General features: G+C 67.4%; 95 protein-coding genes and 1 riboswitch (2 of these 96 running past the window's edge). Of the genes, 50 read left to right on the top strand and 45 right to left on the bottom strand.

Annotated elements, in window-relative coordinates; genetic code table 11:
* A protein-coding gene (locus tag RH91_RS01050) for an MFS transporter (RefSeq protein ID WP_010160617.1) crosses the window boundary here: on the top strand, positions 1-578 show its end. It extends 685 nt beyond the left edge of the window; the window shows 578 of its 1,263 coding nt (coding positions 686-1,263); its start codon lies beyond the left edge, outside the window; the stop codon is at positions 576-578.
* A gap of 24 nt (positions 579-602) precedes the next feature.
* On the opposite strand, the gene RH91_RS01055 is transcribed toward RH91_RS01050, so the two are convergent.
* Positions 603-1,511, bottom strand: a complete 909-nt coding sequence (locus RH91_RS01055; protein WP_010160618.1) for a LysR family transcriptional regulator — start codon at positions 1,509-1,511, stop codon at positions 603-605.
* Between the two features lie 106 nt (positions 1,512-1,617).
* On the opposite strand from RH91_RS01055, the gene RH91_RS01060 reads away from it, so the two are divergent.
* Together RH91_RS01060 and RH91_RS01065 are read left to right on the top strand one after the other, a co-directional pair.
* A complete protein-coding gene (locus RH91_RS01060) occupies positions 1,618-2,823 on the top strand; it encodes an MFS transporter (RefSeq protein WP_010160619.1) in 1,206 nt (401 codons plus the stop codon).
* An 81-nt stretch (positions 2,824-2,904) separates the two neighbouring features.
* On the top strand, positions 2,905-3,819 hold the full coding sequence (locus tag RH91_RS01065) for an EthD domain-containing protein (protein ID WP_010160620.1): 915 nt from the start codon (positions 2,905-2,907) through the stop codon (positions 3,817-3,819).
* 248 nt (positions 3,820-4,067) lie between these two features.
* On the opposite strand, the gene RH91_RS01070 is transcribed toward RH91_RS01065, so the two are convergent.
* On the bottom strand, positions 4,068-4,877 hold the full coding sequence (locus RH91_RS01070) for a response regulator (protein ID WP_232283363.1): 810 nt from the start codon (positions 4,875-4,877) through the stop codon (positions 4,068-4,070).
* 173 nt (positions 4,878-5,050) lie between these two features.
* Here RH91_RS01070 and RH91_RS01075 point away from each other — a divergent pair, with 173 nt between their 5' ends.
* Both RH91_RS01075 and RH91_RS01080 read left to right on the top strand, forming a co-directional pair.
* Entirely contained in the window at positions 5,051-5,764 is a 714-nt protein-coding gene (locus RH91_RS01075) for a response regulator (RefSeq protein WP_026046743.1), read from the top strand.
* A complete protein-coding gene (locus tag RH91_RS01080; RefSeq protein WP_010160624.1) occupies positions 5,761-7,122 on the top strand; it encodes a HAMP domain-containing sensor histidine kinase in 1,362 nt (453 codons plus the stop codon). The genes RH91_RS01075 and RH91_RS01080 overlap by 4 nt, the downstream gene beginning before the upstream one ends.
* Positions 7,123-7,305: 183 nt before the next feature.
* Here RH91_RS01080 and RH91_RS01085 read toward each other — a convergent pair whose 3' ends face one another.
* Positions 7,306-7,626, bottom strand: coding sequence for a hypothetical protein (locus RH91_RS01085; protein ID WP_010160625.1), 321 nt, complete (start codon positions 7,624-7,626; stop codon positions 7,306-7,308).
* Positions 7,627-7,873: 247 nt separating this feature from the next.
* Here RH91_RS01085 and bamA point away from each other — a divergent pair, with 247 nt between their 5' ends.
* From bamA to RH91_RS01105, 4 genes are all read left to right on the top strand, one after another.
* The gene (bamA, locus tag RH91_RS01090) at positions 7,874-10,465 is read left to right on the top strand and encodes an outer membrane protein assembly factor BamA (RefSeq protein WP_010160626.1); all 2,592 of its coding nucleotides are present in this window, start codon (positions 7,874-7,876) and stop codon (positions 10,463-10,465) included.
* Between the two features lie 172 nt (positions 10,466-10,637).
* Positions 10,638-11,144 carry a 2Fe-2S iron-sulfur cluster-binding protein gene (locus RH91_RS01095; RefSeq protein WP_010160627.1) on the top strand — a complete coding sequence of 169 codons (507 nt, stop codon included), beginning with the start codon at positions 10,638-10,640 and terminating at the stop codon, positions 11,142-11,144.
* A complete protein-coding gene (locus tag RH91_RS01100; protein ID WP_010160628.1) occupies positions 11,141-12,127 on the top strand; it encodes an FAD binding domain-containing protein in 987 nt (328 codons plus the stop codon). The genes RH91_RS01095 and RH91_RS01100 overlap by 4 nt, the downstream gene beginning before the upstream one ends.
* Complete coding sequence (locus tag RH91_RS01105; RefSeq protein ID WP_010160629.1) at positions 12,124-14,457, top strand: xanthine dehydrogenase family protein molybdopterin-binding subunit; 2,334 nt, start codon at positions 12,124-12,126, stop codon at positions 14,455-14,457. Before RH91_RS01100 ends, RH91_RS01105 begins: the two co-directional genes overlap by 4 nt.
* 142 nt (positions 14,458-14,599) lie before the next feature.
* Here the strand turns inward: RH91_RS01105 and RH91_RS01110 are convergent, their stop codons facing one another.
* The gene (locus RH91_RS01110) at positions 14,600-15,790 is read right to left on the bottom strand and encodes an alpha/beta hydrolase (protein ID WP_232283364.1); all 1,191 of its coding nucleotides are present in this window, start codon (positions 15,788-15,790) and stop codon (positions 14,600-14,602) included.
* 144 nt (positions 15,791-15,934) lie between these two features.
* Between RH91_RS01110 and RH91_RS01115 the strand changes: the two genes are divergently transcribed.
* The 7 genes from RH91_RS01115 (at position 15,935) to RH91_RS01145 (ending at position 26,143) form a co-directional block, all read left to right on the top strand.
* Positions 15,935-16,549 carry a TetR/AcrR family transcriptional regulator gene (locus RH91_RS01115; protein WP_010160632.1) on the top strand — a complete coding sequence of 205 codons (615 nt, stop codon included), beginning with the start codon at positions 15,935-15,937 and terminating at the stop codon, positions 16,547-16,549.
* Positions 16,550-16,882: 333 nt separating this feature from the next.
* Positions 16,883-17,290 carry a hypothetical protein gene (locus RH91_RS01120; RefSeq protein ID WP_010160633.1) on the top strand — a complete coding sequence of 136 codons (408 nt, stop codon included), beginning with the start codon at positions 16,883-16,885 and terminating at the stop codon, positions 17,288-17,290.
* Positions 17,287-18,546: an efflux RND transporter periplasmic adaptor subunit gene (locus RH91_RS01125; RefSeq protein ID WP_010160634.1), complete on the top strand. Its 1,260-nt coding sequence runs from the start codon at positions 17,287-17,289 to the stop codon at positions 18,544-18,546. The genes RH91_RS01120 and RH91_RS01125 overlap by 4 nt, the downstream gene beginning before the upstream one ends.
* A gap of 133 nt (positions 18,547-18,679) precedes the next feature.
* Positions 18,680-21,883 carry an efflux RND transporter permease subunit gene (locus RH91_RS01130; RefSeq protein ID WP_010160635.1) on the top strand — a complete coding sequence of 1,068 codons (3,204 nt, stop codon included), beginning with the start codon at positions 18,680-18,682 and terminating at the stop codon, positions 21,881-21,883.
* Between the two features lie 8 nt (positions 21,884-21,891).
* Positions 21,892-23,295, top strand: coding sequence for an efflux transporter outer membrane subunit (locus RH91_RS01135; protein WP_010160636.1), 1,404 nt, complete (start codon positions 21,892-21,894; stop codon positions 23,293-23,295).
* A gap of 133 nt (positions 23,296-23,428) precedes the next feature.
* Positions 23,429-24,628 (top strand): glycosyltransferase, encoded by a 1,200-nt coding sequence (locus RH91_RS01140; RefSeq protein WP_010160637.1) that lies wholly within the window; start codon positions 23,429-23,431, stop codon positions 24,626-24,628.
* Positions 24,629-25,051: 423 nt separating this feature from the next.
* The gene (locus RH91_RS01145; protein WP_232283559.1) at positions 25,052-26,143 is read left to right on the top strand and encodes a glycosyltransferase family 4 protein; all 1,092 of its coding nucleotides are present in this window, start codon (positions 25,052-25,054) and stop codon (positions 26,141-26,143) included.
* 3 nt (positions 26,144-26,146) lie between these two features.
* On the opposite strand, the gene RH91_RS01150 is transcribed toward RH91_RS01145, so the two are convergent.
* Positions 26,147-27,040 carry a glycosyltransferase family 2 protein gene (locus RH91_RS01150; RefSeq protein WP_010160639.1) on the bottom strand — a complete coding sequence of 298 codons (894 nt, stop codon included), beginning with the start codon at positions 27,038-27,040 and terminating at the stop codon, positions 26,147-26,149.
* 324 nt (positions 27,041-27,364) lie between these two features.
* Between RH91_RS01150 and RH91_RS01155 the strand changes: the two genes are divergently transcribed.
* Both RH91_RS01155 and RH91_RS01160 read left to right on the top strand, forming a co-directional pair.
* The gene (locus RH91_RS01155; protein WP_232283365.1) at positions 27,365-30,355 is read left to right on the top strand and encodes a TonB-dependent receptor; all 2,991 of its coding nucleotides are present in this window, start codon (positions 27,365-27,367) and stop codon (positions 30,353-30,355) included.
* A gap of 116 nt (positions 30,356-30,471) precedes the next feature.
* Entirely contained in the window at positions 30,472-31,227 is a 756-nt protein-coding gene (locus RH91_RS01160; protein WP_026046745.1) for a DeoR/GlpR family DNA-binding transcription regulator, read from the top strand.
* On the opposite strand, the gene RH91_RS01165 is transcribed toward RH91_RS01160, so the two are convergent.
* The 4 genes from RH91_RS01165 to RH91_RS01180 all read right to left on the bottom strand — a co-directional run bounded on the left by RH91_RS01165 (position 31,203) and on the right by RH91_RS01180 (position 35,953).
* On the bottom strand, positions 31,203-32,561 hold the full coding sequence (locus tag RH91_RS01165; protein WP_010160643.1) for a POT-type proton-dependent oligopeptide transporter: 1,359 nt from the start codon (positions 32,559-32,561) through the stop codon (positions 31,203-31,205). The genes RH91_RS01160 and RH91_RS01165 overlap by 25 nt on opposite strands.
* Positions 32,562-32,637: 76 nt before the next feature.
* Complete coding sequence (locus tag RH91_RS01170) at positions 32,638-34,710, bottom strand: phosphocholine-specific phospholipase C (protein WP_010160644.1); 2,073 nt, start codon at positions 34,708-34,710, stop codon at positions 32,638-32,640.
* Positions 34,711-34,934: 224 nt separating this feature from the next.
* A complete protein-coding gene (locus RH91_RS01175) occupies positions 34,935-35,432 on the bottom strand; it encodes a GAF domain-containing protein (RefSeq protein ID WP_010160645.1) in 498 nt (165 codons plus the stop codon).
* A 170-nt stretch (positions 35,433-35,602) separates the two neighbouring features.
* Positions 35,603-35,953: a response regulator gene (locus RH91_RS01180; protein WP_232283366.1), complete on the bottom strand. Its 351-nt coding sequence runs from the start codon at positions 35,951-35,953 to the stop codon at positions 35,603-35,605.
* Positions 35,954-36,250: 297 nt separating this feature from the next.
* Between RH91_RS01180 and RH91_RS01185 the strand changes: the two genes are divergently transcribed.
* On the top strand, positions 36,251-37,024 hold the full coding sequence (locus RH91_RS01185) for a FadR/GntR family transcriptional regulator (protein ID WP_029623503.1): 774 nt from the start codon (positions 36,251-36,253) through the stop codon (positions 37,022-37,024).
* A gap of 12 nt (positions 37,025-37,036) precedes the next feature.
* On the opposite strand, the gene RH91_RS01190 is transcribed toward RH91_RS01185, so the two are convergent.
* The gene (locus RH91_RS01190; RefSeq protein WP_010160648.1) at positions 37,037-38,101 is read right to left on the bottom strand and encodes a cupin-like domain-containing protein; all 1,065 of its coding nucleotides are present in this window, start codon (positions 38,099-38,101) and stop codon (positions 37,037-37,039) included.
* On the bottom strand, positions 38,058-38,735 hold the full coding sequence (locus RH91_RS01195; RefSeq protein ID WP_010160649.1) for a SapC family protein: 678 nt from the start codon (positions 38,733-38,735) through the stop codon (positions 38,058-38,060). The genes RH91_RS01190 and RH91_RS01195 overlap by 44 nt, the downstream gene beginning before the upstream one ends.
* Positions 38,736-38,957: 222 nt before the next feature.
* On the opposite strand from RH91_RS01195, the gene RH91_RS01200 reads away from it, so the two are divergent.
* The 3 genes from RH91_RS01200 to RH91_RS01210 are packed head-to-tail and all read left to right on the top strand — an operon-like array spanning position 38,958 to position 46,346.
* Positions 38,958-42,020, top strand: a complete 3,063-nt coding sequence (locus RH91_RS01200) for a TonB-dependent receptor (protein WP_051116659.1) — start codon at positions 38,958-38,960, stop codon at positions 42,018-42,020.
* A gap of 58 nt (positions 42,021-42,078) precedes the next feature.
* Positions 42,079-43,620 carry a tryptophan halogenase family protein gene (locus RH91_RS01205; protein WP_010160651.1) on the top strand — a complete coding sequence of 514 codons (1,542 nt, stop codon included), beginning with the start codon at positions 42,079-42,081 and terminating at the stop codon, positions 43,618-43,620.
* A gap of 29 nt (positions 43,621-43,649) precedes the next feature.
* Positions 43,650-46,346 (top strand): glycoside hydrolase family 3 C-terminal domain-containing protein, encoded by a 2,697-nt coding sequence (locus RH91_RS01210; RefSeq protein WP_010160652.1) that lies wholly within the window; start codon positions 43,650-43,652, stop codon positions 46,344-46,346.
* A 17-nt stretch (positions 46,347-46,363) separates the two neighbouring features.
* Here RH91_RS01210 and RH91_RS01215 read toward each other — a convergent pair whose 3' ends face one another.
* Positions 46,364-47,251 carry a diacylglycerol/lipid kinase family protein gene (locus tag RH91_RS01215; RefSeq protein ID WP_010160654.1) on the bottom strand — a complete coding sequence of 296 codons (888 nt, stop codon included), beginning with the start codon at positions 47,249-47,251 and terminating at the stop codon, positions 46,364-46,366.
* Between the two features lie 364 nt (positions 47,252-47,615).
* Between RH91_RS01215 and RH91_RS01220 the strand changes: the two genes are divergently transcribed.
* Together RH91_RS01220 and RH91_RS01225 are read left to right on the top strand one after the other, a co-directional pair.
* Complete coding sequence (locus RH91_RS01220; RefSeq protein WP_010160655.1) at positions 47,616-48,173, top strand: transcriptional regulator; 558 nt, start codon at positions 47,616-47,618, stop codon at positions 48,171-48,173.
* Positions 48,170-48,520 carry a hypothetical protein gene (locus tag RH91_RS01225; RefSeq protein WP_010160656.1) on the top strand — a complete coding sequence of 117 codons (351 nt, stop codon included), beginning with the start codon at positions 48,170-48,172 and terminating at the stop codon, positions 48,518-48,520. Before RH91_RS01220 ends, RH91_RS01225 begins: the two co-directional genes overlap by 4 nt.
* 6 nt (positions 48,521-48,526) lie before the next feature.
* Here the strand turns inward: RH91_RS01225 and RH91_RS01230 are convergent, their stop codons facing one another.
* From RH91_RS01230 to RH91_RS01240, 3 genes are all read right to left on the bottom strand, one after another.
* The gene (locus tag RH91_RS01230; protein ID WP_232283367.1) at positions 48,527-48,727 is read right to left on the bottom strand and encodes a hypothetical protein; all 201 of its coding nucleotides are present in this window, start codon (positions 48,725-48,727) and stop codon (positions 48,527-48,529) included.
* Positions 48,728-48,788: 61 nt separating this feature from the next.
* Positions 48,789-49,121: a hypothetical protein gene (locus RH91_RS01235; RefSeq protein WP_010160658.1), complete on the bottom strand. Its 333-nt coding sequence runs from the start codon at positions 49,119-49,121 to the stop codon at positions 48,789-48,791.
* A gap of 56 nt (positions 49,122-49,177) precedes the next feature.
* A complete protein-coding gene (locus RH91_RS01240) occupies positions 49,178-49,648 on the bottom strand; it encodes a DUF3617 domain-containing protein (protein WP_010160659.1) in 471 nt (156 codons plus the stop codon).
* Between the two features lie 210 nt (positions 49,649-49,858).
* On the opposite strand from RH91_RS01240, the gene RH91_RS01245 reads away from it, so the two are divergent.
* Together RH91_RS01245 and RH91_RS01250 are read left to right on the top strand one after the other, a co-directional pair.
* Positions 49,859-50,830, top strand: coding sequence for an alpha/beta hydrolase (locus tag RH91_RS01245; protein ID WP_010160660.1), 972 nt, complete (start codon positions 49,859-49,861; stop codon positions 50,828-50,830).
* Between the two features lie 205 nt (positions 50,831-51,035).
* The gene (locus RH91_RS01250; RefSeq protein WP_037478429.1) at positions 51,036-53,534 is read left to right on the top strand and encodes a glycoside hydrolase family 9 protein; all 2,499 of its coding nucleotides are present in this window, start codon (positions 51,036-51,038) and stop codon (positions 53,532-53,534) included.
* Positions 53,535-53,686: 152 nt separating this feature from the next.
* On the opposite strand, the gene RH91_RS01255 is transcribed toward RH91_RS01250, so the two are convergent.
* From RH91_RS01255 to RH91_RS01300, 10 genes are all read right to left on the bottom strand, one after another.
* Entirely contained in the window at positions 53,687-54,484 is a 798-nt protein-coding gene (locus RH91_RS01255) for a MetQ/NlpA family ABC transporter substrate-binding protein (protein ID WP_029623506.1), read from the bottom strand.
* 128 nt (positions 54,485-54,612) lie between these two features.
* Complete coding sequence (locus RH91_RS01260) at positions 54,613-55,278, bottom strand: methionine ABC transporter permease (RefSeq protein ID WP_010160663.1); 666 nt, start codon at positions 55,276-55,278, stop codon at positions 54,613-54,615.
* Positions 55,275-56,009 (bottom strand): methionine ABC transporter ATP-binding protein, encoded by a 735-nt coding sequence (locus tag RH91_RS01265; RefSeq protein WP_010160665.1) that lies wholly within the window; start codon positions 56,007-56,009, stop codon positions 55,275-55,277. The genes RH91_RS01260 and RH91_RS01265 overlap by 4 nt, the downstream gene beginning before the upstream one ends.
* A complete protein-coding gene (locus RH91_RS01270) occupies positions 56,006-57,022 on the bottom strand; it encodes an LLM class flavin-dependent oxidoreductase (RefSeq protein ID WP_010160666.1) in 1,017 nt (338 codons plus the stop codon). The genes RH91_RS01265 and RH91_RS01270 overlap by 4 nt, the downstream gene beginning before the upstream one ends.
* Positions 57,022-57,927, bottom strand: coding sequence for an ATP-grasp domain-containing protein (locus tag RH91_RS01275; RefSeq protein ID WP_010160667.1), 906 nt, complete (start codon positions 57,925-57,927; stop codon positions 57,022-57,024). Before RH91_RS01275 ends, RH91_RS01270 begins: the two co-directional genes overlap by 1 nt.
* Positions 57,928-58,037: 110 nt before the next feature.
* Positions 58,038-58,715, bottom strand: coding sequence for an EAL domain-containing protein (locus RH91_RS01280; RefSeq protein WP_010160668.1), 678 nt, complete (start codon positions 58,713-58,715; stop codon positions 58,038-58,040).
* 98 nt (positions 58,716-58,813) lie between these two features.
* A complete protein-coding gene (locus RH91_RS01285; protein WP_010160669.1) occupies positions 58,814-59,995 on the bottom strand; it encodes an AMP-binding protein in 1,182 nt (393 codons plus the stop codon).
* Complete coding sequence (locus RH91_RS01290) at positions 59,992-61,296, bottom strand: sensor domain-containing diguanylate cyclase (protein WP_010160670.1); 1,305 nt, start codon at positions 61,294-61,296, stop codon at positions 59,992-59,994. Before RH91_RS01290 ends, RH91_RS01285 begins: the two co-directional genes overlap by 4 nt.
* Positions 61,297-61,302: 6 nt before the next feature.
* Positions 61,303-61,668 carry a PAS domain-containing protein gene (locus tag RH91_RS01295; protein ID WP_010160671.1) on the bottom strand — a complete coding sequence of 122 codons (366 nt, stop codon included), beginning with the start codon at positions 61,666-61,668 and terminating at the stop codon, positions 61,303-61,305.
* Positions 61,669-61,773: 105 nt separating this feature from the next.
* On the bottom strand, positions 61,774-62,904 hold the full coding sequence (locus tag RH91_RS01300) for a Gfo/Idh/MocA family protein (protein ID WP_010160672.1): 1,131 nt from the start codon (positions 62,902-62,904) through the stop codon (positions 61,774-61,776).
* A 188-nt stretch (positions 62,905-63,092) separates the two neighbouring features.
* Here RH91_RS01300 and RH91_RS01305 point away from each other — a divergent pair, with 188 nt between their 5' ends.
* Positions 63,093-64,844 (top strand): glycoside hydrolase family 15 protein, encoded by a 1,752-nt coding sequence (locus RH91_RS01305; protein ID WP_010160673.1) that lies wholly within the window; start codon positions 63,093-63,095, stop codon positions 64,842-64,844.
* Between the two features lie 113 nt (positions 64,845-64,957).
* On the top strand, positions 64,958-66,460 hold the full coding sequence (locus RH91_RS01310) for an MFS transporter (protein ID WP_029623508.1): 1,503 nt from the start codon (positions 64,958-64,960) through the stop codon (positions 66,458-66,460).
* Positions 66,461-66,674: 214 nt separating this feature from the next.
* Here the strand turns inward: RH91_RS01310 and RH91_RS01315 are convergent, their stop codons facing one another.
* Positions 66,675-68,024, bottom strand: coding sequence for an FAD/NAD(P)-binding protein (locus tag RH91_RS01315; protein WP_010160675.1), 1,350 nt, complete (start codon positions 68,022-68,024; stop codon positions 66,675-66,677).
* Positions 68,025-68,176: 152 nt separating this feature from the next.
* Here RH91_RS01315 and RH91_RS01320 point away from each other — a divergent pair, with 152 nt between their 5' ends.
* The 3 genes from RH91_RS01320 (at position 68,177) to RH91_RS01330 (ending at position 70,724) form a co-directional block, all read left to right on the top strand.
* Positions 68,177-69,106 (top strand): fatty acid desaturase, encoded by a 930-nt coding sequence (locus RH91_RS01320; RefSeq protein ID WP_232283368.1) that lies wholly within the window; start codon positions 68,177-68,179, stop codon positions 69,104-69,106.
* Positions 69,103-69,912, top strand: a complete 810-nt coding sequence (locus tag RH91_RS01325; protein WP_010160677.1) for a phosphate/phosphite/phosphonate ABC transporter substrate-binding protein — start codon at positions 69,103-69,105, stop codon at positions 69,910-69,912. Before RH91_RS01320 ends, RH91_RS01325 begins: the two co-directional genes overlap by 4 nt.
* A 209-nt stretch (positions 69,913-70,121) precedes the next feature.
* Complete coding sequence (locus RH91_RS01330) at positions 70,122-70,724, top strand: alpha/beta hydrolase (RefSeq protein WP_010160678.1); 603 nt, start codon at positions 70,122-70,124, stop codon at positions 70,722-70,724.
* Positions 70,725-70,869: 145 nt separating this feature from the next.
* On the opposite strand, the gene RH91_RS01335 is transcribed toward RH91_RS01330, so the two are convergent.
* The 5 genes from RH91_RS01335 to RH91_RS01355 all read right to left on the bottom strand — a co-directional run bounded on the left by RH91_RS01335 (position 70,870) and on the right by RH91_RS01355 (position 77,934).
* A complete protein-coding gene (locus tag RH91_RS01335) occupies positions 70,870-73,260 on the bottom strand; it encodes a TonB-dependent receptor (protein ID WP_232283369.1) in 2,391 nt (796 codons plus the stop codon).
* Positions 73,261-73,379: 119 nt separating this feature from the next.
* Positions 73,380-73,946, bottom strand: coding sequence for a nicotinamide riboside transporter PnuC (gene pnuC, locus RH91_RS01340; RefSeq protein ID WP_010160680.1), 567 nt, complete (start codon positions 73,944-73,946; stop codon positions 73,380-73,382).
* The gene (locus RH91_RS01345) at positions 73,943-75,085 is read right to left on the bottom strand and encodes a phosphotransferase enzyme family protein (protein WP_010160681.1); all 1,143 of its coding nucleotides are present in this window, start codon (positions 75,083-75,085) and stop codon (positions 73,943-73,945) included. Before RH91_RS01345 ends, pnuC begins: the two co-directional genes overlap by 4 nt.
* A gap of 4 nt (positions 75,086-75,089) precedes the next feature.
* Entirely contained in the window at positions 75,090-77,384 is a 2,295-nt protein-coding gene (locus tag RH91_RS01350) for a TonB-dependent receptor (RefSeq protein WP_010160682.1), read from the bottom strand.
* Positions 77,385-77,416: 32 nt separating this feature from the next.
* A riboswitch (TPP riboswitch) is annotated at positions 77,417-77,526 on the bottom strand.
* Positions 77,527-77,574: 48 nt separating this feature from the next.
* Positions 77,575-77,934, bottom strand: coding sequence for a hypothetical protein (locus RH91_RS01355; RefSeq protein WP_010160684.1), 360 nt, complete (start codon positions 77,932-77,934; stop codon positions 77,575-77,577).
* Between the two features lie 94 nt (positions 77,935-78,028).
* Between RH91_RS01355 and RH91_RS01360 the strand changes: the two genes are divergently transcribed.
* Both RH91_RS01360 and RH91_RS23400 read left to right on the top strand, forming a co-directional pair.
* Positions 78,029-80,422, top strand: coding sequence for a DUF3772 domain-containing protein (locus tag RH91_RS01360; RefSeq protein ID WP_010160685.1), 2,394 nt, complete (start codon positions 78,029-78,031; stop codon positions 80,420-80,422).
* 156 nt (positions 80,423-80,578) lie between these two features.
* A complete protein-coding gene (locus tag RH91_RS23400) occupies positions 80,579-82,201 on the top strand; it encodes a GGDEF and EAL domain-containing protein (protein ID WP_010160686.1) in 1,623 nt (540 codons plus the stop codon).
* Between the two features lie 190 nt (positions 82,202-82,391).
* On the opposite strand, the gene RH91_RS01370 is transcribed toward RH91_RS23400, so the two are convergent.
* The gene (locus tag RH91_RS01370) at positions 82,392-83,963 is read right to left on the bottom strand and encodes a FecR family protein (RefSeq protein ID WP_010160687.1); all 1,572 of its coding nucleotides are present in this window, start codon (positions 83,961-83,963) and stop codon (positions 82,392-82,394) included.
* Positions 83,964-84,114: 151 nt separating this feature from the next.
* Between RH91_RS01370 and RH91_RS01375 the strand changes: the two genes are divergently transcribed.
* The 4 genes from RH91_RS01375 to RH91_RS01390 all read left to right on the top strand — a co-directional run bounded on the left by RH91_RS01375 (position 84,115) and on the right by RH91_RS01390 (position 90,330).
* A complete protein-coding gene (locus RH91_RS01375) occupies positions 84,115-85,770 on the top strand; it encodes a ShlB/FhaC/HecB family hemolysin secretion/activation protein (protein WP_232283370.1) in 1,656 nt (551 codons plus the stop codon).
* The gene (locus tag RH91_RS01380) at positions 85,770-88,085 is read left to right on the top strand and encodes a GGDEF domain-containing phosphodiesterase (protein ID WP_010160689.1); all 2,316 of its coding nucleotides are present in this window, start codon (positions 85,770-85,772) and stop codon (positions 88,083-88,085) included. Before RH91_RS01375 ends, RH91_RS01380 begins: the two co-directional genes overlap by 1 nt.
* 86 nt (positions 88,086-88,171) lie before the next feature.
* Positions 88,172-89,758: a sensor histidine kinase gene (locus tag RH91_RS01385; protein WP_010160690.1), complete on the top strand. Its 1,587-nt coding sequence runs from the start codon at positions 88,172-88,174 to the stop codon at positions 89,756-89,758.
* Positions 89,755-90,330, top strand: a complete 576-nt coding sequence (locus tag RH91_RS01390) for a response regulator transcription factor (protein WP_010160691.1) — start codon at positions 89,755-89,757, stop codon at positions 90,328-90,330. The genes RH91_RS01385 and RH91_RS01390 overlap by 4 nt, the downstream gene beginning before the upstream one ends.
* 26 nt (positions 90,331-90,356) lie before the next feature.
* On the opposite strand, the gene RH91_RS01395 is transcribed toward RH91_RS01390, so the two are convergent.
* Positions 90,357-91,094: an SDR family oxidoreductase gene (locus tag RH91_RS01395; RefSeq protein ID WP_010160692.1), complete on the bottom strand. Its 738-nt coding sequence runs from the start codon at positions 91,092-91,094 to the stop codon at positions 90,357-90,359.
* Positions 91,091-91,606 carry a MarR family winged helix-turn-helix transcriptional regulator gene (locus RH91_RS01400; protein WP_232283371.1) on the bottom strand — a complete coding sequence of 172 codons (516 nt, stop codon included), beginning with the start codon at positions 91,604-91,606 and terminating at the stop codon, positions 91,091-91,093. The genes RH91_RS01395 and RH91_RS01400 overlap by 4 nt, the downstream gene beginning before the upstream one ends.
* A 194-nt stretch (positions 91,607-91,800) precedes the next feature.
* On the opposite strand from RH91_RS01400, the gene RH91_RS01405 reads away from it, so the two are divergent.
* From RH91_RS01405 to RH91_RS01445, 9 genes are all read left to right on the top strand, one after another.
* Positions 91,801-92,946, top strand: coding sequence for an HlyD family secretion protein (locus RH91_RS01405; protein WP_010160695.1), 1,146 nt, complete (start codon positions 91,801-91,803; stop codon positions 92,944-92,946).
* Positions 92,943-94,460: a DHA2 family efflux MFS transporter permease subunit gene (locus tag RH91_RS01410; protein ID WP_010160696.1), complete on the top strand. Its 1,518-nt coding sequence runs from the start codon at positions 92,943-92,945 to the stop codon at positions 94,458-94,460. The genes RH91_RS01405 and RH91_RS01410 overlap by 4 nt, the downstream gene beginning before the upstream one ends.
* A gap of 5 nt (positions 94,461-94,465) precedes the next feature.
* Entirely contained in the window at positions 94,466-95,980 is a 1,515-nt protein-coding gene (locus RH91_RS01415) for an efflux transporter outer membrane subunit (protein WP_010160697.1), read from the top strand.
* 32 nt (positions 95,981-96,012) lie between these two features.
* Entirely contained in the window at positions 96,013-96,696 is a 684-nt protein-coding gene (locus RH91_RS01420) for an HAD-IA family hydrolase (protein ID WP_010160698.1), read from the top strand.
* A gap of 131 nt (positions 96,697-96,827) precedes the next feature.
* On the top strand, positions 96,828-97,595 hold the full coding sequence (locus RH91_RS01425) for an SDR family NAD(P)-dependent oxidoreductase (RefSeq protein ID WP_029623509.1): 768 nt from the start codon (positions 96,828-96,830) through the stop codon (positions 97,593-97,595).
* Positions 97,592-98,638 carry a glycosidase gene (locus RH91_RS01430; RefSeq protein ID WP_010160700.1) on the top strand — a complete coding sequence of 349 codons (1,047 nt, stop codon included), beginning with the start codon at positions 97,592-97,594 and terminating at the stop codon, positions 98,636-98,638. The genes RH91_RS01425 and RH91_RS01430 overlap by 4 nt, the downstream gene beginning before the upstream one ends.
* A gap of 215 nt (positions 98,639-98,853) precedes the next feature.
* Positions 98,854-100,080 (top strand): NAD(P)/FAD-dependent oxidoreductase, encoded by a 1,227-nt coding sequence (locus tag RH91_RS01435; protein WP_010160701.1) that lies wholly within the window; start codon positions 98,854-98,856, stop codon positions 100,078-100,080.
* Positions 100,081-100,198: 118 nt separating this feature from the next.
* Entirely contained in the window at positions 100,199-101,362 is a 1,164-nt protein-coding gene (locus RH91_RS01440) for an acyl-CoA dehydrogenase family protein (RefSeq protein ID WP_029623510.1), read from the top strand.
* The gene (locus RH91_RS01445; protein ID WP_010160704.1) at positions 101,359-102,012 is read left to right on the top strand and encodes a nicotinamidase; all 654 of its coding nucleotides are present in this window, start codon (positions 101,359-101,361) and stop codon (positions 102,010-102,012) included. The genes RH91_RS01440 and RH91_RS01445 overlap by 4 nt, the downstream gene beginning before the upstream one ends.
* A gap of 73 nt (positions 102,013-102,085) precedes the next feature.
* On the opposite strand, the gene RH91_RS01450 is transcribed toward RH91_RS01445, so the two are convergent.
* Positions 102,086-102,811 carry an SDR family oxidoreductase gene (locus tag RH91_RS01450; RefSeq protein ID WP_010160705.1) on the bottom strand — a complete coding sequence of 242 codons (726 nt, stop codon included), beginning with the start codon at positions 102,809-102,811 and terminating at the stop codon, positions 102,086-102,088.
* A gap of 150 nt (positions 102,812-102,961) precedes the next feature.
* Here RH91_RS01450 and RH91_RS01455 point away from each other — a divergent pair, with 150 nt between their 5' ends.
* The gene (locus RH91_RS01455) at positions 102,962-103,858 is read left to right on the top strand and encodes an AraC family transcriptional regulator (RefSeq protein ID WP_010160706.1); all 897 of its coding nucleotides are present in this window, start codon (positions 102,962-102,964) and stop codon (positions 103,856-103,858) included.
* 101 nt (positions 103,859-103,959) lie between these two features.
* Here the strand turns inward: RH91_RS01455 and rsgA are convergent, their stop codons facing one another.
* The 6 genes from rsgA to RH91_RS01480 all read right to left on the bottom strand — a co-directional run bounded on the left by rsgA (position 103,960) and on the right by RH91_RS01480 (position 108,222).
* Entirely contained in the window at positions 103,960-104,985 is a 1,026-nt protein-coding gene (rsgA, locus tag RH91_RS01460; RefSeq protein WP_442852537.1) for a ribosome small subunit-dependent GTPase A, read from the bottom strand.
* A 7-nt stretch (positions 104,986-104,992) separates the two neighbouring features.
* Positions 104,993-105,157 (bottom strand): hypothetical protein, encoded by a 165-nt coding sequence (locus RH91_RS22155; protein ID WP_157136818.1) that lies wholly within the window; start codon positions 105,155-105,157, stop codon positions 104,993-104,995.
* Positions 105,158-105,320: 163 nt separating this feature from the next.
* Positions 105,321-105,629 (bottom strand): hypothetical protein, encoded by a 309-nt coding sequence (locus RH91_RS01465; RefSeq protein ID WP_010160709.1) that lies wholly within the window; start codon positions 105,627-105,629, stop codon positions 105,321-105,323.
* A gap of 24 nt (positions 105,630-105,653) precedes the next feature.
* Positions 105,654-106,262 (bottom strand): general stress protein, encoded by a 609-nt coding sequence (locus RH91_RS01470; protein WP_010160710.1) that lies wholly within the window; start codon positions 106,260-106,262, stop codon positions 105,654-105,656.
* Positions 106,263-106,320: 58 nt separating this feature from the next.
* Positions 106,321-106,578: a GlsB/YeaQ/YmgE family stress response membrane protein gene (locus RH91_RS01475; RefSeq protein ID WP_010160711.1), complete on the bottom strand. Its 258-nt coding sequence runs from the start codon at positions 106,576-106,578 to the stop codon at positions 106,321-106,323.
* Between the two features lie 141 nt (positions 106,579-106,719).
* Positions 106,720-108,222 (bottom strand): helix-turn-helix transcriptional regulator, encoded by a 1,503-nt coding sequence (locus tag RH91_RS01480; RefSeq protein WP_010160712.1) that lies wholly within the window; start codon positions 108,220-108,222, stop codon positions 106,720-106,722.
* Positions 108,223-108,551: 329 nt separating this feature from the next.
* Between RH91_RS01480 and RH91_RS01485 the strand changes: the two genes are divergently transcribed.
* The gene (locus RH91_RS01485) at positions 108,552-109,649 is read left to right on the top strand and encodes an alpha/beta fold hydrolase (RefSeq protein WP_037479017.1); all 1,098 of its coding nucleotides are present in this window, start codon (positions 108,552-108,554) and stop codon (positions 109,647-109,649) included.
* Positions 109,650-109,681: 32 nt separating this feature from the next.
* Here the strand turns inward: RH91_RS01485 and RH91_RS01490 are convergent, their stop codons facing one another.
* Positions 109,682-110,584 (bottom strand): SDR family oxidoreductase, encoded by a 903-nt coding sequence (locus RH91_RS01490; RefSeq protein ID WP_010160714.1) that lies wholly within the window; start codon positions 110,582-110,584, stop codon positions 109,682-109,684.
* Between the two features lie 87 nt (positions 110,585-110,671).
* On the opposite strand from RH91_RS01490, the gene RH91_RS01495 reads away from it, so the two are divergent.
* Complete coding sequence (locus tag RH91_RS01495; protein ID WP_010160715.1) at positions 110,672-111,514, top strand: helix-turn-helix transcriptional regulator; 843 nt, start codon at positions 110,672-110,674, stop codon at positions 111,512-111,514.
* A 146-nt stretch (positions 111,515-111,660) separates the two neighbouring features.
* A complete protein-coding gene (locus RH91_RS01500) occupies positions 111,661-113,064 on the top strand; it encodes an APC family permease (RefSeq protein ID WP_010160716.1) in 1,404 nt (467 codons plus the stop codon).
* Between the two features lie 10 nt (positions 113,065-113,074).
* On the opposite strand, the gene RH91_RS01505 is transcribed toward RH91_RS01500, so the two are convergent.
* The 3 genes in view from RH91_RS01505 to RH91_RS01515 are tightly spaced (each overlapping or abutting the next) and all read right to left on the bottom strand, a layout consistent with a single transcriptional unit that may run on beyond the window.
* Positions 113,075-113,608, bottom strand: coding sequence for a GNAT family N-acetyltransferase (locus RH91_RS01505; protein ID WP_010160717.1), 534 nt, complete (start codon positions 113,606-113,608; stop codon positions 113,075-113,077).
* On the bottom strand, positions 113,605-114,177 hold the full coding sequence (locus RH91_RS01510; protein WP_010160718.1) for a 4'-phosphopantetheinyl transferase family protein: 573 nt from the start codon (positions 114,175-114,177) through the stop codon (positions 113,605-113,607). Before RH91_RS01510 ends, RH91_RS01505 begins: the two co-directional genes overlap by 4 nt.
* Positions 114,174-115,343 carry the 3' end of a Pls/PosA family non-ribosomal peptide synthetase gene (locus RH91_RS01515; protein ID WP_010160720.1) on the bottom strand. The gene runs 2,838 nt beyond the window's last position, so only the last 1,170 of its 4,008 coding nucleotides appear in the window; the start codon falls outside the window, past its right edge; the stop codon is at positions 114,174-114,176. Before RH91_RS01515 ends, RH91_RS01510 begins: the two co-directional genes overlap by 4 nt.

Genomic DNA, 115,343 nt, shown 5'->3' on the forward strand with positions numbered 1-115,343 from the left:
TGGTCGAGAACAAGCCGCTGATGATCTTCGCGGTGATCGCCTTCCTGTTCCACCTGTCGAACGCCGCGATGCTGACGTCGGTCAGCCAGTTGCTCGCCAAGACGGTCGGCAAGGATCAGGCGACCTCGCTCACCGCCGCGTGCATCGTCGCGGCGCAGCTTGTGATGGTGCCCGTCGCGATCGTCGTCGGGCGCAATACCGAACGCTGGGGGACCAAACCGATCTTCCTGCTCGCCTTCGTCTTCCTCGCGGCGCGCGGCGCGCTGTATACCGTCTCGAACGATCCCTACTGGCTGGTCGGCGTGCAGGCGCTCGACGGCGTCGGCGCGGGGATTTTCGGGGCGCTGTTCCCGGTGGTGATCTCGGACCTGACCGAGGGGACCGGGCGGTTCAACGTCAGCCAGGGTGCGGTCGCGACGACGCAGGGGCTGGGCGCGGCGCTGTCGGCGTCGCTGGCCGGGTCGATCATCGTCTGGGCCGGGTATAGCGTGAGCTTCCTCACGCTCTCGGTCGTCGCGGGCGCGGGGTTCGCGCTGTATCTGCTGGCGATGCCCGAGACGAAGAAGACGAAGGGCTGAGCGCCTTGCGGGTGGGACGGTCGCTCACTCCACCCGCAATCCCTCGGTCAGCACTTCGAGCAACGCATCGACCTTCGGGCTCAACTGCCGGCTGCGCGGCCAGACGAGGTGGAGCGGGAGGCCTTCGGTCGCCTGTCCGGGCAGGATCTCGACCAGCTCGCCGAGCGCCAGTTCCGCCGCGATCAGCCAGGTGGCGAGCTGCGCGATCCCGAACCCGGCCTTGACCGCCTCGACCTGCGCCTCGGCGCTGCCGAGCACGATCCGCCCGTCCATCGTGCGCTGCTCGACGACGCCCGCGGCATCGCAGAACCGCCACGCGATCGTGCTGCCATCCGCACGGCCGTACAGGATGCAGTCGCGCGTCGCGAGATCGTCCACCGTCGCGGGGACGCCGTGCCGGTCGAGATAGGCGGGGGCCGCACAGAAGATGACGCGTTCGGTGCCGAGATGACGATGCCCGAGCGCGTCCGGCCACAGCGTCGGCGTACCGATCCGCACCGCGACGTCGACGCCTTCCTCGATCACGTCGACCAGCCGGTCGGTGAAGGTGATGTTCGGCCGGACGTTCGGGTTCTGCTCCGCAAAGCCGAGCAACAGCGGCAGCACGCGCATCCGCCCGAACGCGACCGGCACATCGACCTTGATCCGCCCGACCACCTCCGACCGATGCGCCGCGAGCACCGCCTCGGCATCCGCGAGTTCGGCGAGCACGCGGACGCACGTCTCGTAGAACGCCGCGCCCGCCTCGGTCAGCGCGAGGCGACGCGTGGTACGGTCGAACAGACGGCTCCCGAGCCGCGCTTCGAGCCGCGCGATGCTCTTGCTAATCGCCGAGCTGGAGAGGTTGAGCCGCGCGCCGGCGGTCGTGAAGCTGCCCGCATCGGCGGAGCAGACAAAGGCCTCGATCCCCTTCAGGCGTTCGGATGGAATCATGGAGGTCTCGCGATTAGGGAATATTCGTCACAGGTACCGCGAATTCTTACCGCGTGAAGTGCCGAATTGTCATCCTACATCAGCACGGTCCGCTGGAGAATGATCGATGCCGCCTGCCACCCTATCCGCCACGTCCGCCGAGGGGCGCACGCAACCGCGCGGGAACAGCCTTGCCGTGCTGTTGCTGGCGATTTCGGCGTTCGTGATCGTCACGACCGAGTTCATCATCGTCGGGCTGCTGCCGAGCCTTTCGCGCGATCTCGGCATATCGATCGCCGCGGCGGGACAGCTCGTCACGCTGTTCGCGTTCACCGTGATGCTCGCAGGACCGTTCCTGACCGCGATGCTTTCGCATTTCGAACGCAAGCGGCTGTTCGTGGTGATCCTGCTGATCTTCGCGGGCGCCAACGCGCTTGCAGCGGCGGCTCCCAATATCTGGATCCTCGGCTTCGCCCGCTTCCTGCCCGCGCTGGCGCTCCCGGTCTTCTGGGGCACCGCGAGCGAGACCGCGGGCGCGCTCGCCGGGCCTGAAAAGTCGGGCAAGGCGGTCGCCAATGTCTACCTCGGGATTTCGGGCGCGATGGTGCTCGGCATTCCGCTCGGCACGCTCGCGTCGGATGCGTTCGGCTGGCGCGGGACGTTCTGGGGCCTGTCGGGGCTGTCGCTGTTGATGGGCGTCGCGCTGTTCCTCGTCATGCCGACGCTGGCGAAGCCGCCGCGCGTCAGGCTCGCGGAACAGGCGAAGATCCTGAAGGACCCGTATTTCCTCGGCAACGTCGTGCTGTCGGTGGTCGTCTTCACCGCGATGTTCACCGCCTACACCTATCTTGCCGACACGCTGCAGCAGATCGCGCATATTCCGGCGGCGCAGGTCGGCTGGTGGCTGATGGGGTTCGGGATCGTCGGGCTCGGCGGCAACTGGCTCGGCGGACAGTTCGTCAGCAAGGGGCCGTTGCTGGTGACTGCGATCGCGGCGCTGGTGCTCGCGATCGGAATGGCGGCGACGACGCTGCTGGCGGGATCGCCGGTGTGGCTCGGGGTCGCACTCGCGGTCTGGGGCGTCGCCAATACCGCGCTCTATCCGATCTGCCAGGTCCGCGTGATGCAGTCGGCGAGCCATGCGCAGGCGCTCGCGGGGACGCTCAACGTCTCGATGGCGAACGCCGGGATCGGGCTCGGCGCGATCATCGGGGGCGCGATCATCACGCACCTCGGGCTGGCGAGCGTCGGTTACGTCGCCGCTGGGATTGCCCTCGTGGCGGTCGTGCTGAGCGCGCTGGTGTTCCGCCTGAAGACGCGGGCGGCGGCCTGACCCCTTCGCCCGAAAAACCGGACGATTCTTGACCCCAGGATTCATTCGCGCGCGTTGACGCCGCGACACAGGAGACTTCCGATGCCGAAGATTTCGATCGATCAGGATTATGCCGCCCGCGATGCCAGCATCGCGATCAACAGCTACACCACCGTGCTGCGCCGCCCGCGCGTGCCGCACGAGCTGTTCGCGACCTATTGGCGTGACGTTCACGGCCCACTGTGCTCGCGGATCCCCGGGCTCGCCTGGTACGTCCAGAACCATTTTGACCGCGAGCAGGACGCGCATCTGTGGCCAAACGTCGAGGGGGTCACCCCCTTCCCCGACTATGAGCTCGATGGCGGGGTCGAGATCGGCTTCGACTCGGCCGAGGATCAGGCGGTCTTCAACGAGGCCAGCCATATCCTGTTCGCGGACGAGCAGAACATGTTCGAAGGCACCGTCGCCTACGCCCTGCCCGAGGGCTCGCGCACGCTGGTCGACCGGATCCCGGACGCGATCCCCAATGCGGATGACGGGTTCGACCGGATCCACGTCCATCTCGGCGCGGCGGGGGACGATATGGACGCGTTCGGCGCGTTCCTGACCGGGTTTGCGGAGACGCTGGCAGCAGAGCCCGCGGTGCTCAAGGTCCGGCTGCATCTGCCCGAACGCTACGACAATGCGGACCCCGCGCCGCCCGCCCCCAACGTCAACCATCTCGTGCCGCCGGAGCGGTCGGCGATCGGGATCCTCGAACTCGCGTTCGAGACCCCGCTGACGCGCCGGGCGTTCCTCGAGGGCGACGCGTTCGCGGCAGCCGCACAGGGGCTGCTACAGCACGTCCGCCACTCCACCGCCTTCGCGGTCAGCGGCGTCTACACCTATGTCCGCGACAAGACGCTGACGCTGGCGGGCCTGCGCGGGAGCCGTCCGGCGCAATTGATCGAACGGCTCGGCGCGAACAACCAGGCGGCGGACGACGTGCGCCAGTTGATCCACACGGGGAAGATGTAACCAGCGCGCAGGCCGCCCCTTGGCCGTCATTCCAGCGAAGGCGGGACCTCTGCGTAAAAGGCAGTCGGGGGTTTGATCGTCACCCCCGACCGCCAAAGCTTCCGTCATGCTGAACTTGTTTCAGCATCCATCGCGCGACAGGCATTGTCCGGACTCGCGGAGGGCTGGATCCTGAAACGAGTTCAGGATGACGGACGGTTTTGAAGGCCTCTCGCCTCCGCGGGGATGACGGCGGTGCGGGCCCGGCCTCAGGCGTCCCGCGCTTCGACGCGGGGAAGGAACAGATACCCGCGGTTGCGGACCGTGCGGATGATCTCGTCGCCGCCGTTGACCGCGAGCTTGCGGCGCAACCGGCTGACATGGACGTCGATCGTGCGGTCGTTGCAGCCCGGGCTGTCGCGCCCGGTCAGATCCGCGAGATTCTCGCGCGAATGGACGATCTGCGGGTCGCGCAGGAAGATCGCGAGCATGCGATATTCGGTCTCGGTCACGGCGACGATCGCGCCGTCCGGGGCGGTCAGCTTGCGGCGGCGCGCGTCGAACGTCCAGCCGGCGAAGCCGAAGCAGTCGGTCGGCGGCGTCGGCGCGTGCCCGATCCCGACCGCCCCGCCGCGCGCCGCGGTCGCCGCACGGCGGCGGAGCACCGAGCGGATCCGTGCCATGATCTCGCGCGGGCTGGAGGGTTTGAGGATATAGTCGTCCGCCCCCATCTCGAGCGCGACGACCCGGTCGATCTCCCCGGAAATGGCCGAGAACATGATGATGCCGGGGCCATCCTCGACGTGCATCAGCGAGCGCAGAATCGACAATCCGTCCTCGCCCGGCATCATGATGTCGAGCACGATCAGGTCGCAGTCGCGCCGCTCGAGCCGGTCGCGTAGCGCGGCGCCATTCGCCACGGCCTCGGCACCGAAGCCGTTCTCGACGAGGAATTCGGTCAGCAGCTCGCGCACGCCGGGGTCGTCGTCGACGATCACGATCCTTGCGCCGGTGGCGGTTGCGGTGGCAGCCTTGAAGCCGCCGGACGGCATCGTGTCGACGCTGGAATGGAATGTCATGATCATGCGACTCCTGAAGGGACATTGCTGCGGCGACGAACTGCCCCCTTCCCTTGGCGACCATTCTTTTCCGGCTTGTTTCCCGGAATGTCCGCGCGGTCACAAAGCGCCCGGGCGTTGATGGGCATGGACATATGCCGGACACATCGCCCCCGCATCGCAGCGCGATGACGATGGCCGCCCACCCAATTCGCGACACGCCGACCTTGCTGGTCGTGGATGACGATCACGCAATCCGCACGTTGCTGACCGAAAGTCTCAGCCGGCACGGCTACCGCGTCGAAACCGCTGCGAGTGCGCAGGAGATGGACGTCGCGCTCGCGCGACATCCGGTGTCGCTGGTGCTGCTCGACATCATGATGCCGGGCGAGGACGGGATTTCGGCGTGCCGACGGCTGGCGTCGCGGGGCGGCCCGCCGATCGTCTTCCTCAGCGCGCTGGGGGACGAACCCGACCGGATCCTCGGGCTCGAGATGGGCGCGAGCCATTATCTGACCAAGCCGTGCAGCGCGCGCGAGATCCTCGCCACCGTCCGCGCGGCGCTGCGCGCGCGGGACGAGATCGCCGCCGAGCCGCGCTATTATTGCTTCCTCGACTGGCGGGTCGATTTCGCCGCACGCGAATTGCTCGACGGCAGCGGAATGCTGGTCGACCTGACCGACGGCGAATTCTCGGTGCTGCGCGCCTTCGTGAAACGACCACGTCGCGTGCTGACGCGCGATGCGTTGCTAGAGGATGCGCGCGGCCCCGACAGCGACGCGTATGACCGTGCGATCGACGTCCAGGTCAGCCGCCTGCGCCGCAAGCTGCGCGCGCGCGACGACGAGATCATCCGCACGATCCGCAACGAAGGCTATTTCTTCGTGCCGTCGGTGACTCGCGCATGACCGCGATCGCCGAACCGGTCCCCGCGCCCGCTGCTGCGGGCCTGCCCAAATCCTGGCCGTTGTTCCTGCGTATCTTCACGACGATGCTGGTGACGGTCGTGCTGGTCCAGGTCCTCAATTTCGGCGCGTTCCTGCTGATGCCGCCGCCCGCGCCGGTGATCTTCACCACGGGTCGCATCGCCGCGCTGATGCGCGCGGGGCACGACCCGACGGGTTTGCTGACGATCACCACCACCAGGGCGCCCCACGCGGTCGACCCCAACCCGCGCGACCTCGCGCTTGCCCGGTCGATCGCGTTCGACCTGCAGATCCCGGCGAGCGCGGTGGTGGTGGTCTCGGGGCATCACCGCGGCCCGACGATCGTCAGTGCGTTCCGCCCGCCGCTGGCACCGGGCATGGGCCGTCCGCGCCGCGCGATGGACGATGCGCTGTTCGGCGATTTCACGGTGTCGATCCGGCATGCCGACGGCAGCTGGCGGATCGTCGAGCCGGTCGAGCGGTTGCTCAGCCCGTGGCGGATGCGGATCGTCCTGTGGTTCGTGCTCGCCGCGCTTGCGATCGCGCCGCTGGCGTGGCTGGTGTCGCGCCGGATCGCCAAGCCGATCGCGCTGTTCGCCGCCGCCGCCGACCGTCTTGGACGCGACCCGCGCGCCGAACCGATGGCGCTGTCGGGCCCGTCCGAGATCGCCGAGGCGGCAGCTGCGTTCAACGTGATGCAGGAGCGGCTCAACCGCTATGTCGAGGATCGCACGACGCTGATTGCGGCGGTCGCACATGATCTGCGCACGCCGCTGATGCGGCTGTCGCTGCGGCTGGAAAAGGCACCCGACCCGATCCGGCTCGCGGGCGAGGAAGACATTCGCGAGATGAGCGAGCGGATCGGCGCGGCGATGGCGTTCGTCCGCGAGATGACCCGGCATGTCCGGCGGCAGCGGCTCGACCTTCGCTCGCTCGCCGAAAGCGTCGCGAGCGATGCCGCCGACGCGGGGGGCGCGGTGACGCTCCACCCCGGCGCGGCGATCGGGATGGAGGGCGATGCGCCCTCGCTCAAGGCGCTGCTGACCAATCTGGTGAGCAACGCGGTCAATTATGCGGGGAGCGCCGAGATCACGCTGCGCGCGGCGCGCGGGGTCGCGATCATCGAGGTGGCGGACCGCGGCCCGGGGATGGTCCCCGCCGATCTCGCGCGCGCGTTCGAACCGTTCTTCCGCGCCGAACGTTCGCGCAATCGCGACACCGGCGGGACCGGGCTCGGCCTCGCCAGCGTCCGCGCGGTCGCACGCGCGCATGGCGGCGACGCGACGATCGAGAATCGCGACGGCGGCGGGTTGCTCGCGCGGGTGACGCTGCCGGTGTGACGGGTCTTGCCGCCGCCGTCACCCCGGGCTTGTCCCGTGCGGACGCAAACCACGGTGGGCCCCGGCACAGGGCCGGGGTGACGGCGGAAGTCGGCAGAGGGTCCGGCACCGGTTCAGGGTGCCCGCCACCTTACGGAACGAGCCGCCACCAGTTCTGCACCGCATAGAGCACGATCCGAACGATCACTGGAACGTCGCCCCGGCCGCCAGCATCTTGGAAGGGCTGATGCCCTGCTGTTCGAGAAACTGGTTGAGCCCGGTGACCAGCTCGAGCGCGGCCGTGGTGGTGAGCGCGACCCGCCCGACGACGACCCGCTCGAGCGCAGGCTGCGGCCGGCTATGGTCGCACCGCGCGCTCTCGAGCGTCATCACGATCACGCCATTCATGTTGGCGAGTCCCGAATAGCCGGTCGCGAAGATCTCGGGCGCGAACGGATTGTCGACATAGGGCGTTTCCGCGAGCTTCTGCTCGGGGACGATCGGGCTCTTGATGGCAACGTACATGACAGGCCTTTCAGACAAGCGCTCCGGCGGGGGGGACGGGAACGCACGGCTCTGGTGCGCTCGCCAAATGTCTGCCGCGTGTCCCGCGCTTGGCTGCGACGACACAGAAGCCGCGCGCACCGCGGCGCGCGTTGCGCAGCGTGACATCGCATAGCGCCCGCGACGCATCGCGTGGCGCGGGTGTCACACGCGAAAATCCGCCGGACACATCGCCTCCCTAGCCCGACGGCTGGTTGGAGATGCAGTGATGTTCCTGGTTCTGGGCGTTGGCCCGATCGTTTTCGCGTCCGCTGCCGTGTCCGGTACGGCGGTTCCCCCAAAGCCCCTTTCGCAGCAGCAGCCCGCAGCCCCGACACCGGCCGCGCCACGCCCGATCACGTCGATCCGCGTCGAGGGTGCGCAACGCGTCGAGCCCGAGACGGTGCTGTCCTATACCAGGCTGCGCACCGGCCAGCCCTTCACCGCCGAGACGCTCGATCAGGCGATCAAGGATCTCTACGCGAGCGACCTGTTCGCCGACGTGTCGATCGCGGGAGCCGAGACCGGCGCCATCGTGCTGCGCGTCCGCGAGAACCCGATCATCAACCGGATCCTGTTCGAGGGGAACAAGCGGCTGAAGGAGGACAAGATCAAGAAGGAGGTGAAGCTCGCGCCGCGCCAGATCTTCACGCGCACCGCGGTCCGCCAGGATGTCGCGCGGATCATCGAGCTGTATCGTCGCCAGGGGCGTTTTGCCGCGGTGGTCGAGCCGAAGATGGTCAACCTCGACCAGAACCGCGTCGACGTGATCTTCGAGGTGTCGGAAGGCCCGAAGTCCAAGGTCCGCCAGATCAACATCCTCGGCAACACGGTGTTTTCGGAAGGGAAACTGCGCGAGCAGATGGCCACCAAGGAAGCGCGGCTCAAGACGCTGCTGAGCTCGAACACCAGCTACGACCAGGATCGCCTTGCGTATGACCAGCAGAAGCTTCGGCAATTCTACCTGACCGAGGGCTATGCCGACTTCAAGGTCATCTCCGCGGTCGCCGAGCTGACGCCGGACAAGCGCGACTTCATCATCACCTATGTCGTCGAGGAGGGAAAACGCTACAAATTCGGCGACGTGACGGTCGACAGCGACATTCGTGACTTCGACAACAAGAAGCTCGCCGCCAGCCTCGGGATCATCAAGGGCAGCTGGTACAACGCCAAGCAGGTCGAGACCGCGGTGGACTCGCTCAGCCAGGCGGCGGGCGCGTTCGGCTACGCCTTCGTCGACGTCAGCCCCGATTTCCAGCGTGACAAGGACACGCTGACGATGGGGATCAACTTCCACGTCGCCGAGGCCAAGCGGACCTACATCGAGCGGATCGACGTCAACGGCAACACGCAGACGCAGGACAAGATCATCCGCCGCGAGATCCGGCTGGCGGAGGGGGACGCGTTCAGCAGCTTCCAGGTCAAGCGCTCGCAGGACCGGATCAACTCGTTGGGGTATTTCCAGGACAAGTTCGAGATCAAGCAGACGCAAGGGTCCGCCCCCGACCGCGTCGTGCTGACCGCCGACGTGCAGGAGAAATCGACCGGCGAGCTGTCGCTGTCGGCGGGCTATTCGAGCCTCGAGAAGTTCATCATCCAGGCGTCGATCAAGCAGCGCAATTTCCGCGGCAAGGGGCAGGAACTGCGCGCGAGCGTGAGCTATTCGACCTATTCCAAGTCGGTCGAGCTGGGGTTCACCGAGCCCTATCTGTTCGACACCAACATCGCGCTCGGCGGCGACATCTTCCGGCGCGACTATCGCTCGTACAATACCGTCGGCGACACCAACACGACGACCTATACGCAGCTTTCGACCGGTTTCCAGATCCGAGCGGCCTTGCCGCTGAGCGAATATTGGACCGCCTCGACGCGCTATGGCCTCAGCTACGATCAGGTCTCGCTCGATGCGGCGACCTATTACACCAACGGCGCCTGCGACACCGCGCTTGCGGGATCCTATCTGTGCGACGCGGTCGGCAACCGGTGGACCTCGTCGGTCGGCTATTCGATCATCTTCGATTCGCTCAACAGCCGGCTCAACCCGACCAAGGGGTCGCGCCTGTCGATCAGCCAGGATTTCGCGGGGCTCGGCGGCGATACGCATTATCTCCGCTCGACCGTCATCGCGTCCAAATATTGGGGGCTCGGTTCGGGCTTCGTGCTCAACGCGCAGGCCGAGGGCGGGCATATCCAGGGGATCGGGCAGGATGTCCGGCTGACCGACCGCTTCTTCCTCGGCGATCCGCAGATGCGCGGGTTCGACATTCGCGGCGTCGGGCCGCGCGTGACGCGGAGTTATTACGATGTCTCGACGATCCCCGCGACGCTGACCGCGGCGAGCAACAACACGTCCGAGGCGCTCGGCGGCGACACTTATTATCGCGGGCGGTTGGAGATGGAGCTGCCGCTCGGCGCGGGGATGCGCGAACTCGGGCTGCGGCCGTCGATCTATGCCGATATCGGCGCGGTGTTCGGCGGCAAGACCCCGACGCTCGCGGACAGTTGCGCCGCCGCGATCGTCGCGGCGGTCGCGTGCACCACGACGACGCGGCAATATACCAGCAGCAGCGGCGCGCCGTTGTATCTGGACTCCTCCGGCAACAGCACGACCACCAACACCGGGACGCCGTACACCTACGCGCTGAGCAACTACCGCGAGACCTATTCGGGCAACAGCCCGAAGCCGCGCGTCTCGATCGGGATCGGGGTCAACTGGAACTCGCCGTTCGGTCCGCTCCGGATCGATCTGGCGAAGGCGCTGCTCAAGCAGAAGGGCGACGATACCAAGCTGGTGACGTTCAACGTGGGCGGGCAGTTCTGAAGACCGGGCCGGGTCGCGAACCCGCTTGTGCGACGCGGATGACCGGCCGTCGTATCCGGGCGGCTTTTCGTCGCATTCGCCCCGCCGGGCATGGCAACCGCTCCCGGCAAGTCCTACTAAAGACCCCGTCAGCGCGGTCTAACCGCCAGCACGTCTGAGTGGGAGGGTCGCAATGTCGATAACCGTCAATGGCACCAGCGTCGCGATCCCGGATGATCCGCGCGTCTCGCTGCTCGATCTGCTGCGCGAAGGGCTTCAGTTGTCGGGCACCAAGAAGGGCTGCAACCAGGGCGCGTGCGGCGCGTGCACCGTGCTGGTCGATGGCGAGCGGATCCTGTCATGCCTCGCGCTCGCCGTGCAATATGACGGGCGCAGCGTCACCACGATCGAGGGGATCGGTGCGGATGGTGCGCTGCATCCGCTGCAACAGGCGTTCATCGTCCATGACGGGTTCCAGTGCGGCTATTGCACGCCCGGGCAGATCTGCTCGGCGATCGGCATGGCGGCGGAGGCAAAGCGCGGCGTGCCGAGCAACGTTTCGGCCGACCTCGACGGCGACGTGGTTCTGACCCGCGAGGAGTTGCAGGAGCGGATGAGCGGCAATCTGTGCCGCTGCGGCGCGCATAACGGGATCATCGACGCGATCCGCGAAACGATCGACGCGGAGATGGCGGCATGACCCCCTTCAGCTTCGCGCGCGCGACCGACGCTGCCGACGCGCTCCGGCTCGGCGCGGGGGATGCGACCGCCTATCTCGGCGGCGGCACCAACATCGTCGACCTGATGCGCGAGACGATCGCCAAACCGACGACGCTGGTCGATGTCACCGGGCTTCCGGCCGACATCGTCGAGACCGACGGCGGCGGGCTGATGATCGGTGCGGCGGTGCGCAACACCGCGCTTGCCGAGCATCGCGCGGTACGGTCACGCTACCCCATGCTCGCGCGCGCGATCCTCGCCGGGGCGTCGCCGCAGATCCGCAACATGGCGACGGTCGGCGGCAATGTGCTGCAACGGACGCGCTGCACCTATTTCTACGACACCGCCGGATCGCGCTGCAACAAGCGCGCACCGGGATCCGGGTGCGATGCGGCGGAGGGGTTCAACCGGATCCACGCGATCCTCGGCGCATCCGTCGCCTGCGTCGCGACGCATCCGTCGGACATGTGCGTCGCGCTCGCCGCGCTCGACGCGACCGTCCACATCGAAGGCGCGGGCGGTGCGCGGACGCTGCCGTTCACCGACCTCCACCGGCTGCCGGGCGACCATCCCGAATTCGACACGGTGCTCGAGGCGGGCGAACTGATCACCGCGATCGAACTTCCCGCGCTGCCGTTCGCCACGCGGTCGAGCTATCGCAAGGTGCGCGACCGTTCGAGCTATGCGTTCGCGCTCGTCTCGATCGCCGCTGCGCTCGACGTTGCGGACGGCGAGATCCGCGACGTGCGGATCGCGTTCGGCGGGGTCGCGCACAAACCGTGGCGCGCGCTCAAGGCGGAAGCCGCGCTGCGCGGCGGCCCCGCGACCGAAGCGACGTTCCGCGATGCCGCGCTCGCCGAACTGGCGGATGCGAAACCGCTGCGCGACAATGCGTTCAAGCCCGACCTCCTCACGCGGACCCTCATCGCCGTTCTCGGCGACCTAGCCGGAGCAGCAGCATGACCATCGTCGAGGATGCCAAGGTCGCGGTGCAGAGCGCGGTCCAGGGCGTGATGAGCAAGCTCGTCCCGCTCGCCCCCGACAGCTGGATTCCGGGAGGCGTCCCCGATCCGCTGATCCGGCAGCAGCACGGATTGATCGGCAGCGAGGTGTCGCGACTCGACGGCGCGTTCAAGGTGCAGGGCAGCGCCCGCTTCGCCGCCGAGGTCGCGCTCGACGACATAGTCTACGCTGCGCTCGTCTTCGCGACGATCCCGCGCGGGCGGATCGCGTCGATCACCACCGCTTCGGCCGAGGCGGCGACCGGGGTCGTGCTGGTGATGACGCATCTGAACGCGCCGCGGATGAACAAGCCCGCGGTGTTCGGCTCCTCCCCAACGGCGGCGGGGCCGAGCGACCTGCCGATCCTCCAGGACGACCGCATCCACTGGAACGGCCAGCCGATCGCGGTGGTCCTCGCCGAGACGCAGGAACAGGCGGACCACGCTGCTTCGCTGATCGAGACGCGCTACGCGCCCGAACCGTCGACCACCACGTTCGAGGGCGCCAAGGCGGGCGGCGCGCAGCCGGGCCTATTCATGGGCCAGCCGCTGTTGACCGAGATCGGCGACGCCGAGGCGACGCTCGCGGCGGCAACGCACCGGGTCGACCACGTCTACCGTACCCCGCGCCACAACCACAATGCGATCGAACCGCATGCGACCACGGTCGCCTGGGTCGACGGCACGCTCGTCATCCATGACGCGAGCCAGCTCGTCACCGCCGAGGCGGCGACGATCGCTGACGTGTTCGACCTCACGCCCGAGCAGGTCCGCGTCACCTCGCCCTATGTCGGTGGCGGGTTCGGCGGCAAATGCCTGTGGGATCACCAAATCATCGGCGCGGCCGCAGCCAAGCTCGCACAGCGCCCGGTGCGGATCGCGCTGTCGCGCGAGGGCGTCTACCGCATCGTCGGCGGGCGAACGCTGACCGAGCAACGCGTCGCGCTCGGCGCGAATGCCGACGGGCACCTGACCGCGCTGATCCACACCGGCACCGTCGCGATGACGCCGCACAACAACATGCCAGAGCCGTTCATCGCGGGAACCCGCGGCGCCTATGCGGCGGACAGCTTCAAGCTGTCGGTCGAGACGGTGACGATGAACATGCTCGCCAACACCTTCATGCGCGCGCCGGGCGAGGCGGTCGGCACGTTCGCGCTCGAATCGGCGATCGACGAGCTCGCAGTCGAGCTCGGGATCGATCCGATCGACCTGCGGCTCCGCAACGAGCCCGAGCAGGACCCGACCTCGGGCCTGCCCTTCTCCTCGCGCCACATCGTCGAGGCGTGGCACGCCGGCGCGGAACGGTTCGGCTGGGCCAAACGCAACCCGGTCCCCCGGTCGCACCGAGACGGCGAATGGCTCGTCGGCATGGGCTGCGCGACCGCGACCTATCCTTATTACCGGATGCCCGGTGGTGCCGCGCGGATCACGCTCAATCGCGACGGGACTGCCTTGGTCGAGGTCGCGGCGCACGAAATGGGGATGGGCACGTCGACCACCACCGCGATGGTCGCCGCCGAACGGCTCGGGCTGCCGATGGACAAGGTCGAGGTCCGCTACGGCGATTCGATCATCCCCGGCGCGATTCTGGCGGGCGGATCGCAGCAGACCGCCGCGATCGGTGCGGCGGTGATCGCCGCGCACAACGCGCTAGTCGCCGAGCTGCTCAAGCTCGCGGGGAACGACTCGCCGCTGGCCGGGCTTTCCGCCGACCAGATCGGGAGCGAGGACGGCGGCCTCGCGCGGCTCGACGATGCCACGAAACGCGAGAGCTACGTCTCGATCCTCGAACGCGCGCAGCGCACGTCGGTGACGGTCATGGAACAGGGGTCGCAGCCGCTCGAGCTGATGCACTGGTCGATGCATTCGCACGGCGCGATGTTCTGCGAAGTCCGCGTCAACGCGGTGACCGGCGAGACGCGGGTCAGCCGCTTCCTCGGCTCGTTCGACACCGGGCGGATCCTCAACCCCAAGACCGCGCGCAGCCAGTTCCGCGGCGGGATCATCATGGGGCTGGGCCTCGCGCTGATGGAGGAGACGCAGTTCGACGAACGCAACGGCCGGATCATGAACCCGAGCCTCGCCGAATATCACGTGCCGGTGCACCTCGACGTTCCCGAGATCGACGTGATCTGGACCGACATCGCCGACCCGCACACCCCGATGGGCGCGCACGGCATCGGCGAGATCGGGATCACCGGCGTCGGCGCGGCGGTCGCGAACGCGATCTTCAATGCGACCGGGCGGCGGGTGCGCGACTTGCCGATCACGCTCGACAAGCTGCTGTAGGGGGGGGGGGCGCGCGGTCCCCGGACCCACCGTTCGTTTCGAGCGAAGTCGAGAAACCTGCGCTGTGCCAGGTTTCTCGACTTCGCTCGAAACGAACGGTGGTAGGGTGTGACCTAGCCCGGCCTACCCGAACACCCCCACCTCACCGGAACAGTTTCGGCGCGAAATCCTCGAGATAGCGCCGCCAGTTGATCCACGTATGCCCACCGGTGCTCTCGTTATACGTCACCTTCACCTTATGCTTCGCGAGCAACGCGCGCGTCGGCGCGGACGTGCCGTAGAGAAAATCGTCCTTGCCGATCGCATAATAGACCAGCCGCATCTCGCGCGCGTCGCGGTCGAGCGCGGCGGCGTTGGCGGTCTCGTAATCCGTCACCTGTTGCAGGTCGCCATTGACCCCGAGTCCCATGCTGAAGATCCCGGTCCAGTGGAACAGCTCGGGGTGCGTCAGCCCGAAGCGGATCGTGTGCGCACCGCCCATCGACAGCCCCGCCATCGCGCGCGAGTCGGGTCTGGCGATCGTCCGGTAGGTCGAATCGACCAGCGGGATCAGGTCGCCAATCAGGTCGTTGCCGAAGTCGGTGTTGACGAGCAGGTTCGGCTGCGGGCGATCGGGCGTATGGCCGAACGGCATCACGACGATCATCGGCCTGGCGCGCCCGCTCGCGATGAGGTTGTCGAGGATGAAATTGGCATGGCCAACCGAGGTCCAGCTGTCGTCGCTGTCGCCCGCGCCGTGGATGAGGTACAGCACCGGATAGCTGCCACGCCCCTTTTCATACCCCGGCGGGGTGTAGACATGCGCGCGGCGCTCAGCGCCGATCGCCTTGGACCAGTAATGGATCGTCGCGACCGCGCCGTGCGGCACGTCGCGCCGGAACGTCTGGAACGCGCCGGCGGCGCCCGGCACCTCGAACACGCTGTTGGTCCCGGTGCGCTCCTCCGAAAAATGCGTCCCCCGCGGGTCGGGGACGCGCGCGCCATCGACGCGGAAGTTGAAGCGATAGGTGTCGGGCGCGACCACGCCGGCGGTGGTGACGCTCCACAGGCCGGAGGCGTCCTTCGCCATCGCGAGCCCGACCGGGCTGCCCGGCGGGTTGCCCGCCGGCACGATGCCGGGGAGATCGGAACTGGTCACGCGAACCTCGCGCGCTTCGGGCGCGCACAGGCGGAAGGTCACGCGGCCATCCGGCAGCACTTCGACCGACTGGTATTGGACCTGCGCGTAGAAGCTCTGCGGCAGGCAACTTGCTGCAACCTTGGCCGGGACGACCGCTGACGGCGGGGTTTGCGCGGCGAGCGGCGTACCACATGCCATCATGGCGGAGAGCATCACGCCCCCAAAAGCCCGGCTCCGTGTGATCCGCATGTGCCATCCCCCCTGTTTATGCCCGACTATGTGCGGTCCGTGCCCCGGCTGCAACCGTACCGCGGCTCGGCTGGACGTTTGGTCGGGAATGCCTATATACCGCTCGGTATGAATAGCGTGTGTTCCCTCCCCGCCCCGAAAGGCCGGCCCCGCGAGTTCGATGTCGACGAAGCGCTCGGCAAGGCCCTGCTGGTGTTCTGGCGCAATGGCTATGAGGCCGCGTCGATGGCCGAGCTGACCGGCGCGATGGGGATCACCAAGCCAAGCCTGTATGCCGCGTTCGGCAACAAGGAGGCGCTGTTTCACAAGGCGCTCGATCTCTACGAGCGCGAGAAGCTCGCGTACATGACCTCGGCGCTCGAGGCGCCGACCGCGCGGGGAGTCGCGGAACGGTTGCTGACGGGCGCGCTCCAGATGCAGATGAGCACCTGCGATCCCAAAGGCTGCCTCGGCGTCATCAGCGCGGCTACGTGCGGCGCGGAAGCCGAGCCGATCAAGGCCGAGGTCGTCAAGCGCCGCGCTTCGTCCGAAGCGGCGCTGATCCGCCGGTTCGAGCAGGCACAGGCTGCGGGCGAACTCCCCGAGGGGATGACCCCGGCGGCGCTGATGCGGTTCCTGTTCGCGATCCTGCAGGGGATCGCGCTGCAGGGCGGATCGGGCGCGACCTGCGCCGAGCTCAGCGAACTGGTCGCGACCAGCATGCTCGTCTGGCCAACCAAATAAAGTGTCGGACCACTGGCGATAAATATTCGATACGGTATAGAATGCAGTTGACGCGCTGGATGCCCGCTTTATATACCGACTGGTATTGAAGTTGGTTCCGATGCGGACCCGGCGTCGCACGAAGGGTTTCCGCCCATGATCCAGACAACCACCTGACCCACACGCGGCGAAATCCGCGTGCTCATCCTGATTTTCGATCCGCATGGCGGCACGCAGTGCGTGCCCGCCGGTGGGATCGCACGTCCATCAAAACGGCGCCCCGCTGACGATTGTTCGTCCGCGACAGCCTTCACTCGTCCGCTTCATCGGCAAAGACCCAAAGGGGGAATTTCCATGGCCTATTACGACATCAGCAATCCGTTCGCCGCACCCGTCTGCAGCCGTACCCAGTTCGCCAGCGCCCAGACGGCCAGCCCCTTACCCACCAGCTTCTCCGCACTCGAATGGAGCGTCATCGCCCTGTCCCAGCGCGATAGCCTGGGCAGCCTGCGGACGCCGGGCCGCATGTCCCGCGCGCTTGGTGGTCTGTTCGGGCGGGGCACCGCATCGCGGCTCGCGGACCCCAAGCTCGAGGCGCTGCGCCGCGCCGCGGTCTATGCGCGCCATCGCGGCTTCGCGCTGCCGGTGACCGAGATCAGCAACTTCCACGAAAACGGCTTCTCCGAAGCGCAGATGGAGACGCTCGTCACCAGCGTCACCGGGATGCGCGTCGGCCAGACCAGTCGGAGAGTCCCCGCATGAACATGCAAGCCCCGATCGACACCACGCAGCACGCCGCGCCACGCCCCCGCGCGGGCTGGACGCGCTGGCAGAAGCGCGGGCTCATCCTCGTGCCGATCGCGATCGCCGGGGTCGTCGGCGTCAAGCTGTTCGACCATTCCGACGCGGTCGCCGCCGCGCCGCCCCCCGCCGCGGTCACGGTCGCCGCACCGCTGGTCCGCCAGGTCAGCGAGTGGGACGATTATGTCGGTCGCTTCGCACCGAGCCGGTCGGTCGAGGTGCGCCCGCGTGTCGCGGGCGAAGTGACGGGCGTGCATTTCCACGACGGCGACGTGGTCCGCCCGGGGCAGTTGCTGTTCACGATCGACGCCCGCCCCTTCGCCGCCGCGCTCGCGGAAGCGCGCGCCAATGAAGCGAGCGCGCAAAGCGCACTGGTGCTCGCGCGCACCGATCTCGGTCGCGCGACTCGGCTGATCAAGGACGATGCGGTATCGGCAGGCGAAGTCGACGCGCTCCGCGGCAAGTTGCAAGCCGCGCAGGCCGGGCTCGCCGCCGCGCAGGCGCGCGTCCGGGCGCGCGCGCTCGACGTGTCGTTCACGCAAATCCGCGCGCCGATCGGCGGGCGCATCTCGGATCGCAAGGTCGATGCGGGCAATCAGGTCGCGGGCGGCGAAGGCACTGGCGGCACCGTGCTCACCACGATCAACGCGCTCGACCCGATCTACTTCACCTTCGACGGCTCCGAGGCGCTCTACCTCAAGACCCAGCGCGCGCGCCAGCCGGGGGCCGCCGCCCCCGCGGTCGAGATCCAGTTGCAGGACGAGACCGCGCATCGCTGGAAGGGCAAGCTCGACTTCACCGACAACGGCCTCGACACGCATTCGGGGACGATCCGCGGGCGGGCGGTGCTGCCCAATCCGGGGCTGTTCCTGACGCCGGGGATGTTCGGCAACATGCGGCTCGCGAGTGCCGGGACCAGGCCCGCGCTGCTCGTCCCCGACGATGCGGTGCAGACCGACCAGGCGCGCAAGGTGTTGCTGACGGTCGGGCGCGACAACGTCGTCACCGCCAAGCCGGTGGTGCTCGGCGCGGTGGTCGACGGAATGCGGGTGATCCGCTCGGGCGTTGGCCCGCAGGATCGGATCATCATCAAGGGCACGCAGATGGCGATGCCGGGGGCGAAGGTTACGCCGACGGTGGGCCGGATCGCGGTGTCGGCGGATGCATCCGCTCCGATGGCGCAGCCGATCGCAGGCGAAGCGACGCTGACCAAATAGCCGCCTTCTACCCCGGCGAAGGCCGGGGCCCAGTCGGGACGCACTCTCGGCTCCAATCACTGCCGTTCCACTCCTGGGCCCCGGCCTCCGCCGGGGAAGGGGGGAGTGTGCCCGCGGAATAGGAACTCGCATCATGCGCTTCTCGCGCTTCTTCATCACCCGGCCGATTTTCGCCGGGGTCATCGCGGTGGTCATCACCATCGTCGGGCTGATCGCCTATTTCAGCCTGCCGGTGTCGCAATATCCCGACATCGTGCCGCCGACCGTGACGGTCAGCGCGACGTATCCCGGTGCCTCGGCCGAGACGGTCGCGGAGACGGTCGCCGCGCCGATCGAGCAGGAAATCAACGGCGTCGACAACATGCTGTACCAGTCGTCGCAATCGACCGGCGATGGCAAAGTGACGATCACCGTCACCTTCAAGATCGGCACCAACCTCGATGCAGCCCAGGTGCTGGTGCAGAACCGCGTCGCAGTCGCGGTGCCGCGCCTGCCCGAGGACGTGCAGCGCCTCGGCGTGGTGACGCGCAAGACCAGCCCGGACTTCCTGATGGTCGTCAACCTCGTCTCGCCCGATGGCTCGCTCGATCGCGGCTACATCTCCAACTACGCGCTGACGCAGGTGCGCGACCGCCTCAGCCGCATCGATGGCGTCGGCGACGTGCAATTGTTCGGCGCACGCGACTATTCGATGCGCGTCTGGATCGACCCCGGTCGCGCCGCCGCGCTCGACCTGACCGCGGGCGAAATCGTCGCCGCGCTGCGCGCGCAGAACGTCCAGGTCGCAGCCGGCACGCTCGGCCAGCCGCCTTATGCCACCGGCAACGCGTTCCAGCTCAACGTCGAGACACAGGGCCGCCTGACCGACCCCAAGCAGTTCGCCGACGTCGTGATCCGCACCGACACGGACGGCCGCCAGGTCAAGGTCTCCGACGTCGCCCGCGTCGAGCTCGGCGCGCAGGATTATGGCGCGAACACCTATCTCAGCGGCAAGCCCACCGTCATCGCCGCGGTCTTCCAGCGCCCCGGCTCGAACGCGCTCGCCGCCGCGCAGGCGGTGTCGGCCGAGATGGAGACGATGTCGAAGAAGTTCCCCAAGGGGCTCGCCTACAAGGTCATCTACAACCCGATCGAGTTCATCGCCCAGTCGATCGACGCGGTGAAGCACACGCTGATCGAGGCGATGGTGCTGGTGGTGCTCGTCATCCTCGTCTTCCTGCAGAAATGGCGTGCGGCGATCATCCCGATCGTCGCGATCCCGGTCTCGCTGATCGGCACCTTCGCGGTGCTCGCGGCGGTGGGCTATTCGCTCAACAACCTTTCGCTGTTCGGGCTGGTGCTCGCGATCGGGATCGTCGTCGATGACGCGATCGTCGTGGTCGAGAATGTCGAGCGCAACCTGGAGCACGGCCTCTCCCCGCTCGATGCGGCGCGCAAGTCGATGGACGAAGTGTCGGGCGCGCTCGTCGCGATCGTGCTGGTGCTGTGCGCGGTGTTCATCCCGACCGTGTTCCTCACCGGGCTTTCGGGCGCGTTCTACCGCCAGTTCGCGGTAACGATCTCGACCGCGACGATCATCTCGCTGCTGCTCTCACTCACCTTGTCGCCAGCACTCGCGGCGATGCTGCTCAAGCCGCATACCGATGCGCATTCGGGCGGTCGCCTGACCCGGCTCGTCCGGCGTGTGGGCGATGGGTTCAACCGCGGGTTCGAGCGGATGAGCACGGCCTATGGTCGCCTCACCTTCCGGCTCGTCAGCGCACCGCGCCGGATGATGCTGGTCTATGGTGGCCTGATCGCGCTCACTGCCTTCGTCTTCACGGTGACGCCCGCGGGCTTCGTCCCCGCACAGGACCAGGGCTACTTCCTGACCGTGATCCAGCTCCCGCCCGGCTCCTCGGTCGAGCGCACCGATGCGGTGATGCAGAAGGTCGCCAAGCGCATCCTCCCGCTCGCAGGCGTCAAGGGCGCGGTGATGCTCGCGGGCTTCGACGGCCCGTCGCAGACGCTCGCCCCCAATAGCGCCGCCGCCTACATCCCGCTCAAGAGCTTCGAGGAGCGCCGCAAACTCGGCGTCACCTTCGCCGGGATCATGGCCGAGGCGCAAAAGGCGACCGCCGACATCAACGAGGCGCGCTTGCTGATCGTCCCGCCACCGCTGATCCAGGGGATCGGCTCCGCAGGTGGCTATCGGCTGATGGTGCAGGACCAGCAGGGGCATGGCTATCAGGAGATGGGCAAGACCGCCTATGACCTGATCGGCAAGGCGAACCAGACCAAGGGGCTGGCGCAGGTCTACACGTTCTTCGACACTGCCACCCCGCGCATCTTCGCGGATGTCGATCGCACCAAGGCGAACATGCTGGGCGTGCCGCCCGAGCGCGTGTTCGAGGCGTTGCAGGTCTATCTCGGCTCGGCGTTCGTCAACGACTTCAACCTGCTCGGGCGCACCTACCGAGTGACGGCGCAGGCCGATGCGCCGTTCCGCAATACGACGGCGGACATCGCCAACCTCAAGACGCGCTCGAACACCGGGCAGATGGTCCCGATCGGGTCGGTCTCGACCTTCCGCGACAAGACCGGGCCGTATCGCGTCGTGCGCTACAATCTGTTCCCCGCGGTCGAGGTGGATGGCGACACTGCCAAGGGCTCGTCCTCGGGCCAGTCGCTGGTCGCGATGGAGAAGCTCGCCGATACCGCCTTGCCCACGGGCTATGCGCACGAATGGACCGGAATCGCCTATCAGCAGAAGTCGGCGGGGAGCACGGCTGCGCTCGTTTTCGGCATGGCGGTGGTGTTCGTCTTCCTCGTGCTCGCCGCGCAATATGAGAGCCTGACGCTCCCGCTCGCGATCATCCTGATTGTGCCGATGTGTCTGCTGGCGGCGATGTCGGGCGTGAACCTGCGCGGCATGGACAATAACGTCCTCACGCAGATCGGGCTCGTGGTGCTGATCGCGCTCGCCGCCAAGAACGCGATCCTCGTGGTCGAGTTTGCCAAGCAAGCGGAGGACGTGGATGGACTCACGCCGATCGAGGCCGCGGTGCGCGCCGCGACCGACCGTCTGCGCCCGATCCTGATGACGAGCTTCGCCTTCATCCTCGGCGCGGTGCCGCTGGTGATCGCCGAGGGCGCAGGCGCGGAGTTGCGCCAGGCGCTCGGGACGGCGGTGTTCTTCGGAATGATCGGCGTCACCGGCTTCGGCTTGCTGTTCACCCCCACCTTCTACGTCGTCGCGCGCGCGCTGGCGCAGCGGTTCGAACGCCGCCGCCCTGCCCCAGCAGCCGTCACGCCATATGGCCCCGTCGCGCCGCACGCGCTGCAGCCAGCCGAATAGGACCGCTCATGAAAACCCTCCTGCTCACCGGCCTCTCCGCGCTCGCTCTGTCCGCCTGCGCCGCTGGCCCAAACTATGTCGCCCCCCCGGCCCCACCCAAGGCCGCCGCGCCGTTCGTCTCGACCAGCGCCGCGACGGTGACATCCCCCGCCGACCAGACCTGGTGGCGGCTGTACCGCGACCCGGTCCTCGACGGTCTCGTCGCGGATGCGCTCGCGGCGAACACGGACCTGCGCGTCGCGGTCGCCCGGCTCGACACCGCCCGCGCCTCGCTGCGCGGCGCCAAGACCGACCGCGAGCCGCAGATCAACGCGGGCGCGAGCGGCAATTACGCGCGCAGCTCGCAGTTGCAGAACCTCCCCGGCCTCGACCGCGAACGCGCCACCTATGACGTCGGCCTCAACGTCAGCTACGAAGTCGACCTGTCGGGACGCGTCCGCCGGGGCATAGAGGCCGCGCGCGGCGATGTCGGCGCGGCGCAGGCGGATGCGGATGCGGTGCGCGTCTCGATCGTCGCGGCGACGACGCGTGCCTATGTCGATGCCGCCTCCTCCGCCGAACGGCTCGGCGTTGCGCGCCGCATCGTCGACCTGCTCGACAAGTCCACCGCGCTCACCGGCAAACGAGTCGACGCAGGCCGCGCGACGAGGCTCGACCAGGTCCGCATCGCCGCGCTGCGCGACCAGCGCGCAGCACTCGTCCCGCAGATTATCTCCGAGCGGCAGGCCGCGCTGTTCCGCCTCGCCACGCTCACCGGCCGCACGCCGCAGGATCTTCCCGCCGCCGCTGGCGCACGCACCACCACCCCACGCCTCGACCAGCCGATCCCGGTCGGCGACGGTGCGGCGCTGCTCGCGCGCCGCCCCGATATCCGCGCCGCCGAACGTCGCCTCGCCGCCGCCACCGCGCGGATCGGCGTGCAGACCTCGCAGCTCTATCCGCAGATCTCGCTCGGTGGGTCGATCGGGTCGACCGCGCTGACCGTCGGCGACATCTTCACCGGCGGCCCGGTGCGCTGGCTGGTCGGCCCCCTGCTCAACTGGACGCTCAACCAGTCCGCCGCGCGCGCGCGGATCGCGGGCGCGCAGGCCGAGACGCGCGGCGCGCTCGCGACCTTCGACGGCAGCGTGCTGACCGCGCTCGAGGAAACCGAGACCGCGCTGTCGACCTACGCGCGCGAGCTCGACCGCCGCACGCAGCTCCAGTCCGCACGCGACAATGCCGCGACCGCCGCACGCATCACGCGCGCGCGCCAGCGCGAGGGGACGATCGACTTCCTCGAAGTGCTCGACGCCGAGCGCACCTTTGCGGACAGCGATGCCGAACTCGCGGCGGCGGATGCGCGGATCGCAGGGGCACAGGTCGACCTGTTCCGCGCGCTGGGGGGTGGCTGGCAAACGCAGCGCAGCTGATGCCGGATGGCGCGCGCAATCAATCCGCGTGATTCCAGCAAATCATGCTATAGACCCGGGCACTTATTCTTCCGTCCTCATGGGGGCGGCATGCACACGGGTCAGTTGCCGAATGCACTCTCCGCGTGCCTCCATGAAAGACCTACCGGGGGTTGACGTCCTGTTCGTCAATCATGCCGCCCAGATGGGGGGCGCGGAACTCTCGCTGCTTGATCATGCGCGCCAAATCGGGAACCGTTGTTCGGTTCTGCTCTTTACGGATGGTCCATTACTCAAGGCGTTGCGACAGTCTGGCGTAAACGTCTCGATCCTCGGCGGTGCCGCCCGGGTGGTGGCGCTGGCGCGGACGACCGGCATGCTGCGTGGCCTGCGCACGGCCGGGACGATCGCCACCACGGCATTCGCGATCGCGCGCCGGATGCGCACGGCGAAGATCACCTACGCCAATTCGCAAAAGGCCGCGGTGCTGACCGCGCTCGCCGCGCTGGTCGCGCGGCGACCGATGGTGTGGCACCTCCACGATATCATGACCGCGCCGGATTTCAGCGCCGCCAACCGCCGCGTCGTGATCGCCTTGACCAACCGCGCCGCGCAGCTTGTCATCGCCAATTCCGAAGCGACCGCCGCCGCCTATCGCGCGGTCGGCGGGCGTTGTCCCGTCACCGTCATCCCCAACGGCATCGATCCGGCACCGTTCGAGCACGTATCGCGGCCAGACGCCCGCGCCTCGGTCGCGGCGGAATTCGGGCTTGGTGCAGCGCCCGTTTACGGGGTGTTCGGCCGGATCTGCGGGTGGAAGGGACAGGCGGTCGCGATCACCGCGCTGGCGAAAAGCGCGGAGGCGCATCTGCTCGTCGTCGGCGGACCGTTGTTTGGGGAAGAAGCGCAGGACGCCACGCTGCGCGACCTCGCTGCCCGCCTCGGGATTGCGGACCGTGTCCATTTCTGTGGCTTCCGGCAGGATATCGCACGCCTGATGGCCGCGATGGACCTCGTCCTGCACTGTTCGACCGAACCCGAACCCTTTGGTCGTGTGATCGTCGAAGGGATGATGGCAGGCGTTCCCGTCATCGCGACGCACGGGGGTGGCGCGAGCGAGATCATCGCAGGCAGCGGCGCCGGACTGCTGATCGCGCCCGGCGACCCGCATGCGCTGGCCGATGCGATCGGATCCGTGATGCGCGACCCGGCGCTTCTGGCGGACATGGCCGCGCGCGGGCGGGCACATGCCAGGCGCGACTATGCGCTGGCCTCCGTCCAGCAGCGGGTGGATGTGGCACTGGCACCGTGGACCAGCGCGTACCCGATTATGGCGGGCCATGCTGCCGGGTGACCGCATCATCAAGGAAACGCACGGGAATGAGTCTACGCACCGGCACCGTCATCCGCAAGAAGCCGAAATGGGCACCCGTGCCGCGCATTGGATAAGACTGGCCTGATTTCAAAGTCAGTCAAAATGCATCTGATCTGGTATTGTCTCAAGATGCTTCTGGCCTCCGCTGTTTATCTTGTTTTACTTTCAAACAAGGAGCGGTGCAGGCAAATATATTGTAGAAACACCTCTACCATCGTTTAAGTTGTGTCTTGGGAGGCACCCGAGGTCCCAAGGCCTTTCATGCCAGATGTACACGTCTTGTGATTCACCCACCAACCCTGCGGCGAGCCCGATGGCACGCCGACCGTTTCGTACCGCGCCATCGCTTCCCCTTCTCCATCGTCGCCAGATTCGGTCGTTCCCGTGAAGATATTGTTCAACATGCCGAGCCAGAGCCCAGGCCAGCCGACCGGCGTCGGACGTTTCGGCCACGAGTTGCTGCGGCGTCTCGTCGCCAACGGACACGCGACCTATACGCTGCGATCGCGATTCGAACGGCATCACCTTCCCGCGTCGCTCGCCGAGAGCGGCCGACTGATTCGGATCGCCACGCCGTCGTCTCACGCGGCGGACATGGCGCTGAGTTCGCTGGCGGCGCCGGTCTTCTTCCCGCGCAGCAAATTCGACGTCGTCGTCAACGTCGATCCCCTCGGCCTCTTCATGGGTGGAGGTAGCCGGGTGACCATCGTTCACGACCTCTACTTCGCCGGGATTCCCGGCCTCTATTCCAGACCCGCCGCCGCAAAGGCGTGGGCGCTGCATCATCTCGTCCTTTCGCGTAGCAGGTTTATCATCGCGATATCGGAATCGACGGCCGACGATGTTCGACGCTTCTTTCCCGCCGTTGCATCCAGGGTGCGCGTCATCCTGTCGGATTCGACGATGGACGCGGAAGCGGATGAGCGCTGGCGCGCCACGCTGGAGGGCAAGCGCTTTGTCCTGACGGTGGCAAATGCCGCGCCCAACAAGAACCTTGGCAGCCTGGCCAGAGCGTTCTGCAGGATTGCCCAGACCGATCCCGACCTGATGCTGGTCCATGTCGGAAACGATCCCCAGGGGCTGCTGTCCGGTGCGATGGCCGAAGGGGGCATGTCCGCGCGGTTGATCCGGCACCGCGGGATCGGCGACCCGGCCCTCGCCGCCTTGTATCAGACGGCGCTTTGCCTCGTCGTCCCGTCCTTTTACGAAGGTTTTTGCCTGCCGCTGGTCGAGGAACAACGCTACGGCTGCCCCATCCTCTTCGCCGACAGCCCCGGCACCGCGGAAACCGGCGGGATCGGGGGATTGTCGTTCAAGCCGGACGACCTTGCCGGGCTGACCCGGTGCCTCGGTCGCGTGGTGTCCAGCGCCACCTTGCGCACCACATTGCGCAGCCGCGGCTATCGTAACGCGAAGCGCTTCTCCTGGGAACGCGCCGCGCGCCAGTATGAGGACGTGTTCGACGCCGCCGCCCGGTCGATTACCCCCGCCTGAAGATCATATGTCGAGGATCCTGCCGGGATCCAGCGTGCCGCGCATCAGATCCAGGAACGCCTTTGCGTTGCCGCGCAATCGCCCTGCACGATCGACCCACGGCTCGGGATACAAGGCGCGCAGGACGTTCATCCCGACATTGTTCGTCATGCGCCGTAACGCCGTGCGCAGCCGCAGCGTGCCCTTTCGGTAGAGGTAGATCGGATTGGCGATCTGCGAATAGCCCAGCCGCACCCCGCTCGTCCGCCCGCTCTTGACCCCCTGATGCACCCCCGCGAACGCGTTGGTGAAGGCGACCATTCCCCGGCCGAGCAACCGCGATCCGAAATCCACGTCCTCGAGCCATCCGTACAGCGGGAGCCGTTCGTCGAAGCGGAGATCCCCGATCGCGCTCGAGCGATACGCCATGTTACACCCATAGACGCCGGAATCGTGCGCCCGGATCCAGATCGGGGGCGGCGTTGCCGCATCATAGGCCGACACCGCTGCGAGGGCGGTCGCATAGTCATGCCCCCGGCCACCGATCCCGTCCAGAATCAGATGCCCGGAAGCCGCGATCAAATCGGCATTGTCCTGGAAGAGCGCCCGGATGTTCTCGATCGCCCGGCAAGACGCGATATAGTCGTCGTCGAAAAAGGCGATGATATCGAACTGGTCGATCGTCCGGTCGATCCCGTAATTGCGCTGGACGGTCAGACCCTTCGGACTAATGAGGACGCGCGCATCATCGGGAAGCGCGTCCGGCGCCGGAAGATCGTCCTGACTCGCAACGATCAGATAGACCGCATCCGGTTGGCATGTCTGGGCCAGAAGTTGCTGCTTCCACTGCGCAAGTTCACGGGGGCGTCCCGTACTGGCGATGATGACCGCAATCGATAGTGACGTAGAGAACGGCATGTATGGCTCAACCCCCCGGTTGCGACTTCATACGACCGGATGATAGGTCGCGCTAGCGCCGGGCGGAACGATGCCCCATGCAATCTGGCCTATTACTGTACGCTGTCGCGACCCGCTTTTCGTGGACTGATCGCGAGACGGCACGACACGATATCGGGAACTGCGACTTCGCAGCAGTGTGGTTTTATTTCCGCATAGTCACAAAAAATCCACAAGACCTGGGTAGAGGGACCGCGGGGAGCGGGGGCCAGTCGGCACCGACTCTATCGATCACAGGGGGATTCATCAGTGACTTGCTCAACGCGCTTTTCGCGTGCCGTCGTCGTGCGCGCGCTGCTCTTGCTCGGAACGTCGCTTCCGGTCGCCACCCTTTCGGCTGCGCCCGCGTCGGCGCAGGACTATACCAACATCGCCGCCTCGGGCCGCGTCACGTCGGACGCAGGCGCGCCGATCGCGAATGCCGAGGTCAGCATCACCGCGTCGGATCGCGGGATCAGCCGGTCCGCCACCACCAACGAGTCGGGCGCTTATACGATCGCGCAGCTCGCGCCGGGCAATTACGACTTCACCGTCACCGCGCCCGGCTTCGCGCCTTATACCGAGAAAGCGGTCGCGCTGACGCGCGGCACCGGCGGCGCGAACAGCTTCAAGCTCGCCCTCGCCACCACGGCAACCACTGACACCGCCACCGATATCGTCGTCACCGGCCGCCGTCAGCGCGTCGCCGATTTCCAGGACACGACGACCGGCGCGGTGATCGACATCGCTTCGCTCCAGAGCCGCGTCCCCGTCGGCCGCACGCTGCGCGACGTGATGCTGCTGACCCCGGGCACCGTCCAGGGCGCGTCCGGCGCGAACGGCGGCTTTGCCAACCAGGTGTCCGTCTCGGGCGCGTCCTTTACGGAGAACGCCTTCTACATCAACGGTCTCAACGTCACCGATTTCGTCTCCGGCCAGCAGCCGACCGAAGTCCCGTTCGATTTCTACCAGACCGTCGAGGTCAAGACCGGCGGTGCCCCCGCCGAATTCGGCCGCGCGACCGGCGGCTATGTCGTCGCCACCACCAAGTCGGGCTCGAACACCTATCACGCGAGCGTCACCGGCACATGGGAACCGGGCGACCTGCGCGGATCCTCGCCTGCCACCTACAACACCGACTATCGTCACGCGACCGCGAGCCGGCAGGAACTGGTGTTCCAGGCGAGCGGGCCGATCCTCAAGGATCACCTGTTCTTCTACGGTCTCTACAACCTCCGCGACATCCGCTCGAAGACGCCTGCGTCCAACCAGGACAATGCCACCGGGGTCACCAACACCAGCCCGTTCTGGGGCGGCAAGCTCGACGGCTACATCACCGGCGCGCATCATTTCGAATTCACCTATTTCGACACGACCAACGACACGCACACGCGCAGCTATGATTACAACCGCACCACCAACACTTATGGCGCGCAGACCGGCGGCACCGATGCGCGCGCGGGCGGGGTCAATTACGTCGGGCGCTATACCGGCACGCTGACCAAGTGGCTGACCGTATCGGGCGCGTACGGCGTCAACAAATTGCGCTCGGGCAACATCCCGCTCGACATCTCCAACCCGCGCGTGCTCGATTATCGCACCAACGACGCGGGGATCGATGTCGGGCTCAACAAGGTGACCGACGCGTACAGCCGCACCGACAACGAGCGCGAATTCTACCGCTTCGATGCGGACGTCCAGGTCCAGTTGCTCGGGTCGCATCATATCCGGGTCGGCTACGATCATGAGGACGACACCCAGACCCAGACCTATGAAACGATCGGCGGCGGCTTCTACAAGATTTTCCGCGCGAATGCGGCCTCGGCCGCGCGGTTGGGGATTCCGCTCGGGACCGATTATTACACGACCCGCGTCTATTCGCAGGACGGCGTGGGGACAGTCCGCAACCAGGCGCTGTACCTGCAGGACGAATGGTCGCTGCTGCGCGACCGGCTCAAGCTGCAGCTCGGCGTCCGCGACGACCGGTTCAGCAACCAGGGCGTCAACGGCGAGTCCTTCTACACGTCCGGCGACCAATGGGCACCGCGGCTGGGCGCATCCTATGACGTGTTCGGGGACAGCAAGACCAAGGTCTACGGCTATTTCGGCAAATATTACCTGCCGCTCGCAGGCGACATCAACCTCAACGTCGCGGGCCAGCTCGTCACCTACACGCGCTACAATCTGTTCAACGGCGCGAGCGGCCCGGGCAGCGTGCCGACCGCGGGCGCCGCGATCCTCGGCGGGACCAACTTCATGGCCTGCCCCGACACCAAGACCGTCAATTGCGAAGTTGCCGCCGATGGCACGCCGTCCAATCCGGCGGGTGCGATCGCGAACAATCTCTCGGCGCAGTCGGATCAGGAGTTCATCTTCGGGGGCAGCCAGCAGGTCAGCGACCATATCCGCGTCGGTGCCTATTTCACGCACCGCGAGCTGACCAACGTGATCGACGACGTCTCGGTCGACGCGGGCGAGCGCGTCTATTGCGCGGCCAAGGGCTTTACCGCGGCGGCGTGCCTCAAGGCGTATCCGGGCGGGCGGCATTTCGTCATCGCCAATCCGGGCAAGGACGTCACCGTGCAGATCAACGCGCTGCCCGATGGCACCACCCCGGTCGCGACGCTCAAGGCGGGCGACCTGCTCTACCCCGATCCCAGCCGCAACTATAACGCGGTGACGCTCACCTTCGACCGCAGCTTCGACAGCGTGTGGAGCCTGTCGGCCAATTACACCTGGGCGATGAACAAGGGGAATTACGAGGGCGGCGTCCGTTCGGAGAACGGTCAGCTTTCGCTCAACCGCACGTCGGACTTCGATTCTCCCGGCTTCGTCAACGGTGCCTATGGCGACCTGCCGAGCGACCGGCGGCATACCTTCAAGGCCTATGGCAGCTATCGTCCGTTCGATTTTCTCGATCTCGGGAGCAATCTGCTGGTCCAGTCGCCGCAGCATTTCAGCTGCATCGGGACGGTTCCTGCCAGTGTCGACGCCTATGCCAACAGCTATCACGGCTACAGCTATTACTGTAACAACACGCTGATCCCGCGCGGCACCGCGTTCACTGGCGACTGGCGTACGCAAGTCGACGTCAGTGCCGTCGTCCATCTGCCGTTGCCAAAGCAGTTCGACGCTTCGATCCGGCTCGACGTGTTCAACGTCCTGAACAGCAAAGCCGTCACTTCGTTCAACGAATCCGGACAGTTAAGCGACGATTCCCCCAACTCCAACTACCAGAAGCCGGTCGCCTATCAGTCGCCGCGCTACGTCCGGCTGCAGTTCCGCCTCGGGTTCTGACGTCGCGCGACGGGGGCGGCACGCGCCGCCCCCGTCCTGGGACGGGACAGCATTGTTGACAGGATGCTGCGCTGCACTGAAACACGTGAAACAGGGTTCACCAGGGGGAGGGCACCATCCAAAAGCGATCAGTACGCCAGCGCGAGATCGTGTCGCGGCTGCGCAGTGGCCGGACATTGTCGGTGCTTGGCCTCGCGGCCGAACTCGACGTCTCGGACGAGACGATCCGGCGCGAATTGCGCGCGCTCGAGGAGCAAGGCGTCGTCATTCGCGAACATGGCGGCGCGCGGCTTGCCGCGCTCGCGTTCGAGGGGCCGCTCAACCAGCGAATGGAGGAAAACGCGGATGCCAAACTGCGGATCGCGCGCGCGGCGGCGGACCGCATTTCCGATGGCGCGATCGTGTTCATCGACTCGGGCACGACCAGCTGCTTCATCGCGCGCCAACTCGTCGAACGGCGCGGGCTGACGGTCATCACCAATTCGCTCCAGGTCGCGGGCGATCTCGGCGCGATCAACGGCAACCGGCTGTTCCTCGCGGGCGGGCAGATGGATTATGACTATCGCGCCTTTTCGGATCATCAGGCGCAGGCGTTCGTGCGCGGCTTCACGCCGCATCTCGCGATCCTGTCGGTAGGCGGGATCAGCCTCGATCGTGGCTTGATGGATTTCCACCCCGGTGAAGCGGAAATGAGCCGGATCGCCTACGCCACCGCCAAGCAGGTGATGCTCGGGGTCGATTCCTCCAAATTCGGCCGCTACGCCTTGTTGCAGACCGCGCAATGCGCCGACGTCGACATCCTCGTCACCGACAAGCCGCTCGAGGAACCGTTCGCGCGCGCCTTCGCTCACGCCGAGGTGATGGTCGCCTGACGCGCCGCGCCGCGCTGGCGCAGCAGGATCGCGACCAGCGCCAGCGCGACGCTCATCCCCGCCATCCCGGCCTGCAGCAGCCAGAAACCGGAATCGCTGATCCTCCCGTAAGCGCTCCCGCTGATCCCGACCCACAGGCTCGCGAAAAAGCCGTGGAGATAGAAGACCCCCATCCAGAAGCCGACGAAACGCGGGGGTGCGTGCGCGGCGATCAGGCTGAGCCCGCTCGGCCACACCAGCACGACCGCCAGATCGACCAGCAGCAGATACAGCAGCGCCCAGCCGATCGACAGCAGCTCCGCCCCGGCATAGCGGCTCGCGAGCGCGAGCACGCCATAGCCTGCCGCGCAGGCGAGCCCTCCCGCCAGGATCATGTCCTGCGCCGCCGGCGTGCCCCCACGCCGCGCCGCCCGGCCCAGCGCCCCCTGCACCCCGACGATCAGCAGCAGCGTGAACACGCCGTCGAGCGACACAAACCAGGCGACCGGCATCGTCCAGCCGGCGACGTGCAGGTCGATCCGCGTACGCGCCCAGACCAGGAAGATGTCGCCGAGCTGTTCATACGCCGCCCAGCAGCAATAGACGCTGAGGATCGCCGCGACGAGGATCGCGATCCCGCGGAGCCCGGTACCTGCGCCGCGTCGCTCCGGTACTGACTGGTCCGGCGCGGCGACGTCCGCGGTCCGCCCCGCGGTGGCGGCATAGCCCAACGTCCCGATCGCAATCGCCGCCGCCGCCGCGCCGATCGCATAGGGCCAGCCAAGCCCCGTCGCGACCCCGCCGCACACCAGCGGCCCGCAGATGACGCCCGCATTGAGGAAGCCGAGATACACCGCATAGCCGCGTTGCCGCTCGGCTTCGTCGCGGAACAATCGCCCGACCTGTGCGGAGAGATTGCCCTTGAGCGTCCCCGTCGCGACCATGAACAACGCGAGCCCGGGCAGGAAGGTGGCGACCCCGATCATCAGCACCAGCCCCGCGAGCATCGTCGCGGCGGCGGCATAAATGACGAGCCGGCGGCTGGCGAACAGGTCGCCGATCAGGCCCCCGAGCGGGACAGCGAGATACAGCAAGGCGCCCGCATAGCCGTAGACCTGCGACGCCAGCCCGACGCTCGACAGCGGCCCGAACCAGCGTTCGAACATCCCGCGCAGGGTCGGTGCGCCGAGCGCGGGGGCCAGATCGTGCGCGAAGATCTGGTCCGCCAGGATGAGGACGAGCAGCGACTTGACCCCCGCCATCGCGAAGCGTTCCCAGAACTCCAGCATCGCCAGCGCCAGGAAGCGGCGGTCGCGGATCGGATGTCCCGTGTCGAACGAACCGCCCCGCGCCATGCTGCTCCTCCGGTCGCCGTAGCGGCGCGCTACGCACCCCAAGCACCAGGATTATGACAGTGGCGTGATCCGTCGGTCAGGCGACGTGCGGAAAGCGGGGCGCGGGTTCGCTGATGTCGGGCGCGCCGGTCTCGACATGACCCGCCAGCCGCTGCCGCGCGCCGTGGTCCGAGGTGACGAGCAGGTCGTACCAGTGATGCGGCCGTGCGACCGGGAACGGCAGCGCGCCCGTGCCGTTCGGGGCGATCGTCAGGTGCTGGACCGTGCCGGTATGCGCGCACCGGCAGGTAACGACCTGCGCGAGCGGCGAGCGGTTACGCACGGTCAGCCGCGCGGGAACGCCCTTTGCGGCCGGCGCGAGCGCCGTCTCGATCCGGCCGGCGCTGGATCCGCCGCGATATTCGCGGAAGAAGCCGTTGGCGCTGCGCACCACCAGCGCGAACCCGTCGTCGCGCGCGATCGGCCAGCTCTCCTCGAGCGTCGAATGTGCGGCAACGGTGAAATAGCGCCAGCCGGGAAAGCGGCGTTCGTCCTGCACGCCGAACACGACCCCGTCCGCGCCGCCATTGGCGAAACGCAGCGTCAGCCCGGTCTCGCTCCAGCGCGGTTCGATCGTGAAGCGATAGGGCAATGCGCGGGCCGGGCGCGTTCCCGGCTCCTGCGCAGGCACGCCGGTCGCCGTCGCGATCTTCGGCGGCGGCGCGGTGCGGCACAGTTGCTGCGTCTCGCGGACGTAATCGGCGACCGAGGGCAGGTCCGCCGCCCAGCTTACGTCCGTGCGCGCCGTGGGCGTCACGTCGAAGTCGAAGATCGAGGTCAGGTCGCCGCACACCGCCCGCCGCCACGGCGAGATATTCGTTTCCGCCACGCCGAACCGCTTCTCGAGGAAGCGGAGCACCGACGTATGGTCGAACAGTTGCGAATTGACCCAGCCGCCGCGCGTCCACGGCGAGATTACCGTCATCGGCACGCGCGGACCGAGCCCGACCGGTTCGCCCTGATAGGTCTCGCTGCGCACGTCGACGTTGCTCGCCCCATAGCGGCTGTCGATCGCGGGCATCGGCGCGGGGATGTGATCGAAGAAGCCGTCATTCTCGTCGTAATTCACGATCAGCACGGTCTTCGCCCACACCGCCGGGTTGGCGGCGAGCGCGGCGACGATGCTGCTGACGAGCACTTCGCCATACGGGACCGGCGCGTCGGGATGCTCGCTCATCTCCATCATCGGGACGATCCACGACACCGCCGGCAGGCGATCCGCCGCGACATCCGCGGTGAAGGCGGCAATCAGATGCTCCGCGCGGGTCTTCTCGGGGTCGGCGGGGGGCTTGCCGTCGATCCAGTCGACCATCGCGCGCCCGCGCCGATAGCGTGACGAGGTGCGGTCGAGATTGCGGAATTCCGTGAAATAGCCGAGCGGATTATCCGAATAATTGGCATATTCCTGATACACCCGCCACGACACCCCCGCCTCCTCCAGCCGCCCGGCATAGGTGCGCCACGGCAGCCCGGTGAACTTGGGATCGTCGCGCGCCATGTCCGCGCAGGGATTGTCGTCCGCGCCGCCGTTGGTGACGCAATAGACGCCCGCCTGCCCCACGCTCAGCCCGCTGGTGCCGGTAAAATGATACAGCCGGTTGGGCCCGGTCGGCCCCTGCAGCGAGCAATGATAGCCGTCGCAGATCGTAAAGGCGTCGGCGAGCGCGTGATAATATGGGATGTCCGCGCGCGTCAGATGCGCCATCGTCAGCGCGCCCTTCTGTTCCGCCCACACGTCCCAGTTGCGCCAGCGGTTCTGGCTGTCCTTCCAGCTATGATCGAGCCCGGTGAAGCAGCGCGCGTTGGTCGCGGTGTAATCGAGCCGGAACGGCCAGGCGGTCTGCCCGCCATCGCGGTCGGCGCGGCGCTGCGCCCATACCGGCTTGCCGCTCGGCAACGTCGCCGGGCGCGGATCGCCGAAGCCGCGCACCCCGCGAAGTGTGCCGAAGTAATGATCGAACGAGCGGTTCTCCTGCATCAGGATCACGACATGCTCGACGTCCGCGATCGAGCCTTGCGGCGCACGCAGGTCGCGCGCGGCGGCGGGAAGGCTTGCCACCCCCGCGAGACTGGACGCACCGTTGAGGAAGCTGCGCCGGTCGATCAACATTGCGGGACATACTCGACGAGGGAAAGGAGGGCTCACGCGCCTTTACTGGCCGACCCCGCTTAGCCGGGGTTTGTGGAGGTCTTGTGACAAATCCGGCATATTGAGGAAATTATGACGACATTGGTCGAAATGCCAACGGATCAGGGTCGACCTATCAGACATCTTACCGGGCTGGCGGCGACGGTCCGTGGGTATCGCCCCACGCCAGACCGCACCCGAAGCGGTCAATGTCCGGCGATGATCCGCTCCGCCTCGCGCGCGAGGCGTCCCAGCGCCATCAGATCGGGCGGCTCATCGCGTGGGACCGTATCGACCACGCACAACGCGCCAAGCGCATAACCCGCGCGATTGACCAGTGGAATCCCGGTATAGAAGCGGACGAAGGGATCCTCCGCGACCGAGGGAATATTGGCATAGCGTTCGTCGCGCGATGCATCGAGGATGACCAGTGGTTCGCCCGGTCGCAGGATCACCCGGCTGCAGATCGAGGCGGAGCGCGGGGTCTCCCTGGCGTCGATCCCGAGCCGCGCCGCCAGCCACTGCCGCTCGCGATCGATCAACGATACGCTGGCGATCGGGGTCGCGGCGATGGCCGCGGCACGTTCGACGATCCGTTGCAATTCGCCTTCGCGTTCGCTGGTGGTGTGCCGAATGCTGTCCACCGCAGCCTGGCGGTTCCGCTCGAGCGCCGGGGCCGGCCAGACGTCACCCTCGTTTACCACTCAACGCACTCCTTGCCTGACTGCCGCCCGAGACGCCTTGCTTGTCGTACAAGAAGACGGTCACCCGCCCTGTCGCTTCGCCCGTCCCGTCGTATTCCTGCCCTTACTCCCACCGGGCCGTCTTCCGGTCCGCAAGAAACGACGGCCGCCCGCGTCGCGCAACCGCCCCGTCAACATACGATCGAATCGACCTGCTGGATGAACGCCGCCATTCTTATCGTCTTGGTACAGAAGACATCCGCCCCGGCGGCGCGACACGATTGCTCGTCTTGCCGGCCACTCAGCACGGTCATCGCCAGAACGGGTATATGCTTCGTTAACGGACTGGCCTTCAACTGACGAATGATCTCGCGACCGTCGACATAGGGCAGACGGATGTCGGTGATGATCACGTCGGGCTGCTGCGCGACCGCCTCGACATAAGCGAAACGTTCGTCTGCGATGAGGACAGGACGATGCCCACCGGTTTCGAGCCACGCTGCGAACAGCTTGCGATGCAACATGTTGTCTTCGATCAGCATGACTGTCTTGGTCATCGTCGCCTTTCGGTCCGGCATGGTTAAGGCTGCGATAGGGACAGAATGACGACTTGTGCAAGCGTTTGCCGTTACGGCCTGATCTGGATCAGCCTGTCGCAACGTCGGTCGCGTCGGACCGTGACCGCCAACGCCGCCGCGTCGGGATATGGTCGTACCAGACCGTCCCCCTGCGGCTTCATGGCGGTTTGAACGGTGCGAGTTCCCGTTTCCGTTGCGCCTCGGGGCTGCTAGGGTTCACGCCTGTGAAGATGGACACGCCCCCCCGCCGCGGCCCCAGCCATGGCCCAAACCACGGCCCCAACCAGCGCCGTCGCTGATGCGCCCGCCGATCCCGTGGCACCGATCCGCGCGCCGCGGGGCAAGGGCCGGCGGTTGCGGGGCGCGATCGCGCACAAGCTTGGCGTGGCGATCCTGTCCGGCGAGTTCGCACCGGGCGAGACGCTGTCGAGCGAAGTCGTGTTCGCGGAATCGCTCGACGTCTCGCGCAGCGCCTATCGCGAGGGGATCCAGGTGCTGACCGCCAAGGGCCTGGTCGAAAGCCGCCCGAAGACCGGCACCCGCGTGCTCCCGCGCGACCGGTGGAACCTGCTCGATCCCGACGTTCTGGCCTGGGCCTTCGCGGGCGAACCCGATCCGCAACTCGTCCGCAGCCTGTTCGAATTGCGGCTGATCATCGAACCCGCCGCCGCCGGCATCGCTGCCACCTCGCGCGATCGCGCCGATCTCAAGCAGATGAAGGACGCGCTCGCCGCGATGCGCCGCCATTCGCTCGCGACCGAGCCAGGCCGCACCGCCGACCGCCAGTTCCACGATGCGATCCTCCGCGCGACGCGCAACGACGCGCTGGTCGTGCTGAGCGCGTCGATCGGCGCTGCGGTAAGCTGGACGACGCAGTTCAAGCAGCGGTCGCGCGCGCTGCCGCGCAACCCGATTCCCGATCATGTCCTGGTCTATGAGGCGATCGCCGCCGCCGATGCGACGGCGGCCAGCGCGGCGATGCGGCGGCTGGTCGAGCTCGCGCTCGAGGACACGCAGAGCGCGATGGCGGGCTAGCGTCCGCCGCCGTCAGCCGCCGCGTAGCAGCTTCATCACCGCGGCGCGGATCCGCCCGTAATTTCCGGCCCGCAGCGACCCGAGGATGCCGTGCTGCCCCTCGGGCAGATGCGCCAGCGGATGCCCGTCGGGGCGGAACACATAATGGTCGAAGAACGCCCGCCACGCCGCGCGTTCGGCGTCGGGGCGCTCGGCGATCGCGATCATCGCGAGCAGCATCGTCGTATAGGGCGCGTCCGGACCGCTCGCGAAAGCGTCCCACCAGTAATTGACCAGCAGGTTGAACGGCGCGGTCGCCTCGACCGAATGCCACCACAGCTTCGGCATATACAGCGCATCCCCCGCCGCCAGGTCGAACACCAGCGCGCGCGCGCGGGCGGCGGCGAAATCGGGGTAGCGGGGATCGTCCGGCGCGGCACCGGCGGCGAGGCTGACGGGCTGGCCCGCCATCGTGTGGTCGATCGGCCCGACATACAGGCTGGTGATCGCATCGGGCGGATACAGCGTGAAACGCCGCGTCCCCGCCACCACGCAGGCGAGGTTGTCGAACGTGTCATAATGGCAGGCAACCGAGGACGCGGTGCCGACCCAGATCCGCGGTCGCACCGTCGGCGGGAGGATCGGAAGACTGTTCTCGGCAGCGAAGCCGGGGAGATAGGCGTCGGTCGGCAACGAACCGAGATACATCGACGACGCGCCGGGCGTGGCAGCCGCGTCGGCAATCCGCGTCAGCGCCGCGCCGAACGGCATCGTCTCGCGGGTGAAATTGAACCCCGCCAGGTCCTTCCCATAATCATAGCGTCCGGCGATCGCGGGATCACCGATGAACGCTTCGGCGCTTCGCCCGGCATCGAAGCGCGCGAGATAGTCCAGCAAGGCAGCGCGCGATCCGTCGTGCGACCGGACAACCGGCCAGTCCGCGCACAGCCCGCGCAGCACGACCGGGCGGCCCGGCACCGCGACGTCACGAACGAAACGTTCGGGATCGGGCGACGCCGACTGTTCGACCCGGGCTTCGCCGTTCGCGGTCACCTCATGCGATCCGGTCGTTGCGCAGGCGCGCAAGCCGATGGACATGCTGGACCGAGAGGATCACCGCGTAGATCCGCGAGAGATCGCCGGTTCGGAACAGTTCGAGCACGGTCCGGTCGTCGAGGTCGGCGAGCGTATCCCGGCTGATCGTGTACAGACCCTCGACCGCAAGACGCTCGCCATCGTCGAAGTTGAACGAGAGGTCGATCGGCTCGACCAGCTTGAGCGCGAGCAGCCGCGCGAGGAACTGTTCGGTGTGCGGCACCCCCGCGTGAAGCTGCCCCAAGGCGCGCTGGATTCCGCGCAGGACCGGCGCGGGCGTGCCGTCGGCCTCGAACATCGGCTCGCCCATGCCGCTCGTGAAGCGCGGATGCGCGCGGTCGATCGCGATATTCTCATCCGAGACGTAAAAGCCTTCGCGCACGACGTCGAGCAACCGCCGCGCCTGATCGCGATCGGCCGAGTCAGCGACGAGGTTTTCGTCCGGTTTCAGTCCGAGCATTGCGCCGGCGTAAAACGCCCCGGTCTCCGCATTCTTGCAGAACAGGATCGGAAAATGCGCGGCGACCGAGTCGAATTCCCCAAGCACGATCTGGACGAAATGTCGGTCGCGCGACTCCGCGCGCGCCACCGACAAGGCATTGTGCGCATGGACATTCAGGATTTCCAACGCCGTCATCCGATCGCACTCCCCGCCGCTGCCCCGGATCACCGCCGGGTGCGCGCCGGGAATAGGCCTCCCGTGGCGGCTCCGCCAAGCCCAAGATTGCGATTTTCGTATTACACCGACAAATAGCTTGCATCACTTTTGTGGTAGCGATACCAAATAGGCCATCACGACGGTCACGCAAGGCCGCGTCGCAACGAGAACAAGAAACGTCCCGTCAAGGAGGGGATTACGATGCATTTGATCCAGCACACGGATTCCGCGCATGCGCTGCGCCAGCGCCGCAAGCGCCTGTTGATCGGCGCGACCAGCCTGGTTGCGCTATCGCTCGGCACCCCGGCATTTGCGCAAGTCAGCGCGCAGAACGCACAGACCGACCAGCCTGCCCCGGTCCAGCCCGCTGTCCCCGCCACGAGCCCGACGCTGTCCGCAAGCGAGGCAGGCACCCCGCAGGACGAGGCCACCGCGCCCGACGCCGCCAAGTCCAATACCGCCGCCACGCCCGGCGATACCGCCGGCGAGGACATCATCGTCACCGGCCTGCGCGGCTCGCTCCAGCGCAACCTCGACATCAAGCGCAACGCGACCGGCGTGGTCGACGCGATCTCCGCCGAAGACATCGGCAAGTTCCCGGATTCGAACGTCGCGGCGTCGCTCCAGCGCCTCCCCGGCGTGTCGATCCAGCGCGCGGGGACGCGCGGCGAAGCGACGGGGATCACCGTCCGCGGCTTCGGCGGCGATTTCAACACCACGCTGTACGACGGTCGGCGCATCTCGACCGGCACGGGTGGCCGCCAGATCGACTTCTCGACCGTCGGTTCCGATTTCATCGGCCAGTTGAGCGTGCTCAAGACCCCCGACGTGTCGCTGACCGCCAGCTCGATCGGCGCGACCGTCAACATCGAATTCCCCAAGCCGTTCGATCATCCCGGCTTCCGCCTCGCCGCAAGCGGCTCGGGCTCGATCCAGGATCGCTCGGGCAGTGTCGTCCCCACCGCCGGCCTGTTGTTGAGCGACACCTTCGCCAACGACACGTTGGGCGTGCTGGCCGACTTCATCTACACACGGCGCGATACCGATTCGAACCGCGTGTCGGTGCAGGGCTGGCCGGGCGGTTATTACGCTCCGTGCCAGTTGCAGGGTTCCACCAGCACCAACTGCGCGCCGACCAGCGACGCGACGAGCGCGGCCTATGCCGATCCGCGCAATCGGCAGAACGTCGCGGGCTTCTTCCCGCAGCAATATCTGATCAACAAGGAATCGACCAAGGACGAGCGGTATGACGGCCGCATCGCGCTGCAATGGCATCCCTCGGACGATCTGATGGTGACGATCGACGACAATTTCTCGCGCCAGACCGTTGTCACCGACGTCAACAACGTCGGCTTCTGGTTCAACCAGGGCGCGCTGCGCAACGTCGTGCTCGACCAGAACGGACAAGTCACCAATTTCACCCAGACCGGCACCCCGACCGACTTCGGCGCGCAGATCAACACCCAGGTGCTGCAGACCAACCAGATCGGCGGCAACGTCAAGTGGGACGTCGGCGAGCATTTCACGGTGGATGGCGATCTGTCCTATTCGAAGAGCTGGCTGAACCCCGAACGGGATACGATCGGCAGCCAGAGCGGCGACATCGGCTATGGCAACGCGCTTGGCGTCACCACCGGGCTGCAGATCCTCGGAAACAGCGACAAGGCGTTCCCCGTCCTGACGACGTACGGACCGAACGGCAGCGCGGCGAACTACGCCAACACCGGGCTGATCGGGTCGCATGTCGCGGTCAACCAGACGCAGAACAATACCGATGAGCTGAAGCAGGCCCGGCTGACCGCAACCTGGAAGCAGGACGACGTCACCCTGAAGGTCGGCGGGCAATATATCGAGGACCGGTTCAAGCTCTCCAACCAAAGCACGTTCACCAACAATTACTGGCAGGCGTATGCTGGCTACGGTGCGGCGTCAGGCAGCAAGACGGGCATCAACCCGCTGCCCGCCAGCCTGTACCAGGGCACGATCAGCCTCGCGAACTTCATCCCGGGGTATAAGGGCACGCTTCCGCCCTCGTTGCTGATGTACAGCCCGATCGCATTCCAGAACTTCCTGACGGGCCTCGGCAATCCGCAGACCCAGACGATCCCCGGCTTCAACGCTGGTGCCAATATTCCGTCGTTCACGGGCAATTTCGATCAGGCGGTCGATCCGGGCAGTGTGCAAGACGTCAAGGAAGCGACGTGGTCGCTCTACTTCAGCGCTGCGTTCAAGACCGAGATCGCCGGGATGCCGCTTAATTTCGCGGCGGGCGTGCGCAATGAGAACACGCATCTGACCTCGACCGGTCAGGGCCGTCTGCCGCTGGTCCTGACGACCAGCGCGGCCGACCCGACGCTGCTCTCGATCCCCAACTATTCCCCGCTTCAGGGGGTCACGACCAAGAGCAACTATTCGTATCTGCTGCCGTCGCTCGATGTTCGCCTGGGCGTCACCGACAAGCTGCAGGTCCGGTTCGACGCTTCGCGTACGCTGACCCGGCCGAGCCTCAACCTGCTGACGCCGGTGCTCAACGTCGGTAACGGTCAACGCGTCGGCGCGCTGACGGCGTCGGGGGGCAACCCCAACCTGAAGCCCTATCTCGCCGACAACTTCGACGTCGCGGCGGAATGGTACTACAAGCGCAACTCCTATCTGTCGGTCGACTTCTTCCTGAAGAACGTCAGCAACTTCATCGTCGGCGGCGTAACGCGGCAGCCGATCAACGGCGTGGTCGACCCGACCACCGGGCAGCTTGCCAGCTTTGCCGTCACGCAGCAGGTCAACGGGCCTGACGCGACGGTCCGCGGCGTTGAACTGGCGTGGCAGCAGGTCTTCGGCGACACCGGCTTCGGCTTCAATGCCAACGCCACCTTCGTCAACACCAACAAGCCGTACGATGCGACCAATCTCTCGCAGACCGGCTTCGCGGTGACGGGCCTGGCGAATTCGGCGAATTTCGTCGGCTTCTATGACAAGCACGGCTTCCAGTTCCGCGCCGCAGTCAACTGGCGCGACAAGTATCTGCTGCAGTTCGGGCAGGCGCAGAACACCGGCCAGTTCGGGTCCGAGCCGACCTTCGTCAATTCGAGCCTCCAGCTCGACCTGACGAGCAGCTACGACATCACCAAGCAGGTCAGCGTGTTCGGCGAAGTCCAGAACGTCAACAACAACCAGCAGAGCATGTCCGGTCGGTTCGCCAACCAATTGCTCGACGTCTATGATTATGGCCGCCGCTACGTGTTCGGCGTCCATTACCGCTTCTGATGTTCCTCCCCTGGGGGGTGCCGTATCGGCACCCCCCGTTTTTTGGTAATCGGGGTCCATGCAGACCGTCAGCAACATGGTTATCGTCGGCGGCGGAACAGCCGGCTGGCTGACCGCGGGGATCATCGCGGCGCGCCACCAGGGGCGGATGCCGGGTGGCTTCACGGTGACGCTCGTCGAATCCCCCAACACCCCGATCATCGGGGTCGGCGAAGGCACCTGGCCGACGCTGCGCTCGACGCTTTCGAAAATGGGCGTTTCGGAAAGCGACTTCTTTCGCGAATGCAACGCGTCGTTCAAGCAGGGTGCCCGCTTCGCCCGCTGGACGACCGGCGAGCCCGACGAGGGCTATTATCACCCGTTAATGCTGCCGCAGGGCTTTTCGCGGGTGAACCTGGCCGAGCACTGGATCGCGGACCCCAAGGGGCAGAGCTTTTGCGACATGGTGTCGCCGCAGGGCCAGCTATGCGACGATGGTCTTGCCCCCAAGACGATCGCGACACCCGAATATGAGGCGGTCGCGAATTACGCCTACCATCTCGACGCGGGCAAGTTCGCAGGCTTTCTCCAGCGGCATTGCTGCGAGAAGCTCGGCGTCCGCCACGTCCTCGCCGACGTCCGGCACGCGACCCAGGCCGAAAATGACGACATCCTGAGCGTTGTCACCGAGCAGGCGGGCGAAATTCCGGGCGACCTGTTCATCGACTGCACCGGTTTTGCCGCACTACTGATCGGCAAGACGCTCGGTGTCCCCTTCAAGAGCTGCGCCGACACCTTGTTTTGCGACACCGCGCTTGCGGTGCAATTGCCGCATGAGGACCCCGACGGACCGATCGCGTCGCACACGATCTCGACCGCGCAATCGTCGGGGTGGATCTGGGACATCGGCCTGCCGACGCGGCGCGGGGTCGGGCATGTCTTTTCGAGCAGCCATATCTCGGTCGACGCCGCCGAACAGGAACTGCGGGCCTATCTCGGCCCGGCGGGCAAGGATCTGCCGGTGCGCAAGCTCGCGATCCGCGCGGGGCACCGCGAGACCTTCTGGAAGAACAATTGCGTCGCGATCGGGCTGGCGGCGGGGTTCCTCGAACCGCTCGAGGCGTCTGCGATCGTGCTGATCGAACTCTCCGCCAAGCTGATCGCCGAGCAGATGCCGGTGTGCCGCGAAGTGATGGACATCCTCGCCGCGCGGTTCAATGCCACGACGCACTATCGCTGGGGACGGATCATCGATTTCCTCAAGCTGCATTATGTGCTGACCAAGCGCACCGACAGCGATTTCTGGCGCGACAACGTCCGACCCGAGACGATCCCCGACCGGTTGCAGGACCTGATGACGCTGTGGCGCTACCAGCCGCCGTGGTTCCTCGACGAATTCGACCGGATCGAGGAAGTCTTCCCCGCGGCGAGCTATCAATATGTCCTGTACGGCATGGGCTTCCATACGCAGGTCGCGCGCGATGCGATCGCCGGGGATACCCGGATCGCGGACCAGGCCCGGCGCGAGGCCGCCACCCAGACCGAGCGGATGCGCCACGGACTCCCGCGCCACCGCGATTTGATCCGCAAGATCGTCGAGCGCGGGCTGCCGACGATCTGACCCGTCCTTTGACCGACCAGAGGTACATCATGGCAACGACCGTCTCGCGCGCTGCGCGCACTTTTCTGCTGGTCGGGGCCGGCGTCGCCGCGATGGCTGCGCAAGCGCAGGACGCGCCCGCCGCGCCGCCCGCAGCGGTAACGCCGACGCGCGCGCAGGCGGATCGGATGGCGGCGGCGATCGTTGCGCGGATGACGACCGAGGAAAAACTGCCGCAATTGTTGAACGTCGCACCCGCAATCCCGCGGCTCAAGATCCCCGCCTATAACTGGTGGACCGAATCACTCCACGGCGCGCTGGGCGCGGTGCCGACGACCAACTTCCCCGAGCCGATCGGGCTTGCCGCGAGCTTCGACGCACCGCTCGTCCATGAGGTCGCGGGCGCGATCAGCACCGAGGTCCGCGCGCTGCACACGATGGGGCGCCAGACCGGCAAGCTCGGCCGGATCGGCACGGGGCTCGACACCTGGTCGCCCAACATCAACATCTTCCGCGATCCGCGCTGGGGCCGTGGGCAGGAAACCTATGGCGAGGATCCGTATCTCTCGGCGCACATGGGCGTGGCGTTCGTCACCGGCATGCAGGGCCCCAACCCCGATCTGCCCGACGTCATCGCCACGCCCAAGCATTTCGCGGTCCATAGCGGCCCGGAATCGACCCGGCACGGCGCCAACGTCTTCGTCTCGGCGCACGACCTGGAGGACACCTACCTCCCCGCCTTCCGCGCCGCGATCGTGGAAGGGCGCGCCGGATCGATCATGTGCGCGTACAACCGCATCGACGGCCAGCCCGCCTGCGCCAACGACCTGTTGCTCAAGGATCATCTACGCGGTGCCTGGGGGTTCACCGGCTATGTCGTGTCGGATTGCGACGCGGTGAAGGACATTGCGGACGGCCACAAATATGCGCCCGACCAGGCCACCGCGATCGCGGCGGCGATGAAGGCGGGCACCGACAACGAGTGCCACACGCAGACGATCGGCGACATGGGCGGCCTGCCCGAGCGGTTCGGCGATTCGTTGCGGCGCGGCCTGATCTCGCAGGACGACATCGACCGGTCGCTGGTGCGGCTGTTCTCGGCGCGGCTTCGCAACGGCGATCTGCCCGGCATCGCCGGCGCGCCCGCCGCGGTTCCGGTGCGCGCGATCCTGTCACCCGATCACATGGCGCTGGCGCTGCAGGCGACGGAAAAGAGCCTCGTGCTGCTCAAGAACGACGGCGTACTGCCGCTCCGCCCGGGTGCGCGGATCGCGGTGATCGGGCCGCTCGGCGATGCGACACGCGTGTTGCGCGGCAATTATTCGTCGACCCAGTCCGCGCCCCCCGTCTCGATCGTCGAGGGGCTCCGCCGCGCCGCCGGGGCGGGCGCAGTGACACTGGTGCCGTTCGGGGAATCGATCACCGATGGCGACCGCGTGCCGACCACCGCGCTGGTCGCGCCCGACGGCAAACCCGGGTTGCTCGCGCGCTACTTCAACCCGGTGACGCCGCCGCATCTGCCGTTCCCGCAGGGCACTGACCGCGCCGCGATCGCCGCGCTGACCTATCAGTCCCGCCCGGTCGTCTCGCAGCGCGAGGCGGACGTTGCGGCGCGCGGGCTGACCCTGCCCAGCGTCAACGACTATCACCGCACCGAATGGACGGGCTTCCTCGTCCCGCCCGAAACCGGCAGCTACCGGCTCGGTCTCGGCGGCAGCGGGCTGCTCGAGCTCGAGGGGAAGACCTTCCTCGACGTCGGTGCCGATCATCGTGGCCCATTGCCCACGCTCAAGACCGTGACGCTGCAGAAGGGCCAGCGCTACCCGCTGCGCGTCGTCTCCACCGCGCGCGGGTTCGGCAATACCGATCTGGTGTGGAAGCTGGTCTCGGCGCAGCCCGACGCGGCGCTCGCTGCAGCGGCCGCGCAGGCGGACGTGCTCGTTGCCGTGGTCGGCCTGACGTCCGACCTGGAAGCGGAAGAGACCGGCACCGACATCCCCGGCTTCCAGGGCGGCGACAAGACCTCGCTCGACCTGCCGGCGGAGCAGATGGCGATGCTCGAGCGCGCCAAGGCGACCGGCAAGCCGGTGATCGTCGTCGCGATGAACGGCAGCCCGATCAACCTGGCCTGGGCGAAGGACAATGCCGCCGCGATCGTCGAGGCCTGGTATCCCGGGCAATCGGGCGGGGTTGCGGTCGCGAACGTGCTGACGGGCAAGACCGACCCGGGCGGTCGCCTGCCGCTGACCTTCTACCGCAGCGTCGCCGACCTGCCGCCGTTCGACAATTACACGATGACCGGGCGGACCTATCGTTATTTCACCGGCAAGCCGGTCTATCCGTTCGGTCATGGGCTGAGCTATACCAGCTTCGCCTACACCCCGCTGGTGCTGAACCCGGCTTCGGGCGGCGCGGAACAGGGGCTCCGGGTCACGACCGACGTCAGCAACACCGTCAAGCGCGCGGGCGACGAAGTCGTCCAGCTCTACCTCTCCTTCCCCGATGTTCCCGGCGCGCCGCGGATCGCGCTGCGCGGGTATCAGCGGATCACGCTGGCGCCCGGGGAACGGCGGAGCGTGACCTTCGACCTGTCGCCTCGCGACTTGAGCGCGGTGCGCGCAAATGGCGTGCGCGAGGTGATGCAGGGGCAGTATCGCGTCAGCGTCGGCGCGGGCCAGCCCGATACCGATGTTCCGGTGCGGTCGGCAAGCTTCCGGACAGGCAAGGCGGTGCCGTTGCCGCTATAACCCCTGCACCTCCGCAATCACGGGACCGCGACCTCGATCGCATCGGGGGCGACACGCGCGGTCACCGGGGTGCAGGCGAGCACTTCGCCATCGACCGAAATGCGCAGCGGCGGTTTGGTCGTGATGCGGAAGCTTTGGCCGTGGAAGTCGCGGCTGCAGGCGTCCTTGTCGCGGAGCTTGAAGAACTTCGCGTACCAGTCGCGCGCAAGGACGAGCTTGCTTTGCCCGACGACCGCCTGGAGCAGCAATTCGTTCGACGCGACATCGGCATCGTCCGACAGCGCGACCCCGCCGTGGTGCCAGCCGTTGAGGATCCGCAGTTCGGTCGCCCACATCGTCTGCTTGCGCGTCCCGTCGTCGAGCTCGAGCCGGAAGGCACGGAACGGGACCGAACATTTGATCGCCCACAGCAAATAACCGACGCGCCCGGCGTAGCGCTTGAGCGTGTGCGGGACGGTCTCGCCGATCATGGTCGACAGGCCGATCGACGCGCCGTTAACGAAATAGGTGTCGTCGATCATCCCGACGTCGACCCGCCGCCGCCGGCCGTTCGCGATCACGTCGATCGCGCCGTCGAGGTCGAGCGGAAGCCCGAGCGAGCGGGCGAAGCTGTTGGCGGTGCCAAGCGGGAGCACCGCGAACACGCAGTCCTTCCCCACCAGCTGTCCGACCACGCCCGACAACGACCCGTCGCCACCGCCGACGATCACCATCGGCACGCCGCTTGCGACCGCCGCGCGCATCGTTTCGTCCATGTCGCCGGGATCTTTCACCGCATGCGCCGCGCGGAGCGAGACCCCCGCGGCCTTGAGCTTTTCGCACGCGGTCTCGAACAGGTCCTGCCCCTTTCGCGACGCGGCATTGACGATCAGCGCGGCTTCGCGCGGGAGGGGCGTTGTTTCCATTTCGCAACAACTCGCCAGAGGGAGAGTGGCTCCGGCCCTTCCATCACCATCGCCTCCACCCCCGCACGCGCGCCGACCGAAAGCTCCGCAGCCAGCCATGGTCGAAGCCAGCAAAATCACACACTTGCGGGTCTTGAACCGCCGCGCCCCGCCCCCACATGAGGGTTACTGTCAACAACTGAAAGGAGGTGGTCGAATGTCTCATTGTCAAATGCCGCTCGCGGCACGTTTCACGGGTCTGGCCTCCAACATCGAGGTCGCGCTCGGCTGAGCCGCCGCTTCAGGCACGACAATGGAAAGGCCGTCCCGCAAGGGGCGGCCTTTCGCATTTGCGGCGTTTGTGCGGCTGGGGCGTTGAACGACGATGCTGGTATTCCTCGATTTCGAAGCCTCGTCGCTCGCCAAGAAAAGCTACCCGATCGAAGTCGCCTGGGTGTTCGAGGACGGTCGGTCCGAAAGCCATCTGATCAGGCCCGCGCCCGAGTGGACCGACTGGGACGATGCCGCCGAGGCGATCCACCACATCCCGCGTGCGACGTTGATTGCGGAAGGCACGTCGCATGACGTGGTGGCCGCACGGATGCTGCAGGAACTTGCGGGCCACGACCTGCGGGCGACCGCGCCGTCGTGGGACGGCAAATGGTTGAGCGCGCTGCTGCGCGCGGCCGGGATCGATCGGCATAGCCTGCGACTGCGCGACAGCGACGACGCCCGCAGCGAAAGCGTCGCCGCAATCTTGGCACCTGTGGTGCCGGCAAGCGACCTCGCGAACGCGGTCGCTGATCTCGTCGCGCTCGAAGATCTGCGCGCGAAAGACGGGCTCCCGGCGCATCGCGCGTTGCCCGACGCGGTCGAGGATCAACAGCGGTGGCGGGCAGCGTGCGCAGCGGCGGAACGGTTCGTGAGGGAACGCAGCCCGTGACGGACGCAGCGACTCGTCTTGCGGGCGGGCATCCGGTCACGCCGGACGGACGGTATTTCGTGGTGCGCGGTCGACTGTGGAGGCTGGCCAATCCGGCGCTCGCCGACGATAAACGGGCGGCGCTGGTAAAGGACCTGATGACCGCGCGTCGTGCGGTCGGGGTGGCGAAGCGGTCCGGTGATCCCGACGCCGAAGCCATCGCCCACGCCGATGTCGATGCGGCGAAACACGCGCTCGGCGAACGGGGCCCCGTCTGGTGGACGGACGGGGCCCCCGATCTGAACCGGCACATGGCGCGCAACACGCCCTATGCCGACTGGTTCGAGCGCCTCGCCCCTTTCACCTGACGGCGTTTATTCGCCGCCTTGCACCGACAGGTCGTCGACCGAGACATCGTCCATGTCGTCCTGCTCGACATCGACCTGCGGGCTACCGGCGGCATCGTCCATCGGCGGCTGCTCGGGGGGAATGATCTGCTCGACCGCGGTATCGGCGGGATCGGTCTCGGGAAGCGAGTCGGGCTGGGATTCGGTCTGACTGCGATCATCGGTCATCATGCTCTCCTTGTCCTGCCTGAACGCGCGAACCCGCATTCCGAGCCACGCCGCGCCGGCGTCACAGCATGCCGTCACGCCCCGCGGTCTGCGCGTCGGCTTGCGCGACATAGCGGACGATCCACTTGGGATAGCCCTCCGGGGCCATGACGATATCCGGGAGCGCGACCGGATCGGTCCCGGTCTCGACCCAGCCCGCACCGTGACATTCGTCGCAGATTGCGCGGACGCAGCGGAAGCTCACCAGGTCGATCTGGCTGTTCCATTGCCCGAACCCATGACAGATCGGGCATTTCGCATCGAGCGCGCCGTTGCGCGGCTGGAGCGGGACATTCTCGAACGCATAGGGGCTGTCCGGCCCCGCGCACTCGACGATATTGCTGGCATGGGCCATCGGGTTCCTCGCAATCGGTCGGTTCAACGCAGCTTGCGGCCAGGCGATCCGCGCTTTCAGCCGCGGCAGACACCGGCAACATGAGTCGCCTGCTGGTCAAGCCGGATCCGCATTGCGCCCTTGGGGGTCATCCCCTGCATCTGCGCCTGCCCGGCGAACCCGCTCGCCTGATAGGTCCCCTCACGAACGATCTTGAGCGGCGGCCCCTTCTTCTGCGGACAGCTCAGCGTCTGCACATACCGCCCGCCCGCGACCTGAAGACCGTCGACACGGCATTGCGCCTTGGGGTCGGGCGCAAGCACCGCCGCGATCCCCGTCTTCGCCTGATCGGGCGTCAGGCATTTCTCCTCGGTCTTGGATCGCCCCTTCGCCATCCGCAGCAGGAATTTGGGCGCGCCGGGAATGTCGAGATCGACCGCCGTCGATTTCACGGCCCAGCGCCCGGGGGCGACCGATTGCGCCGGAAGCGCCCCCGGAGAGACGAGGAACGGCAACGCAAGCACCGGCAGAATCACACTTTTCATCATGCCGGCAAAGTGGCCGGTGGCCGGTCCGGGCGCAAGCCATGTGCACCCGGAAGCCGCTGACACCTCCAGAATTTCACGCTTGCCGAACGCGTTACGCCATCATCGCAAAAGCTTTTGAATATTTGACCGTTTTGCATAGTCCGACTATTGCGCGATGGTAGCGCTAACGTTAGTCTCCCCCGAAAGAACGATAGGCTTGGGAGAGCGATCATGGTTCATGCGGTGCGCAGCAAGGCGTCAGGCGAATTCGCCACGTCCATTCGCAAGGGTTTCGTCAGATACGGGCTGCTTGCGGCGGTCGCTTTCGCGACACCGGTGCAGGCGCAGAGCGACAAGATGAACGCGATCGCCACTCCGGCGCAGCCCACCGCGATCCCGCTCGGGACCGGTACGCTCCCCGACGCAAAGGCCCCGGAAGCGTGGCACAGCCAATATGGCAGCGTGTTCGCGCGCAACGTCGTCGTCGCGACGCTGACCCCTTTCCTCCCCGATCCGGCGAAGGCCACCGGCGCGGCGGTGGTGGTCGCCCCCGGCGGTGGGTTCCAGACACTGTCGATGGAGAATGAGGGCTGGGACGTCGCAAAGGCGCTCGCCGCCCGAGGCGTCGCCGCATTCGTGCTGAAATACCGGCTCAACCAGACCCCGCAGGATCTCGCCGCGTTCGCGCAATCGTCCGGCCCGCCCGCAACCGGCGCGGGTCCGCGGCCACCGCGCCCTACGCCTGAGGAAATGATGGCGCACCTCGCGCCGCAGCTGGCCGATTCCCGCGCCGCCTTCGCGCTGATCCGCAAGCGCGCGGGCGAATGGCATGTCGATCCGGACCGGATCGGGATGGTCGGCTTCTCGGCGGGCGCGATGCTGACGATGGCGACCGCGCTTTCTGGAAGCGATGCGAAGCCTGCGTTCCTCGGTGATATCTACGGCCCGCTCGCGCCGGTGACGGTCCCCGCGAACGCGCCGCCGCTGTTCATCGCGCTGGCGGCGGACGATCCGTTGTTCGGCAATGCGGGATACGGGCTGATCGATTCCTGGCGGACCGCCAAGCGCCCGGTCGAATTTCATCTGTTCGAACAGGGCGGGCACGGCTTCGGCATGTATCCCAAGACGACCACCAGCACCGGCTGGTTCGACTCGTTCGCGCGCTGGCTCGCGATGCACGGCTATCTCAAGCGCGCCGGCTGATTGCCGTCTCTACCCCGCCGTCATGCTGAACTTGTTTCAGCATCCACTTCTCCGCTTGCGCCCCCTGAGGCCGTTTCGCGGTGGACCCTGAAACAAGTTCAGGGTGACGGTGGCGTTCGTTGATCTCCGATTACCGCGACAGGGCGGGTGCCAGCGCCTGATCGCCCCACTGCGCCCATCCAAGTACAGACGCAAGGAAGTGCCCATGTTGAAGCGAGTTAGTGTCGCGTTGCTTGCCTCTGTCGCCGTGATCGCCGGTCCGGCCGCCGTGTCCGCCCAGTCGAAGGACCGCGGCCTCGTCGTCACCCCGGCCGAAACGCTGGAGACGCAGGGCCTGACGGTCATCGTCGACCAGAACAAGTTCAGCCCGATCTTCTTCGACGAGAAGAACGCCGGGATCCAGATCGTCCTCCACGGCGACCGGATCGCGACCGACGGGGCGGTCCGGCTCGACAAGACGCCCGAGCAATGGGCGCAGGTCCCCGCGTTCATCAGCCGGACGCGTGGGACCGAGCCCAACCAGCTCGTCGTGCGATCCGACTACAAGACGGTCAACCTCGCCTATAGCGTCAAGGTCACCGCCGAGAGCGGCGGCTTCCGGATCGCGGTCGACCTCGACCAGCCACTTCCTGCGAACCTTGCGGGCAAGGCGGGCTTCAACCTCGATTTCCTCCCCACCGCCTATTTCGGCAAGACTTATCTGATGGACGCCGCGCCGGGCCTGTTCCCACGGCATCCTACCGGGCCGATGGCGAAGGACGGATCGGGCGATCCGCTCCCGCTCGCGTCGGGCGGCAAGGCGATCACGCTTTCGCCCGAGGATGCGATGACGCGCGTGAGCATCACCTCGGACACTGCGCCGATCGCGCTCTACGACGCGCGCAACCGCGCGCAGAACGGATGGTTCGTGGTCCGCTCGGAGATCCCGGCCGGCGCGAAGGAGAATGCGATCGTCTGGCATGTCCGCCCCAACGTCATCAAGGACTGGGTCCGCGCGCCGGTCGTGTCGTTCAACCAGGCGGGCTATACGCCGGGGCGCCGCAAGGTCGCGCTGATCGAGCTCGACCCGAACTTCAAGGCACCCGCCGACGCGACCCTCGTCCGCCTCGCCGCCGATGGTAGCCAGCAACCGGTACTGCGCGCGAAGACCCAGCCGCGCGGACGCTGGACGCGCTACGACTATGCCGCGTTCGATTTCTCGAGCGTGCGCGAACCCGGCGTCTACGCGATTGCCTATGCGGGGCAGACCACCAACCCGTTCCGGATCGCGAGCGACGCGTACAGCCGAATCTGGCAGACCTCGCTCGACACTTTCATGGCTGAGCAGATGGACCACGTCGGCATCCGCGAGCAATATCGCGTCTGGTCGGCTCCGTCGCATCTCGACGATGCGCGCCAGGCGCCCGCCAACCACGTGCATTTCGACGGCTACAAGATGGGGGCGAAGCTCGATTCCCCGTTCAAGGCGGGCGAGCATATCCCCGGCCTCGCGGTCGGCGGGTGGCAGGATGCGGGCGACTACGACATCCAGACCCCCGAGAACGCCTCGGTCGTGCGCGATCTGGTGTGGGCGCGTGAGCTGTTCGGGCTCGACTGGGACGAGACGAGCATCGACGAATCCGCGCGCGCGGTCGAGATCCGCAAGCCCGACGGGGTCGAGGATGCGGTCCAGCAGATCCGCCACGGCACGCTCCAGCTGCTCGCGCAATATAAGGTGTTCGGCCATGCGATCGTCGGGATCGTCGATCCGGCGCTGCGGCAATATGCGCACCTCGGGGATTCGGGCTCGCAGACCGACGGGCTGCTCTACGATCCCAAGCTCAAGCCGACAGAACGCAAGGGCGGCGCGTCCGGCGCGCAGGATGACCGCTGGGCGTTCACGACCGATTACCCCGCGAACAACCTGACGGTGGCAGGCGCACTGGCGGGATCGAGCCGCGCATTGCGCGCGAGCGACCCGGCGATGGCGGCGGAAGCGCTCGCGGCGGCCAAGGCGCTGTGGAGCAAGCAACAGGGCGTCACCGCAGGCGGCGACGGGCGCGATGACTCGTCGTCGCCGCGTTCGGCCGAGAATGCGAATGTCGTCGCGACGGTCGAGCTGTTGCTCACCACCAACGGTGACAAGGTCTACGCCGATCGCCTGCGCGCGCTGATGCCGGTCATCCAGCGGCACTTCGAGTGGGTCGGCAGCGCCGCGGTCCGCGCGATCCCTTTGATGGACGCGTCCTATCGCGCGCAACTCGTCCCGCTGGTGCAGGCGACCAAGGCGAAGGTCGCCCGCGACATGGCAAAGAACCCGTTCGGTGTGCCGATCGCCGACGGCTCGTGGGCCGGGTCAAACCAAGTCGTCAGCTTCGGGACGACGATGTACCTGATGCACAAGGCGTTCCCCGAGCTGATCGGGACCGGTTATACGCTCGATGCGATCGACTATGTGCTCGGGCGGCATCCGGCGAACAACCTGTCGCTCGTCTCGACCGTCGGCACCGCGTCCAAGCTGATTGGCTATGGGCACAACCGCGCGGACTACAGCTTCATCCCGGGCGGGATGGTGCCGGGCGTGCTGATCATCAAACCCGATTTCCCCGAGGCGAAGGTCGACTGGCCGTTCCTGTGGTTCGAGAACGAATACACCGTCAGCACGACCTCGGCCTACATCCTCGCCGCGCGCGCCGCGATGGCGACCGCGGCGGAGACGCCGTAACGGGTGGGGGGAGGCTGCCCCTTCCCCGTCACGTTCCCGTTCCCTTCCCGTTCGTTTCGAGCGTAGTCGAGAAACCCGGCACAGCGCAGGTTTCTCGACTTCGCTCGAAACGAACGGGGGGTGCGGGTTCACTTTCAGCGGTGTGGGCGTACTCAGAACGCCGGGAGCACCGCGCCCTTGTAATGGTCAGTGATGAAGGCGCGGGTCGCTGGGCTGCGCAACGCCGCGATCAGCTTGACGACACGGGGGTCCTTCTCGCCCCCGGCGCGGCCGACGAGGAAATTGACGTAGGGCGACTTGGCGTCCTCGATCACCAGCGCGTCGCGCACCGGGTTGAGCTTCGCGTCGAGCGCGTAATTGGTGTTGATCATCGCGAGATCGACCTGATCGAGCACGCGCGGCAGCGTCGCCGCCTCGAGCTCCTTGAACTGCAGTTTCTTCGGGTTGCTCGCGATATCGGCGAGCGCCGCGAGCGGGTCGGTCGGGTTCTTGAGCCGGATCAGCCCGGCCTTCTGGAGGAGCAGCAACGCCCGCCCGCCGTTGCTCGGCTCGTTCGGGATGGCGACGGTCGCGCCGGTGGGAAGCGCGGCGATCGTCTTGTACTTGCGCGAATAGCCGCCGAGTGGTTCGACGTGAACTCCGGCGTACGTCACGAGATGCGTCCCGCGCGCGGCGTTGAACGTGTCGAGGTACGGCTTGGTCTCGAAGTAGTTCACGTCGATCTGCTTCTGGTCGACCTGCAGGTTTGGCTGCACATAATCGTTGAAGACGCGGATCTGGAGATCGACGCCTTGCTTGGCGAGCGCCGGTTTGACCGATTCGAGGATCTCGGCGTGCGGCACCGCGGTCGCGGCGACGGTCAGCGTGGTGCCGTCGGTCTTCGAGCCTCCGGGCGAGCAGGCGGCGATGGCGAGGATCGGCAGGGCTGCGAGCAGCAGGCGGCGGTTCATGCAGGGTTCCTTGACTTGGATTTGCGGTGCCCCCTGACCGTTCGTTTCGAGCGTAGTCGAGAAACCCGGCACCACCTCAGGTTTCTCGACTTCCCTCGAAACGAACGGTTGGGGGTGTGTCGGTATTTCTAGCGGCGCGTCACCGACTGGGCGAGCCGGTCGCCTGCGAACTGGATCGCCTGGACGAGCACGACGAGCAACGTAACCGTAACGATCATCACGTCGGTCTGGAAGCGCTGGTAGCCGAAGCGGATCGCGAGATCGCCGAGCCCGCCCGCGCCAACCACGCCCGCCATCGCGGTGAACGACACCAGCGCCACCGCGGTGACGGTTGCGCCGGAGATGAGGCCGGGGAGTGCCTCGGGAATGAGCGTACCGGTGACGATCTGGAGCGGGGTCGCGCCCATCGCCTGCGTCGCCTCGATCGTCGTCCGGTCGACCTCGCGCAACGCGCCCTCGACCAGCCTCGCGTAGAATGGCGCCGCCCCCACCACCAGCGGCAGGATTGCGCCGACGACGCCAAGCGACGTCCCCACCAGCGCGACCGTCAACGGGATCATCACGATCAGCAGGATGATGAACGGCACCGAGCGCAGCACGTTGATGACCACCCCGAGCACCCCGTTGAGCCACCGGTTCGCGCCAATCTGGCGCTTGCCGGTCACGTACAGCAGCACGCCGAGCGGCAGTCCCAGCACCACCGTCAACGCGAGCGACGCACCGAGCATCACCAGCGTATCGCGACAGGCGGCGGCGATATCCGCCCAGTTCACGTTGGAAAACCAGCCGCTCATGCCTGCAACCCCGCGAGCATCCGCTGCGTGGCGGCGTGGCGCGCCTCCGCGAACACGGTGTCGACGCGCCCGCTCTCGACCACGCGCCCCTGTTCGAGCACCGCGACCCGGTCACACACCGCGCGCACCACGTCCATCTCGTGCGTGATCAGCACGATCGTCAGCCCGAGTTCCTGGTTGAGCTGCCGCAGCAGCGCGAGCACGCTGCGCGTCGCCTCGGGGTCGAGCGCGCTGGTCGCCTCGTCGCACAGCAGGATGTCGGGTCCGGTCGCGAGCGCGCGCGCGATCCCGACGCGTTGCTTCTGCCCGCCCGACAGTTGCGCGGGATATTTCGCGGCATGGTCGGCGAGCCCGACGCGGTCGAGCAACTCGGCCACGCGCGCCTTGCGCTCGGCGGCGGGCACGCCCGCTAGCTTGAGCGGAAACGCGACGTTGTCCGCGACCGTCCGCGACGACAGCAGTCCGAAATTCTGGAAGATCATCCCGATCCGCTGCCGCAACGCGCGCAGGCCCGCCGCCGGGAGCGTCCCGATATCGATCCCGTCGATCTCGACCCGCCCCGCGCTCGGGCGTTCGAGTGCGTTGATCAGCCGGATCAGCGTCGACTTGCCCGCCCCCGACGGCCCGATGACGCCGAACACCTCGCCGCGCGCGACCGACAGCGACACGCCGTCGAGCGCGGGCGTGGCGCTGGCGTCGAAGCGCTTCGCGACATCAATGAGCTCGATCACGGCGTGCCGATCACCTGTGCTGCGAACCGTTCCATTTCCTCGGCCTGCGGGCTCATCTGGAGCAACAGCAGGTCGAGCCCGACGCCGTCGTAATCGGCGATGCGCTGGCGAAGCTGTTCGGGCGTGCCGACGAGATGCGGCCGCAACCCACGGTTCGACACCGAATACTCCTGGATCTTGAGATCGCGCTCAAGCTGCGTGCCCGACAGCCACTGGTCGAAATTGGCGTAGCCCGCGGGCAGGTCGGTCACGGTCGTGATCCGCTCAAGTTCACGCTGCGCCTCGGCCTCGCTGTCGCGCACGATCGCATAGGCGGCCATGCCGTACTGCATCGGCACGCCCCCGGCGGCTTCCCGCCGCGCCGCCATGTCCGCGATCTTGGGCGCGATCGCGTCGACCGGGTCGCCGTGCATCACATAGGCGTCGCATTGGCGCGCGATCAGCGTCTTGGCCTTTTCGCTTTCGCCGCCGGCATAGACGGTCGGGCGCTTCGCGGGCTTGGGCGCGCAGATCGCATTCTCGGTGCGGTAGAATTGCCCGGAGAAGCTGAACCGTTCCTCGGTCCACAGGCCGTCGACCACGTCGAGCCATTCGGCGGTGCGCGCATAGCGATCGTTATGCTCGTCGAACTGCAGGCCATATTGCTTGGCCTCGTCCGCCCACCACGACGACACGACGTTGAGCGCAAGCCGGCCGCCCGCGATCCGGTCGATATTGGCCGCGGCCTTGGCGAACAGCGCAGGGTGATGGAAGTTCGGACGCACCGCGACCATCAGCTCGATCGTCTCGGTCACCGCAGCGAGCGCGGCGGCGGTCGACCAGGCATCCAGCGCGGGTTGTTCGACCCCCTTGATGTCATTGAGGTTGAGCTCGGCGATCAGCGTCAGGTCATAGCCGATCTGCTCGGCGCGCTGGGTCAGCCGTTTCGTGTAATCCCAGCTCGCCTCCATCCCCTCGTCGGCGACGTTACGCAGCCAGCCGCCGAACACCGGCGTCCAATATCCATAACGCATCAGCGTGCCTCCGCGATCACGGTCTCGAGGTAATCCACCAGCCGCTCGTGCGGATCCCAGCCGAGCACGTCGAGCGGTTTCGCGACGAAATTGGACAGTGCGTTGATATCGTAGAAGCGCGGCACCCCGTCGCGGTCGTCGATCATCACCTCGACCCCGCCGACGTCGAGCCCCGCAGCGGTGGCGATCGCCTCGGCAGCGGCGCGCAACTCGGGGCCGGGGTCGGTCGACACCATCGGGATCGGCGCACCCGGCACCTGGCACGCGTCCGCCGGGCACAGGTCGAACGTGCCCCCGCCCGCGATATCGAGCGCGTAGAGATAGGCGCGGTCGAGCGTTTCGATCCGCGTGACGGTGCCGTTTCGCGCGGGAACGTAATCCTGCACCAGCAGCACGCCGTCGACGCTGGTCGGCAGCGCCGTGTCGGCGATCGCAGCGCGCAGTTCGTCCATCGAATCGTAGCGGACGATGCCCGCGCCCGATCCGCCGATATTGGCCTTCACCACCAGCGGGAAACCAATCGTCGCAGCAGCGGCTTCGACGTCGGCGGCACGATGCACCACGCGCGTCGCGGGGATCGCGAGCCCGAGCCCGGCGATCAGCGACAATTGCCGTGCCTTGGAGGAATCGATCGCGAGCACCTCCGGCCCGTTGACGATCCGCGCGCCCGCGCGGCGCCAGTGGTCGAGCAGCGCGATGCCGTAGAAGATCGGGTGCTCGTCGCTGCGCAGGAAGCTCGACATCGCGATCCGGTTGAACACCACACGCGCCGGGGCGGTCCGGTCCGCCGGGTCGAAATGCCCGTCGGGGCGCACCGCGACGTAATCGATCCCACGCCGTCCGAGCGTATCGAACAACGGCGCGAACCACGCCGGATGTTCGTAGAGCAAAGCCAGATCCGCCACGCTGTCTCCTGCAAAAGCCGCGCCCCCAATGCAACCTGCGCCCCATCGCGTCGGCAAACACCTGCTTGCGGCAAAAGAAGGATTTCTTTGATCGGCGGCGGGGCCGGATATCAGGCGATGGCGAAGGCCAGCTTCGGGCGCCCCAGCAGATACCCCTGGCAGAGCGTTATCCCGAGTGCGCGGATCACCGCGAGTTCCTCCGCCGTCTCGATTCCCTCGGCCAGCGGGATGATGCAGAGCTCCGCCGCCAAGCCGACGATCGACCGGACGATCGCCTGTTTGGCCGGTGAACGATCGATCCCCCGCACCAGCTTCATGTCGATCTTGAGCACGTCGGGCCGCAGCTCGGTGAGCAGGCCAAGCCCGGCATAGCCCGCGCCGAAATCGTCGATCGCGGTTGTGAAGCCCTGCGCCTGATAGGCCGCGATGATAGCGCGCAGATGCGAGATATCGCGCATCCGCTCATCCTCGGTGAATTCGAACATCAGTCGGCCGGGGTCGAACCCGACCCGTTTCGCCGCGGTCAGCGTCGCGCGGATACAGGCGTTGGGCTCATAGACCGCATTGGGCATGAAATTGATCGACAGTTTGACGTCGGGGTCCGGCGGGAACAGCGCGCTGGCAAGCTCGACCGCCTTGATCCGGCACGCCTGGTCGAAACCATAGACATGCGGTGGCTGGACCTGATCAAGGACGAACGCGGCCCCTTCCCCGGCCAGACTGCGGACCAGCGCTTCATAGCCCCAGATCCGCTCCGCCGCGACATCGACGATCGGCTGGAACGCCATCGTGAAATCAAACGGCAGCAGGGTTCCGTCACGGCAGCCCCCGCATCTGGCGGGCACTGCAGTAGACGCGGTCGCTGCGGTGATCGGCTGCATCACGCTCACGTCCAGTCACACGGCTTGCCCAGCGCGGTGCGCGGCAGGACAGATCCCAGAGCGTATGACGTAGGTCGCTGTTCTGGAAGCAGAAAGCGTCGGACATAGGGGATCAGTCGGTCGAGCAAGGCATTCTGGTCTTCGGAATGCACCGGTACGACGAACGCCTTGAGCCGGTGCTGATCGCCGAGCCTGACGGCTGCATCGGCAATACCAGGACATTGCCGCAAGACGTCCGCAACCTGTTCGGGCCAGACGTTGACCCCGCCGACCTGCACCGCCCCGTCGCGCCGGCCGATCACCGCAAAACGCCCGTCGGCCGCGACATCGAGTATATCCGGGAGCACGGTCTCGTTGCCGTGCCGATCGCGGATCACCGCCGCGTCCGGCCCGGTCGTTTCGGCAAACCGCCAGCGCGGGAGCAGCGTGTACCCAGCGTCCGGCAGCGCGCGTACCGCGACGCCTCCTGTTTCGGACGAACCATAGACGACGAGCAGCCGGTCGAGACCCGCGTCGAGCAGCGTTTCTGCCAGCGCGTCGTCGAGCGGTGCGCCCGCACTTACACCCGCGACCCCGGCGGGCCAGCTTCTCCGCGCGCGGGCCAGCGCGCGCCAGTGATCGGGCACCGCGACGATCAGGTCGCCCTGTTCGAGCGGCGGCAGCGTCATCGCGGTTGCGGCGACCACCGGAACATCCAGCGTTGCCGGGAGCAGCGCGGTCCAGATCAAGCCGTAGATGTGATGCGCCGGGACCAGCGCGATGACTCGCCGCACGTCCGGCAGCATCGCGCCGAAATGCCGCGCCTCGGCCTGCAGATCGCGGATCGCGTGGACGCAAGGTTTTGGCCGTCCGGTCGATCCGGACGTCATCACCGTCAGGCTGGCGTCTTCGCCGCGCAGGAAGCGGGCGATATCGTCCAGCCACGCGCCGACCGTCGTGGGCGGTCCGCGCGTCGCATCATGCTGGAGCGCCTCGAGCCCGAACATCTCGTAGAGCGCAGCGCCCGCGTTGACGGTTTCGAGCGAGTCGAGCGGGACCGACCCGACCGACCACAATCGATCGTCCGCCCACGCCGCCGGATCTTCGGCTCCGCCCCTGCGCGTGTCGGCTCGCGTCAGATTGGTTTCCGCGGTGACGAGGCAGGTGACGATCCGGCGCAACGCCTCCCGGGGGATCGCGGTCGTCATGCGACGTCCGACAACGGCACGCGCGCATGGACGCGGTTTCGCCCGGCATGTTTGGCGGCGTAGAGGTGCCCGTCCGCCAGCCCGATCATCCCGTCGACGCTCGCGCAGGCCTCGGTCGCGGTCGCGCAGCCGAAGCTCGCGGTGATCCGCAGCGGTCCGTCGGGCGTCGCGATGACCATCGCCGCGACCGCGGCGCGCAACCGGTCGGCCATGGCGACCGCCTCGTCCAGCCCGGTATCGGGCAACAACACCGCGAATTCCTCCCCGCCCAGCCGCGCGAACAGGTCCGACGGGCGCAGCATCGCGATGCAGACCTGCGACAATTGCTTGAGCACGACGTCCCCGGTCGGGTGCCCGTGCAGATCGTTGACCGCCTTGAAGAAATCGACGTCGAGCAGGACCAGCGACAGCGGCTGGCGGCTTACCTGCCAGCGGCGCTGCTCGCGCTCGAACAATTGCAGGAAATGCGTCCGGTTGGCCGCACCGGTCAGATGATCGAACAGCAGCAGCCGGCGCAGGTCGGACGTGTCCGATTCATCGCGCGCGACGTCGCGCAGCACGACGGAAAAGCCCTTCGGCTGGCATGCGTCACCGGTTTCGGGCCGCATCGCGAACAGCCGCTGGCACCAATAGCGTTCCCCGGTCGTGCGCTGCTGCCAGCTTTCGTCGAGATACCAGCCGTCGCGTTCCGCGAGGCGCAACTGGTCGCACAGGCTCGGCGAGCCGGCCGCCATGTCGACGTTGAGGATCCGGTCGAGCGGCTGCCCCTCCACGTCCTCGATCGGTCGGCCGCTCTGCCGGGTGAAGGCGGCGTTGACCCCGTCGATCATCCCGTCGGCGGTGATCGACAGCACCGCATAATCGTTGATCCCGCTGATCAGCGAGCCGAACCACGTCTCGGTCTGGCGCAGCCGCCGTTCCTGCGCGACCTGAACGGTGATGTCGGCGAACGTGGCGATGGCGCGGCCGGGCGCGAGCTTGACGAGCGTGCAGGCGAGCACCTTCGGGTCCTTGCCGCGCGGCCCGACGCCGATATCGACCGCGATCCGGTGGCCGTCGCAGATCGTCCCGCGGTCCTTGGGATAATCGTCGTACAGATTGCGCAATTCGGGCGCGCACCCCTGCAGCATGGCGAACAGGTTGCCCGGATCGCGAGCACCTGCCAGCGGAAGCAAATGCTTCATCGCATGCGGATTGATCATCAGGATCGCACCGGTGGCATCGAACTCGACCAGCCCGACCGGGCAGGCATAGAGGAATTCGAGCAGTTGCTCGTGATCGCGCGCCAGATCGTCGGTCATCCCGCGTTACCGTTCGATGAGGATATAGTTCAACGGTTCGGTGCTGGTGGCGAGCAGCCGCAGCCGCACCCGCGTCGGCCGCATCCGCAACGTCAGGACATAAGGGAGCGTCTCGTCGAGTTCGGTCTCGTCCTCGAACCGTTGCGCGACCATGAAGTTGTTCATGCATTGCGCGACCGCGTCGAAGAACGGCATGCCGACGACCGATTCACGGTCGAGCCCGGCCATCCGCGCTTCGGCGGCACTGTAGACGACGACCAGACCGGCCGGGTCGAGTCCGACGACGCCGTAGGGCAAGCTGTCGCGCACCTCCGGCGGCAGCGCGGCGAGCGCGGTGATCTCGATATCGTCGAACGCGGTTGATACAGCCACAGAACTTCCCTTCGGCGATCGCGATAGGCGGGGGAAGTTAAGCGACCGTCAACTAAACCCCCACGCACCAGCCCGTCGGACCGGTGCGCGGGGGATTTCAGCGGGTTACTTTCCCGTCGGGCTCGATGCGTTGACGTTCTTGGGCGGCGACACGGCGCCCAGCGTCTGCACCTGCGAGCCGGGATCGATCCGGCGCATCCGCTGGAATGGCGGCAGGTCTTCGCGCTGCCCGCTCTTGAGCGCGCGCACGATGCCCTCGATCACGCGCAGGTCGGCGACGCCTTCCTCGGCGTCGGGCTCGGGATCGCGATCGTTGAGGATGCAGTCGGAGAAATAGCGCAACTCGCCGCCGAACTGATCGGTGGTCTTGAAGGTCTGCTCGCTCTTGTCCTCGCCGACCCGGCGATGCTGCGCGATCCCCTCGCCGAACCCGAACGCGGGGCTCATGTGGATGCTGCCCTTGGTCCCTGCGATGATCAGGCTGTCGACGGCATTGGCGAAGTACGAGACGGTGAATTGCGCGAGCTTGTCGCCCGGCATGCGCAGCGTGACAGCGACCGTATCGTCAAAATCGCCGAGGCCGTTCCCGGCCTGTCGCGTGCCGACCGCCGCCTCGACGGCGAGCGGCTCCGCGCCGAACAGATAGCGGATCGCGTTGATCGGATACGGTGCCATGTCGAACAGCGGCCCCGCCTCGACCCCGTTCTGCGCGCGGTGGTTGGCGGGGTCGACCTTCTGCGTGAAGCAGGAGGTGAAGGCGATCAGATCGCCCAGCTCGCCCTTGCGGATCCGGTCGATCGCATCGAGCGTGCCCGGTTCGAAATGCAACCGGTAAGCGACCATCAGCTTGGCGGTCGACGCATCCGCCGCCGCGCGGATCGTTTCGGCCTGCTCGACCGAGATTTCGAGCGGCTTTTCGCTCAGCACGTGGATGCCGGCCTTGAGCGCGGGGATCGCGAATTCGGCGTGGCGCCAGTTCGGCGTGCCGAGATAGACCGCGTCGATCTCACCCGAGGCGAGCAACTGGTCGAACTGCTCATAGGCGTAGGTGTGCTTGACGCCATAATGGTCCGCCAGCGCCTTCGCCTTCTCGGGATCGCCGGTCACGATCGCAGTCAGCTCGGAATTGCCGGTGTGCGCAATGCCCGGCATCATCGCCGACTGGGTGATGTCGCCCGCGCCGACGACGGCGTAACGAACCTTCTTGGTCAGCCCGAGGGCGGATGCGATGCTCATAGAATTCTCCGGGGTAAGGATACCGCTGCCGAACGCGCCGGATGCGCTGCGGCTCCGCAAAACATTTTCCGGGACATTTGCGGCGGATCGCGAGTTTGCTTGGAGGACGTGGCACCCCGCCCCGCCGGAGCTGCGCGAATTTGTCACAACTTCAACAGTTTACCCCTGAGCGGGATGAGAGCGGCGCATTGCCGCTCGAGGATTACGGCGCGCTGGGCGACGGGCGCGCGGTTGCGCTGTGCGGGTCCGATGGATCGATCGACTGGTGGTGCGTGCCCAACATGGATTCGCCGCCGCTGTTCGACCGGCTGCTCGACGGCAAGGACGGCGGCCACTTCGCGATCGCACCGACCGCGCCGTTCATGGTCGAGCGCCGGTATCGCGCGGCGAGCAACGTCCTCGAAACGATCTTCACCACCGCGAGCGGGCGAGCGATCCTCGTCGAGTCGCTCAACAGCGGGACCGCGGGTCGGCTGCCCTGGGCCGAACTGGCGCGCCGGATCGAAGGGATCGAAGGCAGCGTCGACTTTGCGATCGACCTGCGCTTCGGGCGTCGCGCGGACACCGTCAGCCCCTATTTCGCGCGGTCGGGCAAGCACGACGTGTTCCATATCGGCAGCGTGCTCGGGCTGTTTCTGGCGAGCGACAGTGTCGCGATCACGCAGCGTGACGATTCCGGGATCACCGCGTCGGTCACGGTCGGGGCCGGCGAGCGCGCGACCGTCGCGATCGTCGCGGGATCGGACGAACCCTTGATCGTCCCCGACATCGCCGAGATCGATGCGCGGATCGACCTGTCCGACGCCGAATGGCGCGCGTGGACCGAACGGCTGCGGCATGACGGCCCGCACCGCGACCTCGTGCTGCGCAGCGCGCTTGCGCTCAAGCTGCTGCTCTACTCGCCCAGCGGCGCGATCGTCGCGGCGGCGACCACTTCGCTCCCCGAACGGATCGGCGGGGACAAGAATTGGGACTATCGCTACGCCTGGATCCGCGACGCGGGGTATACGATCAAGGCGTTCCTGCGGATCGGCGCGACCGCCGAGGCGAAGGCGGGGTTCACCTGGTTGCTCAAGCGCCTCGGCTATGACGTTCCGCGCGTCTGCTATACCGTCGGCGGCGATCCCGTCGAACCGGTGACCGAAATCGCGGTTCCGGGATATCGCGGGTCGCTGCCGGTGGTGACGGGCAATGCCGCGGGCGACCAGCACCAGCACGGCATCTACGGCGACATCTTTGAGACTGCGGGCGAGTTCGTCGCGTGCGGGAATATCCTCGACGGGACCAGCGCGCAGACCCTGGTCCACCTCGCGGACCTGTGCGCCGATTCGTGGCGGCAGAAGGATGCGGGGATCTGGGAACTGCCCGAGGCGCAACATTACACGACCTCGAAGATCAGCTGCTGGCAGGCGCTGCAACGCGCGGTCGAGCTTGCCGACGCGGGGCATCTCCCCACCACCGGGCGCGACCGCTGGGCGCGCGAACGCGACCGGATCGCGGAATGGATCGAGCAGCATTGCTGGTCGGAAACGCGCGGGGCGTATGTGTTCTATCCGGGCACTGAACGGCTCGATGCGGCGATCACGCTCGCGGTGCGGTTCGGGTTCGACGGCAAGGACCGGCTCGCGCGGACGCTCGACGCGGTCGACGCCGAGCTGGGCGTGAATGGCTTCCATTACCGGTATTCGGGGGCCGAGCGGGAGGAAGGGTGCTTCCTTGCGGTGACCTTCTGGATGGTCGCCGCGCGGGCTGCGCTCGAGCAATGGGATGCTGCCGAGGCGACTTTTGCGGCGGCGATCCGTCGGCTCGATCGCGGGGTCGGGCTCTATACCGAGATGGTCGATCCGGTGACGGGCAGCTTCCTCGGCAACCTGCCGCAGGGGCTGACTCATCTGGCGGTGCTGCAGACGGCCGCCACCCTCGATTCACGCGACCGGTGACCACCCGAAGGGCTTTTTGCATTGCAGCATTGGCGGTCACCCCTACCTAGCACGGTAATGCCCGTGTCCTTTGCCACCGTTCGTTCCGATCAAGCCGTCTCCAGGAAGCCGAAGTGAGGTTGCGCCGTCGCGGGCTGGCGTCGATCAACAGCGAAATTCGCGACGGCATCCTGCCCGCCGCCGGGACGATCACGCAGGTCGCCAGGGAACCGGGGACGCTCCCGCATACCCCGCGCAACTACCGCGTCACCGCGCTGATCATCGCCTGCGCGCTGTTCATGGAGCAGATGGATGCGACCGTGCTCGCGACCGCGCTGCCGACGATGGCGCGCGACTTCGGGGTGCCCGCGACCAGCATGGGGTCGGCGCTCACCTCCTATCTGCTCGCGCTCGCGATCTTCATTCCAGCAAGCGGCCGGATCGCGGACCGGTTCGGGTCGCGCACGATCTTCCGCGCGGCGATCCTGATCTTCGTCGGCGGGTCGGTGTTGTGCGGCTTTGCCACCAGCCTGCCGTTCATGATGGGCGCGCGGTTCCTGCAGGGGCTGGGCGGCGCGATGATGATCCCGATCGGGCGGCTCGTCCTGCTGCGCAGCGTCGCCAAGGAGGATATGGTCCAGGCAATGTCGTGGCTGATCATGCCCGCGCTGATCGGCCCGATCCTGGGGCCGCCGGTGGGGGGCGCGATCGTCACCTATCTTGACTGGCGCTGGATCTTCTATCTCAACGTGCCGATCGGGCTGCTCGGCGTGGTGCTGGTGACGCGCTTCATCGGCGAGGTGCGCGAGGCGAACCCCGCGCGGTTCGACGTGCCGGGCTTCCTGCTGTCCGGCGTATCGCTCGGCTGCCTGTTGTTCGGGTTCGAAATGACCAGCCGGACGGGCGAATTTGCGCAGGCGATCGCGCTGATCGCGGTCGGGCTCGTCTCGGGCGTGCTGTACATCCGCCATGCGAAGCGCCGCAGCGATCCGATCCTCGACTTGTCCTTGATGCGTATCCCGTCGTTCCGGCTGTCGGTGATCGGCGGGTCGCTGACGCGGATCACGCAGGGGGCGCAGCCGTTCCTGTTGCCGATGATGCTCCAGCTCGGCTTCGGCATGACCGCGGCGGCGAGCGGCGCGATCACCGTTGCGGGCGCAATCGGGTCGCTCGCGATGAAGGGGCTCGCGCCGCGCGTGCTGCGCCGCTTCGGGTTCCGCAACAGCCTGATCGTCGGCGGGATCTGCGCGAGTGCCGGCTATGCGGTGTGCGGGCTGTTCCGCCCCGACTGGCCGATCCCGGCGATCTTCGGGGTGCTGATGCTGTCCGGGTTCTTCATGTCGTTCCAGTTCTCGGCGTACAACACCATTGCCTATGACGAGATCCCCTCGTCGCGAATGAGCAGCGCGACCAGCTTCTACGCGACCTTCCAGCAATTGATGCTGTCGCTCGGGATCTGCGTCGGCGCGGCGGCGCTGCATGTCGGGATGCTCGGGACGGGCACGACGACGCCTGCGCTCGGGGCGTTCACGCTCGCGTTCTTCGTGGTGACCGCGGTCTCGGCGTCGGCGACGATCTGGAACTGCCGCTTCGCGCGCGATGCGGGGGCCGAGCTTAGCGGGCATCGGGGCGGCTGAGGGTCGGGGTTCGGGCTGGTACCGCGCGCAGCGCACTGCGTCTGGCCCCGATTTGTCTCGCACAAAGCCACAAAGCCACGAAGAAGCAAAAGCCTTTGGGGCTTTGTGGCTTTGTGCGAGCCCTCTTCGCTTCGACAGGATTGATCGGCACGGTGAGAGGGGGCTCACGCCAAACAGCAAGAGGGTGTGTGAGAGCGCGCCATACGCTTGGCGCCTAAAGCCCCTCCGCCACCCAATGCGCGTTGGAAAGGCGGCGCGCGAGCGTCCACGCCTGCGACCGGATATCGGGCACCGCGACGATCTCCCAGAACGCGCCGCGCGTCATCGGGCCGAGCGCGAACAGGCGGTCGCTTGGCGTGCCATCGGCGGACAGGACGCGCATCTGATCATCCACGTCGATCCCGAGCGCGGCGGGATCGGGCCGGATCGCCCCGCGCGCGGTGAGCCGTTGCAGCACCGTCGCGCTGGTCCGGCGCAGATCGCCCTGCGGGCCGGTGCAATTGATGATCCGCTGGACCGTCAGCGTCGCCACGTCGTCCGCGCCGCGGGGTCGCCACGCGACCTCGACGCCGTCCGCACAGCGAGCGACCCGTTCGATCTTGCCCGCGACGAGCGTGAGCCGACCATTCATTCGCAGCGCCGCCATCCGTTCGGCGACGTCGGGCGCGAGGCGGTGGCGGTGGATGTCCCACCACGGCCGCGCATGCCGGATGAACCGCGCGCGTTCCGCCGCCGACGCCGCGCGCCACATGTCCTGCGTGAATGGCCGCAACTCGTCGATCGCGCCGCGCCAGCCGACCGCTTCGCTCCGTGCGCGCAGCGTCCGCACCAGCGCCGACAGCACGCTCGCGGGACGGTCGCGGATCGCGGTGAACGGCGCGCCGGGGGCGGCATGCGCGTGCGGCAGCAAGCCACGGCGCGACAGCGCCACGATCCGCCCCGCGAACCCCTTGGCCTCGAGCAACAGCGCGACATCGACCATCGTCAGCCCGGTGCCCAGCACCAGCACGGTATCCTCGTCGCCTAGACCGGCGGTGGCGTCCGCCGCCCAGCAGTCACCCGCATATCGCGCTGCGGGAAGCGCATCGAGATCGAGCCCGCCGGGCGCGTGCGGCGGGAGATTGCCGACCGCGAGGATCGCGGCATCCGCGGTCACGCTCGCGCCATCGGCCATGACGACGCGGACCTCGTCGGTCTCGACGACATCCGTGACGTCGCCGCGCACGATCCGCAACCGGTCGGGATGGTCGGCGATGACCTGATCGAGCACCGCGCGCAGATACGCGCCATACACCAGCCGCGGGACGAAGGTCTGCGGCCCTGCGGTGGTCCCCTGCGTCTCGAGCCAGCGCGTGAAATGCGCGGGATCGTCGGGAAACGCGCTCATATTGCCCGCGCGGACGTTGAGCAGATGCGCCGGATGCGCCGCGCCATACGCCAGACCCGTCCCCGCATCCGCCGCGCGATCGATCAGCGTGGCGCGCGGGCCATCGTGGCGGACGAGGTTGATCGCGGCGAGCGAGCCGGAGAACCCTCCACCGATGATCGCGACATGTTCGATCATGCGGCCGTTCCTGCGCGGGGGCTGCTTGCCGGGTTGGTCATTGTGCGTCGTCCCCTGCCATGATCCTTGGGCGCGTCGGGAAATAGCCCAGCTTATCCACCCGATAGAATAATGCGCCTTCAATTCATACCAGATCGGTAGAGTATGTCGACATGGCCCGAAACGCACATGCCGCTGAAGCCCGATCCGCGCCACCCCGCGCGCGCGGTTCGCGTTTGGCGGTCGAGCTGCCCACGCTGCTGGTCGCCGCCGCGATCTACGCCGGGTGGCTGCTCGCCACCTTCTGGCACGCGGCGATCCCCGATCCGCTGCTGCTGGTGATCGGGACGTGGCTGATCGCATGGCACGGCTCGCTCCAGCACGAGACGATCCACGGCCACCCGACGCGGCTCCGCTGGATCAACACCGCGATCGGCTTCGCGCCGCTCGCGCTGTGGCTGCCCTATGCGCTGTATCGCCGCAGCCATGTCGCGCATCATCGCAGCGAGTCGATCACCGACCCGCGCCACGACCCTGAGTCGCGGTATATCGCGCGACCCTCCGCGCTGGCGCTGCTGGTGGCGCGCGCGCAGGCGCCGCTGCTGGGGCGGTTGCTGGTCGGCCCGCTGGTGCTGGTCGCCGCGCTCGCAGTGGAGGAATGCCGCCGCGTGCGCCATGCGCCGGGTGCGGTCGTGCGCGACTGGGGGCCGCATCTCGTAGCGGTCGCGGTGATCCTTGCGTGGCTGGCGTGGACGCAGTTCGCCTTGCGCCGATATCTGCTGCTGTTCGTATATCCGGGCATGGCACTCACCTTGCTCCGATCCTTCGTCGAACACCGCGCCGATCTCACCGCGCCCGGCCGCGCCGCAACGGTCGAGCGCGGGGGCGTGCTCGGCCTGCTGTACCTCAACAACAATCTCCACGCCGCGCATCACGACCGGCCGGAGCTCGCCTGGTATCGCCTGCCCGCCTACCACCGCGCAAACCGCGCCCGGCTTGCGCCGGATACGCGCGCGACGTACGCCGGCTATGGTGCGGTGGTGCGGCGGTTCGCGCTGCGGCGGCACGACGTGCTGGTCCATCCGGCGGGGGGCGGGGCATGAACCGCGGGATCGCCTCGCTCGGCATGTATGACCACCCCGCGCAGCACGCCGCCAACGATCGCCTGTGGGGCGAGATTGCGCGGCGGCTGGACGCACGCGGGATCCGCGCGCCCGAACGGCTCGACCGGTCGCGCTCGGTCGAGGCGATCTGGCGCGCGCCCGACCTGCTGTTCGCGCAGACCTGCGGCTATCCGCTCGTCAGCGACCCCGACCTTGCGCTTCGCGTGATCGGCGTGCCGGTCTATGACGTGCCGGGGTGCGCAGGTGGCGAGCACGTCAGTCATATCGTCTTCCGCAGCGACGATCCGGCCGCGACGCTCGATGCCTTTCGTGACCGCCGCGCCGCAATCAACGCACGCAGTTCGAACAGCGGGCACAACCTGTTCCGCGCGACGGTCGCACCGCTCGCCCGCGATGGTCGCTTCTTCGCTGCGGTGATCGAGACCGGTTCGCACCGCGCGAGCGTCGACGCGGTCCGCAGGGGCCGCGCCGATATCGCCGCGATCGATGCCGTTACTTTTGCCGCATTGCGCCGCTTCGAACCCGCCGCGATCGCGGGCCTGCGGATCCTCGCGAACACCGCCGCCTCCCCCACGCTACCGTTCGTGACGGCGCGCTCGACCAGCACCGCGACGGTTGCCGCGCTGCGCATCGCGCTCGCCGAAGCGGTTGCCGATCCTTCGCTGGCCGACGTCCGCGCCGCGCTGTTCCTCGCCGACGTCATCCCGGCGGGAGAAGACCGCTACGCGCGCGTTGGCGTGCTCGAAGACGAGGCGGTGGCAGCGGGGTATCCGGTCCTCCGGTGAGGCGCGGGGAGCGGTTCGGGATGAACTGGGCCTGTCCCGCAGCCCCGCGCGTGCGACGACGATTTCGGCCCGGCGCAACCGCGCTTCACTCTGGCGCAGTGGGATTGCCCATTGCTCCAGTAGGAATAGCTTCACGGGAATAAGGCGTCGTCCGAATCGGTACGCTTGAACGCCGATCGTGACCGCGTCTTGATGACGGGAGAGCAGTCATGGACGCATTTGCCAACGGGTTGGCCACGCCGCCGCACGCGATTGTCGTAAGTGTCAAAAGCGACCGGCCTCGCCAGACCGCGCTCGAGCAGATCGACCTCGATCTGTCGAAATTCCACAACGGACAATGGGCGCTGCAACTCGACGCGGCGCTCTCCAAACGCGCCGCGCCGGTGGTGATCCTCGCGCACGGGCTGGCGTGTCTTGCGGTGTCGTGGTGGGCGCAACTGTCGCCGCGCAGCTATCTGAAGGCAGTGCGCGGTGCGGTGTTCGATTCGCCGCTATCGGTCGATCTCGCGCATCTCGCCGCCGCCGCGACGTTCCGGACCGGGCCGCGCTACACCTTGCCCTTCCCCTCGGTCGTGGTGAGCGATCCGACCGCGCAGATCGATCAGGTCCTCGCGCTGGCGGACACGTGGGGCAGTTGTTTCGTCCCCGCCGACGCGATCGATCTGGCCAACCCGAGCAATCGCCTCGCGCGGTCGAGCGATACCGAGGAGATGCTGCTCGCGCACGTCGCGTTGTTGCAGCGCGGGGCCGAGGATGCGCGCGTCGCAGCCCCGCACAGCGCATGGCGCGCTGACGAGGGCGTGCGACGCTGAGCGAAATACGACTGTACGGACAATTTTAGCGTCCCCCCCCTCCGTTCGCCCTGAGCGAAGTCGAACGGCCTGCGCAGCGCAGGAAGCTTCGACGTCGCTCAGCCCGAACGGAAGGTTGGAGAAGGTGGCAGGCAGGCTACCGCCGTCAGAACGTAAACGCCGCCTCGACGCCGAACTCCTGCGGACGGCCGGGGGTATAGCGATCGATCCCGAAGTCGCCGAAATAGCCGGTCCGCGCGAGCTGGATCGTCTTGTCGAGCACGTTGGTGCCATACACGCCGACCTTGAGCCGGCTTTCCGCGCTCGGCACGAAATCGACCCGGAAGCCGAGCAGCGCATAAGCCGGGAGCGAGCAGACGTAATCCGCGCCCGACTGGCACGCGGGCTTCGACCCCACGCCACGCACGTCGATGCTCGGCGTCAGCAGCCCGCTGCGCAGGACGTGGAAGTCATAGGACGCCGCCGCGCTGAACGTATAGTCGGGCGCGGAATTGACCGGCGTGTCGAGCGTCAGCGTCACCGCATTGGGCCGGACCGAATCATAGGCCTGCGTCAGATAGGCGACGTTGCCGCGCAGCGTCAGGTCGCGGGTCGGGTGGAGGATGAACTCGCCCTCGAACCCCGCCTCGTGCGCCGACGCCGCGCTCTGTACCTGCCGGGTCGAGATCGCGCCGACCAGCACGTTCACCCCCGACTGGATGTCGGTGTATTTCTGATAGAAGCCCGACAGGTTGACGATCGCGCGACGGTCGAACAGCTCGGCCTTGACCCCGCCTTCGTAGGACCACAGCTTTTCGGGATCGTAGGACGAGGGGAAGCGCCCGTTCGCGGGCTGCGAGCCGAGCTGCTGGTTGAACCCGCCCGCGTTATAGCCGTGCGCCGCGGTGAGATAGGTGAACAGCGTGTCGGTCACGCGGTAGGAGAGCTGCACCTTGGGATCGAACCCGTCCCAGCTGTGCGTCTCGCGCGCGGTGAACGGTGCGCCCGCGCAATTGGTCACGCCGCCGAGGAAGTCGCCGGTGAAATAGGCGCATTTGGTCGGCACGCCGTTGGACAGGAAGGTCGCGCCATTGTCTGCGAAGAAGACATAGCTCGCGCCCGTCTTGGTATCGTGGGTGTAGCGGCCGCCGAGCGTGACCTCGAGCTTGGGCGTCACCTTGAACGACGCCTGCGCGAACGCGGCATAACTCTCGTACTTGAGCGACGCGTCGTAGACATAGCCGAGCGGATCAATCCAGTCGGGGCCGGTGTCCTGGAGGAAGCTGGTCTTCTGGTTGAAATAATAGGCCCCCGCCAGGAACGTCAGCCGCTGGTCGAGCGCGGTGCCGCCGATCGACAGTTCCTGCGTGAACTGCTTCGAGCGGGTGTCGTCGAATTCGGCGTAGATGTCGTTCGGCGTGTCGCTGACCGGGGTATAGAAAGTCGCGCGCGAGCGGCGATAGGCGGTGACCGAATGGAGCGTGAGGTCGTCGGTCAGTTCATAGGCGATCCGGCTGTTAAGCGTGGTCGCGTCGGTGGTGTTGAACGGCCGCTGCCCGACATAACGCGCGATCCCCTTGCCTGCGTCCCCGCCAACCGCGCGATCGGTGATCAGCGCGCTGGTAGGCGCGGTCAGCGTCGCGCCGCCATAGACGAGATAGTCCTTCCCGAGCACCGGATAGGACGTGCAATAGGGGACGCGGTGGAGCGCGTCGTAATTCTGGATATACCCCGCCGACGGCTGGCACCCGAGCGTGATCGTCGCGCCCCCATCGGTCTGCGACCAGTTATATTCGCCGAGCAGGTCGACCGTCAGCCGGTCGCGCTTGAAGCGGAGCTGGCCGCGCCCCGAGCGATTGTTGATGTCGCCCGCGCGCCCGTCGTCGAGCACGTGCTTGATGTAGCCGTCGACATTCTGCGTCCGGAAGCTGAACCGGCTGTCGATCCCGTCCGCGATCGGCAGGTTGAGCGCGCCTTCCGAATCGACGCGGCCATAGGATCCGACGCGCAGCTTGGCATAGCCGCCGAGCTCGCTCGTCGGGCGCTGCGTGGTGAGCAGCACGGCGCCGGCGGTCGTGTTCTTGCCGAACAGCGTTCCCTGCGGGCCCTTGAGCACCTGCAGCGACGCGATGTCGTAGAAATAGAGATCGTTCCCCTCGAGCCGGCTGACATACATGTCGTCGACGTAGAAGCCCGCCTTGGCGTCCGAATTGACCTGATTGAAGGTCTGCCCGATCCCGCGGATCGTGAAGCTCGTCCCGCCCGAGAGCAACGGCGCCAGCTCGAGGTTCGACACCGCGCCGCGCAGATCCTGGAAGCTGCGGACGTTCTGCTGCGTGAGGTTCGCGCCGCTCAGGACCGTGGCGGACACCGGCGTGGTCTGGAGCCGTTCCGCGCGACGCCGCGCGGTGACGACGATCTCGCCGCCGTCCGAGGATGCGGTGTCGTCTGGCGTTGCCACCGTCGGCGCGGTCTGCGCCGACGCGGTCGAAAGCGGCACGCCGATCACGGCGGACCCGAGGGCAACCCGCAGCAGCACGGATCGAGAAGTACGCATAAAAGTCCCCTTCGACGGGCCCCTGCGCACGCCGTTCTTGCTTGAACCGCGCCGGTTACCGGCTGCGGCTCAAATATCCTACCGTGATCAGGGAGATTACCCGCAAAGTTCTTTTTGGGTCAGCCCAAGCACAGGTTCCGCGCCATTTGCCACTGCCGATATCCCACCGCCGCGAGCACGACCATTGCCGCGTACAGCCCAGCCGTCGGGAGCAGCCCCTTGAAGACGAACATCCCGACGTAAAGAACGTCGACCACGATCCACAACAGCCAGCTTTCGCGGTGCCGCCGCGCGGTCCAGACCTGCGCGACGAGGCTGAAGCTGCTCAGGCCAGCGTCGATCCACGGCAGCGCGGCATCGGTATAGTGGCTCGTGAACCGACCGATCAGCAGCGCACCGGCAGCGCCTGCCACCAACCCCGCAAGCGCCGCCCGGGCGGACAGCGGTTCGACGATCACCGTCCCGCTATCGTCCTGCCCGCGCGCCCAGGCGACCCAGCCATAGAGGATCGCGACCCCGAACACCGCCTGCAGCACCATGTCGGCGTAAAGCCGGACATCGAGGAACAGTTTGAAGTACAAGCCGCATGCCAGCAGATTCACGGGCCAGCACAGCATCCGCCGTGCGGCCGTCAGCCAGATGCCCGCAAAGCTGATCGCAACCGCGGCGATTTCGAGCGGTGTCATGCGCTTGCGGGTGCCATGACGGCGCGGAGGAAGTCCTGCCCGGCGCGCGACAGGAACCACTGGGCATGGCCGACGAGATAGCCGTCCCAGGCGAGCGTGGCATCGCTGGCATTGCCCAGCACGCCGCTGAAATAGTCGATCTCGGACAACGCGAACTCGACGTGGACGAGCGGGAGCAAGCGCACCACCGTCTCCACGTCCTCGGCCGCGAGCGGGCGAACCGATGCATAGCCCGCGAGCAGCGCGCGCGCGGCGTCCGCGCTGGCGAGCGCGTCGTCCGGCGCGTGCCCGAGGTCGAGCCACGCGATCGCGGTCCGCTCGATTGCCGTCGCGAGATCGTGAAGCGCGCAGGTGCGGTCGGCGAGGCCGAAATCGAACGTCGTCGCGACGGTGCCGTCGCTGGTCCACAACAGGTTCGAGGGGTGCCAGTCGTTGTGCGTCCACAGTGCGGGCTGGTCGGCGAGGCGCGCCGACAGCCCCTGCCCCAGCGCCGCGAACAGCCGTCCGAGTTCGTCCACCCACGCCCGCCCTTCGAGAAACCCCGCCAGCGCCGGGCGCGCGGCGACATAGGCGCGCGCGGCCGCAAGCGGATCGGGTGCGGGGAGGATCGTGAAACTCGCGACCAGCGGCTGCACGCGGCGCGAAGGGGCGACGAACCCCTCCGCCGCGTCGTGCAATCGAGCAAGCGCAACCCCGGCGGCATGCGCATGCGCGTCGGACAGGAACGGCGTCCACGACAGCCGGTCGCGATACAGATCGTCGCCGGGCGCGCGGCGGTGGAGTTCGTAGCACCATTCCCCCAGCGCGACCGCGCCCTGCCCGGTTTCGGTCAGCAGCACCTCCGCGACCGGCAGGCCCGCGTGCGCGAGATGCGCGATGAAGCGATGTTCCTCCGCCAGCCCGACGAGCGAGCGCAGCCGGTGATGGTGCCGCTTGAGGAAGAACGCCCCTCGTGTGGTCCGTACCAGCGTCGCCGCCGAAAACGGCCGTGGCGAATGCCAGTCGAGCGCGATCAGCGCCCCCGCCGCCGGGAAATGCGCGAGCGCGGCCTGCGCCTCGGCGGGCGTGATCGCGGGCCAGGTGGGGGCCTCGAGCTCGGTCCCCATGCCGTGGACGAGATGCGCGGGCGACGACGCCATCGCCTCAGAACACCCGCGACACGGTGGCGATCACCGCCGCCCCGCCGCCGACATAATAAGCCGGCGGGCTTCCCGCGATCAGCGTGCCGTTGCGCCCGATCGTGTCGCGCGCATTGGTGCTGACCGCCTGCACGCCCGACAAAACGTGCGGATCGGTGACGTTGATCGCGTTGAGCCGCAGGTCGGTGCGCTTACCGTCGAGCCAGTCCGCGAGATGCACCCCGACCGACAGGTCGAGTGTGGCGTAACCGGGAATGCGCTCGTCGTTCATGAAGGTCGCATATTGGCGGCCGGTGTATTTGCCTGCCGCGCTGCCGAACAGCCGACCATCGTCATAGATCGCGCCCGCGCCGAACTGGACGCTCGGGCTCGATACGGCATGCTTGCCGCGCGTCGGCAGGAAGTCCGCGCCGATGGGCACGTCGTCGCTCAGCCGCGCGTGAAGATATTCGCCCGAGACATAGAGACTGATCCCGGCGGCGGGACGATAGTCGATCTCGCCGTCGACACCGTAGGTCGTCTGGCGACCGGCATTGAGCGTCGAATTGATCTGCGCGCCGCCCTGGTCGACCACCGTCGCGAGCTGGCGGTTACGGAAGCGATAGTGGAAGGCAGTGACCGAGGCGGACAGGTTGCTGCCGATGAAGCGATAGCCGAGTTCCTGCGACACCGAATATTCGTTGCGGAGCGCGGTCGTGCCCTGCGTCGCCACCGCGCCCTCGGCATAGACGTTGTAGAGCGTATATTCGTTGGGCGCGCGGAAGTTGGTAGTGACGTTGGCGAAGACCTGCTGGCGGTCGTCGATCTTGTAGTGGATCGCGGCGCGCGGGAGCGCGGCGAAGCTGTCGGAGCGGACCCGGTCCTGCGGGCCGGGGAGGTAATTGCGTCCGCTGCGCAGGACGTCGACGCCCTTGAACCCGACGTCGACGGTCAATCGCGGGGTCAGCGTGATGCTGTCGGCGACGAAGAACCCCTTGGTGACGGTGACGGTGCGTTCGTTCTCATAAGCGAGCAGCCGCCCGTCGGCGGTGCGGATCGCCTTGTCCTGATAGCCCCAGCGATCGCGCGGCGTGCCGTCATCGCCGATAGAGGTATAGGTCTGGAGCACGCGGTCGGTGCCGTAGTCGAACCACAGCCCGGCGGTGATGCGGTGCGCGCCCGCGTCGAGCGTCAGCTTGCTGACGTTGCCACCGCGGAACTGGTCTCCGGTGAAATTGCCGAGGACGGTTGCGACGCCATCGACCGCGCCGGGCAGCGCGACCGGGTCCGCGAGCGCCTCGGTGCCGAGGAAATTGCCGGTCGTCGCGAGTTGCGTCCCGTAGGGCGAATTGCCGTAGCCGAACTGGAGATAGCTGGTGGTGTCGAGCGCGAGCCCGTCGGCGAGCGTCAGGTGGACCGGCGCCGAGAGGTACACGTTGCGGAACGGCGCGCGATACAGCCGCCAGTAATTGGTGTTCCCGGGGGCATAGTCGCGGTCGTAGTTGAACCCGCGTCCGTCCGCCTGAAATTCGGCGAGCGTCGGGCTGGGGTAGGTCGAAGCGTTGGTCTCGTTGTACGACACCGCGAGGCTCGCGCGGTTGCCCTTGCCCCATTCGTCGAGCAGCTTGGCATCGACATGCCGCCGTTTGTCGAACCCCGCGCCGCGCCAATTGTCCGCCTGGATCTGCGAATAGGAGACGAACGCGCGCAGCCCGGTCGTCCCGATCGTCCCCGTGTCGAGCCGGGCGAAGACGCGCCGCGCATTGTACGAACCGAGCGAGAGGTCGAGTTGCGCCTGCGGGGCGGTCTTCGGGTCATCGAGCGCGAGCGACAGCAGCCCCGCCGCGCCGCCTATCGTCGGGGAATCGAGATCGACCGCGCCTTGCGCAAGCGTGACCTGCTTGAGGTTCTCGCTATCCGCAAATTGCGCGGGGTAGGCATAATAATAGCCGATGTCGTTCTGCGGCGCGCCTTCCATCAGCACGCCGATCTCGTCCTGCCCAAGCCCGCGCAGCGTCAGGCTCGAGCTGGCGGACAGGCCGTAGGGGTCGGTCGAGGCGACGTTGGCGCCGGGCAGCAGCGCGACGAGCTGGAACGCGTTGAGCGTCGGTGCCTGCTTGGCGATGAACGCGGCGGAAATCGCGCTTTGCTGCTTGGGCGTGTCCTGGTCGGGGAGCAGCCCGGCGGGATCGGCGCGGCCGGTGACGACGATGTCGGCGGGCGCGCGATCGGGGGCATCCTCGCCGATCGGGTCCGCGAAGGCCGGGGTCGCGATGACCGCTGCCGACAGCAGCAGAAAGCGGGAAAACGGATACGCCATCGTTCGTCGTCACTCCACACGGGGGGACAACGGAGACAGCCGCCAACCCTCCCTACGCCGGTGTTAGCCGGATCAGGTTCAGCGGGTCGTGGGCTGCAGCCCACCTCTCAGCCGCGCGTCAGCGGCCCCCCGGGGAAGTGCGCGCCTTAGGCGCGAACGGCGGGGTTTCAAAGCGGAATCCGGCGTGCGGCTATGACTGATAATGCGCGACGTTGTCGAAGCCGGTGTTGCCCTTCGCCATCCGCACGAGCTTGCGCGCATAGGTGCGGACGTGGCGATCAAACTTCGTGTCGTTGTACACGCCGGACCAGAGATACTCGTCGCGCGCGATGAACTGCTTGAGCTCCTCGAGGAAATCGGCCTGCGCATTGGTCGAGACCTTGGTCTTGAGGAACGCACAGACCATCTCCTCGGCGGCGGCCTTGTCGCAATCGTCCTGCCGGTCGCGCCCGCCGCGCTCGGCGGTGACCTGATCGGACCGTGCGGCGGCGACGCGACGCTCGAGCCAGGTGCGGACCGCCGCGCCATCCCATGCCTTTGGTTCTGCCATCGCTGCTCTCCACGTCCGTTACGGTCCAGCCCTGCGCGTTGCCCCCTGCGTTGCGGTGGCGCAAGGGAGCGGCGCCTGATACGGCGAACCCGCAATGCCTTTTCTGATATCCCTGCTGCGCCTGATCGCTGCGCTCCTGTTGCTCCTCACCGGCACCGCCGCGCTGGCGCAGACGCCCTCGGTCGCGGCGCTGTCGCTGCAACTCCGCAGCGCCGAAACCGAATTGCGGACGGTCGACGGGCTGCTCGACAACCAGGTCGATGCCGATAGCCAGAAGGTCCTGCGCGGACGCGCGGTGGCCGCGCAGCAGGCGGCGTCCGATGTCGTCGACCAGTTGCGCCAGCAGCAGACGCTGCTCGATGCGCGGATCACCGGGCTCGGTCCGGTTACGCCCGGGGTGGCCGAACCTGCCGAGATGGGAACGCAGCGCAAGGCGCTCGCGCAGCAACATGCGCTGATCGATGCCACGATCAAGCGCGGCGGGCTGGCGAATGTCGAGGCCGAGCAACTGATCGACGAGATCGACCGCAGCCGCGCGCAGAAGTTCAACGAGAAGGTCTCGGCAAAGGTCGCCTCGCCGCTGACCCCGGCCTTCTGGCGCGCGCTCGTCCAGGCGCTGCCGCGCGATCTACGGCGGACCGAACTTTTCCTGACGCAGGGCCTGCGCCAGATCCGCGCGCAATGGCGCGGGCTGCTGCCGTGGCCGCTGCTGCTCGGCGCGATCCTCGCGCTCGTGCTGCTGATTCCGGTCCGCGTCCGCGCGCGCCAGTTCGGGCAACGGCTGCTGGTCGAGGGCGCGCCCGGGCACCGCGTCCGCCGCTCGGCCAATGCGTTGTGGCGGGTGCTGATCGGCACGCTCGCGCCGTTGCTTGCCGCGGTCGCGCTCGTGCAGGGGCTGCGCTGGTCGGGCCTGCTCCCCGAACGGTGGAGCGGGGTGCTCGACGCGTTCGTCATGGCGTCGGGCTTCTGCGCCTACACCGCGGCGGTGAGCGGCGCCTTGCTGATGCGCAACGGCGCATCGTGGCGGGTCGCGCCGATCGACGACGAAACCGCCGCCGCGCTGCGCCCGCTGTCCTGGGTGCTCGCGGGGCTCGCGTTCGCGAGTATCCTCGTCGGTGCGTTCAATACCGCGATCGGCGCGAGCCAGCCCGCACTGATCGCGACGCAGGCGCTCAACGCGTTGCTGCACCTGCTGCTGATCGGCGTGTTCCTGGTCGTGCTCGGCCGGTTGCGCGCCAGGCGCGCCGAAACCGAAGAGATCCAGAACGCCAAGACGAGTGCCGGGATCGGCATCGGCGCGTTGCTCGCCTGGGTGCTGGTCGGCTCTGCGCTGATCGCGTTGCTGCTCGGCTATGTCGTGCTCAGCCTGTTCATCGCGCAGTTCATCGCGTGGGTGACGATCGTCGGGACGACGCTGTACCTGCTGATGGCGGCGGTCGACGATGTCGCGACCAGCGTGTTCGTGCGCGAAAGCCGGATCGGGGTCACGCTCACCCGCGCGCTCGGGGTGCGGCCGAGCATGGTCGACCAGTTCGGCGTGCTGCTCTCGGCGGTGCTCCGCGTCGCGCTCGTGCTCGTCGCGCTCAGCCTGCTGGTCAATCCGTTCGGCGGGGGCGCTGGCTTCGGTACGGTCTTCGGGCGGCTTGGGGTGCTGGCGCAGGGCGTCGAATTCGGCGGGGTATCGATCTCGCCCGCGGGCATCCTGCGCGGGATCGTCGTGCTGTTCGTTGGGCTCGCGCTGGTGCGCGGGTTCATGGGGTGGCTGGAAAAGCGCTATCTGCCGATCACCGATCTGGACGGCAGCGGACGCAACTCGGTCAGCCTCGTCGCGCGCTATGTCGGGATCGCGATCGCGTTCATCTGGGCGCTCGCGTCGCTGGGGATCGGGGTCGAGCGGGTCGCGCTGCTGTTGTCGGCGCTGTCGGTCGGGATCGGGTTCGGCCTGCAGGCGATCACGCAGAATTTCGTCTCCGGGCTGATCCTGCTCGCGGAACGCCCGATCAAGATCGGCGACCTGATCCGCGTCGGCACCGACGAAGGCGACGTCAAGCGGATCAGCGTGCGCTCGACCGAGATTGAATTGCCCGATCATTCGACGCTGATCGTCCCCAATTCCGAGCTGATCACCAAATCGGTGCTCAACAAGACGCTGTCCAATCCGCTCGGTCGGATCCAGATCAAATTCTCGGTCCCGCTCGACAGCGATGCGCACGCGGTGCGGGCGATGGTGCTCGAGGCCTTCGCGGGCGAGGACGCGGTGCTGACCGACCCGGCGCCTACGGCGTTCATCGACGCGATCACCGCCGGGCGGATCGAGTTCAACTGCTTCGGCCATGTCGTCCACCCGCGCGCGGCCTATGGCGCGCGCAGCGCGGTGCTGATGACGCTGCTCAAGCGCTTCCGCGACGAAGGCATCGACATCGGCACCGTCCCGCAGCGGCTCGAGCTGGTCGGCGCGACCGTGGCCCCGACGCTTCCGAACGACTAGCGCGGGCCAACCGCGCGGCCCGATGCCGCTTGCGTACCCGCGAAATGTGGCGGAGGAGCCGATTATATCTCTGAAAACCATCGGTTAACCTAAACCGTTCTAGGGAACGCGATGACTGATCCGCGTGTAACCGTACCAAGCGTATCCCCCCCTCCGATGCCGACCGCCACGCGGTTGCTCGACATGCTGCCCGGGCTGGTCGCCTATTTCGATCGTGACCTGCAATATCTGTACGCGAACGCGACCTACGCCGCCTGGCGCGGGATCGATCCGGGCGACATCATCGGACGGTCCTGTCGCGAGATCGTCGGCGAGCAGAATTATCCCGCGGTCCTGCCCCGGCTGACCGAAGCGCTCAACGGGGAAAGCGTGACCTATGAATACACGCTGTTCGAAGGCGACGCCGCGCGGCGCGTGCAGGGCAGCTATGTACCCGATCGCGATGCGGCGGGCTTGGTTTGCGGCATCGTCGTGCTGGTCACCGACATCAGCGTGCGCCACGACCTCGAGGCGCGGATCGCCGAAACGCAAAGCATGTTTGACGATGCATTCCATCACGCCCCGATCGGCATGGCGCTGACCAATCCCGCGGGGCGGTTCGAGCGGGTGAACCAGGCGTTTTCGGAAATGATCGGCGTTTCGCCCGATGCGCTTTCGGACGTGGATTTCCGGACGATCACGCATCCCGACGACATTGCCGTCGACGATCGTCTGTTCCAGGAACTGGTGGCGGGCGATCGCGACGAATATCGGATGGACAAGCGGTATGTCCGCCCCGGCGGCGCGATCGTCCATGCGACGCTCGCCGTATCCGCGGTCCGCCATATCGACGGCACACCGGTCCGCTTCATCGCGCAGATCGAGGACGTGACCGAACAGCGCAGCGCCGAACGCGCGCAGCAGGAACTCAACGCGCAGCTGACGCTCGCGATGGAAGCGGTACGCGGCGGGTTCTGGCATATCGACATCGCGACCCGGCGGTTCGAAATGTCGCCGTCGTTCCTCCGGTTCGTCATCGGCAGCGACCTTGGCGGTTCGCTCGATCTCGACGATTACGCCAGCCGCATCCTCCCCGCGACGCGCGAGGCGGCGTCGGTCCAGTCGCTGCTCGACGGGACCGTCGACGAGGTATCGGTCGAATATGAATTGCAGACCTCTGCCGGAAAACGGTGGATGCGGTGCGACCGCCGGCTGCTCCGCGCGCCGGACGGAACGCCGCGCCGCATCGTCGGCGTGTCGATCGATATTTCCGAGGAGCACGAACGGCGGATGAATGCCGTGCTCGCCGCCGAAACCGATCCGCTGACCGGCCTGCTCAACCGCCGCGGGCTCGACCGGCGGCTGGCACAAGCCAAGCGCGGCCTGCCGATCGGCGTGCTCGCGATTGATCTCGATCGATTCAAGGCGGTCAACGACAGTTATGGCCATCTCGTCGGCGACGCAGTGCTGGTCGAGGTCGCCCAACGGTTGCGCAATTCCGTTCGCCCGACCGATCATCTGGCGCGGCTGGGCGGCGACGAGTTCGTCGCGCTGCTGCCGGATTCGACCGTCGAACGCGTCGCGATGGTGGCACAACGGATCGAACGCGCGCTCAACCAGACGATGCAATGGGTCGACACGGTCGTCCCGATCCATGCGAGCGTCGGCGAGGCCACGATGCCGAACCCGAACGACGACCAGGTCTCTCAGAGCTTCAGCGCGGCGCTGTGTCGCGCCGATGCCTCGCTTTACGCGACCAAGCGCATTCGGCACGATGCCTATGCCCTGCAGGGGGGTTGAGGCGAGCGACGGCTGGGATCGGCCCCGGCCAGTACCGCGTGGGACCAGCACGCGGCGGCATCCGATGTCGCGTTCGGCCACATCGGGGCGTCGAGGGTTCCGATCGCGAACGGTCTATTCCGATCGGACGGCCAGCACCGGCGGCTCGTGATCTCCCGTCGCGGCCAATCGTGCGCCTATCCCTCTTGCGTTATTTGCCCTTGAGGATGCCGGTAAGCAGCTCCAATGCATTCTGGACGATCCCGCCCGACGCGTTCTGTGGGTTGTTGGCCGCCGCTGCGGCGGCTGCGGCTGCCGCCTTGGCGGCATCGTCCGCGGCCTTGGCGGCAACCTTCGCCGCGTCGGCTTGCTGCTTGGCTGCATCCGCGGCCGCCTTGGTCGCTGCCTTGGCGGCGTCGCTGGCGGTTTTGGCGGCTTCGCGGGCGGCCTTGGCGGCAGCCTGATCGGACAAATCCTTGGCCGTCTTGTCCGCCGCTGCCTGTGCCGCGGCGACGTTGGCCTTGGCAACATCGTCCGCAGCCCTTGCCGCGTCCGCCGCAGCTTTCTGCGCCGCCGCCTGCGCGCCGGGATCGCCGGCCGCATTGGCGGCGTCCAGCGCGGCCTGCGCTGCGGCCTTCGCCGCCTGGTCGGCAACCATTTTGGCGGCAGCCACCATGGCATCGATATCGCCTTGCGCCTTCGCCGCAGCGGCGGCTGCCTCGCTGCTCCCCTTGTCCCCATTGGCCTTGGCGGTCGCCTCCGCCGCCTGCTGCGCGGCCAGCGCCGCCATCCGGGCCGCCTGATCCGCCGCCATTCGGGTCTGCGCGGCCATGTCCTCGGCCTGCGACTGCGTGGTCGCGGCCTGGCTCGCCATGGCAGTGGCGGCGCCTGCTGCGATCGCGGCATTGGCGGTGTCGACCGCCTTGACGGCCGATGCGGACGCTTCGGTGACCGAGCGGGTTATGGTCGCGAGTTCGGCGATGTCGGCCGCGCCGCCAGTGGTGCCGCTGACCAGCCCGTTCGTCACCGCGGCAAGCGACACCGGGGCCTCGTAGATCGCCGCGTCGATGCCCGGCGCCGCGACCGCAACGGGTGCCGAAACGGCGCCCGGCACCTCAGCCGAGGCAGGCGTTTCCGAAGGTGCCGCGACCGCCGTGGCAACGCTTTCGGCGGCGACGGGCGCGGGCGTCGGGTCGGGGCCCGGTGCCGAGGGCGACGCGACCACCTTGGTGACGCCGTTGCTCTCGACCCGCATCCGGTACAGGTCTTGCGCGCCGACCATCGCGACCGAGCCCGGCTTGAGCAGATCATGCGCGCCGCCATCGCCGGTCGCCACATCGACCGCCCCTTCGAGCACCTGGACCGACGCGCCCTTGTCCGTGACCCCGACCGAAAAGGTCGTGCCCTTGACCACGGCGGCGAGATACGGCGTCTTCACCTCGAAATGCGGCGTCATCTTCTTCTTGATCATGAAGACGACGTTGCCGACTTCCTGAACAACCTGCGTAAAGCCGGTCGCCTGGACCTCCACCGGCAGGCGCAGCCGGGAGGCGGCGGCGACCATCATATATTCGGACCCGCGCACCAGCACCGCGCGGCCGCCCGGACCGGTCGTCACGGTGTCCCCCGCCGCGACCCCGAGGCCGCGCGCGGCGACCTTGCTGAGACCGCCATGGCCGATCTGCACGGGGCCGCTCGTCTCGCTTACCGTCCAGCCGGGCTCGGTGGCCATCGCGGTCGAGGAACAACCCGCAGCGATGATCGCGATGAACCGTTTACGCATCCCAGTACCTCTCATTCAGGCACACCGGGTAGCGCGCGGGCCTGTGCAAAAAGTTCAAACTCGCGGTAAATCCTCCGTTAGCCATTGAAGAAACTAACCTTTTGCAAAGGCTTGCACCCTACCCAGCCAATAACGGCTGGAGGTTTCTGGAATGCGTGTGGCGAGAAGTGTGCTGGCGGGCGGTGCGGCCGTGCTGTGTCCGTGGAGCGCCGCGCAGGCGCAGGACCAGCTCAATCGCGCCGACCCCGCAATCCTCTCGCGCACCTTGCCACGCCCCGCATCACCGCAGCCCGCCACCGAACCGGTGGTCGCGACGGGCCCGAGAACCGAACAAGCCGAAACGCGGGCCGCACCGCGAATCGCGCAGGCGATCGTGGTCCAGGGCGCGGACGACATTGCGCGGGACCGCTTCAGCAACGGCCTGATCCCGTACCTCGGACGGAATCTGTCCGGCAGCGATCTCAGGGCGCTTTCCCGCGCGGTCGCCGATGTCGCGCGGCAGGCGGGCTATCCGTTCGCCAGCGCATGGATCGAGCCGCAGGCGATGGCCGACGGCGTGCTGCGGGTGCGGCTCGACGCAGGAACGCTGTCGGCGGTGCGCGTGATCGGCCACCCCAATGCGCTGGCGGATCGCATGCTGACCCAGGCGCTCGTCACCGGCCGCCCGGTCCGCCGCGAACAGCTCGAACGCGCGATCCTGCTCGTCGGCGACATCCCGGGGATCACGGTCAAGGAAAGCAAGTATCTGCGCCAGGACGGGTTCGGGATCCTGCTGGTGACGATAACGGAGGATCGGCTGAGCGGTTACGCGCAGGTCGACAATCGCGGCAGCAAGGAAGTCGGGCCGATCCGCGCGACCGCGATCGCCAACGCGCGCGGTCTGTTCCAGTCGGGGGATGAAGCGAGCCTCCTTCTGGCGAACACGCCGATCAACCCTTCGGAATTCGTGTTCGTTCGTGGGCGCTACACCGCGCCGGTCGATTCGCGCGGGGCGACCGTCTCGGCGTCCGCGTCTTATGGTCTTGCCAACCCCGGTGCCGCCCTCGGACCGCTCGACGTCACCGGGGAGACGTTCGACGCGAGCCTGTTCTACTCCCGGCCGATCCTGCGGTCGCGCGAGCGCAGCCTGTGGGCGACGGTGGAAATCCGCGGGCTGCGGAGTCGCCAAAGCCTGCTCGGCTTCCCCTTGCGCGACGATTCGATCGCGACGCTGACGGGCGCGCTCACCGGAACGATGCGCGCAGGTTCCGGGATCCTGCGCGGCGGGGTGCGGCTGACCGACGGGCTCCCGGTGCCGGGTGTGTCACACGAGGGCGACGCGCGGATATCGCGCAGCGATGGCGACGCGCGTTTCGTCGTGTTGAGCTACGCCGCGGAATGGGTCGCGCCGCTGTCGCGCCGGGTCAGCCTGGCGCTGGCCTCGGAAGCGCAGGTCGCATCGCGCCCGTTGCTCGCGACGATGGAAATCGGCGTCGGCGGTCCGGGCTTCGGGCGCGGCTATGATTACGCCGAGCGCACCGGCGACAACGGCATCCTCGGCTCGGGCGAAGTCCGTCTCGATCTCGGGCGGTTTGCGCCGCGCCTCGTCGATCGGGTGCAACTCTATGCGTCGGTCGACGGCGGATATGTCGGGAACCTGCGCGGCGGTGCCGGGGGTGGCGCGCTGCTGTCGACCGCGGCGGGCGTGCGGACCGGTCGCGGTCGGCTGAGCGGGATGCTCGAAATCGCACTGCCGATCAACGCGGACCGTTTCGATACCCGTAACCGCGATCCCCGCCTGTCCTTCCGCCTGTCGCGGGTGTTCTGATGCGGATTGCGCGCGGGCTGACCGCAGCCTTCGACTCACGGCCGTCGAGCTGGGCGATCGTCGGCACGGCCGCGTTGGTCGGCTTGTTGCTCACGTTCCTCCCGATCGGCGCAGCGATCGACCGTACGCTCAGCGCGGCGCGCTTTGCGCTGGTCCCGCAGGTGGCGAGCGGCAAGGTGGTGGTGGTCGAGATGGACGCGCAAAGTGCGCGCGCGATCAAGCGGTGGCCCTGGTCGCGCGCGCATTACGCCGCGGTGGTCGACCATCTGCGTCGGGCGGGGGCCAGCGCGATCGTGTTCGACGTGGACTTCTCGTCGTCAGCGGACTCGCCCGGCGACACCGCCTTTGCCGCAGCACTGGGGCGTTCCGCCGGGCTGGTCGCCTTGCCGACCTTCGGCCAGAGCGCCAATTCGGCCGACCAGCGCACGATCGATGCGTTGCCGCTCGCGATGTTCCGCGCGCCGGTCGCGCTCGCGTCGGTCAGCATCCAGCCGGATACCGACGGGCAGGTCCGCGCGATGCCGTTCGGCACGGTGACGGCGGGCGTGCCACGCCCCTCGCTGTCCGCCTATATTGCGCAAACCTCGGGCACCGTAAACGTCGGCTTTCCGATCGACATGTCGATCGACCCGGCGACCATCCCCCGCCTCAGCTTCATCGATGTCCGCAACGGCACGTTCGATCCGGCGCGGGTCCGGGGTCGCTCGGTCCTGATCGGGGCGACCGCGGTTGAAATGGGCGACCGCTATGCGACCCCTTTGTGGGGGGTCATTCCGGGTGTGGTGGTGCAGGCGATGGCCGCCGAAACCCTGCTGCGCGGCATCCCGGTCAACGGCAGCGCGGCCGTGCCGTTCCTGCTCGCTTTCCTGATCGTGGCCGGCGTCGTCCGGCTGCGGAGTGCCGCGCTGTTCGCGACGGTGGCTGTCGCGCTGTTCCTGGTGTCCGGCGCGGCGTTGCTGGCACAGCATGCCCTGCTGATCACCTACCCGCTCGCCGCCGCGCTTGGCATGCTCACCTTTGCCGGTTGCGCCTGCGGGATTCGCGAAGTCGCCGGACGGTTCCGCGACCAGCGCATGATCGACGCGGCGACCGGTCTTCCCAACGGACTGTCGCTGGCGGCCGAACGATTCGACTCTGCCGAGTGCACTCTGGTGGTGGTGCAGCTCGCCAATTACGACAGTCTGGTCGCGGTCCTCGGGTCGCGGCCCTCGGGCGACGTCCTGTTGCGGATCGCCGACCGCCTCGCGCTGGTGGCGAGCGGAAACCGCGTCTATCGCGCCGCCGACCGTCAGCTCGCGTTCGTGCTGCCGCAGGACGAACCGGTCGACGACACGCTCGACGGGCTGCGCGCGATCCTGCTGCAAGCGGTCGAGGTCTCCGGCCGCAGGGTCGATGTCGCGGTCGCGCTCGGGGTTGCGACCGGCGCTTCGACCGCAATCGAACGCCTGCTCGCGGACGCGGCGCTTGCCGCCGAGCAGGCGTTGCAGGGCGGGGGCTTCTGGCGCCGCAGCGTTGCCGACGACGGCGGTCTCGAACGGTCGATCTCGTTGATGGGCGAGCTCGACACGGCGCTTGTCGAGGGCGGGATCGAAGTCTTCTACCAGCCGAAATACGACGTGCGGACCGCGCGGATCACCAGCACCGAAGCGCTGGTCCGCTGGCGTCACGCCATGCGCGGGTTCATCGGCCCCGACCTGTTCATTCCGCTCGCCGAGAAGACCAACCGGATCGCCCCCCTCACGCTCCACGTGTTGCGGACCGTGGTCCGCGACCTGTCCGGCTGGCGCACCGCCCATGGTGCGGTGACCGCTGCCGTGAACATCTCCGCCAACCTGCTTTCGGACGCGGCGTTCAATGCGGAGGTCGAGCACATTCTGGGTACGTCGGATGTCCCCGCGACCGCGCTGGTCTTCGAAGTCACCGAATCCGCCGCCATGTCCGATCCGACCAGCGCGATCGCCGCGCTGAAACGGTATCGCGCGCTCGGGATCGCGCTCTCGATGGACGATTACGGGACCGGACAGTCGACGCTGACGTACCTGAAGCAGTTGCCGCTCAACGAACTGAAGATCGACCGAAGCTTCGTCCAGCACGCCCATGTCAACCGCGCCGATGGCGTTCTCGTCCGCTCGACCATCGAACTCGCGCACGACCTCGGCCTCAAGGTCGTCGCCGAGGGGGTCGAGGACCAGGCCTGTCTCGACTTCCTGAAGACCTGCGGATGCGATGTGATCCAGGGGTATTTCATCAGTCGCCCGCTCCCGCTGCCGCAGTTGCTGGCGCTGCTGGCCGATCCGTCCACGCTCGCGGCCTGAGGGAGCGGGCCGTCGACCGGGGCTGACCGCGTTCCGGGAATTTCCCGGCTTGGGCCGACCGCCTCGATCCGCCATGGAGGCGCGCCATGGGGACATTCGCGACTTTCGGTCGAACACTGATCCGTTTGATACCGACGCCCCCGACCGGTCGCGAAGGGCTAGTGTTGCTCGGCTATGCGGGCGCATTCCTGCTCGCGCACCGGGCTGCCGCCTTCTGGGGTGGAAGCAGCTATTACTCGCTCTGGTTTCCGGCGGCGGGGCTTCGTCTCGCCTTGCTGTGGCGCGGGGGTGCCCGGCTGACAGTGGCGGTCGCCGTGATCGAGATCGTGATGCAGGTCTTCAACGGGGTCGTTCAACCGGCGGGGGACTGGCCCATCCAGATCGTCGGCGTGGCGCGTCCGGTGCTCGCGTACGGGCTTACGGTCGCCGGGGTGCGCTGGGCGACCGAACGCGGCCAGACCAGCCTGGTCACGCCGCCGATGCCGTTCGGCCTCGCCGCCGTCCTTGCGCCGATCGCCGCGGCCTTGTTCGCCCTGCCCTCGGCGTTCCTGCAACCCGCAATCACGCATGTCGACGGCCTGCGACAGATCATCGCGTCACTGACCGCCTTTGCGGTCGGCGACCTGCTTGGCGTCCTGTTGCTGGCCCCGCCGCTGCTGTGGCTGGAGGATGTCGTGGCCGGGCGGGCGTCGTTCCAACGCCCCCGGCTGCAGCATGCGGTCGAGGCGGTTGCGGTGCTTGCGATATCGATCGGCATGGTCGTCGCGCTCTCCGGCATCGGGCTTGGCCTTCCGGCGACGCCGGTTCTGCTTGGGACCGCCTGGATCGGCCTGCGCTTCGGACGTGCGGCGGCGTGGGGGGCGATCGTCCTGGTCGCGCTCGTGGTGCTGCCGCACACCAGCGGCGTCATGCCGATCGACGAGCGATTGTCGCTCCACCTCAGTCTCGCGGCGGTCGTCGTGGTGGGCTATCTGGCGGGCAGCTTCGCCGAAGCCGAGGCACGGGCGCGGGTCGATATCGCCCGGCGGGACCGGATGCTGTTCCAGGCCGAGCGGCTGAAGACGCTGCGCGCGATGTCGGTCGCGGTGATCCACGAAATCAGCCAGCCCCTGTCGACGCTGGCGATCGAGGCGCGGCATCTCGCGGAAATCACCGTGAATGCCGGGGACGAAATTGCCGCCAGCGCCAGCCTGATCGAGCGCAAGGCCGATGCGCTGTCCGTCCTCGTCCGGCGGCTTCGCCGGTTTGGCGGCCGCGCGGTGGATGAGCCGTCCCTGCTTCCGGTCAACGCGCTGATCGACATCGTTCTCGGACTTGCGGCACCGGAAGCGAAATCGGCGCGGGTCGCGCTGATCGTCGGCCCGATCGATCCCGATCTGGTCGTGCTGGGCCAGGAAATCGAACTGGCGCAAGCCCTCGTCAACGTCCTCCGCAACGCGATCCAGGCCTGCCAGACCCGCGATATCCATGTGGGGATCGACCAGGACGCGCAGGACGTCATCATCTCCGTCGCCAATCCCTGCGCCGATACCGCCCCTTACGCAGGCATGGGGGTCGGGACGCTCGTCGCGCGCGCGATCGTCGAGGCGCACAATGGTCGCCTGACCCGCGAGGAACGCGCCGGGCACCATATCGTCCGCCTTACCCTCCCCCTTGCCGGAGACCGCAAATGACCGCTGCAACCGTATATGTCGTCGACGACGACGGCGATCTCGGCGCGAGCGTGGCGCGTTTGCTCGGGCGGCACGGCCACGCCGCGGAACCGTTCCTCGACCCCGCCCTGCTGCTCGAGGTCTATGCCGAGGCCCCGGCGCATTGTGTCGTCACCGACGTGATGATGGGCGATCTGGACGGGTTCGCCTTCGCCGATCGGTTGCGTGCGCTGGATCCGGGGGTTGCGATCATCTTCATGACCGCGTGGCCGACCACCGCCAACGCGGTCGATTCGGTGCGTCATTACGGCGGGCTCGATTATCTCGAGAAACCGCTCGACGAGGATCGCCTGCTGGCGGCGGTTGCCGAGGGGATCGCCTGGTCGCGCCAGACCCGCGCGGTGATCGAACGGACCGCCAGCCTCACCCGCCGCGAGCGGCAGGTGTTCGACCTGCTCGTCCAGGGGCATAGCAACAAGGCCGTCGCCGCCGCGCTGGCGCTCAGCCCGAAGACCGTCGAGGATCACCGCGCCGCGATCGTCGCCAAGACCGGGGCGAACGGTCTCGCCCAGTTGATCGCGCTCGCGCAGTGACCGGTGGCGGTCGCCGTCAACGATCGTCAGAAATGCGCCAGATAGCCGCCATCGACCGCAAGCACCTGCCCGGTGACGTAGGAAGAACCGGTCGACGCGAAGAAGAGGACGGCCCCCGCGATCTCCTCGGGGCGGCCCCAGCGGCCAAGTGACGTGCGGCGGCTGAGATGGTCGGCAATCGCGGGGTCGGCGACCATCGGTCGGTTCGCCTCGGTCGCGAAGAAACCCGGCGCGACCGCATTCACCGTGATCTGGCGCGACCCGAGCTCGGCCGCCAGAGCGCGAGTCAAAGCATCGAGCCCCCCTTTTGCCACCGTATAGGCGGCGTCTCCGGAGCGGGCGATCTGGCCGGCAATCGACGTGACGTTGATGATGCGGCCGCCGCTCGGCATCTGCGCGGCGACGGCGCGGGCCAGATCGAACGGCGCGACGAGATTCGTCTCCAGCATCCGACGCACATCCGCGCGAGCGAGATCGGCAAGCGGCCGGCGGTCGCGCGCCCCCGCGTTGTTGACCAGGATGTCGATGCCGCCACGCCCTTCGAGCAAGGTCGCCGCCGCATCGTCCCGATCGAGGTCGGCAACGATCGATTCCGCCGAACCGCCGGTCTCCGCGATTTCGTTAATGACAGCGCGCAGACGATTCACGTCACGCCCCTGCACCAGAACATGCGCACCGGCCGTGGCGAGAGCATGCGCGATCTCGCTGCCGAGGCCACCACTCGCCCCGGTGACGAGGGCGGTCTTGCCGGTCAACCGCGTCATCGTGGCTCCGTCTCGTCCGCCGCCGAAAGCAGATTTGTGATGATCGTTTCGAGCAGGCTCGTCAGGCGTTCCATGTCCGCGGGAGATATGCCCGCCATCGCGGCCTGATCGACCCGGTCATCGAGCAACCCGAGCCGTTCCAGCGTCGGCATCGCCTGTGGCATGAGGTAGAGCCGGTTGACGCGGCGGTCGGCCTGGTCCGGGCGGCGTTCGACCCATTGCGCCGCCTCGAGACGATCGATCGTCTGCCCGGTCGTGACCGTGCCGATTTCCAGCATCTCGGCGATTTCGCGCTGCGTTGCCCCCTCGCGGACGTAGATTGCGGCGAGGACGCGCCACTGCGCGCGCGTGAGCGGCTTGCCGTCGGACAACGACATGCTGCGCGCGCGCTGATCGAAGCGCTTCCGCAGCAATTTGGTGATCAAGACCACCTGCGTCGCAAATCTACGGTTGGGCGGCGCGGTCGAGCCACTGTCATCGATCGTGACCATAACGCCGCTCTTGTCCCTCATCTGTCCCCGTACACCGTCGGTACCAAATTCCGCATGTCCGTCAAAGAGCGATACTGCGCAAGCGGATCATGCGCTTGCGTACTATTCGCTTGCGCGCAATGTCCTTTCGGTAGCAGGAGCCACCAGGAGCGCTCGATCCGGATCCGCTCGACTCGCAAGTCTGCCGCCCCGCTGCTTTCGGTGAGCAAGGAAATATGAGCTTGGAAGATACCCCCGGCCGCTCGACGGACTATCCCAGCATCGAGACGTCGCCCCCGGTCGAGAATCCCGCTCCGCGCGTGGCGTCGGTCGACCCGCAACCCCGCCGCCGGCGCAATCTCCGGACGCCGTTGCTCCTGCTGGCACCGGTCGTGGCGGTCATCCTCGGCCTGTACTTCTATCTGAGCGGCGGGCGCTATCAGGCGACCGACAACGGCTATATCCAGTCCGGCCTGGTATCGGTCAGCGCGAACGTCAGCGGCCCGGTGGTGGCGGTCGCGGTGCGGAACAACCAGCATGTCCGTTCGGGCGACGTCCTGTTCCGGATCGACCCGGCCCCCTATCAGGCTGCGGTCGACGAGGCCGTCGCGGAACTGGCGACCGCGCAAGCGCAAGTTGGGTCACTGCGCGCCAACTTCCGCGAAGGCGAAGCCGCGCTGCAGGCCGGGCGCGACCGGCTAGCCTATGCGGTGCGCGAGGCCGCCCGCCAGAAGGCGTTGCTCGCCGAAGGAATCTCATCGCAGAACCAGTATGATCAGGCCGTGCTCGCGGCGCAGACCGCGCGCCAGCAGATCCAGACCTCGGTCCAGCAGAATGCAAGCGTCGCCGCGACGCTGACCGGAAGCGTGACCGCGCCGACCGACCGCCAGCCAGCGGTGCGCCGCGCGCAGGCTGCGCTCGAGCGCGCAAAGCTCAATCTGGGCTATACCGTCGTGCGCGCCGCGCAGGACGGGATCGTCACCAAGGTCGATCAGCTTCAGGTCGGCAGCTACGTCAGCGCCGCCAAGCCGGTGTTCACGCTCGCCAGCACGCGGTTGTGGGTCGAGGGCAATTTCAAGGAAGACCAGCTTAACCACATGCGGATCGGCCAGCGCGCGACGTTCAAGGTCGACGCCTTTCCCGATCTCGAGCTGACCGGCCGCGTCGCGAGCTTCAGCCCCGGCACCGGCAACAGCTTCGCGTTGCTGCCGCCCGAGAACGCCACCGGCAACTGGGTCAAGGTCGTCCAGCGCCTGCCGATCGAGTTCAGCATCGATCGGTTGCCGCGCGACCTTCCGCTCCATGCGGGCCTGAGCGTCGAGGTGAAGGTCGACACCGGCTATCAGCGCCACCTGTTCGGCGGCGCGACGCAGGCGCGATGACCGGCGCTTACCCGGACCCGGCGACCCGCAACATCATCACCGCCGCGGTGATGGCGGCGACGGTGATGAACTCGCTCGACAGCACGATCGCCAACGTCGCGCTCCCGCACATCCAGGGGAGCGTGTCGGCGTCGAGCGAGGAGATCACCTGGGTCCTGACGTCCTATATCGTCGCCGCCGCGATCATGACGCCGCTGACCGGCTGGCTGGCCGGACGGTTCGGGCGCAAGCGGCTGATGCTGTGGTCGATCGTCGGGTTCACCGTCGTCTCGGGGCTGTGCGGGCTTGCCAACAGCCTCGGCGAACTGGTCGGCTTCCGCCTGCTCCAGGGCGTGTTCGGCGCCGCGCTGGTGCCGATGAGTCAGGCGATCCTGCTCGATATCAACCCGCCCGAACGCCACGGCCCGGCGATGGCGGTGTGGGGCATGGGCGCGATCCTGGGGCCGATCATCGGGCCTGCGCTCGGCGGCTGGCTGACCGACAATCTGTCGTGGCGCTGGGTCTTCTACATCAACCTGCCGATCGGCATCCTTGCCTTCATCGGCCTGTCGGGGTTCCTGACCGAGACCAAGGATTCGGCGAGGCCACGGCTCGACATCTTCGGCTTCGCGATGCTCGCGCTCGCGCTGGGGTCGTTCCAGCTGATGCTCGACCGCGGGCAGACCAAGGACTGGTTCAGCTCGCTCGAAATCTGCATCGAGGGCGCGATGGCGCTGTTCTTCGGCTATCTGTTCGTCGTCCAGACGCTGACCGCGCGTCAGCCGTTCATCGACATCGGCATGTTCAAGGATCGCAACTTCCTGACGGGTTCGATATTCGGCTTCTTCCTCGGCACCGTGCTGTTCGGCGTGCTGGCGCTGTTGCCGACGATGCTCGAGACGCTGATGGGCTATCCGGTGGTGCTGACCGGACTCGTCACCGCGCCGCGCGGGATCGGGACGCTCATCTCGATGATCATCGTCGGGCGGGTGATCAAGCGGGTCGATGCGCGGCTGCTGATCCTGATCGGCTTCGGACTTGCCGCCTATTCGCTCCACATGATGTCGGGCTTCTCACTCGGGATGAGCGAACGGCTGGTGATCATCTCCGGGTTCATCCAGGGGCTCGGCACCGGGCTGGTGTTCGTGCCGCTGACAACGATCGCGTTCGCGACGCTCGATCCCAAATATCGCAACGAAGGCGCGGCGATGTTCACGCTGACGCGCAACATCGGCTCGGCGGTCGGCATCTCGGTGCTCCAGGCAATGACGATCCGCAATTCGGCGACCGTCCACGCCCGGCTGACCGAAGGGATTCGCCCGGACAATCCCGCGCTGCCCGGCGGGTTCGATTTCGACCTGCCGAGCGCGGTCGCGGCGATGAACGCGCAGATCACCCGCCAGGCGTCGATGGTGTCGTACATCGACGCGTTCTGGATGCTTTTCGTGCTGACCCTCGCGGTGATCCCGCTGCTGCTCCTGATGCGCGGCCCGCGCAAAGGCGCGGCGGCCGGACCCACCATCCATATGGACTGATCCGCATGCGTTACCGCTTCACGATCCCGCTGCTGGCGGCAACCGCGCTCGCGGGTTGCACCGTCGGCCCCGACTTCGCCCGCCCCAAGGCACCCGCGACCGAGGCCTATCTGCCTGCGCGCGAGCAGGCCACCCCCGCGGGCGCGCCGGGGATCGCGTTCGGCGCGGGGCCGGTCCGGCGCTGGTGGACGGCGTTCGGATCGCCCGACCTCGATGCGCTGGTCGACCGCGCGATCGCGAACAACCGGAGCCTTGCCGCAAGCAACGCGACGCTCGCGGCAGCGCAGGACGAGCTGCGCGCAGTGGCCGGGCGGCGGCTGCCGCAGATCGACGCGACCGCGCGGGTCGAGCAACAACAGGTCAATCTCGCCGGCTTCGGCTTTTCAGGGGGCAATCCGCTCGCGCCTGCCGGCAACCCTGAATTCCATCTCTACTCGGTCGGCGGCGGGATCAGCTACGATCTAGACCTGTTCGGCGGGCTGCGCCGCCAGGTCGAACAGAGCGCCGCGCAGGTCGAGGCGCAACGGCGCCAGACCGAGGCGGCGCATCTCGCGATCGCGGGGCAGGTCGTCAATCAGGTGCTGACGGTCGCCGCGATCCGCGCGCAGGTCGCGACCGCCAACGCCTTGCTCGCGGACGATCTGCGCAACGTCGACCTGACGCAGAAACGCCGCGCGGGGGGCGAAGGCACGCTGGTCGAAGTGCTCAACGCGCAAAGCCAATATGCCGCGGATCGCGGCGACATCCCGCAACTGGAGCAGCAGTTGGCGGAAGCGCGGCATCTGCTGGCAACGCTCGTCGGCGTCGCGCCGAACGCGCTGGGCGCGACCGACTTCGACCTTGCCCGGTTGACCTTGCCGACGCAGGTCCCGGTCGCCCTCCCCTCCGAACTCGTCCATCGCCGCCCCGACATCCTGCAGGCGGAAGCGAACCTGCACGCCGCCGCCGCGGGGATCGGCGTCGCGACCGCGCGGCTGTATCCCGACATCACGCTTGGCGCGACCGTGACGCAGGGCGCGCCGGGGATCGGTGATCTCGTCAAGAATGCGTTCCGGGGCTATGATATCTTCGCCGGGCTGACTGCGCCGATCTTCCACGGCGGGACCCTCAAGGCGCAACGCGCCGCGGCGATCGACCGCGCGCGGGCGAGCGATGCGACCTATCAGCAAACCGTTCTCGACGCCTTCCAGCAGGTCGCCGACCTGCTTTCGGCGATCCAGAGCGATGCACGCTCGGTCGCCAACCAGAATGAGTCGGTGTCGGTGGCGGATCATTCGCGCAAGCTGTCACGCCGCAGTTTCCAGGTCGGCAATTCCGGTATCCTTCAGGTGCTCGAGACCGAGCGGCTGTATCAGCGCTCGAGCAATGCCCTCGTGGTCGCGCGCACACGGCAGTTCCTGAACGTCGCGCGCCTGTATGTCGCGACCGCGGGCGGCTGGGTCGATGCCGCGCAGCCACAATCGCTCCCTGCACGACAAGCCGTTCTCGGGGACGTTCCGGACGGCGCTGCGGCCCATTGAGTTTTGCAGCATTTTATCCGAACGCGCACGCCATGCCCGAACAGCCCTCGTCACCCCGATCGCCCTATCCGGACCATGCGTTCGAAGCCTTTCTCTTCGACATGGACGGCACGCTGCTGACCTCGATCGAATCCGCCGAGCGGGTGTGGTCGCGCTGGCTTCGCCGACATGGGCTCGATCCGGTCAAGATCCTGCCGAGCATCCACGGGGTGCAGACGATCGAGACGATCACCCGGCTCGCGATCCCGGGGATCGACCCGCGCGAGGAGGCGGCGTGGATCGTCCGCGAGGAGATGACCGACCTCGACGGCGTTCGCGCGATTGCGGGCGCGGTCGACTTCGTCGGCAGCCTGCCGGACGACGGCTGGGCGATCGTGACCTCGGCCACGCGCCAACTCGCCGAGGCGCGGCTCGCCGCCGCCGGGCTGACCGCGCCGCCGCTGTTTATCACGGCCGAGGATATTGCGGTCGGCAAGCCCGCGCCCGATTGCTACATCGAAGCGGCGCGGCGGCTGGGCAAGGACGTCACCCGGTGCGCCGTGTTCGAGGACGCCCCCGCCGGGATCGCGGCGGGGCGCGCCGCCGGGGCACCCGTGGTCGTCATCACTGCAACGCATGCGCACCCCGTCGAAACGGAATATCCGGCCGTCCGCGATTACGTGGGGCTGACCACGATCCACCACGAGGGAACGATCCGGCTGGCCCCGGCGCGCTAGGAAACGCTCGTCCCGAGCGTCCCTGGCATGGCCAGCGAAGGTGCTAGCCTGTTGAAACATGACAAATTTGAGAATTGCTCGCGACCGATCCTGCGGTGATACGAAGGGTGAAGAAGCGAGAGGATGCTGGAATGGCGGACGGTCGATGCGTTGTGGTGAGCGGCGCGGAAAGCGGGATCGGCGCGGCCTGCGCGGTTGCGTTCGGGGCACAGGGCGACAAGGTCGTGGTGCTGTTCCATGATACCCGCAACGACGGCAGCGACACCGTCGCCAGGGTCAAGGCCGCCGGCGGGGATGCTATTGCGGTCCAGTGCGACGTCGGCGACGAGGCATCGGTAGAGACCGCGTTTGCGACGGCCGAACGGACCTTTGGCCTGGTCAGCGTGCTCGTCAATTCCGCCGGGATCAACATGGCGGGCGTCCCGGTCCGCCAGATGACGGTCGCGCAGTGGCAGCGGATGCTCGATACCGATCTGACCGGTGCCTTCCTGACATCGCGCCGCTTCGTCCGGGATCGGCCAGCGAATGCGCAAGGTGCGATCGTCCACATTTCGTCGATCCACGCCTATGCGGTCCGGTCGGGTGGTGCAGATTATTGCGCCGCCAAGGGCGGGCTGACCAACCTGATCGAGACGCTCGCGATCGAGGAGGCGCCCAATGGCATTCGCGTCAACGCGATCGAACCCGGCATGATCCTGACGCCGATGAACGAACGCGCCAGCGCCGATCCGACCTACCGCAAGACGCTCGAGCAGAATATTCCGCTGAACCGGGCCGGACGCCCGGAGGAGGTCGGCGATCTCGCCGTCTTCCTCGCCTCGGACAAGGCCAGCTATATCACCGGCGCGCGGATCGTGATCGACGGCGGCCTGTCGCTGATGCAGGCGCTCGGCGCATGACCGACGGCGTTCCTCCCGCCCGGACGTCGACGGTGCCCGCCACCAGCCAGTCGGAAATCGCGCCCGGCATCCCTGTCGTCCGCTCGAAGCTCCCCGCCGACAGCGTGACGGGGGACCGCAAGGTGCTGGTCTATCCATCCCCCGGTCTCGTCGATTTCAACGTGCACGCGCTCGAGGATATCCACCTGATGGGCCCCGCGCCGTTGATGGCGCGCGATCTGATGAGCCCGTTCGCCTGGCTGGAGCCGGACGGCCGGTTCGGCATCATGGTGCGCGCGGTGACCCGGCCAGGTGAACCGATGACCGACACCGGAATCATCTGGGGCGGATGGAGCGATGACGGCGTCCATTTCGCAATGCTCGACCAGCCGTCGATCCTCCCCGGTGCCGCGGGTGAAAAGGATTCAGGCGGAGTGGAGGACCCGACCGTCGTCAAGATGACGGACGGCAGCTACGTCGTCTATTATACCGGCGTCGAGGCGGACATGGCGCATGGCGAGATGTTCTACGCCACCGGGCCGAGCCTCGAAAAGCTGGTGAAGTCCGGGGTCGCGCTTGCCTCGACCAAGTCGCTCGGCAACACCAAGGAAGCGACGATCGATCGCGAGAAGGACGGCCGCTGGAGCCTGTTCTACGAATATGCGAGCGACGGCGCGAGCCGCATCGGTCTGGCGATCGGCGCGAACGTCGACGGGCCGTGGGACGAACAACCGACGCCGTTCATGCCGCGCGAGGATGGCTGGGACAATTGGCATCTCTCGACCGGCCCGATGCTGCTCGACGATCCCGAAATGCCGGTGATGTTCTATAACGGCGCGACGCACGACGCCCGCTGGCGGATCGGCTGGGTCGCGTTCGACCGCGCACTGTCCCGCGTGGTGGATCGCTGCATCGAACCCTTGATCACCCCGCCGCCGGTGCCCGACCGCACCGCGAGCGACATCGCGTTTGCGGCATCGGTCACCAGTCGAGACGGCGAGATCTGGCTATACTATTCGCTGGAGGACCGACGGCTGTCGCGCGCCCGACTGAGGCGGAGCTGAACCGGGCGCGCGGTGACGGGCGCCGCGCCGTCGATCCCCGCTCCGAGTGCGAACACGCCCGATACGGATAACGCATTGCCGATATCGTGGCGGGGGAATACCGCGATCGGCCATGATGAGCGATCGCGCCTGTGGAGCGTTCGAGGGCGACCCCTCGATGAATCCCGTACGGTGCATCGGGCGTCATTGCGAGAATTGGACAAGGATCGGGACCGATGCGCAAATATGACGTCGTCATCGTAGGCGCAGGCCACGGGGGTGCGCAGGCCGCAATCGCGCTCCGCATGGCCAAGTTCGACGGCAGCATCGTGATGATCGGCGACGAGCCGGACCTGCCATATGAGCGACCGCCGCTTTCGAAGGACTATCTGTCGGGCAAGCGCGATTTCGACCGGATCCTGATCCGTCCGGCGCGTTTCTGGGCGGATCGCGGGATCGAGATGCGCACCAATGCCCGCGTCGTCGCGGTCGATCCGACGGCGAAGACCGTCTCCCTGCAGACAGGCGAAGCGATCGGCTATGATCAACTGGTCTGGGCGACCGGTGGTCGGGCGCGTCGGCTGACCTGCCCGGGGGCCCATCTGCGCGGCGTTCACACGGTCCGCACCCGCGCCGATGCCGACCGGATGATCGCCGAGCTCCCCGCCGTGACGCGCGCGGTGGTGATCGGCGGCGGATTCATCGGGCTCGAGGCGGCGGCGGTGCTTCGCACGTTCGACAAGGCGGTAACCGTGCTCGAGGCGCTCGACCGCGTGCTCGCCCGCGTCGCGGCCGAGCCGCTCTCGCGCTTCTACGAAGCGCAGCACCGCGCGCACGGGGTCGACCTGCGGCTTGGCGTGGCGGTCGACGGTATCGAGGGGCGTGACGGCGCGGTCTGTGGCGTCCGGCTCGCGGACGGGACGGTGCTTGCCTGCGATCTGGTCGTGGTCGGGATCGGGATCGTGCCCGAGGTCGAACCGCTGCTGACCGCGGGGGCCGAGGGCGGGAACGGAGTCCGCGTCGACGCGCAATGCCGCACCAGCCTGAGCGACGTGTTCGCGATCGGCGACTGCGCCTTGCACACCAATCTTTACGCCGCCGGCGCGGCAATCCGGCTCGAATCGGTGCAGAACGCGAACGATCAGGCCACGATCGTTGCAAAGACGATCGTCGGCCAGCATGTCGCTTATGACGCGGTGCCGTGGTTCTGGTCGGACCAGTACGACCTCAAGCTGCAGACCGTCGGCCTGTCGATCGGCTACGACCAGACAGTCGTTCGCGGCGATCCGGCGACACGCAGCTTTTCGGTCGTGTATTTCCGGCAGGGTCGCGTGATCGCGCTCGACTGCGTCAACGCGGCGCGCGATTACGTCCAGGGCAAGCGGCTCGTGGTCGACGGGCTTGCGCCCGATCCCGCCGCCGTCGAAGATGCGAGCATCCCGCTGAAAAGCCTCGCCCTCTGAGGTGACCGGCAATGCGAGCATCGTCGCGTTCCGCACTGGCCAGGCCCCCTCGAGACCGGAGACTGAAATGGACGTCGTAGCCCCCGCCCCGCCTGCACCGACCATCGCGGGGGTCGCGATGCCGGCACCGACAGAACGCGCCGCGCGAATCGGCGGCCAGGTCGAGGCGTTCGTTCGCGACCATGTCATTCCCTACGAACGCGACCCCCGCTGTGGTCCGCACGGCCCGTCCGATGCGCTCGTCTCGGAGCTGCGGCAAAAGGCGCGTGCTGCGGGCGTGTTGACGCCGCATATCCGCGACGACGGCGGACATCTCACCCAGCGCGAGACCGCCTTTGTCCTACGGCTGTCGGGATTGTCGCCGCTCGGCCCGGTCGCGCTCAACACCGCGGCACCCGACGAAGGCAACATGTTCCTGCTCGGCAAGGTCGGCAGCGACGAACAGAAACGGCGCTTCCTCGATCCGCTCGTCCGCGGACAGGCGCGCTCGGCGTTCTTCATGACCGAACCCGCGGCGGAGGGCGGGGCTGGGTCCGATCCGTCGATGATGCGGACGACCGCGGTGCCCGACGGCAATCATTGGGTGGTGAACGGGCGCAAGGCGTTCATCACCGGCGCGGTCGGCGCGCAGGTCGGCATCGTCATGGCCAAGTCCGCGGATGGCGCGTGCATGTTCCTGGTCGACCTGCCCGACCCGGCGATCACGATCGAGCGGGTGCTGGACACGATCGATTCGTCGATGCCCGGTGGCCATGCGGTGGTTGCGATCGACCAGCTGCGCATCCCGGCAGACCAGATGCTCGGGCACAGCGGCGAAGGGTTCAAATATGCGCAGATCCGGCTCGCTCCGGCGCGGCTCTCGCATTGCATGCGCTGGCTGGGGGCGTGCGTGCGCGCGAACGAGATCGCGACCGACTATGCCTGTCGCCGCCACGCCTTCGGCAAGCCGCTGATCGACCACGAAGGCGTCGGCTTCATGCTGGCGGAAAACCTGATCGACCTGAAACAGGCCGAACTGATGGTCGACTGGTGCGCCGGCGTCCTCGACGGCGGCGCACCCGGGACGGTCGAAAGCTCGATGACGAAGGTCGCGGTGTCCGAGGCGCTGATGCGGATCGCGGACCGCTGCGTCCAGCTGATGGGCGGCACGGGGGTGAGTGGCGACACGATCGTCGAACAGGTGTTCCGCGAGATCCGCGCATTCCGCATCTACGATGGGCCCACCGAGGTGCATAAATGGAGCCTGGCCAAGAAGATCAAGCGTGACAGGACGACAGCATGACGCCGGAAGGCGCGGGTGTTGCAACGCCGTGGTGCGGCTCGGACGCGCTCGTCATCGTCGATCCGCAGATCGACTTCTGCCCCGGGGGCCGGCTGGCCGTCACGGGCGGAAACGAGATCATGGCCGGGATCGCGCTGCTCGCCCCGCACTTCCGGCATGTCGTCGTAACGCAGGACTGGCATCCGGCGGGGCACCAGTCCTTCGCGAGCAGCCATCCCGGTCGGCAGCCGTTCGATACGGTGCCGATGCCCTATGGCGAGCAGATATTGTGGCCGGATCACTGCGTCCAGGGGACGGCTGGCGCCGCGTTCCACCCCGCCGTGCAAACTGCCATCGTCAGCGCGCACCTCATCGTCCGTAAAGGGTATAATCCGGAGGTGGATTCCTATTCGGCCTTTTTCGAGAACGACAAGGCCACGCGGACGGGTCTGGCGGGCTATCTGCGGGACACGCAGGTGCGCCGGTGCGTGTTCGTCGGGCTGGCCTATGATTTCTGCGTTGCGTGGTCCGCCCTCGATGCTCGGCGCGAGGGCTTCGAAGCGTCGATCCTGACGGAGCATACGCGCGCGATCGCGATGCCGGTACCGGGCGGGACGACCGTCGACGTGGTGGAAGCGCAGTTTCGCGCGGCGGACGTCCGGCTGTTGTAGCCCATTCCTTCCTCGAGCCAGCATCACCGTCCGGGCCGATGACAGGATCGCCCGGACGATGGACCGCGCCCCCTTACATGCCGGCGGCGGTCGGGCGGACGATGACTTCGTTGATGTCCACGCCCTCGGGCTGCTCCAGCGCGTAACGGATCGCCCGCGCGATCGCATCGGGAGTCAGCGATTTCTGCCGCCACGTCGTGAGCGCCGAGGCGATATCCGGGTCGGTGATGTCATTGCCCAGTTCGGTCGCCACGACGCCCGGGGAGATGATCGTGGTGCGGATGTCGTCATGCTCCTGCCGCAGCCCTTCGGTAATCGCCCAGACCGCATATTTGGTCGCGCAATAGACGGCGGCGCTCGGCATCACGAAATGCGCGGCGATCGAGGCGACGTTGACGACGTGGCCCGAGCGCTGCGCGATGAACCGCGGCAGCACCGCGGCGATCCCGTTCAGCACGCCGTGAATGTTGACGTCGATCATGCGCCGCCACTCGTCCGTCTTCAGCGCGGCGAGCGGCGACAGCGGCATCACGCCGGCGTTGTTGATCAGCACGTCTACGCGCCCGAACCGCGCTTCCGCCGCGTCGGCGAAGGCGGCGAAGCTCGCAGGGTCGGTCACATCCAGCACGTGCCACGCAACAGTGGCGCCGAGTTCCACCGCGAGCGCTTCGAGCCGATCGGTCCGGCGCGCGCCAATGAAAAGACGCGCCCCCTTGCCCGCGAGCTCGCGCACGGTTGCCTCGCCGATCCCGCTGGAGGCGCCGCTGATCAGCACGGTCTTGTCGATGACGTCGTTCATGGTGGTTCCTCTTCATCGTCCTAAGGACAAGGCACGGATGGGGCCGGACGCGGCTTGCGCGTGAGAGCGATCCGCCGCGATCCTTGCCCGATCCTCCGAAACGCAGGGACCGCGCTTGCGAGGGCGGGCGGCAGCGAACACAGTCTCCGCATGAGCACGATCACAGACCTCGCCGCGCTCGTTGCGCGCCACGTGCCGAGCACCGGAATGGCGCGCACGCCGATCGATCGGCTGTCGCTGTTCCGCGCCGACGCGCCGACCGTGCCCCTGCCCGCAGTCTACGAGGCGTCGCTTTGCGTGATCGCGCAAGGCACCAAGCGGGTGTCTCTGGGCGAGCGGAGTCTCGTCTACGATGCCGCGCATTATCTGCTGGTTTCGGTCGACCTGCCGCTCGTCGGGCATGTCATCCAGGCAGACCGCGACACCCCCTACCTCTGCTGCAAGATCGACATCGATCAGGCTGCGCTGGCGGACCTCATCATGGCGGAAGGCGGACGCGCGCCCCGGGCGGATCTGCCGGCGCTCGCGGTCTATCGCAGCGATGACGATCTGATCGACGCGACATGCCGGCTGATGCGGCTGCTCGACCAGCCCGCCAGCATCCCGGCGCTGGCGCCGCTGATCGAGCGGGAGATCCTGTACCGGTTGCTCACCGGCCCGCACGGGCCTGCGCTTCGCTACATGGCGGTCGCCGACAGTCACCTCAATCAGGTCAGCCGCGCGATCGCGACGATCCGCACCGGCTTCGACCAGCCGCTGCGGATCGGCGACATCGCGACCGCCGCGGGCATGAGCGCATCGTCGCTGCACGAGCATTTCAAGGCGGTGACGCGGATGACGCCGCTGGAATATCAGAAGCAGTTGCGGCTGCAGGAGGCGCGACGCCTGATGCTGTCCGCCGGCACGACCGCGAGCAGCGCCGGCTTCGCCGTGGGTTATGAAAGCCCCTCGCAATTCACCCGCGAATATGCGCGCCTGTTCGGCGCCCCGCCCCGCCGGGACATCGAACAGCTCCAGCGTAGCGGCAATCTGCTCACGCCGGTGTAACCCCGCCGCGCAACCGGCCCAATCCCGACCCCGCCTGCGGACTTGCGAGCCGCGGACGCCGGTTCGTCTTTACCTGCCAGCGGATCGAGGTCCGCCAACCGTCATCGCCGTTTCGCCGGGCGGGAGCGGCGCGCGACCGCGGCACCGCTGTTCACCGTATCCTCGTGCGACAGCTTGCGCCACCGCGCGAAGCGCGCGGGATCGAGCGTCCCCGCCGCGAGCGCGGCGTTGATGGCGCATCCCGGTTCCGCGACATGCGTGCAGTTCGAGAACCGGCACTCGAGCGCAAGATTCGTGACATCGTCGAACACCTCGGTCACCCCGGTGCTCACTTCGGACATCTGCAGCTCGCGCATGCCGGGCGTGTCCACGAGCCAGCCACCGTCTTTGGCGCCATCGGCGAGGCGATACATCTCGCGGACCGTCGTCGTGTGCCGACCCTTGCCGTCGTCCTCGCGGACGGCCTGCGTCGCGATGCTGCTCGATCCCGTCAGCGTCTTTACGAGCGTGGACTTGCCGACGCCGGATGACCCCACCAGCGCGACGGTCTGTCCGACGCCGCAATAGTCCAGCAGGCGAGCGGTGTTCGCGGGATCTCGCCCGTCGACCAGTTCCACCCGCAATCCCGACTGAAGCGCGCGCGCCTCGTCGACGAGACGCTCGGGCGCGGGTGACAGATCGGCTTTGGTGAGGACCACGACCGGGCGGACGCCCACTTCGCGCGCGAGCACGAGATAGCGTTCCAGGCGCGCGATGTTGAAGTCCTGCTTGCAGGCCGTGACGATGAAGAGCGTGTCGACATTCGCGGCGATGAGCTGGACCCGGCGCTCGTCCCCCGGCGCGGGCCGCTTGAACAGGCTCGTCCGTTCGAGGATGCGCACGATGGTTCGGCTGTTCCGGTCGACCAGCAGCCAGTCCCCCACGGTGGGCCTGTCCTCGGCACCCCCTGGTACGGGCAAAGCGGAGGGAACAGAGTCCTCATACCCCTCGCCCGCGACGGTCACTCGTCCGCGATGAACCGAAATCACCCGGGCAGGCTGGACGTCACGGCGCTCCTCGGGAGAAAGCTGCTCGTCGAAGAACGGCTTCCAGCCGAGCTGCTCCAGCGTGGGGTCGGAGATTTCCACCGGAGCTTCAGCCGTCCTCGGGACGGCCCGAACCTACCGCATCCGGCGTTTGCTGCTCGGCTGCCCGCTTGTCCGCTTTTGCCTGCGATTTCTTCGCGGCCTCAGCTGCCTTGGCCTTTTCGCGCTCGCGGCGCTCGAAGTCGTAATTGGTCTTGCGTGGGATGTCGGTCACTCCGGAGCTCGATATTGACCTCCGGGTACACGGATCCGTCGGTCGCGACTAGATACGCGGGTACGCAAAGGTCCGGGTCCGGTTCGCCTGTCTTCGCCAACTCCCGCCAGAGACGGCATTTAATCGGCGCGGCGGCATGTCCATGCCGCCGCGCCGAAGCGATTTAGTCGTGCGTCGAGACGTTGCCCTTGAAGTCCAGTCCGACATGGACGGTGTGGCCGCCCTTATGCGCGGTACCCCGCCATACGCCGTTCGCGTCCTTCGACAGCGCCGAGATCTTGGTGAACCCCGACTTCGCAATGTGCGCGCGCGCTTGGTTCTGCGTGAACGAATTCGCGCCGCGCCGGGCGGCCCCATCGTTCACGGTATGCGCGGCCTTGACCGCCTGATTGTCCTTGGCGGTCCCGGTCTGGGCAAGCGCTGGCGATGCCAGAACGGCGACGCCAAAAAGCAAATGGGAATAGAGTCGCATAATTTGGTCCTTTGAAAGCGATCGTCAGATCTGCGTGCGGCGGCCGCGTTCGGCGGCGATGTCGGCGTCCGAATAGGCAGGGCTCGTCTCGTCGAACTGCTTCCATCCATCCGCTTCATAGGCATTGCGACGGTCCACGACATCGACCGAGCGTTCGTCGCCGAGGATGTTCCGCGCGATCTGCACGTGGGCCTCATCGACCTTGGCGATTACCAGCGTTCCCCCGCGGCGGACGCCCTCGGCATAGACGTTGGCGTCGCGTTCGGGAACGCCGGCATGGGTCAATGCCCCGACGAGGCCCCCGGCAGCCGCGCCGATCGCCGCCCCACCAGCCGCGCCGACTGCAGTCGCCGCAAGCCACCCTGCCGCGACGACCGGACCGACGCCCGGGATCGCGAGCAACCCCAAACCGGCGAGCAGGCCGCCCACCCCGCCGACGGCCGCCCCGAGCCCGGCACCGATACCGGCATCCTCGGACGCGGCTTCCGCGGTATCGCGATCTGCGACCGTTCCATGCTTGTCATGGCCGACGATGCTGATGTCGCGGTGCGCGATGCCCGCGGCCTCGAGGTCCTGAACGGCGCGGCGGGCGTCGTCGTACTGATCGAACAGTCCTGTGATGGTTTGTGTCATGATATGCTCCTGTTTGGTGGTTGGCCCGACGGTGATGGGTGCGGGCGCGGTGGTCCGTTCAGCGAACGGTCGTGCGGACGACCATGTGATAGAGGACGAGCACGACGATCGCGCCGATCACGGCAACGACAAGACTGTACAGGTTGAGGCCGGTAACCCCGGCGGCACCGAACTGGTTGAACAGAAAGCCGCCGACGACGGCACCGACCACGCCGAGGATGATGTCGAGCACCAGCCCTTCGCCGCTGCGATTGACGATCTTGCTACCGATGAACCCGGCCACCAGGCCAAGGATGATCCACGCTAGAATGGACATTTGATGATCTCCTCTCAAACCGGGCAACGCCCCGGATGATTGGAAATTAAGGGTTTGCAAACGGTAACCCCAGATGCGCAGGCACCTCATGCATGGGTGCCCGCACCCCTGAAACACGAAGTAATTTGCCTTTTCGGCGGCTCAGTCCGCCGGCTCGAAGCGCAGCTGATGGCCGCGGTCGCGCGCCCAGATGATCGCTTCCGCACGGCTGTGCGCGCCGATCTTCGCGTACAACCGCGCGACGTGGTTGCGCACCGTGTTGCGCTTGAGCGAGAGCGCTTCGGCGATCGCGTCATCGGTCTTTCCGCGCGTGATCAGCGCGAGCACCTCGCGTTCGCGCGCGGTGAGGTCGACTGACCGGACAACCGCGCCCGGCCGCGGCGTGGGGCCGCGCAACGCCGCGAGGCGGTCCATGATCTTCTGGCTGAGCCAGCTCGAATCCTGCATCACGCCTTCGATCGCGCCGATCAGGTCGAGCTCGGTGCGCTTGCGGTCGCTGATGTCCTGGAACGCCGCGAGGATGCAATATTGCCCGTTGATCGAGACGGTTTCGGCCGACGCCAGACAGGTGACGAGCGTGCCGGTGCGCGTCTTCACCTGCAATTCGTAGCCGCGGAAGGAACCCGCCTCGGCGACGCGCTTCTCGATTTCGCGGCGGGTCGCCGAACTTTCGAACAGTTCGATCTCGGACGGCTTGCGCCCGACGACACTCTCGAGTCCCCAGTCGGTAAGTCCGAGGAACGCGTGATTGACGTTGAGGATGCGATGCCCGTCGAGGCTCGTCAGGACCATCGGCACCGGCGCGAACCGGAAGACGGTGGCAAAGCGCTCCTCGCTTTGTCGCAGCGCGTGTTCGGCGCGGCGGCGCGGCTCGAGATCGGCGAAGGTGAAGATCATGCATTGTTCGTTATTGGGCATCTCGGCGGGATGCCCGGCGAGCAGTACCAGCTTGGTGTCGCCGTTTGGCAGCGGCAGCTCGGCTTCCATCTGCGGGATGATCGCACCTTCGGTGAGCCGGCGCTTTGCCCGCTCGCTTTCCACCGCCTGCGCGAGGATGTCGAGCTCGTACACCGAGCGCCCGACGATCGCGTCGCGGTTCCACCCCGTCAGGTCGAGGAACCCTTCGTTCACGCGGACGTAGCGCAGATCGGCAAGGCGAACGATCAAGGCCGGCGCGGGATTGGCGTTGAACATGCTCTCGAATCGCTCGCTCGCCTCGAAAGCCTCGGTCGCGTCGCAGATGATCAGCACTAGACAGTCGGGCTTGCCGTCGCGGTCGAGGACGAACCCCCGCTCGCGGTGCACCCAATCCGGGTCTTCCTGCCCGGTCTTTCGCACGTCGACGATGACGTCTTCGAACGCCTCGCCGCGGCACAGGCGCACCATCGGATAGGCGGATGCGGGCATGGGCTGCCCATCGCGCAGCCGGAGCTCGAAGGCGCGCTGGTAGCTCTCGACCGTTCCGCCCCATTCGGCCAGCGTGGCGGACCCGTGCATCACGAGTGCCGCCTCATTGGCCCAGACAATCCGTCCATCCGGCTCGATCAGGACGATCCCGTCGCTCAACCCCTCGACGATGCGGTGCAGCTGCTCGCGATCGGGACGGGTTGCCGGGTCGGGCGAATTGGATGTGGCGCGCGGCATTGACCTGGTTCCTTGCGATTCGACAGTCTGCGACACCCTAGCCTAGCGCCGGACAACCTGTTCAAGTGCAATCGAAAAAGCTCGGACCGGAGACGGCGGCGGCCGCTGCCGCCACGATGCCCCACGAACAACCATCCAGACCGGCGTCTGCCGAAACCGGTTGCACACGCCCGATACGATCACGGCACTGCCGCCGCATGGTGATCGCCAAGGATAATCCCCTCGAATCGCAGGAAACTGCCGTCGGTCGTCGCCTTGGTCCCTTGCGATTGCCGGACACTTCCGGGATGATTGCGACGACGGCACGGGTGCCGCGAAGGGGCAAGCCTATGGTTCGGTTCATCGTTGCGGTGCTGGCGCTGCTCTCGTCCTTTGCGACCCCCGCGCTTGCCGCCGACGGGGACCGTCGTCCGTTCCTCATCAAGCAGTTCAAGCTCGAGAACGGCACCGTGCTGCCACAGGCCAGGGTGATGTACGCGACCTACGGCACGCTCAACGCCGCGCATGACAATGCCGTGCTGCTCCCGTCGCATTACATGGCGGATTCGCATGGCTACGAATGGCTGATCGGTCCGGACAAGGCGCTCGATCCGCGGAAATACTTCCTGATCGCGACCGAGCTGTTCGGCAACGGAAAGTCGTCCTCCCCCAGCAACACGCCCGCGCCGTTCGACGGACCCCGCTTTCCGGTGACCAGCATCCGCGACAATGTCGAGGCGGTCCATCGGCTGCTCGCCGAGGGGCTCGGGGTGCACCACCTGCGGGCCATCGTCGGTTTTTCGATGGGCGGGGAACAGGCGTTCCAATGGGCGGTGAGCCATCCCGGCTTCGCCGACCGGATCGTCGTCACCTCGGCGACCGCGAAAGCCTGGCCGCACGGCATCATCCGCCTGGAGAGCCAGATCATGGCGATCCAGAACGATCCGGCCTTCGCCGGCGGCGACTACAAGGCACCGCCCAAGGCCGGGCTGCAGACCTTCGGCGCGGTGTGGGCGGGCTGGCTGTTCTCGCAGGGATGGTGGCGCGAGGAACTGTGGCGCGCCGGGGCGGCGCCCGGCACGACCTATCGCAGCGTGTTCGAGGGATTGTACAAGGATTTCGTGCCCGGCGGCGATGCCAACGACCTGATCCTGCAGATGCGGACGTGGGAGGGGCATGACATCGGCACGACCCCCGGCATGGGCGGCGACATCAAACGCGCGCTTGGGTCGATCGCGGTGCCCGTCCTCTATATGCCATCGGCGACGGATCTCTACTTTCCGGTCGATGACGCCCGTTACGAAGCCGCGTTCATGCCGCGCGTCACCCTGTTGCCGATCCCCTCCCTCTGGGGCCATACCGCCGGCGCGGCGAGCAACCCGGCAGATGCCAAGTTCCTCAACGACCATATCGGCGCCTTCATGCGCGCAGGCGACCGAACCGAGTGAACGCCGCATCCTTCGTCCGTCCCGGCACCTGATCAACCCGGAGACCGCGCCGAGAAATCCATCGCGGCGAGATCCTCGAGCAGATCGGGACCGGTCGGCTCCCATCCCAGGCGTGCGCGCGTCCAGGCGCTCGACGCGATCATGTCGAGCGCCGCGAACGGTGCCATCCAGCCGAAATAGTGTTGGACCTCGTCGGCTGCGATGGAGCGGACGGGCAGCCCGCTTCCCCGGCCGATCGCCTCCGCGATGGCGCGTGCGGTGACGCCCTCCTCGACCGATGCATTGTAGCGCGCGCCCGGCTCGCCCTTCTCCAGCGCCAGCACGTAGAGCCTCGCCACGTCGCTGACGTGCGCCGCCGACCAGCGCGTATGCCCCGCGCCGAGATACGCCACCGCGCCGGCCCGACGTGCCTCGGCGATCAACGGGGTGATCAGCCCGGCCTTGGTCGTGTCGTGCACCTGCGGCAGTCGGATCGTGCGCACGTCGATCCCGCGCGCGGTCAGCGCCGCGCCGGCGAGCTCGGTCGCGATACGCGGATTGGCGTGGCGCGGGTTGAGCACGTCCTCCGTCGCCGGGCCGCCATGCAACGGCGTGCCAATGCCGACGCCGGAGGTGATCAGGATCGGCTTCTGCGTTCCGGCCAGCGCCTCGCCCATTGCGGCGATGTTGCGTTCATCCTTCTTGGTGTTCTCGACGAACGTTGTGAAATCATGGTCGAACGCGCAGTGGATGACCGCGTCCGCCGCCGCGGCGCCGCTGGCGAGCGTCTCGGGCTGTTCCAGATCACCCCGATGGACCTCCGCCCCGGCCGCTTCGAGCAGCCGGGCGCCCGCATCGGAGCGGGTCAGACCAAGCACCCGATGCCCACGACCAAGAAGTTCGGGAATGACGTGTGAGCCGATGAAGCCGGTAGCCCCGGTCAGAAATACGCGCATGGGAATCTCCTTGTTGCCGGTGGGCGTATCGGGGTCGGCAGGAACGTGGTAAAGTAGGGACCTTATCGGGGTATAGCTTGTAACAGGATGGTCATTTCCGGCGACACGTCAAACCCGCTCGGAACCTATCTGCGGGACCGCAGGACCCGCCTCGACCCGATCGCCCTGGGGTTCGGCGGCGGACGGCGGCGGACGCCGGGTCTCCGCCGCGAAGAGGTGGCAAGTCGCGCCAACATCAGTCCCACCTGGTACACCTGGCTGGAACAAGGGCGCGGCGGCGCCCCGTCGGCGGACGTCCTCGACCGTATCGCCAAGGGCCTCATGCTGACCGAGCCCGAGCGCGAGCATCTCTACATGCTGGGCCTCGGCCGCCCGCCGGAGGCGCGCTATCACCCCGTCGACGGGATTTCCCCACGCTTGCAGCGGGTGCTCGACGGGATGGTGCTGAGCCCGGCCATCGTCAAAACGGCGCTGTGGGATGTGGTTGGCTGGAACAGGGCGGCGACGCTGATGCTCACCGATTATGCCAAGCTGCCGCGCGAGGGCCGCAACATCCTGCGCCTGCTCTTCAGCGGTGACCACGTCCGCGCTCGAAACGCCGATTGGGAAGGCGTTGCGCGTTTCGTCGTCGGTGCCTTTCGCGCCGACGTCGCGCGCGCGCGCGCCAGTGACAGCGCGGCGGTCGTCCAGTTGGTGACCGAACTGTCCCGCATCAGCCCTGAGTTCGAAGCGCTGTGGCAAGACAATGACGTGGTCGCGCACGGCGAGGGGGTAAAGCGGCTCCATCACCCTGAGGCAGGCCTGCTCGCCATGGAGTTCTCGTCCTTCGCGATCGAAGGGCGGCCGGAACTCGGCATGATCGTCTATAACCCCGCCTCGGCTGAGGATGCGGAGCGGCTGCGCCTGCTGCTGGAGGCTCGCGAAAGCTGAGCGGCCAATTCGGACGTCGTGCGGGTCAATCGATCTACGCCCGGGCGTTCCCCAACGCCCCTCTGCGAACGATCCCAAGACAGATCCCGCTGCGAAATCGACCGATACGGCTGGCGTTTCCCGCAACCTTCCGCGAGGCTGGCGCGATGGATGGGGCGTTCGATACAGGGTCGGCTACGGCGTCGCGGGCGCGCCCCTCGATCACGCGCACGCTGGGGCCAGTCGCGGTGCTGTTCCTGACGCTGTCGGCGGCGACGCCGGCCTCTTCCGTCTTCGCGATCGTCCCCGGAGTCCTGCACGTCGCTGGGACCGGCGCGCTGCTTGCCATGCTGCTCGGCGCACTGGTCTGCATCGGCACCGCGTTCATCTATGCCGAGCTGTCCTCGGCGTGGCCGGTCGCGGGCGGCGAATATGTGATGGTGGAGCGGACGATGGGTCCGCTCGCCGGGTTCGTCGTGCTCGGGCTCAATGCGGTCAACAACGTCCTGTTCCTGCCGGTCGTCGCGCTGGGGGTCGCGGACGTGCTCGCGACCTTCTGGCCCGCGATTCCGGCGGTGCCGGTCGCGATCGTGGTGATCGTGCTGTCGACGCTGGTCAGCATTTTCGACATTCGCTTCAACGCGATCCTGACCGGGGCTTTCCTCGCGATCGAGCTGCTCGTGCTCGGCATCGTCGCGCTGCTCGGATTGCAGGCCCCGGTGCGCGGTGTCGCTGCGCTGCTCCTCCATCCCGTCGCCGCCGGCGGGCCGGTTACGCTCGCCCAGATCGGCGTGGCGACGACGATCGCGATCTTCGCGTTCAACGGCTATGGCCTCGCGGTCTATTTCGGCGAGGACCTGCACGATGCGCCACGCCGGATCGCCCGCGTGATCCTGCTGTCGTTCGTCCTGATCTTCGCGGCGGAAGTCGTGCCGCTTGCCGCGATTCTGGTCGGCACGCACGATCTCGCGGCGGTGCTGACGGGGGCGGATCCGTTCGGCGCGTTCGCCCGGGCGCGCGGCGGCGCGGTGCTGGGAAACTGGATGGCGGCGGGGGTCGCGCTGGCGATGGTCAACGCCGCGATCGTCACCGTGCTCGCCTGCGCGCGCTTCTTCTTCTCGACCGGGCGGGACGGCTGCTGGGGGCGTCCGATCGACCGCCTGATGTGCGCGATCCATCCCCGCTACGGCAGCCCGTGGGCGGGGACGCTGTTGGTCGGCGCGATGGGCGTGGGCTTGTGTTTCGTGCCGCTCCCGCTGTTGCTCGTCTGCTCGGGCGGCGAACTGGTCGTCATCTACGCCGCGATAGCGCTCGCCGCGCTTGCCGGTCGCCACCGCGGGACCAGCGCGCATACGCTGTATCGCATGCCGGCCTTCCCGCTCATCCCGGTCGTAACGCTGGTTGCGCTGGTCGGTGTCGCGATCGTCAATGCCGGCGATCCCGAGGCGGGGCGCCCCGGATTGCTGTCCACCGGGGCGGTGATGATACTGTCCGCCGCTTATTATTGGGTCGTGCTCCGGCGACGGCCGGGCGGGTGGACGGTCGTGGACCCGACGCCGGACGACCGCTGATCGGGATCGATCACGCCGCCGCGAGCCGGTCCAGCACCCGCGCCAGCGCTGCGTCGCGCCGGTCGACGAGGTCGGGCAGCGCGGTGCGCGCGAGATCGAAGCGAAGCTCGTGCATCGTCATTCCCGAACGATAGCCCTCCGGCCACACCGCGGTCTGCTCGAAGCCGCAATGTTCGAAGAATGGCGCGACCAGCGGGGACGTGTCGACCGTCACGTAGCGCGTCGCGGGAACGGCGTTACGCGCGACATGGATCAGCCGCTCGAACAACAGCAACCGTCCCAGTCCGCAGCGGTGATAGGCGCGCGCCGCCATTCCCCAATAGAGCAACGCCTTGTTGTAATGCTCCCAGATTTCGTACCCGCCAAAGGCCGCCACGGCACCATCGACGGTGACGACCAGCGCGGGGCCATCGGGATCGTCGAGCGTCTCCTCCAGCCAGCCGCGATCGCCGTCCCCGAAATATTCGGGCAGGTTGCTGTCGAACGTCGCCAGCACCGCGGCGCGATCCGTCTCGGCATAGTTGCGAACCATGACCCGGCTCATGCGTCGTCCTCCCACAGGGCGACGGTGTCGATCGCTTCGCCGGTGTCGCGCGTCCAGCAGTGCGAGCGCCCTTCGCAGGTCGCGGTCGCGCGGACCGGATCGAGCAACTCCGTCTCGATCGTCTCCGGGGCGAGGCGGCGCGGTTCGCCGATCAGTTTCGCGTGCGCCTCCTTGATCGTCCAGCGGCGCAGCCAGGCGCGCGGCTGCTCGGCGGAGTCGAGCGCCCGGAGCGCCGCCACCTCCGTCGCACTCAGCATGTCCCACAGCGCCGCGGCACCATCGACCGTCTCCCGGTCGACCGCGATCGGGCGCGTCGCCGCGCCGACCAGCGACCATCCGCCGCGCCCGGCAAACCCGATATACCAGCCCGGCGGGCTGAGCACACGCGGTGCCCCGGCAGCGCTGCGCGCAAGCCGGACCGTGGCGGCAGGCACGTCCGCACAGTGCGCGAGCAGCGCGGATGCGTGCGCGTGGCGCGGGGTGCTCCGGTCATCGGCGACGCGCCAGACCACCGGTGTCCCTGCGTAACGCAGCGCCGACACCGCGCCGTCATGCCACAGCGGTGTCATGCCCCGATCGCGATCCGCGCCGGACTGCCTTCCCAATTGGTGCCGTCGGGCAGCGTTTCGCCCTTCATCACGACCGACAGGTCGCCCAGTTGCGCGTCGTTCCCGATCTCGGCATCGTACAGCACGATCGCGAGCGACCCGATCGTCGCGCGGTCGCCGATCCGGATCGCGCCGACCTTCATCACGCGATCCTCGAACAGATGCGTCTGCAGCCCGGCGAAATCGTTGAGCGCGACATCGTCGCCGATCGTCACCAGATCATGCTCGGTCAGGTCGGTGGTGTCGATGTAGCAGCGCTTGCCGATCTTCGCCCCCATCAGCCGCAGATAGATCGCGATCCACGGCGTGCCGCGCAACGGCTCGAGCAGGTTGGCGACCGCGAGATTCTCATAGGTCGCGGTGACCAGTTCGGTCCGCCACACGAAGGTGCTCCACAGCGGCGCAGTGGTCGCGCGGTAGCGTCCGGCGACGATCCATTTCAACGCCAGCACGAACCCCCCGCACGCCAGGCAGAAACCGAGATAGAGGAACGGGAACGCCAGCCCTATGATCACCCCGCCGCGCTCCAGATCGTCGAGATCCCCGACGACCGAGAACAACAGGCTGAAGAAGACGAGAAAGACGGTCAGCGACAATGTCGTCCGCACCGCCTCGATCGTCAGGCGCGTCGCGATCAGCCCGCGCGACGGGTTGAACCGTGCCCCCTCGTCGAACATCGTCGCGACCTGGCGAACGGGAAGCTTGATCGCCGGCGAGCCGAACCAGGTGCTTCCGCTCTCCATCGCGTCGCCGGGGGTCTCGGGAGGCTTGGACAGCACCCCGATCAGCACCTCGTCGCCAATCTGCGCACCGCTTGGCAACAGCGCCGAATTGCCGATGAAGCTGCGTCGGCCGATCCGCGTGTGCGCCAGCTCGATCGTGCCATGCCCGATCCGGGCCGCGCCGAAGATGACCGAGTCCGCGATGAAGCTCTCCGGCCCGATCTCGACCAGGTCGGGCACGATCGCGCTTGCGGTCGAGATTTCCGCGCGCCGCCCGACCTTGACCCCGAGCGCGCGATACCAAGGGATGACGTAGAGCGTCGCGAAGATCGGGTGGAGCAGCCGCAACGCGAGATCGTTGATCTGCTTGACCATCCAGAAGCGGACGTAGAAGCCGCTATCGAG

This window comes from Sphingomonas sp. PAMC 26617 (genome assembly GCF_000242835.1).
Taxonomy (GTDB): domain Bacteria; phylum Pseudomonadota; class Alphaproteobacteria; order Sphingomonadales; family Sphingomonadaceae; genus Sphingomonas.

Excerpts from the sequence above, each read along its gene's own strand:
- RH91_RS01445 (WP_010160704.1), top strand. The coding sequence starts at position 101,359 with ATGACGCCGGAAGGCGCGGGTGTTGCAACGCCGTGGTGCGGCTCGGAC.
- RH91_RS01425 (WP_029623509.1), top strand. The coding sequence starts at position 96,828 with ATGGCGGACGGTCGATGCGTTGTGGTGAGCGGCGCGGAAAGCGGGATC.
- RH91_RS01130 (WP_010160635.1), top strand. The coding sequence starts at position 18,680 with ATGCGCTTCTCGCGCTTCTTCATCACCCGGCCGATTTTCGCCGGGGTC.
- RH91_RS01110 (WP_232283364.1), bottom strand. The coding sequence starts at position 15,790 with ATGCTCTCCGCCATGATGGCATGTGGTACGCCGCTCGCCGCGCAAACC.
- RH91_RS01250 (WP_037478429.1), top strand. The coding sequence starts at position 51,036 with ATGTTGAAGCGAGTTAGTGTCGCGTTGCTTGCCTCTGTCGCCGTGATC.
- RH91_RS01335 (WP_232283369.1), bottom strand. The coding sequence starts at position 73,260 with ATGCGTACTTCTCGATCCGTGCTGCTGCGGGTTGCCCTCGGGTCCGCC.
- RH91_RS01355 (WP_010160684.1), bottom strand. The coding sequence starts at position 77,934 with ATGGCAGAACCAAAGGCATGGGATGGCGCGGCGGTCCGCACCTGGCTC.
- RH91_RS01485 (WP_037479017.1), top strand. The coding sequence starts at position 108,552 with ATGGTTCGGTTCATCGTTGCGGTGCTGGCGCTGCTCTCGTCCTTTGCG.
- RH91_RS01385 (WP_010160690.1), top strand. The coding sequence starts at position 88,172 with ATGGGGACATTCGCGACTTTCGGTCGAACACTGATCCGTTTGATACCG.
- RH91_RS01135 (WP_010160636.1), top strand. The coding sequence starts at position 21,892 with ATGAAAACCCTCCTGCTCACCGGCCTCTCCGCGCTCGCTCTGTCCGCC.
- RH91_RS01505 (WP_010160717.1), bottom strand. The coding sequence starts at position 113,608 with ATGAGCCGGGTCATGGTTCGCAACTATGCCGAGACGGATCGCGCCGCG.
- RH91_RS01330 (WP_010160678.1), top strand. The coding sequence starts at position 70,122 with ATGGACGCATTTGCCAACGGGTTGGCCACGCCGCCGCACGCGATTGTC.
- RH91_RS01420 (WP_010160698.1), top strand. The coding sequence starts at position 96,013 with ATGCCCGAACAGCCCTCGTCACCCCGATCGCCCTATCCGGACCATGCG.
- RH91_RS01230 (WP_232283367.1), bottom strand. The coding sequence starts at position 48,727 with ATGACCGATGATCGCAGTCAGACCGAATCCCAGCCCGACTCGCTTCCC.
- RH91_RS23400 (WP_010160686.1), top strand. The coding sequence starts at position 80,579 with ATGCCGACCGCCACGCGGTTGCTCGACATGCTGCCCGGGCTGGTCGCC.
- RH91_RS01490 (WP_010160714.1), bottom strand. The coding sequence starts at position 110,584 with ATGCGCGTATTTCTGACCGGGGCTACCGGCTTCATCGGCTCACACGTC.
- RH91_RS01345 (WP_010160681.1), bottom strand. The coding sequence starts at position 75,085 with ATGGCGTCGTCGCCCGCGCATCTCGTCCACGGCATGGGGACCGAGCTC.
- RH91_RS01190 (WP_010160648.1), bottom strand. The coding sequence starts at position 38,101 with ATGTCCATCGGCTTGCGCGCCTGCGCAACGACCGGATCGCATGAGGTG.
- RH91_RS01440 (WP_029623510.1), top strand. The coding sequence starts at position 100,199 with ATGCCGGCACCGACAGAACGCGCCGCGCGAATCGGCGGCCAGGTCGAG.
- RH91_RS01150 (WP_010160639.1), bottom strand. The coding sequence starts at position 27,040 with ATGCCGTTCTCTACGTCACTATCGATTGCGGTCATCATCGCCAGTACG.
- RH91_RS01375 (WP_232283370.1), top strand. The coding sequence starts at position 84,115 with ATGCGTGTGGCGAGAAGTGTGCTGGCGGGCGGTGCGGCCGTGCTGTGT.
- RH91_RS01415 (WP_010160697.1), top strand. The coding sequence starts at position 94,466 with ATGCGTTACCGCTTCACGATCCCGCTGCTGGCGGCAACCGCGCTCGCG.
- RH91_RS01100 (WP_010160628.1), top strand. The coding sequence starts at position 11,141 with ATGACCCCCTTCAGCTTCGCGCGCGCGACCGACGCTGCCGACGCGCTC.
- RH91_RS01325 (WP_010160677.1), top strand. The coding sequence starts at position 69,103 with ATGAACCGCGGGATCGCCTCGCTCGGCATGTATGACCACCCCGCGCAG.
- RH91_RS01475 (WP_010160711.1), bottom strand. The coding sequence starts at position 106,578 with ATGTCCATTCTAGCGTGGATCATCCTTGGCCTGGTGGCCGGGTTCATC.
- RH91_RS01240 (WP_010160659.1), bottom strand. The coding sequence starts at position 49,648 with ATGATGAAAAGTGTGATTCTGCCGGTGCTTGCGTTGCCGTTCCTCGTC.
- RH91_RS01470 (WP_010160710.1), bottom strand. The coding sequence starts at position 106,262 with ATGACACAAACCATCACAGGACTGTTCGATCAGTACGACGACGCCCGC.
- RH91_RS01255 (WP_029623506.1), bottom strand. The coding sequence starts at position 54,484 with ATGAACCGCCGCCTGCTGCTCGCAGCCCTGCCGATCCTCGCCATCGCC.
- RH91_RS01405 (WP_010160695.1), top strand. The coding sequence starts at position 91,801 with ATGAGCTTGGAAGATACCCCCGGCCGCTCGACGGACTATCCCAGCATC.
- RH91_RS01165 (WP_010160643.1), bottom strand. The coding sequence starts at position 32,561 with ATGGCGCGGGGCGGTTCGTTCGACACGGGACATCCGATCCGCGACCGC.
- RH91_RS01065 (WP_010160620.1), top strand. The coding sequence starts at position 2,905 with ATGCCGAAGATTTCGATCGATCAGGATTATGCCGCCCGCGATGCCAGC.
- RH91_RS01115 (WP_010160632.1), top strand. The coding sequence starts at position 15,935 with ATGAATAGCGTGTGTTCCCTCCCCGCCCCGAAAGGCCGGCCCCGCGAG.
- RH91_RS01220 (WP_010160655.1), top strand. The coding sequence starts at position 47,616 with ATGCTGGTATTCCTCGATTTCGAAGCCTCGTCGCTCGCCAAGAAAAGC.
- RH91_RS01300 (WP_010160672.1), bottom strand. The coding sequence starts at position 62,904 with ATGAGCATCGCATCCGCCCTCGGGCTGACCAAGAAGGTTCGTTACGCC.
- RH91_RS01185 (WP_029623503.1), top strand. The coding sequence starts at position 36,251 with ATGGCCCAAACCACGGCCCCAACCAGCGCCGTCGCTGATGCGCCCGCC.
- RH91_RS01105 (WP_010160629.1), top strand. The coding sequence starts at position 12,124 with ATGACCATCGTCGAGGATGCCAAGGTCGCGGTGCAGAGCGCGGTCCAG.
- RH91_RS01270 (WP_010160666.1), bottom strand. The coding sequence starts at position 57,022 with ATGCGTTATGGATATTGGACGCCGGTGTTCGGCGGCTGGCTGCGTAAC.
- RH91_RS01390 (WP_010160691.1), top strand. The coding sequence starts at position 89,755 with ATGACCGCTGCAACCGTATATGTCGTCGACGACGACGGCGATCTCGGC.
- RH91_RS01195 (WP_010160649.1), bottom strand. The coding sequence starts at position 38,735 with ATGACGGCGTTGGAAATCCTGAATGTCCATGCGCACAATGCCTTGTCG.
- bamA (WP_010160626.1), top strand. The coding sequence starts at position 7,874 with ATGTTCCTGGTTCTGGGCGTTGGCCCGATCGTTTTCGCGTCCGCTGCC.
- RH91_RS01210 (WP_010160652.1), top strand. The coding sequence starts at position 43,650 with ATGGCAACGACCGTCTCGCGCGCTGCGCGCACTTTTCTGCTGGTCGGG.
- RH91_RS01510 (WP_010160718.1), bottom strand. The coding sequence starts at position 114,177 with ATGACACCGCTGTGGCATGACGGCGCGGTGTCGGCGCTGCGTTACGCA.
- RH91_RS01435 (WP_010160701.1), top strand. The coding sequence starts at position 98,854 with ATGCGCAAATATGACGTCGTCATCGTAGGCGCAGGCCACGGGGGTGCG.
- RH91_RS01280 (WP_010160668.1), bottom strand. The coding sequence starts at position 58,715 with ATGGCGTTCCAGCCGATCGTCGATGTCGCGGCGGAGCGGATCTGGGGC.
- RH91_RS01075 (WP_026046743.1), top strand. The coding sequence starts at position 5,051 with ATGGCCGCCCACCCAATTCGCGACACGCCGACCTTGCTGGTCGTGGAT.
- RH91_RS01395 (WP_010160692.1), bottom strand. The coding sequence starts at position 91,094 with ATGACGCGGTTGACCGGCAAGACCGCCCTCGTCACCGGGGCGAGTGGT.
- RH91_RS01290 (WP_010160670.1), bottom strand. The coding sequence starts at position 61,296 with ATGACCGACGATCTGGCGCGCGATCACGAGCAACTGCTCGAATTCCTC.
- RH91_RS01380 (WP_010160689.1), top strand. The coding sequence starts at position 85,770 with ATGCGGATTGCGCGCGGGCTGACCGCAGCCTTCGACTCACGGCCGTCG.
- RH91_RS01245 (WP_010160660.1), top strand. The coding sequence starts at position 49,859 with ATGGTTCATGCGGTGCGCAGCAAGGCGTCAGGCGAATTCGCCACGTCC.
- RH91_RS01055 (WP_010160618.1), bottom strand. The coding sequence starts at position 1,511 with ATGATTCCATCCGAACGCCTGAAGGGGATCGAGGCCTTTGTCTGCTCC.
- RH91_RS01360 (WP_010160685.1), top strand. The coding sequence starts at position 78,029 with ATGCCTTTTCTGATATCCCTGCTGCGCCTGATCGCTGCGCTCCTGTTG.
- RH91_RS01480 (WP_010160712.1), bottom strand. The coding sequence starts at position 108,222 with ATGCCGCGCGCCACATCCAATTCGCCCGACCCGGCAACCCGTCCCGAT.
- pnuC (WP_010160680.1), bottom strand. The coding sequence starts at position 73,946 with ATGACACCGCTCGAAATCGCCGCGGTTGCGATCAGCTTTGCGGGCATC.
- RH91_RS01095 (WP_010160627.1), top strand. The coding sequence starts at position 10,638 with ATGTCGATAACCGTCAATGGCACCAGCGTCGCGATCCCGGATGATCCG.
- RH91_RS01285 (WP_010160669.1), bottom strand. The coding sequence starts at position 59,995 with ATGACGACCGCGATCCCCCGGGAGGCGTTGCGCCGGATCGTCACCTGC.
- RH91_RS01465 (WP_010160709.1), bottom strand. The coding sequence starts at position 105,629 with ATGCGACTCTATTCCCATTTGCTTTTTGGCGTCGCCGTTCTGGCATCG.
- RH91_RS01455 (WP_010160706.1), top strand. The coding sequence starts at position 102,962 with ATGAGCACGATCACAGACCTCGCCGCGCTCGTTGCGCGCCACGTGCCG.
- RH91_RS01315 (WP_010160675.1), bottom strand. The coding sequence starts at position 68,024 with ATGATCGAACATGTCGCGATCATCGGTGGAGGGTTCTCCGGCTCGCTC.
- RH91_RS01120 (WP_010160633.1), top strand. The coding sequence starts at position 16,883 with ATGGCCTATTACGACATCAGCAATCCGTTCGCCGCACCCGTCTGCAGC.
- RH91_RS01085 (WP_010160625.1), bottom strand. The coding sequence starts at position 7,626 with ATGTACGTTGCCATCAAGAGCCCGATCGTCCCCGAGCAGAAGCTCGCG.
- RH91_RS01170 (WP_010160644.1), bottom strand. The coding sequence starts at position 34,710 with ATGTTGATCGACCGGCGCAGCTTCCTCAACGGTGCGTCCAGTCTCGCG.
- RH91_RS01125 (WP_010160634.1), top strand. The coding sequence starts at position 17,287 with ATGAACATGCAAGCCCCGATCGACACCACGCAGCACGCCGCGCCACGC.
- RH91_RS01060 (WP_010160619.1), top strand. The coding sequence starts at position 1,618 with ATGCCGCCTGCCACCCTATCCGCCACGTCCGCCGAGGGGCGCACGCAA.
- RH91_RS01235 (WP_010160658.1), bottom strand. The coding sequence starts at position 49,121 with ATGGCCCATGCCAGCAATATCGTCGAGTGCGCGGGGCCGGACAGCCCC.
- RH91_RS01145 (WP_232283559.1), top strand. The coding sequence starts at position 25,052 with ATGCCGAGCCAGAGCCCAGGCCAGCCGACCGGCGTCGGACGTTTCGGC.
- RH91_RS01495 (WP_010160715.1), top strand. The coding sequence starts at position 110,672 with ATGGTCATTTCCGGCGACACGTCAAACCCGCTCGGAACCTATCTGCGG.
- RH91_RS01140 (WP_010160637.1), top strand. The coding sequence starts at position 23,429 with ATGAAAGACCTACCGGGGGTTGACGTCCTGTTCGTCAATCATGCCGCC.
- RH91_RS01400 (WP_232283371.1), bottom strand. The coding sequence starts at position 91,606 with ATGAGGGACAAGAGCGGCGTTATGGTCACGATCGATGACAGTGGCTCG.
- RH91_RS01070 (WP_232283363.1), bottom strand. The coding sequence starts at position 4,877 with ATGACATTCCATTCCAGCGTCGACACGATGCCGTCCGGCGGCTTCAAG.
- RH91_RS01370 (WP_010160687.1), bottom strand. The coding sequence starts at position 83,963 with ATGCGTAAACGGTTCATCGCGATCATCGCTGCGGGTTGTTCCTCGACC.
- RH91_RS01080 (WP_010160624.1), top strand. The coding sequence starts at position 5,761 with ATGACCGCGATCGCCGAACCGGTCCCCGCGCCCGCTGCTGCGGGCCTG.
- RH91_RS01410 (WP_010160696.1), top strand. The coding sequence starts at position 92,943 with ATGACCGGCGCTTACCCGGACCCGGCGACCCGCAACATCATCACCGCC.
- RH91_RS01215 (WP_010160654.1), bottom strand. The coding sequence starts at position 47,251 with ATGGAAACAACGCCCCTCCCGCGCGAAGCCGCGCTGATCGTCAATGCC.
- RH91_RS01180 (WP_232283366.1), bottom strand. The coding sequence starts at position 35,953 with ATGCTGATCGAAGACAACATGTTGCATCGCAAGCTGTTCGCAGCGTGG.
- RH91_RS01320 (WP_232283368.1), top strand. The coding sequence starts at position 68,177 with ATGGCCCGAAACGCACATGCCGCTGAAGCCCGATCCGCGCCACCCCGC.
- RH91_RS01350 (WP_010160682.1), bottom strand. The coding sequence starts at position 77,384 with ATGGCGTATCCGTTTTCCCGCTTTCTGCTGCTGTCGGCAGCGGTCATC.
- RH91_RS01200 (WP_051116659.1), top strand. The coding sequence starts at position 38,958 with ATGCATTTGATCCAGCACACGGATTCCGCGCATGCGCTGCGCCAGCGC.
- RH91_RS01450 (WP_010160705.1), bottom strand. The coding sequence starts at position 102,811 with ATGAACGACGTCATCGACAAGACCGTGCTGATCAGCGGCGCCTCCAGC.
- RH91_RS01260 (WP_010160663.1), bottom strand. The coding sequence starts at position 55,278 with ATGAGCGGCTGGTTTTCCAACGTGAACTGGGCGGATATCGCCGCCGCC.
- RH91_RS01500 (WP_010160716.1), top strand. The coding sequence starts at position 111,661 with ATGGATGGGGCGTTCGATACAGGGTCGGCTACGGCGTCGCGGGCGCGC.
- RH91_RS01205 (WP_010160651.1), top strand. The coding sequence starts at position 42,079 with ATGCAGACCGTCAGCAACATGGTTATCGTCGGCGGCGGAACAGCCGGC.
- RH91_RS01430 (WP_010160700.1), top strand. The coding sequence starts at position 97,592 with ATGACCGACGGCGTTCCTCCCGCCCGGACGTCGACGGTGCCCGCCACC.